The organism is Methylorubrum sp. POS3 (assembly GCF_043352485.1).
In the GTDB taxonomy this organism is placed as follows: Bacteria; Pseudomonadota; Alphaproteobacteria; order Rhizobiales; family Beijerinckiaceae; genus Methylobacterium; species Methylobacterium suomiense.
In genome coordinates this window covers 3217382-3320768 of the sequence record NZ_JAPRBT010000001.1, presented here as the reverse complement: position 1 = coordinate 3320768, position 103387 = coordinate 3217382, and the positions used below count along the sequence as shown (strand labels likewise).

The 103387-nt window shown below is 68.6% G+C and carries 95 protein-coding genes and 1 tRNA gene; 36 read left to right on the top strand and 60 right to left on the bottom strand.

Annotated elements, in window-relative coordinates; genetic code table 11:
* Positions 1-287: 287 nt before the first annotated feature.
* The 4 genes from OWC43_RS15375 to dusB all read right to left on the bottom strand — a co-directional run bounded on the left by OWC43_RS15375 (position 288) and on the right by dusB (position 6267).
* Positions 288-2441 (bottom strand): methyl-accepting chemotaxis protein, encoded by a 2154-nt coding sequence (locus OWC43_RS15375; protein ID WP_393957290.1) that lies wholly within the window; start codon positions 2439-2441, stop codon positions 288-290.
* Between the two features lie 150 nt (positions 2442-2591).
* Positions 2592-4055, bottom strand: a complete 1464-nt coding sequence (ntrC, locus tag OWC43_RS15370; protein ID WP_137831419.1) for a nitrogen regulation protein NR(I) — start codon at positions 4053-4055, stop codon at positions 2592-2594.
* A gap of 11 nt (positions 4056-4066) precedes the next feature.
* Entirely contained in the window at positions 4067-5203 is a 1137-nt protein-coding gene (locus OWC43_RS15365) for a nitrogen regulation protein NR(II) (RefSeq protein ID WP_137831421.1), read from the bottom strand.
* Positions 5204-5220: 17 nt separating this feature from the next.
* Positions 5221-6267 (bottom strand): tRNA dihydrouridine synthase DusB, encoded by a 1047-nt coding sequence (dusB, locus tag OWC43_RS15360; RefSeq protein ID WP_393957288.1) that lies wholly within the window; start codon positions 6265-6267, stop codon positions 5221-5223.
* Between the two features lie 127 nt (positions 6268-6394).
* On the opposite strand from dusB, the gene OWC43_RS15355 reads away from it, so the two are divergent.
* From OWC43_RS15355 to OWC43_RS15345, 3 genes are all read left to right on the top strand, one after another.
* The gene (locus OWC43_RS15355) at positions 6395-7684 is read left to right on the top strand and encodes a bifunctional 2-C-methyl-D-erythritol 4-phosphate cytidylyltransferase/2-C-methyl-D-erythritol 2,4-cyclodiphosphate synthase (protein WP_393957287.1); all 1290 of its coding nucleotides are present in this window, start codon (positions 6395-6397) and stop codon (positions 7682-7684) included.
* The gene (locus tag OWC43_RS15350) at positions 7681-8172 is read left to right on the top strand and encodes a CinA family protein (RefSeq protein ID WP_393957286.1); all 492 of its coding nucleotides are present in this window, start codon (positions 7681-7683) and stop codon (positions 8170-8172) included. Before OWC43_RS15355 ends, OWC43_RS15350 begins: the two co-directional genes overlap by 4 nt.
* A 344-nt stretch (positions 8173-8516) precedes the next feature.
* On the top strand, positions 8517-10304 hold the full coding sequence (locus OWC43_RS15345) for an ABC transporter ATP-binding protein (protein ID WP_393957285.1): 1788 nt from the start codon (positions 8517-8519) through the stop codon (positions 10302-10304).
* 53 nt (positions 10305-10357) lie between these two features.
* Here OWC43_RS15345 and OWC43_RS15340 read toward each other — a convergent pair whose 3' ends face one another.
* Positions 10358-12439, bottom strand: coding sequence for a protein meaA (locus OWC43_RS15340; RefSeq protein WP_137831414.1), 2082 nt, complete (start codon positions 12437-12439; stop codon positions 10358-10360).
* Positions 12440-12635: 196 nt separating this feature from the next.
* Positions 12636-13046: a hypothetical protein gene (locus tag OWC43_RS15335; RefSeq protein ID WP_393957284.1), complete on the bottom strand. Its 411-nt coding sequence runs from the start codon at positions 13044-13046 to the stop codon at positions 12636-12638.
* 453 nt (positions 13047-13499) lie between these two features.
* Here OWC43_RS15335 and ccrA point away from each other — a divergent pair, with 453 nt between their 5' ends.
* Complete coding sequence (gene ccrA / locus OWC43_RS15330; RefSeq protein WP_137831412.1) at positions 13500-14798, top strand: crotonyl-CoA carboxylase/reductase; 1299 nt, start codon at positions 13500-13502, stop codon at positions 14796-14798.
* A 137-nt stretch (positions 14799-14935) separates the two neighbouring features.
* Positions 14936-15142, top strand: a complete 207-nt coding sequence (locus tag OWC43_RS15325) for a hypothetical protein (RefSeq protein WP_393957283.1) — start codon at positions 14936-14938, stop codon at positions 15140-15142.
* 46 nt (positions 15143-15188) lie between these two features.
* Here OWC43_RS15325 and OWC43_RS15320 read toward each other — a convergent pair whose 3' ends face one another.
* On the bottom strand, positions 15189-15659 hold the full coding sequence (locus OWC43_RS15320) for a DUF3617 domain-containing protein (RefSeq protein WP_393957282.1): 471 nt from the start codon (positions 15657-15659) through the stop codon (positions 15189-15191).
* A gap of 304 nt (positions 15660-15963) precedes the next feature.
* Here OWC43_RS15320 and OWC43_RS15315 point away from each other — a divergent pair, with 304 nt between their 5' ends.
* Positions 15964-16200: an alkylphosphonate utilization protein gene (locus tag OWC43_RS15315; protein ID WP_393958568.1), complete on the top strand. Its 237-nt coding sequence runs from the start codon at positions 15964-15966 to the stop codon at positions 16198-16200.
* 98 nt (positions 16201-16298) lie between these two features.
* Here OWC43_RS15315 and OWC43_RS15310 read toward each other — a convergent pair whose 3' ends face one another.
* On the bottom strand, positions 16299-16475 hold the full coding sequence (locus OWC43_RS15310; protein WP_171015580.1) for a hypothetical protein: 177 nt from the start codon (positions 16473-16475) through the stop codon (positions 16299-16301).
* A 165-nt stretch (positions 16476-16640) separates the two neighbouring features.
* Here OWC43_RS15310 and leuD point away from each other — a divergent pair, with 165 nt between their 5' ends.
* On the top strand, positions 16641-17243 hold the full coding sequence (gene leuD / locus OWC43_RS15305) for a 3-isopropylmalate dehydratase small subunit (RefSeq protein ID WP_137831408.1): 603 nt from the start codon (positions 16641-16643) through the stop codon (positions 17241-17243).
* A 40-nt stretch (positions 17244-17283) separates the two neighbouring features.
* Here the strand turns inward: leuD and OWC43_RS15300 are convergent, their stop codons facing one another.
* Entirely contained in the window at positions 17284-17601 is a 318-nt protein-coding gene (locus OWC43_RS15300) for a hypothetical protein (RefSeq protein WP_137831407.1), read from the bottom strand.
* A 96-nt stretch (positions 17602-17697) separates the two neighbouring features.
* Positions 17698-18171, bottom strand: coding sequence for a VOC family protein (locus tag OWC43_RS15295; protein ID WP_238308251.1), 474 nt, complete (start codon positions 18169-18171; stop codon positions 17698-17700).
* A gap of 151 nt (positions 18172-18322) precedes the next feature.
* On the opposite strand from OWC43_RS15295, the gene OWC43_RS15290 reads away from it, so the two are divergent.
* Positions 18323-18526, top strand: a complete 204-nt coding sequence (locus OWC43_RS15290; protein ID WP_393957279.1) for a hypothetical protein — start codon at positions 18323-18325, stop codon at positions 18524-18526.
* 219 nt (positions 18527-18745) lie between these two features.
* Here OWC43_RS15290 and OWC43_RS15285 read toward each other — a convergent pair whose 3' ends face one another.
* From OWC43_RS15285 to OWC43_RS15270, 4 genes are all read right to left on the bottom strand, one after another.
* Positions 18746-19093 (bottom strand): hypothetical protein, encoded by a 348-nt coding sequence (locus OWC43_RS15285; protein WP_393957278.1) that lies wholly within the window; start codon positions 19091-19093, stop codon positions 18746-18748.
* A 402-nt stretch (positions 19094-19495) separates the two neighbouring features.
* Positions 19496-19570 (bottom strand) — tRNA-Gly (locus OWC43_RS15280).
* Positions 19571-19676: 106 nt separating this feature from the next.
* Positions 19677-20150 carry an NUDIX domain-containing protein gene (locus OWC43_RS15275; RefSeq protein ID WP_137831403.1) on the bottom strand — a complete coding sequence of 158 codons (474 nt, stop codon included), beginning with the start codon at positions 20148-20150 and terminating at the stop codon, positions 19677-19679.
* A gap of 27 nt (positions 20151-20177) precedes the next feature.
* Positions 20178-20873 carry a fumarylacetoacetate hydrolase family protein gene (locus tag OWC43_RS15270; RefSeq protein ID WP_393957277.1) on the bottom strand — a complete coding sequence of 232 codons (696 nt, stop codon included), beginning with the start codon at positions 20871-20873 and terminating at the stop codon, positions 20178-20180.
* Between the two features lie 175 nt (positions 20874-21048).
* Between OWC43_RS15270 and OWC43_RS15265 the strand changes: the two genes are divergently transcribed.
* The 3 genes from OWC43_RS15265 (at position 21049) to OWC43_RS15255 (ending at position 24528) form a co-directional block, all read left to right on the top strand.
* The gene (locus tag OWC43_RS15265; protein ID WP_393957276.1) at positions 21049-22497 is read left to right on the top strand and encodes an FAD-binding oxidoreductase; all 1449 of its coding nucleotides are present in this window, start codon (positions 21049-21051) and stop codon (positions 22495-22497) included.
* A gap of 402 nt (positions 22498-22899) precedes the next feature.
* Entirely contained in the window at positions 22900-23193 is a 294-nt protein-coding gene (locus OWC43_RS15260; RefSeq protein ID WP_137831681.1) for a DUF2218 domain-containing protein, read from the top strand.
* A gap of 72 nt (positions 23194-23265) precedes the next feature.
* A complete protein-coding gene (locus tag OWC43_RS15255) occupies positions 23266-24528 on the top strand; it encodes an aminopeptidase (RefSeq protein WP_393957275.1) in 1263 nt (420 codons plus the stop codon).
* A gap of 91 nt (positions 24529-24619) precedes the next feature.
* On the opposite strand, the gene OWC43_RS15250 is transcribed toward OWC43_RS15255, so the two are convergent.
* Together OWC43_RS15250 and OWC43_RS15245 are read right to left on the bottom strand one after the other, a co-directional pair.
* On the bottom strand, positions 24620-25330 hold the full coding sequence (locus tag OWC43_RS15250; protein WP_393957272.1) for a DUF1223 domain-containing protein: 711 nt from the start codon (positions 25328-25330) through the stop codon (positions 24620-24622).
* Between the two features lie 29 nt (positions 25331-25359).
* Positions 25360-26358, bottom strand: coding sequence for a lipid A biosynthesis lauroyl acyltransferase (locus OWC43_RS15245; RefSeq protein WP_393957271.1), 999 nt, complete (start codon positions 26356-26358; stop codon positions 25360-25362).
* A 47-nt stretch (positions 26359-26405) separates the two neighbouring features.
* On the opposite strand from OWC43_RS15245, the gene OWC43_RS15240 reads away from it, so the two are divergent.
* Positions 26406-26534 (top strand): hypothetical protein, encoded by a 129-nt coding sequence (locus tag OWC43_RS15240; RefSeq protein ID WP_393957270.1) that lies wholly within the window; start codon positions 26406-26408, stop codon positions 26532-26534.
* Positions 26535-26612: 78 nt separating this feature from the next.
* Here the strand turns inward: OWC43_RS15240 and phbB are convergent, their stop codons facing one another.
* Both phbB and OWC43_RS15230 read right to left on the bottom strand, forming a co-directional pair.
* A complete protein-coding gene (gene phbB, locus OWC43_RS15235) occupies positions 26613-27341 on the bottom strand; it encodes an acetoacetyl-CoA reductase (RefSeq protein ID WP_137831677.1) in 729 nt (242 codons plus the stop codon).
* A gap of 182 nt (positions 27342-27523) precedes the next feature.
* Entirely contained in the window at positions 27524-28708 is a 1185-nt protein-coding gene (locus OWC43_RS15230) for an acetyl-CoA C-acetyltransferase (protein WP_137831676.1), read from the bottom strand.
* Between the two features lie 323 nt (positions 28709-29031).
* Between OWC43_RS15230 and phaR the strand changes: the two genes are divergently transcribed.
* A complete protein-coding gene (gene phaR, locus OWC43_RS15225) occupies positions 29032-29625 on the top strand; it encodes a polyhydroxyalkanoate synthesis repressor PhaR (protein ID WP_137831675.1) in 594 nt (197 codons plus the stop codon).
* Between the two features lie 293 nt (positions 29626-29918).
* On the opposite strand, the gene OWC43_RS15220 is transcribed toward phaR, so the two are convergent.
* From OWC43_RS15220 to OWC43_RS15175, 10 genes are all read right to left on the bottom strand, one after another.
* Entirely contained in the window at positions 29919-30467 is a 549-nt protein-coding gene (locus OWC43_RS15220) for a hypothetical protein (protein ID WP_393957269.1), read from the bottom strand.
* 30 nt (positions 30468-30497) lie between these two features.
* On the bottom strand, positions 30498-31295 hold the full coding sequence (locus OWC43_RS15215; protein WP_393957268.1) for an FAD/NAD(P)-binding protein: 798 nt from the start codon (positions 31293-31295) through the stop codon (positions 30498-30500).
* A gap of 31 nt (positions 31296-31326) precedes the next feature.
* Positions 31327-32274, bottom strand: coding sequence for an aliphatic sulfonate ABC transporter substrate-binding protein (locus tag OWC43_RS15210; RefSeq protein WP_393957267.1), 948 nt, complete (start codon positions 32272-32274; stop codon positions 31327-31329).
* A gap of 134 nt (positions 32275-32408) precedes the next feature.
* Complete coding sequence (locus OWC43_RS15205; protein ID WP_393957266.1) at positions 32409-33386, bottom strand: sulfonate ABC transporter substrate-binding protein; 978 nt, start codon at positions 33384-33386, stop codon at positions 32409-32411.
* Positions 33387-33397: 11 nt separating this feature from the next.
* Positions 33398-34597, bottom strand: coding sequence for an FMNH2-dependent alkanesulfonate monooxygenase (gene ssuD / locus OWC43_RS15200; RefSeq protein WP_393957265.1), 1200 nt, complete (start codon positions 34595-34597; stop codon positions 33398-33400).
* Between the two features lie 31 nt (positions 34598-34628).
* A complete protein-coding gene (locus OWC43_RS15195) occupies positions 34629-35399 on the bottom strand; it encodes an ATP-binding cassette domain-containing protein (RefSeq protein WP_393957264.1) in 771 nt (256 codons plus the stop codon).
* 191 nt (positions 35400-35590) lie between these two features.
* The gene (gene ssuC / locus OWC43_RS15190; protein WP_393957263.1) at positions 35591-36436 is read right to left on the bottom strand and encodes an aliphatic sulfonate ABC transporter permease SsuC; all 846 of its coding nucleotides are present in this window, start codon (positions 36434-36436) and stop codon (positions 35591-35593) included.
* 8 nt (positions 36437-36444) lie between these two features.
* A complete protein-coding gene (locus OWC43_RS15185; protein ID WP_393957262.1) occupies positions 36445-37398 on the bottom strand; it encodes an aliphatic sulfonate ABC transporter substrate-binding protein in 954 nt (317 codons plus the stop codon).
* 11 nt (positions 37399-37409) lie between these two features.
* On the bottom strand, positions 37410-37979 hold the full coding sequence (gene msuE / locus OWC43_RS15180) for an FMN reductase (RefSeq protein WP_393957261.1): 570 nt from the start codon (positions 37977-37979) through the stop codon (positions 37410-37412).
* A 488-nt stretch (positions 37980-38467) separates the two neighbouring features.
* On the bottom strand, positions 38468-40090 hold the full coding sequence (locus tag OWC43_RS15175; RefSeq protein ID WP_393957260.1) for an ABC-F family ATP-binding cassette domain-containing protein: 1623 nt from the start codon (positions 40088-40090) through the stop codon (positions 38468-38470).
* A 199-nt stretch (positions 40091-40289) separates the two neighbouring features.
* On the opposite strand from OWC43_RS15175, the gene OWC43_RS15170 reads away from it, so the two are divergent.
* Positions 40290-41468: an MFS transporter gene (locus OWC43_RS15170; protein WP_393957259.1), complete on the top strand. Its 1179-nt coding sequence runs from the start codon at positions 40290-40292 to the stop codon at positions 41466-41468.
* A 58-nt stretch (positions 41469-41526) separates the two neighbouring features.
* Here the strand turns inward: OWC43_RS15170 and OWC43_RS15165 are convergent, their stop codons facing one another.
* From OWC43_RS15165 to OWC43_RS15140, 6 genes are all read right to left on the bottom strand, one after another.
* A complete protein-coding gene (locus OWC43_RS15165; protein WP_137827110.1) occupies positions 41527-42231 on the bottom strand; it encodes a metal ABC transporter permease in 705 nt (234 codons plus the stop codon).
* A 102-nt stretch (positions 42232-42333) separates the two neighbouring features.
* On the bottom strand, positions 42334-43134 hold the full coding sequence (gene tatC, locus OWC43_RS15160; protein ID WP_137827111.1) for a twin-arginine translocase subunit TatC: 801 nt from the start codon (positions 43132-43134) through the stop codon (positions 42334-42336).
* Positions 43131-43577: a Sec-independent protein translocase protein TatB gene (gene tatB / locus OWC43_RS15155; RefSeq protein WP_393957257.1), complete on the bottom strand. Its 447-nt coding sequence runs from the start codon at positions 43575-43577 to the stop codon at positions 43131-43133. Before tatB ends, tatC begins: the two co-directional genes overlap by 4 nt.
* Before the next feature lie 106 nt (positions 43578-43683).
* Positions 43684-43968 (bottom strand): twin-arginine translocase TatA/TatE family subunit, encoded by a 285-nt coding sequence (locus OWC43_RS15150; protein WP_137827113.1) that lies wholly within the window; start codon positions 43966-43968, stop codon positions 43684-43686.
* Positions 43969-44217: 249 nt separating this feature from the next.
* Positions 44218-46131 (bottom strand): hypothetical protein, encoded by a 1914-nt coding sequence (locus OWC43_RS15145; protein WP_393957256.1) that lies wholly within the window; start codon positions 46129-46131, stop codon positions 44218-44220.
* Between the two features lie 260 nt (positions 46132-46391).
* Positions 46392-46718 carry an iron-sulfur cluster assembly accessory protein gene (locus OWC43_RS15140; RefSeq protein ID WP_137827115.1) on the bottom strand — a complete coding sequence of 109 codons (327 nt, stop codon included), beginning with the start codon at positions 46716-46718 and terminating at the stop codon, positions 46392-46394.
* A 126-nt stretch (positions 46719-46844) separates the two neighbouring features.
* Here OWC43_RS15140 and OWC43_RS15135 point away from each other — a divergent pair, with 126 nt between their 5' ends.
* The 6 genes from OWC43_RS15135 to OWC43_RS15110 all read left to right on the top strand — a co-directional run bounded on the left by OWC43_RS15135 (position 46845) and on the right by OWC43_RS15110 (position 53773).
* On the top strand, positions 46845-48092 hold the full coding sequence (locus OWC43_RS15135; RefSeq protein WP_393957254.1) for a deoxyguanosinetriphosphate triphosphohydrolase: 1248 nt from the start codon (positions 46845-46847) through the stop codon (positions 48090-48092).
* A gap of 93 nt (positions 48093-48185) precedes the next feature.
* On the top strand, positions 48186-48647 hold the full coding sequence (locus OWC43_RS15130) for an acyl-CoA thioesterase (protein ID WP_393957253.1): 462 nt from the start codon (positions 48186-48188) through the stop codon (positions 48645-48647).
* A gap of 94 nt (positions 48648-48741) precedes the next feature.
* Complete coding sequence (argS, locus tag OWC43_RS15125) at positions 48742-50502, top strand: arginine--tRNA ligase (RefSeq protein ID WP_393957251.1); 1761 nt, start codon at positions 48742-48744, stop codon at positions 50500-50502.
* Positions 50503-50532: 30 nt separating this feature from the next.
* Positions 50533-52005: an SPOR domain-containing protein gene (locus tag OWC43_RS15120; protein ID WP_393957250.1), complete on the top strand. Its 1473-nt coding sequence runs from the start codon at positions 50533-50535 to the stop codon at positions 52003-52005.
* Between the two features lie 370 nt (positions 52006-52375).
* Positions 52376-53380, top strand: coding sequence for a beta-N-acetylhexosaminidase (nagZ, locus tag OWC43_RS15115; protein WP_393957249.1), 1005 nt, complete (start codon positions 52376-52378; stop codon positions 53378-53380).
* A 120-nt stretch (positions 53381-53500) separates the two neighbouring features.
* Positions 53501-53773 (top strand): hypothetical protein, encoded by a 273-nt coding sequence (locus tag OWC43_RS15110; RefSeq protein WP_393957247.1) that lies wholly within the window; start codon positions 53501-53503, stop codon positions 53771-53773.
* Positions 53774-53923: 150 nt separating this feature from the next.
* On the opposite strand, the gene OWC43_RS15105 is transcribed toward OWC43_RS15110, so the two are convergent.
* From OWC43_RS15105 to OWC43_RS15085, 5 genes are all read right to left on the bottom strand, one after another.
* Positions 53924-55267: a septal ring lytic transglycosylase RlpA family protein gene (locus tag OWC43_RS15105; protein WP_393957246.1), complete on the bottom strand. Its 1344-nt coding sequence runs from the start codon at positions 55265-55267 to the stop codon at positions 53924-53926.
* 399 nt (positions 55268-55666) lie between these two features.
* Entirely contained in the window at positions 55667-56791 is a 1125-nt protein-coding gene (locus tag OWC43_RS15100) for a helix-turn-helix transcriptional regulator (protein ID WP_393957245.1), read from the bottom strand.
* Between the two features lie 326 nt (positions 56792-57117).
* Positions 57118-59208, bottom strand: coding sequence for a glycine--tRNA ligase subunit beta (glyS, locus tag OWC43_RS15095; protein ID WP_393957244.1), 2091 nt, complete (start codon positions 59206-59208; stop codon positions 57118-57120).
* A gap of 42 nt (positions 59209-59250) precedes the next feature.
* The gene (locus OWC43_RS15090; RefSeq protein ID WP_393957243.1) at positions 59251-61134 is read right to left on the bottom strand and encodes a PhoX family protein; all 1884 of its coding nucleotides are present in this window, start codon (positions 61132-61134) and stop codon (positions 59251-59253) included.
* Between the two features lie 92 nt (positions 61135-61226).
* Positions 61227-62159, bottom strand: coding sequence for a glycine--tRNA ligase subunit alpha (locus OWC43_RS15085; RefSeq protein ID WP_137827125.1), 933 nt, complete (start codon positions 62157-62159; stop codon positions 61227-61229).
* A 293-nt stretch (positions 62160-62452) separates the two neighbouring features.
* Here OWC43_RS15085 and OWC43_RS15080 point away from each other — a divergent pair, with 293 nt between their 5' ends.
* On the top strand, positions 62453-62692 hold the full coding sequence (locus tag OWC43_RS15080) for a hypothetical protein (RefSeq protein ID WP_137827126.1): 240 nt from the start codon (positions 62453-62455) through the stop codon (positions 62690-62692).
* A 6-nt stretch (positions 62693-62698) separates the two neighbouring features.
* Here OWC43_RS15080 and OWC43_RS15075 read toward each other — a convergent pair whose 3' ends face one another.
* The 5 genes from OWC43_RS15075 to OWC43_RS15055 form a co-directional block, all read right to left on the bottom strand.
* Positions 62699-63268, bottom strand: a complete 570-nt coding sequence (locus tag OWC43_RS15075) for a TetR/AcrR family transcriptional regulator (RefSeq protein WP_393957242.1) — start codon at positions 63266-63268, stop codon at positions 62699-62701.
* Between the two features lies 1 nt (position 63269).
* A complete protein-coding gene (locus tag OWC43_RS15070) occupies positions 63270-63734 on the bottom strand; it encodes a DUF1348 family protein (RefSeq protein WP_393957241.1) in 465 nt (154 codons plus the stop codon).
* An 88-nt stretch (positions 63735-63822) separates the two neighbouring features.
* Positions 63823-64683 carry a S49 family peptidase gene (locus tag OWC43_RS15065; protein WP_393957240.1) on the bottom strand — a complete coding sequence of 287 codons (861 nt, stop codon included), beginning with the start codon at positions 64681-64683 and terminating at the stop codon, positions 63823-63825.
* 108 nt (positions 64684-64791) lie between these two features.
* Positions 64792-65550, bottom strand: coding sequence for a tRNA1(Val) (adenine(37)-N6)-methyltransferase (locus OWC43_RS15060; RefSeq protein WP_393957239.1), 759 nt, complete (start codon positions 65548-65550; stop codon positions 64792-64794).
* Complete coding sequence (locus tag OWC43_RS15055; RefSeq protein WP_137827131.1) at positions 65534-65767, bottom strand: DUF2007 domain-containing protein; 234 nt, start codon at positions 65765-65767, stop codon at positions 65534-65536. Before OWC43_RS15055 ends, OWC43_RS15060 begins: the two co-directional genes overlap by 17 nt.
* 268 nt (positions 65768-66035) lie before the next feature.
* Here OWC43_RS15055 and OWC43_RS15050 point away from each other — a divergent pair, with 268 nt between their 5' ends.
* Both OWC43_RS15050 and OWC43_RS15045 read left to right on the top strand, forming a co-directional pair.
* Positions 66036-67058 carry a polyprenyl synthetase family protein gene (locus OWC43_RS15050; RefSeq protein WP_393957237.1) on the top strand — a complete coding sequence of 341 codons (1023 nt, stop codon included), beginning with the start codon at positions 66036-66038 and terminating at the stop codon, positions 67056-67058.
* 19 nt (positions 67059-67077) lie between these two features.
* The gene (locus tag OWC43_RS15045; RefSeq protein ID WP_393957235.1) at positions 67078-68007 is read left to right on the top strand and encodes an AEC family transporter; all 930 of its coding nucleotides are present in this window, start codon (positions 67078-67080) and stop codon (positions 68005-68007) included.
* A 14-nt stretch (positions 68008-68021) separates the two neighbouring features.
* On the opposite strand, the gene OWC43_RS15040 is transcribed toward OWC43_RS15045, so the two are convergent.
* Positions 68022-68273 (bottom strand): hypothetical protein, encoded by a 252-nt coding sequence (locus OWC43_RS15040; protein ID WP_137827134.1) that lies wholly within the window; start codon positions 68271-68273, stop codon positions 68022-68024.
* 183 nt (positions 68274-68456) lie between these two features.
* Here OWC43_RS15040 and OWC43_RS15035 point away from each other — a divergent pair, with 183 nt between their 5' ends.
* On the top strand, positions 68457-68990 hold the full coding sequence (locus OWC43_RS15035; protein WP_373324492.1) for a hypothetical protein: 534 nt from the start codon (positions 68457-68459) through the stop codon (positions 68988-68990).
* Between the two features lie 14 nt (positions 68991-69004).
* Here the strand turns inward: OWC43_RS15035 and ybaL are convergent, their stop codons facing one another.
* Complete coding sequence (gene ybaL / locus OWC43_RS15030) at positions 69005-70846, bottom strand: YbaL family putative K(+) efflux transporter (protein ID WP_393957234.1); 1842 nt, start codon at positions 70844-70846, stop codon at positions 69005-69007.
* Between the two features lie 371 nt (positions 70847-71217).
* On the opposite strand from ybaL, the gene OWC43_RS15025 reads away from it, so the two are divergent.
* From OWC43_RS15025 to OWC43_RS14995, 7 genes are all read left to right on the top strand, one after another.
* The gene (locus OWC43_RS15025; RefSeq protein ID WP_393957233.1) at positions 71218-72477 is read left to right on the top strand and encodes an SRPBCC family protein; all 1260 of its coding nucleotides are present in this window, start codon (positions 71218-71220) and stop codon (positions 72475-72477) included.
* A gap of 3 nt (positions 72478-72480) precedes the next feature.
* Positions 72481-73602, top strand: a complete 1122-nt coding sequence (locus OWC43_RS15020; RefSeq protein WP_393957232.1) for a 2Fe-2S iron-sulfur cluster-binding protein — start codon at positions 72481-72483, stop codon at positions 73600-73602.
* A 155-nt stretch (positions 73603-73757) separates the two neighbouring features.
* A complete protein-coding gene (locus OWC43_RS15015; protein WP_393957231.1) occupies positions 73758-75800 on the top strand; it encodes an FAD-dependent oxidoreductase in 2043 nt (680 codons plus the stop codon).
* A gap of 220 nt (positions 75801-76020) precedes the next feature.
* Entirely contained in the window at positions 76021-77919 is a 1899-nt protein-coding gene (locus tag OWC43_RS15010; RefSeq protein WP_393957229.1) for a (Fe-S)-binding protein, read from the top strand.
* The gene (locus OWC43_RS15005) at positions 77916-79139 is read left to right on the top strand and encodes an electron transfer flavoprotein subunit alpha/FixB family protein (RefSeq protein WP_393957228.1); all 1224 of its coding nucleotides are present in this window, start codon (positions 77916-77918) and stop codon (positions 79137-79139) included. Before OWC43_RS15010 ends, OWC43_RS15005 begins: the two co-directional genes overlap by 4 nt.
* Entirely contained in the window at positions 79136-79945 is an 810-nt protein-coding gene (locus tag OWC43_RS15000) for an electron transfer flavoprotein subunit beta (RefSeq protein ID WP_393957227.1), read from the top strand. The genes OWC43_RS15005 and OWC43_RS15000 overlap by 4 nt, the downstream gene beginning before the upstream one ends.
* Positions 79946-79955: 10 nt before the next feature.
* Complete coding sequence (locus OWC43_RS14995) at positions 79956-80480, top strand: prolyl-tRNA synthetase associated domain-containing protein (protein WP_137827143.1); 525 nt, start codon at positions 79956-79958, stop codon at positions 80478-80480.
* Between the two features lie 5 nt (positions 80481-80485).
* On the opposite strand, the gene OWC43_RS14990 is transcribed toward OWC43_RS14995, so the two are convergent.
* The 6 genes from OWC43_RS14990 to OWC43_RS14965 form a co-directional block, all read right to left on the bottom strand.
* The gene (locus tag OWC43_RS14990) at positions 80486-80707 is read right to left on the bottom strand and encodes a hypothetical protein (RefSeq protein WP_393957226.1); all 222 of its coding nucleotides are present in this window, start codon (positions 80705-80707) and stop codon (positions 80486-80488) included.
* Between the two features lie 391 nt (positions 80708-81098).
* Positions 81099-82463, bottom strand: a complete 1365-nt coding sequence (locus OWC43_RS14985) for an L-serine ammonia-lyase (RefSeq protein WP_137827145.1) — start codon at positions 82461-82463, stop codon at positions 81099-81101.
* Positions 82460-83026: a sarcosine oxidase subunit gamma gene (locus tag OWC43_RS14980; protein ID WP_393957225.1), complete on the bottom strand. Its 567-nt coding sequence runs from the start codon at positions 83024-83026 to the stop codon at positions 82460-82462. The genes OWC43_RS14985 and OWC43_RS14980 overlap by 4 nt, the downstream gene beginning before the upstream one ends.
* Positions 83019-86009: a sarcosine oxidase subunit alpha family protein gene (locus OWC43_RS14975; RefSeq protein ID WP_393957224.1), complete on the bottom strand. Its 2991-nt coding sequence runs from the start codon at positions 86007-86009 to the stop codon at positions 83019-83021. The genes OWC43_RS14980 and OWC43_RS14975 overlap by 8 nt, the downstream gene beginning before the upstream one ends.
* Before the next feature lies 1 nt (position 86010).
* On the bottom strand, positions 86011-86307 hold the full coding sequence (locus tag OWC43_RS14970; protein WP_393957223.1) for a sarcosine oxidase subunit delta: 297 nt from the start codon (positions 86305-86307) through the stop codon (positions 86011-86013).
* Positions 86308-86331: 24 nt separating this feature from the next.
* Positions 86332-87585 carry a sarcosine oxidase subunit beta family protein gene (locus OWC43_RS14965; protein ID WP_393957222.1) on the bottom strand — a complete coding sequence of 418 codons (1254 nt, stop codon included), beginning with the start codon at positions 87583-87585 and terminating at the stop codon, positions 86332-86334.
* 492 nt (positions 87586-88077) lie between these two features.
* On the opposite strand from OWC43_RS14965, the gene OWC43_RS14960 reads away from it, so the two are divergent.
* On the top strand, positions 88078-89022 hold the full coding sequence (locus OWC43_RS14960; RefSeq protein WP_137827411.1) for a GlxA family transcriptional regulator: 945 nt from the start codon (positions 88078-88080) through the stop codon (positions 89020-89022).
* A 426-nt stretch (positions 89023-89448) separates the two neighbouring features.
* Here OWC43_RS14960 and OWC43_RS14955 read toward each other — a convergent pair whose 3' ends face one another.
* The 6 genes from OWC43_RS14955 to OWC43_RS14930 all read right to left on the bottom strand — a co-directional run bounded on the left by OWC43_RS14955 (position 89449) and on the right by OWC43_RS14930 (position 98527).
* Entirely contained in the window at positions 89449-91458 is a 2010-nt protein-coding gene (locus OWC43_RS14955; protein WP_393957221.1) for a methyl-accepting chemotaxis protein, read from the bottom strand.
* A 256-nt stretch (positions 91459-91714) separates the two neighbouring features.
* Positions 91715-93073, bottom strand: coding sequence for a hypothetical protein (locus tag OWC43_RS14950; protein ID WP_393957220.1), 1359 nt, complete (start codon positions 93071-93073; stop codon positions 91715-91717).
* Between the two features lie 77 nt (positions 93074-93150).
* Positions 93151-93987, bottom strand: coding sequence for a glycine betaine ABC transporter substrate-binding protein (locus tag OWC43_RS14945; protein ID WP_393957219.1), 837 nt, complete (start codon positions 93985-93987; stop codon positions 93151-93153).
* A gap of 100 nt (positions 93988-94087) precedes the next feature.
* Positions 94088-94939, bottom strand: coding sequence for a proline/glycine betaine ABC transporter permease (locus OWC43_RS14940; RefSeq protein ID WP_137827154.1), 852 nt, complete (start codon positions 94937-94939; stop codon positions 94088-94090).
* Positions 94855-96162, bottom strand: coding sequence for a glycine betaine/L-proline ABC transporter ATP-binding protein (locus OWC43_RS14935; RefSeq protein WP_393957218.1), 1308 nt, complete (start codon positions 96160-96162; stop codon positions 94855-94857). Before OWC43_RS14935 ends, OWC43_RS14940 begins: the two co-directional genes overlap by 85 nt.
* A gap of 562 nt (positions 96163-96724) precedes the next feature.
* Complete coding sequence (locus tag OWC43_RS14930) at positions 96725-98527, bottom strand: alpha/beta hydrolase (RefSeq protein WP_137827156.1); 1803 nt, start codon at positions 98525-98527, stop codon at positions 96725-96727.
* A gap of 128 nt (positions 98528-98655) precedes the next feature.
* Here OWC43_RS14930 and OWC43_RS14925 point away from each other — a divergent pair, with 128 nt between their 5' ends.
* From OWC43_RS14925 to OWC43_RS14910, 4 genes are all read left to right on the top strand, one after another.
* Positions 98656-99003: a hypothetical protein gene (locus OWC43_RS14925; protein ID WP_137827157.1), complete on the top strand. Its 348-nt coding sequence runs from the start codon at positions 98656-98658 to the stop codon at positions 99001-99003.
* Between the two features lie 279 nt (positions 99004-99282).
* The gene (locus OWC43_RS14920) at positions 99283-100503 is read left to right on the top strand and encodes an LL-diaminopimelate aminotransferase (RefSeq protein ID WP_137827158.1); all 1221 of its coding nucleotides are present in this window, start codon (positions 99283-99285) and stop codon (positions 100501-100503) included.
* A gap of 256 nt (positions 100504-100759) precedes the next feature.
* Positions 100760-100972: a hypothetical protein gene (locus OWC43_RS14915; protein WP_137827159.1), complete on the top strand. Its 213-nt coding sequence runs from the start codon at positions 100760-100762 to the stop codon at positions 100970-100972.
* Positions 100973-101082: 110 nt separating this feature from the next.
* On the top strand, positions 101083-101430 hold the full coding sequence (locus OWC43_RS14910; RefSeq protein ID WP_393957217.1) for a hypothetical protein: 348 nt from the start codon (positions 101083-101085) through the stop codon (positions 101428-101430).
* A gap of 92 nt (positions 101431-101522) precedes the next feature.
* Here the strand turns inward: OWC43_RS14910 and OWC43_RS14905 are convergent, their stop codons facing one another.
* Together OWC43_RS14905 and OWC43_RS14900 are read right to left on the bottom strand one after the other, a co-directional pair.
* Positions 101523-102629 (bottom strand): PhoH family protein, encoded by a 1107-nt coding sequence (locus OWC43_RS14905; RefSeq protein WP_393957215.1) that lies wholly within the window; start codon positions 102627-102629, stop codon positions 101523-101525.
* Between the two features lie 36 nt (positions 102630-102665).
* On the bottom strand, positions 102666-103387 hold a 722-nt coding region (locus tag OWC43_RS14900), incomplete at its 5' end, for a radical SAM protein (RefSeq protein ID WP_393957213.1).

Genomic DNA, 103387 nt, shown 5'->3' with positions numbered 1-103387 from the left:
CCCTCAGGAGCCCCGAACCACCAGGTGGTGGACCGCCGCGCCCCGTCGGTGAAAATGCTTCTACGGGACGCCCCAGCCCACGTCAATCGGAAAATGCGGAGAAATGCGAAAACGCCCGCCACAGGACATCCTGGCGCGATGAGGGAGCGCTTCGTGCCTGGGGTATGTCCCCTCCCCTACCGTTGGCGGGCCGCAAGGCTCGAATGCGGATCGCTCGTCGCTTCTGTAGCTTGCAGGTCGGTCTTGTTCTCCGAGACGGCGCGTTGCCCGGAGACCAATCGCCAAGGTCAGGCAGCGCGAACGTTGGCCAAGAAGGCGTCGACCTCGCTTCGCAGCTGCTGTGATTGCAGTGCCAGTTGATCCGACGCGCCTGCGACGCTCGCGGCGGCATGTCCGGCTTCGTCCGCGGCGCGGGCGACGGCGACGATGTCGTCGGTCATCTCGCTCGTGCCGGTCGAGGCCTGGACCATGCTGCGCACGATCTCCTGGGTCGTCGCCCCCTGCTCCTCGACGGCGGCGGCGATGCTGTTGGTGACCCGGTTGATCGCCTCGATCTCCCCGGTGATCGCCTGGATCGCCTGGGCCGTCCCCTGGGTCGCGGCTTGGATCGCTCCGACCTGCTGGGCGATCTCGCCCGTCGCCCGCGCCGTCTGGCTGGCCAATTCCTTGACCTCGGCGGCCACCACCGCGAAGCCGCGACCGGCCTCCCCGGCCCGTGCGGCCTCGATGGTGGCATTCAGGGCGAGGAGGTTCGTCTGTCCGGCAATGGTCGACACGAGATCGACGATGTCGCCGATGCGGGCTGCGGCGGTTGCGAGCGCCGACATGGTCTGCTCCGTGCTCGCGGCACCCTGAACCGCGCGGGCCGACAGACCCGCGGCTTGCTCGACCTGACGTCCGATCTCCTCGACGGTGGCGCCGAGTTCCTCGGCCGCGGAAGCGACGGTGTTCACGTTGCCCGCCGTCTGGTGCGCGGCGCTCGCCGCGCTGGTCGAGCGTCGCGACGTGTCCTCGACGGTTCCGCGCATGATGCCGGACGAGGCCTGGAGTTCACCCACGGCCCCCGAGAGACGGTCGACGATCCCGCCGACGGTCGCTTCGAACCGGCCGGCAAGGTCCCGGAGCATGGCGCGGCGAGCCTGCTCTTCGCGCAGGCGGAGCGCCTCCGTGGTCTGGAGCTGCTGTGCCGCGTCCTCGAGGGAGACGTCCCGGATCGTCGCCACGGCGCGGGCGATGTCGCCGATCTCGTCGGCGCGACGGCTGCCGGGCACCTCGTCGATGGTCTGCCGTGCAGCGAGCCCGTTGAGCGCCCGGGTCAGGGCGCCGAGGGGACGCACGATCGAGCGGGCGAGCCACAGCCCGATCACCGCGGTCCCGAGAAGGACGATGAGCGCGATCACGGCAAGGGTCAGCGACAGTGTCCGCACGGCGGCCACCGCCTCGGTCTCGCTCTGCTCGGCGATGATCGTCCAGGGGGCGCCGAGAACCGAGACGGGCGCCACCGCGGCCATGTTCCGGCCTGCGGGCGCCGCGTAATCGAAGCTCGCTCCCTGCGCGATCTGCGTGGGCCCGATGCCGAGCGCCGCGAGCGGTTCGCCGGCCTTGGCGCCTCCGATCAGCGGCGTGCTGCGCAGGAGCCCATCCGAACCGGCGGCAACGACCTGGCCGGTCTGCCCAAGTCCGTCACGCTTCATCAGCGAGTGGTCGAACAGGGCGGGCGTCACGCGCATCACAACGAAACCGATGCGCTCGGCGGCCTGCGCCGTGCCCATGGCGACATTCGCGCGCCGGGTCATCGGGCGACCGATGAAGGCCGAGGGTCCCTCCCCTGCCGGATAGGCCGCAAAGTCTTCGAACAGCACGCTGTTCGGGTCGCCGGCCTTCAGCCGCTCGACAAGGCGGGCGAGCCCCGTGGCGCGCAACGGCCCCTCGCCCAAAGTCTGGGCGAAGTCCTGATCCTTGAGTGTGGTGTAGACGATGCGACCACCCTCATCCACGAACAGAAGATCGGCGTAACCGGCCTGGGCCACGATCTTACGGGCCACCTCCTGAACCTTGGCGTGGCGGCGGCCGTACATCGTATTGGTCGCGTTGCCATCGAAGGCGAGCCGTGCTTCCGCATTCGGCAGGTCGCGGATCGCTTGCAGGACCTTCTCGGTCTCGGGCTTGGCCGGATCGAGATTCTCGATCAGATCCGGGAAATTCGACGCGATCTGCGGGTTGGCCGCCGCGACCTCGAAATCGGTACGGAGACGATCGGCCGTCAGCTCGACACTGTCCTTGCGCAGGGATGCGGCGAGCTGGAGACGCTCGCGCGCCGCGTCGAACAGGCCGGCCTTGGCGGAATACCAGCTGAAGCCGCCCATGGCCGTCGCACTGAGCAGGGCCAACCCGATCATGGCGGCGGGCAGGCGTGTGCTGAGTTTCGAGGGGGAGAGCATTGGCGGCCTGTGCTGAGAGAGACCTCCAGGGAATACGAGGGTAAATTTTAATAAGAGATAAAGCGCCTCTGCAATTCTCTCATAGCTGTCACAACACTATCGCCAATTCGATATTACAGCTGCCCCTTTTGAAGCCCCGGCACCGCGTCATTACCGGGAGGTGCGGAACACCTGTAGATCGAGATCGCGGACTTTCTTGCGCAACGTGTTGCGGTTGACCCCCAAAAGCTCTGCTGCCCGGATCTGATTACCACGAGTTGCAGCGAGCGCCGCGCCGATCAGCGGCCCCTCGATCTCGCGCAGGATCCGATGATAGAGGCCGGGCGGGGGTAGCGTATCCCGGTACCCGGAGAAGTAGTCGGCCAGATGCCGCTCCACAGCGCCCGAAAGGGTCTCGCTCTCCGAGGCGCCGTTCTTGCGGGGCGCCCCGTTCGCCGCCGCCGGCTGGGCGAGCGGCAGGGTGTCGAGTTCAGCCTCGATGACCGGGCCGGTGATGGTCTCCTGCGGGTAGAGGGCGGCGAGCCGGCGCACGAGATTTTCGAGCTCGCGCACGTTTCCCGGCCAGCGGTAGCGCTTGAGGCGCTCCATGGCGTCGCCGTCGAGGGTCTTGCGGGTCAGGCCCTCGCGCTCCACCAGAACGAAGAAGTGGCGGATCAGGTCCGGCACATCCTCGGCGCGCTCGCGCAGGGCCGGCAGGCGCAGGGGCACGACGTTCAGCCGGAAGAACAAGTCCTCGCGGAAGATGCCCTGCTGGATCGAGACCCGCAGATCCTTGTTGGTGGCCGCGATGATCCGGACATTGGTCTTGATCGGCACGCGTCCGCCGACGGTGGTGTACTCGCCCTGTTGGAGGACGCGAAGCAGCCGGGTCTGGGCCTCCATCGGCATGTCGCCGATCTCGTCGAGGAACAGGGTGCCGCCCTCGGCCTGCTCGAACCGCCCGGCGGAGCGAGACAGCGCGCCGGTGAAGGCGCCCTTCTCGTGGCCGAAGAGTTCGGATTCGATCAGGTCGCGGGGGATCGCCGCCATATTGACGGGAACGAACGGCCCGGTGCGGCGACGGCCGTAATCGTGGAGCGCGCGGGCGACCAGTTCCTTGCCGGTGCCGGATTCGCCGGTGATCATCACGGTGAGGTCGGTCGGCATCAGGCGCGCCAGAGCGCGGTAGATCTCCTGCATGGCCGGCGAGCGACCGACGAGGGGAATGTCCTCGTTCTCCGGTCCGGCCCCGGCCGGCGCCGTGCCGCGGGGGCGCGACAGGGCGCGACCGACGATGGCCGTCAGCTCCTTGAGGTCGAAGGGTTTGGGCAGGTACTCGTAGGCGCCGCGCTCCGAGGCGCGGATCGCCGTCATGAAGGTGTTCTGCGCACTCATGACGATGATCGGCAGTTCCGGCCGAACCCGCTTGATGCGCGGCAGCAGGTCGAACACGTTCTCATCGGGCATCACCACGTCGGTGATGACCAGATCCCCCTCCCCTTGCGCCACCCACCGCCAGAGGGTGGCGCAATTCGATGTGGTGCGGACCTCGTAGCCGGCCCGCGACAGGGCTTGGTTCAGCACGGTGCGGATCGCTGCGTCGTCGTCCGCGACGATGATGTGACCGTTGGGCATGGCTACTCGACTCAGCGCTCCGCGGCCGATTCGCGCCCGTCGCGGGCGCTCGACATGGGAAGCAGGATCCGGAAAGCGGTTCGGCGGGGAACGGGGTCGCACTCGACGATGCCGCCGTGATCCCCCACAATCTTGGCCACCAATGCAAGTCCGAGGCCGGAGCCCTGCGCCTTGGTGGTGACGAAGGGATCGAACAGGTCGGACAGCATGTCGGCCGGGATACCCGGCCCGTTGTCGCGCACGGCCACCTCGATCGGCAGGCTGACCCGCTCGCGCGAGCCCGGCACCTGCAGGCGAAGCCCGGTGCGGAAGGCGGTCGACAGGGTGATCTCGCCCTCGACCGTATCGGTGCCGATGGCTTCCGCCGCGTTCTTCACGAGGTTCAGGATCACCTGAATCAGCTGATCACGGTTGCCGAGCACCGGAGGCAGCGACGGATCGTAGTTTTCGATGAAGCGGATGTGACGGGCAAAGCCCGACTGCGCCGAGCGTTTGACTTGGTCGAGCACCCCGTGGACGTTGACCGGCCCCCGCTCCACCGGCCGCTCCTCGCCGAACAGCTCCATGCGCTCGACGATGCGGACGATCCGGTCCGACTCGTCGCAGATCAGGCGGGTCAGCAGCCGGTCCTCGTCGTCGCGCTCCTGCTCCAGCAATTGCGCGGCACCGCGGATGCCCGCGAGCGGGTTCTTGATCTCGTGGGCCAGCATCGCGCCGAGCGCGATCATCGAGCGCGCCGCGCCGCGATGGGTGAGCTGGCGGTTCATCTTGTCGGCGATGGTGCGCTCCTGGAGCATCAGCACCACCGAATCGTCCTCGTCGCGTAGCGGCGTGGCGAAGACGTCGACGCTGCGCTCGGCTCCCGAGCGGGGTTGGATCAGCTCGACCCGGTACTCGGCAACCGAGGAGCGGCGGCGGCGCACCTCGGCCACCAGCGCGATGATCGGCGATGCGAAGGGGATGATGTCGCGCAGTCGCCCCCGCTGCATCACCTTGGAAGACAGATCGAAGAAGAGTTCGGCGGCGTGATTGACCCGTAAGATACGCTCGTCCGGCCCGATGGTGAGCACCGGCAGCGGCAGGGCGTTCAGAACCGCCTCGGCTGCCGGCAAAGAGGCGGGATCGGGCTCTTCGCCGGTGAAGCTCATGGTGTGGCTCCCGGGGCTCATGCGGCCTCGCCGATCGTCGTGCCGGCAGCGTCCGGTTCGAGGCCCGCCGGATCGAGGAAGGCCCGTCGCAGCAGGGCGAGGGCCTCGGTCGGATCCGAGGTGGTGACGAGGCGCCGCCGGTCGGCCGGGCTCAGGGCGCCGGATCCGGCGGCATCGGCATAGGCGGCCAGATGCTTGCGGGCGTGGCGTACGCCCATGGCCTGCCCGTAGAGGGCGATCAGTCCCTCGTAATGCTCGGCCGCCGCCGCGGCCCGCGCCTCGGCGGAGAGCGGCGTGACAGAGCGCCCGGCGAGGCCCGCGGCAATCTCGCCGACGAGCCAGGGACGTCCCACGGCTGCCCGCCCCACCATGACGCCCGCGGCGCCGGAGGCCGCGAGACAGGCGCGGGCGTCGTCGAGGCTCGTCACATCGCCGTTGGCGATGACCGGCAGGCGCGTCGCCGCGACGACGGCGCGGATCGCCGACCAATCGGCGCGGCCCTTGTAGAATTGCTGCCGGGTGCGGCCATGGACGGTGACGCCGTTCAGGCCCAGATCCTCGGCGCGGCGGGCGAGTTCCGGCGCGTTCAGACTGGCATGATCCCAGCCCAGGCGCATCTTCACGGTGACCGGCACGGCGACCGCCATCCGCACGGCACCGAGAAGACGGGCGGCGTGATCGAGATCGCGCATCAGCGCCGAGCCCGCCTCGCCGCCGGTCACGGTCTTGGCCGGGCAGCCCATATTGATGTCGATGGCATCGGCACCGTTGTCGACGGCGATGCGGGCCGCCTCGGCCATCGGGGTCTCCGCACAGCCGGCCAGCTGCACGACATGCGGCTCGACCCCTTCGCCCTCCGCCCGGACTTGCGACTCGGCATCGCCGCGGGCCAATTCGGCCGCCGCCACCATCTCGGAAACGACCGCGCTCGCCCCGAGCCTCTGCGTGATGCGGCGCATGTGCAGATCCGTGACGCCCGAGAGCGGCGCCAGCAGAACGGGGGGCGCGTCGGCACGCCGTCCGTCCCCGGAGCGCAAGGCGCTCAAATAATGGTCAGGTCTCATTCTGCACAATAAGTAGCCAAACCCGGGCGAAGCGCAAGCGTCGCCTTCGTTTGCCTTCGAACATTCGGCCGCCTATGAGCGCGGACATCCCGCCTGTCCCCAACTGAATGCACTTCGAGGTTCGACGATGTCCGACAGCGCCGCGCGGCCGAAAGTGGCCGCTGTCGTGGTCGCGGCAGGCAAGGGCCTGCGCGTCGGCGGCGATCTGCCCAAGCAGTATCGCCGCGTCGGCGGGCGCGCCGTCTTGACCCGCACGCTGGCGGCTCTGGCTGCCTCCCCGCGCATCGGCCGGATCCAGCCGGTGATCGCTCCGGACGCGACCGACTTCTTCCGCGAATGTGTCGCCGAGTTGGAGCCGGCTCTCGCCAACAAACTGGCGGAGCCGGTGCCGGGCGGTGCGACCCGCCAGCAATCGGTGGCGGCAGGGCTCGAAGGGCTGGCACGGTCCGGCGCGCCGGATCTGGTGCTGGTGCATGACGCTGCCCGCCCCTTCGTCGACGAGGCCCTGATCGCCCGCGCCATCGAGGCCGGCAGCGAGCACGGCGCAGCGGTACCCGGCGTGGCCGTGTCCGATACGATCAAGCTGGTGGAGACGATCGCCCCCGGCATCGGCCGCGTTCACGAGACGCCGTCCCGCGAGAACCTGCGCGCGGTGCAGACCCCGCAGAGTTTCCGGTTCGGCTCCCTGCTCGACGCGCATCGCCGGGCGGTGGCCGAGGGCCGGGACGGTTTCACGGACGACGGCGCTCTCGCCGAATGGGCCGGCCTGGCCGTCGTCGTCTTCGAGGGCGACGCCAGAAACCGCAAGATCACCCAGGCCGCGGACCTGATCGAGGCGGATCGGGCTTTCTCGAAGGAAGCACCCGCGATATCTGAGGCTCCCATGACCACTTACGTGACCCGCCTCGGCACCGGCTTCGACGTCCACGCCTTCACCGAGGGCGACCATGTCTGGCTCGGCGGTATCAAGATCCCCGCCGACCGCGGCGTGCTCGCCCATTCCGACGGCGACGTGGCGCTGCACGCCCTGACCGACGCGCTGCTCGGCGCCATCGCCGACGGCGATATCGGCACCCATTTCCCGCCCTCCGACGAGAAGTGGCGCGGCGCGTCCTCCGATCAGTTCCTCGCCCATGCCTGTTCGCTGGTGCGGGCGCAGGGCGGCAAGATCGACCATCTCGACATCACCGTTCTGGCGGAGGCGCCGCGCATCGGCCACCATCGCGAGGCGATCCGGGCCCGCATCGCCGAGATCGCGGGCGTTCCGCTCAGCGCAGTCTCCATCAAGGCGACGACCACGGAGAAGCTCGGCTTCGTCGGCCGGGCCGAGGGTCTCGCGGCGCAAGCCGCCGCCACCGTGCGCCTGCCCGAGGTCGAGGTGGACACCGGCACCGAGACCGCCGAGCGCCGCTCGTGATCGACGACGCCGCGCTCCTCGCCCGCGCCGAAGCGCTGGTCAGGGCTTACGCGGCGTCGAGCCGGCGGATCGCGACCGCCGAATCCTGCACCGGCGGCCTCGTCGCCGGATTGCTCACCGCCGTGCCCGGATCCTCGGCCGTGCTGGAACGCGGCTTCGTCACCTATTCCAACGAGGCCAAGACCGACCTCGTCGGCGTGCCGACCGACCTGATCGCCGCACACGGCGCGGTGAGCGAGCCGGTGGCCCGCGCCATGGCGGAGGGGGCGCTCGGTCGCTCGCGCGCGGACGCGGCGGTCTCGATCACCGGCATCGCCGGACCCGGCGGCGGCAGCTCGAACAAGCCCGTCGGCCTCGTGCATTTCGCCCTCGCCGCCACGGGGGGGCCGACCCGCCATATCGAGCGCCGCTTCGGCGATCTCGGCCGGGCGGAGATCCGGCGCCTGTCGGTCGAGCAGGCGCTTGCGCTGCTGGAAGGGGCTTTCTGAGGGAGCCTGAGCTCACTCCTCCCAGCCCTGCTAAGGATGCGCGGCGGGTGCCGCAGGCCGACCTCCGCCGCCCCACGTTGCGAATCGCATCTCCTGCGCCTACTTCTCGTTTCGGTCGCACGCGAACAGGGAGAGGATCGTATGAGCGCCATGCCCGTCTTTTCTCCCGTGGAAGCCCTCGCGATCGGTCGTCTGAACCGACGCGCCTAGGCGTTCCCGAGCCGCCCGGCCTGACGGTCCCGCGGCTCTCTTCGACCTCCCCGAACTGAACCCACCGGTCCGCGCCGCTTCGGTCGCGCGCGTCCGTGCCTCCCGGAGCCGACGCTCGGTCGTCGGGCGCTTGCATGTCCCTGTCTTCTCCCCGGCGCACGGATGCGGTCCGTCGCGTCGTCGCCTTCGTCGCCCGTGGTTGGCGTCGACGGCTTCCCGTCGTCTCCGGCCTCGTCGGCGCCGTCACGCTCGCCACCCTCGCGGACGTGATGCTGCCGATCTATGCGGGCCGTCTCGTCGATGCGCTCGCCGGCTCCGATCGTGCGGCGGCGTTCCACGCGGCAATGCCGGCTTTTGCCGCGATGACGCTCCTGAGCCTCGCGGCGGTGGGCCTGCGCCACATCTCGTGGAGTCTCGTGGTGCCCCTGACCCTCGGCACCATGTCGGACGTGCTCGGCGACAGTTTCGCCCGCGTGCAGCGCTTCTCGACCGAGTGGCACGCCAGCACCTTCGCGGGCTCGACCGTGCGGAAGATCTCGCGCGGCATGTGGGCGATCGACAGCCTCAACGACGTGCTGCTGCTCTCGCTGCTGCCCTCCGTCGTCGTGCTCGCCGGGACCACCTTGGTGCTCGGCCTGCACTGGCCGGCCATGGGTGCCGTCGTCGGGATCGGCGCGCTCATCTATGTCGCGGCATCGGTGTTCCTGGCGACCCGCGTGATCGCGCCCGCCGCCACGCTCTCGAACGCGCTCGACACCCGGCTCGGCGGCGCCCTGTCGGACGCCATCGGCAACAATGCCGTGGTGAAGGCGTTCGGGGCGGAGGGGCGTGAGGAGGCACGTCTCCACCGCATCCTCGGCCGTTGGCGGCGGCGCACGCACCGCACCTGGATGATCGTCACCTGGAGCGGGACGGCGCAGCTCGGGTTGCTGCTTGCCTTCCGCACGGCCATCGTCGCGACCGCCCTCTGGCTGTGGTGGGTGGCGCAGGCGAGCCCGGGCGAAGTCGCCTACGTGCTCACCACCTACTTCGTGGTGCACGGCTACCTCCGCGACATCGGCGGGCAGATCAACCACCTCCAGCGGGCGGTCAACGAGATGGAGGAACTGGTCGCGCTCGAGGCCGAACCGGCCGGTGTCGCCGACCGGCCCGGTGCCGCGCCGCTTCAGGTCTCGGGCGGGGCGATCCGCTTCGAGAAGGTGCGTTTCCATTACGGCGACCACGGCACGCCGCTCTACGATGATCTGTCGGTGACGATCCCGGCCGGCCAGCGGATCGGCTTGGTCGGCCGCTCGGGCTCGGGCAAGACCACCTTCGTCAAGCTGATCCAGCGGCTCTACGACGTGGGGGGCGGGCGCATCGCCATCGACGGGCAGGACGTGGCCGGTGCCACGCAGGCCAGTCTGCGGGCGCAGGTGGCCATCGTTCCGCAAGAGCCGGTGCTGTTTCACCGAAGCCTCGCCGAGAACATCGCCTACGGCCGGCCCGGCGCCTCGGCGGATCAGATCGAGCGGGCGGCGCGGCTCGCCAATGCGCATGACTTCATCGCGCGGCTGCCCCAGGGCTACGCCACGCCGGTGGGCGAGCGAGGGGTCAAGCTGTCGGGCGGCGAGCGCCAGCGGGTGGCGCTCGCCCGCGCCTTCCTTGCCGATGCGCCGATCCTGATTCTCGACGAAGCGACCTCCAGCCTCGATTCGGAATCGGAGGCCCTGGTGCAGGAAGCGATGGAGCGGCTGATGCGCGGGCGAACGGCGATCGTGATCGCCCACCGCCTCTCGACGGTGCGGGCGCTCGACCGCATCCTCGTGTTCGATCGCGGTCGCATCGTCGAGGACGGCCCGCACGCCGCCCTGATGCACCGCCCGAACGGCGCCTATCGATCGCTGTTCGAGCGCCAATCGGTCTTGGCGCAGAGTGCGTGAGGTGCGGCCTCCCCTCTCCCCGCAGCGGGAGAGGGGAGGCCGCGCGGCGTTGATCAGAACACCTGCGCGGCGCTGCCATTGCCCTTCGGGGCGCCCGGCACGCCGGCGGCGGCGTCCGCATTGTCGGCGGCGCGCTTGTCGAGGGCGCGACCCACCACCTTGGCGAGACCGACCATGATCTTGTCGAGCTCGTAATCCTTCGGCGTGTAGACGGCGGTCACGCCCATATTCTTGAGCACCAGCTCGTCCTCGGGCGAGATGATGCCGCCCACCACGACCGGCACGTGGTCGAGCCCGGCTTCGCGCAGCTTCGCCTTCACCTCCCGCACCAGCGGCACGTGGCTGCCCGACAGAACCGAGAGGCCGATGACGTGCGCGCCGCGCTCGACCGCCTTGGCGACGATCTCGGTTGGGGTCTGGCGGATGCCGTCATAGGTCACGTCGAAGCCGACATCGCGGGCGCGGAGCGCGATCTGCTCGGCGCCGTTCGAGTGGCCGTCGAGGCCCGGCTTGCCGACGACGAGCTTCGGCGTCTCGCCGAGCCGCTCGCCGAGATCGGCGATGAGGAGCTTGGCCTCCTCCGCCGCGCCCGACGACACCGTCTGAAGCGTGACGCCGGTGGGGGCACGGTACTCGCCGAACACCTGCCGCAGGCGTCCGCCCCACTCGCCGGTGGTGACGCCGGCCTTCGCGGCGGCGATCGAGGGCGGCATGATGTTGGCACCCGAACGGGCGGCCTGCTCCAGGTCTTCGAGGGCCTTGGCCACGGCCTTGTCGTCGCGCTTGGCGCGCCAGTCGCGGATGCGGGCCTCGGCCTCCATCTCCACCGTCTCGGAGACGGTGAAGATCGCGCCCTCCCCGGCCGTCAGCGGCGAGGGCTCGCCGTTCTGCCACTTGTTGACGCCGACCACGATCTGCTCGCCGCGCTCGATGGCGGCGATGCGCTTGGCATTCGACTCAACGAGCGCGCGCTTCAGCTCACCCGCCTCGACCGCGGTGACGGCGCCACCCAGCTCGGCGATGCGCTTGAGCTCGGCGCGGGTCTGCTCCTTCAGGGCCTCGACCCGGGCCTCGATGACCTTCGAGCCGTCGAAGATGTCATCGTATTCGAGCAGGTCGGTCTCGAAGGCGAGGATCTGCTGCATGCGCATCGACCATTGCTGGTCCCAGGGCCGCGGCAGGCCGAGCGCCTCGTTCCAGGCCGGCAACTGGACCGCGCGGGCGCGGGCGCGCTTCGACAGGGTGACGGCCAGCATCTCGATCAGGATGCGGTGGACGTTGTTTTCCGGCTGCTGCTCGGTGAGTCCGAGCGAGTTCACCTGCACGCCGTACCGGAAGATCCGCTTCTTGGCGTCGGTGATGCCGTAGCGCTCCTGGGCGATCTCGTCCCACAGCTCGGCGAAAGCCCGCATCTTGCAGATTTCGGTGACGAACCGCATGCCGGCATTCACGAAGAACGAGATCCGGCTGAACACGTTCGAGAAGTTGGCCTCGTCGAAATCGGGGTCGTCGCGCACGGTGTCGAGCACCGCGATGGCGATGGCGAGCGCGTAGGACAGCTCCTGGACCGGCGTCGCCCCCGCCTCCTGCAGATGGTAGGAGCAGACATTCATCGGGTTCCACTTCGGCACTTCCTTGGTCGTGAACAGGATCACGTCCTTGGTGAGCCGCAGGCTGGGAGCGGGCGGGAACACGTAGGTCCCGCGGGAGAGATACTCCTTGATGATGTCGTTCTGCGTGGTGCCCTGCAGCGCCGAGATCGGCGCGCCCTGCTCTTCGGCCACCGCGAGGTAGAGCGACAACAGCCACGGGGCCGTGGCGTTGATCGTCATCGACGTGTTCATCTGCGCCAGCGGGATCTGGTCGAACAGCGTGCGCATGTCGCCCAGATGCGCCACCGACACGCCGACCTTGCCGACCTCGCCGCGGGCGAGCTCGTCGTCCGGGTCGTAGCCGGTCTGGGTTGGCAGGTCGAAGGCGACCGAGAGGCCGGTCTGACCCTTGGCGAGGTTACCGCGGTAGAGCTTGTTCGATTCCGCCGCGTTGGAGTGACCGGCATAGGTCCGGATCAGCCAAGGCTTGTCCCGCTCGGGCTTGTCGTTCTTGATCTCGGCGACGCTCGCGGTGGCGCTCATCCGGCTCGACTCCCTCAACGTCTTATTGGCGTGCGCGTCCCGCGCGCGATGTGAGCGGCACCGTAGCGAACGTGCGGCGGCGCGTCATCTGGGAGAAAAGTCGAGGATCGGTGCCAGAGCCTTGAAAAACTTGATGAGTCGGAGAAGCGGAATTTTGGAGTCGGCCCGCCCGCCGGAGCGGACGGGCCGTTCGCGGTTAGCGCATTGCGCCGCAGACACGCATGCGGCCCGCGCCGCCGTTGCTCTGGTGACTCTTGGCGTGGCCGATCGAGCCGGTCATGTCCTGGGTCGGGTTTCCGCCGGGGCGCTTCACGACGATATCGCAGCGCTGCCCGCCGCCGCTGCCCCAGCCGGGAAACGGCATCGTCGGCATGCCGCCGACGGCCGGAGCGGTGACGATCCGCCCCGGCGCGGGCAGCGAGCCGACCTGATCGATATCGGGCGCGATGCTCGACCAGTTCGACGTGGACTTGGTGACCTTGTTCGTCTTCACGGTCGTGGATTTGGAGTGCCGGCCTTGACCAGACGTCTGGCGCGCATCGGACGGCAGGGCCGTTGCGGAGACGAGAGCGAGGGAGAGTGCGGCGAGGGCGAGAAAGCGCGGCAAGATTCTGCTCCGAAAAGTGACAGATGCTGATCAAACGAACAGCACCCGCACCTTCATTGAGCGATTGTTTTGGAGATGTGCGTTAAGTCACAAAAGTAAAATTGGATATTAATCCGAAAATATTTCGATTTGTTCTGTGGGATTATTTCAGAAAGAACGATGCGATGCGTTTCGGCGGGGGGCGGACCGCCCCGCCCGGTTTGGACCGGAGGCGCCTTTCACCGCTCTCGAGTCTCGTTCCCAGCATGGGGAGAGACACGATTGGGAGTCCTACAAAAGATTATTTTGCATTCACCGGGGTCGGTATAGGCCGACGCCTATTTTTTGTGCGTAACGAGGGAATCCTCGTCTTTTAGGCCACTTGGAAGGCTTGGAACATCATGCATATAGCTTCCGCCAAGTTCGCTGCGGCGTTTGCGCCCGCGAACCAGCGACAGAATAGGGAGTGCCACGATGGCGGAGAGCGCAGCGCCGGCCTGGACCGGGCAGACGGCGGAAGCCAAGGACCTGTACGAACTCGGTGAGATTCCGCCGCTCGGCCACGTGCCGGCCAAGATGTACGCCTGGGCGATCCGCCGCGAGCGCCACGGGCCGCCGGAGCAGTCGCATCAGCTCGAAGTGCTGCCGGTGTGGGACATCGGCGATGACGAGGTGCTGGTCTACGTCATGGCCGCGGGCGTCAACTACAACGGCGTCTGGGCCGGCCTCGGCGAGCCGATCTCGCCGTTCGACGTGCACAAGGGCGAGTATCACATCGCGGGCTCCGACGCCTCCGGCATCGTCTGGAAGGTCGGCGCCAAGGTGAAGCGCTGGAAGGTCGGCGACGAAGTCATCGTCCACTGCAACCGCGACGACGGCGACGACGAGGAGTGCAACGGCGGCGATCCGATGTTCTCGCCCTCGCAGCGCATCTGGGGCTACGAGACGGGCGACGGTTCGTTCGCACAGTTCTGCCGGGTGCAGTCGCGCCAGCTGATGAAGCGGCCCCAGCATCTCACCTGGGAAGAGGCCGCCTGCTACACCCTCACCCTCGCCACCGCCTACCGCATGCTGTTCGGCCACGCGCCGCACACCGTGCGGCCGGGCCAGAACGTGCTGGTCTGGGGCGCGTCCGGCGGCCTCGGCGTGTTCGCCGTGCAGCTCTGCGCGGCGTCGGGCGCCAACGCCATCGCGGTGATCTCGGACGAGTCGAAGCGCGATTACGTCATGAGCCTGGGCGCCAAGGGCGTCATCAACCGCAAGGACTTCGATTGCTGGGGCCAGCTGCCGAAGGTCAACAGCCCCGAATACAACACCTGGCTCAAGGAAGCCCGGAAGTTCGGTAAGGCGATCTGGGACATCACCGGCAAGGGCAACGACGTCGACATCGTGTTCGAGCATCCGGGCGAGTCGACCTTCCCGGTCTCGACCCTGGTGGCCAAGCGCGGCGGCATGATCGTGTTCTGCGCCGGCACCACCGGCTTCAACATCACCTTCGACGCCCGCTACGTCTGGATGCGGCAGAAGCGTATCCAGGGCTCGCACTTCGCCCATCTCAAGCAGGCCTCGGCGGCGAACCAGTTCGTGATCGACCGGCGGATCGACCCCTGCATGAGCGAGGTCCTGCCCTGGGCCAAGATTCCGGCCGCCCACACCAAGATGTGGAAGAACCAGCACCCGCCGGGCAACATGGCGGTGCTCGTCAACGCCACGCGGGCGGGCCTGCGCACCGTCGAGGACGTGATCGAGGCCGGTCCGCTCAAGGCGATGTAATCCGATCGTCCCGGCGCGAACGATCGCGCCGGGACGCCAATGGACCACGTGAAGCCGCCGATCCGGATGGATCGGCGGCTTCATTCGTCTCCGGCGCCTGCTGAGCGTCGGTACAGGCTCGTGACGGGGGATCAGGAATGAGAATCGCGGCCGTGATCCTGGGTCTGATCCTGGCTGCCGCGACTTTCCTTTGGTTCTTCTACGTCGTGCCGCTGGGCTGCGCGATGAACACGACGGGCTGCCAGGAACGCTTCACCGTGTGGAGCGGCGTCGGGGTGAGGCATTTCTGGTTGCCCCTCCTCGTCGCCACATCGGCCATCGTCTACGGCTCCGCCCGGCGATAGCGCGCCGAGGAAGCAGCCGACCGGCGGTCGCCCTACGCGACGACGATCACCGCGCTGCCGGATTGGGCATCTTCACGACTTTGCCGCCGGGGAGGATGATGTCGCCGGGGCTCTGGCCGGTCTCACAGGGGCCGAGATAGGTCGCATCGATCACCATCTGCCGCTGCACCGGCTCCTTCGCGCCGGGGAGCCCCGTCAGCGTCGTGTCGACGACCATATGGATCTTACTGTCGAAGTCGCCGGTGATCATGCTCTTCGCGATGGCCGAGACGGTACCGATCGTGCACGCGCTCGCACCCTCGTAACCGGCGCTCGTTTTCGTGAGCGTGTTCTTCGAACAATTCTGTCCGCCACCGAAGACGCCCTGCGCGAATTGGTCGGTGTTGGCATCGATGCATTGGCGGGCGGTCACATTCTGGTCCGCCGTGATCGTCGTGCTCTCCCACAGGCCAGCCTTCCGGGCCGGCATCGTCTCCGCCTGACCACCTGTGCCGCTGGCGGCGAACGCCGTGGCCATTGCGAGACCGATGAGACGACGATGCATGAATGCTCCTGGCATGACGCGGCGCCGTGGCCGCTCCGATGCCGAGGGGTAGTCAATGCAGGGGGGCGGTACAAGCGAGCGGCGAGAACGCGACCGCTGGCAGATTGACGGTCGGCGAACCGATCGAGCGGGGCACAGCCCTGCTTGCGCCCCCCTTGCCCAGCCGACCTGTGATGGCAGAACGATCGCTTCCACAGCCGAGGAACGGACTTTGACCACCGACGACGACGCTTACCTGTACGACGAGGCGACCGGCGAATGGCGCCCGGCCTCGGAGATGGCGGCGGCCAAGGCGGCCGCGTCCGTAACCCGCGATGCCTCCGGCAACGTCCTCGCCGACGGCGATGCCGTGGTCCTGATCAAGGACCTGAAGGTCAAGGGCGCGAACCAGACCTTGAAGCAGGGAACGGTGATCCGTTCGATCCGCCTGACGGACGATCCCGAGGAGATCGATTGTCGTCACGAGACCATCAAGGGCCTCGTCCTGCGTACGGAATTCGTGCGCAAGCGCTGAGCGCGCCGCGAACGTGCGGGAGAGGATGCGCGGCACGACGAAAGCTGCGAGCCGCGCCTGAAGCGATCCGGGTGGGACGGGCCGCGAAGTCCGGCGGATCAGCGCCCGCGGGTCGGATCCTGCGGCAGGTGGCGCCCGTAGGTCTCCTGTTTCGCCTCGCGTTCCTTGATGAGGTCGGCATAGGCCTGCCGCATCTCGGGCGAGACCGCCACGCTCTTACCCTTGGCGGGCTTGCGCTTGGGGGCCTTCTTGAAGGTATCGGACGGCTCGGCCATGTCTCGCAGCGTCTCCCTGGTGTCCCGGTGGCGGACCACGCAAGGCCGAGGCCGGAGCGTGCTCCGTCCGCACGCCTTCCGGCGCGGCGACCTCGCTGCTAGAACGCGCCGGACATCGGAACGGGACCAGCATAGCCCGTCCGCGCGACGATTTCGAGAAGAGCCATGGAAAAGTTCACGACCCTGGAGGGCGTTGCCGCGCCCATGCGGATCATCAACGTCGATACCGACCGGATCATTCCGAAGCAGTATCTCAAGACGATCAAGCGCACCGGCCTCGGGAAGGGCCTGTTCTCCGAGATGCGCTACAACGACGACGGTTCGGAGAATCCGGATTTCATCCTGAATCAGCCGGCCTACCGCAATGCCAAGATCCTCGTCGTCGGCGACAATTTCGGCTGCGGCTCCTCGCGCGAACACGCGCCCTGGGCACTGGCCGATTTCGGTATTCGCTGCGTGATCTCGACGAGCTTCGCGGACATCTTCTTCAACAATTGCGCGAAGAACGGCATCCTGGCGATCGTGGTCTCGGCCGAGGATCTGGAAAAACTGTTCCTCGACGCCGAGCGGGGCGCCAACGCGACCCTGACGATCGACCTCGCCGCCCAGACCATCAAGGGGCCCGACGGCGGCACGCTCCATTTCGACATCGACGAGGGCCGCAAGCATAATCTGCTCAACGGCCTCGATGAGATCGGGCTGACGCTGGAGCGGGCTCCGGCCATCACGGCGTTCGAGACGAAACTTTCCGAGCGCGGGTGGGCCTGATCCCCCTCCCCGTCCCGGGACGGACTGATATCCGCGGGGGTCAGTTCCGTTCCTGTGCCCGATGGCGGAACGGACGCAGCATCCATGCGAGGCGTCCGATCTCGTCGTCGCGGCCCGTTCGACGCGGGTCGGCCCGGTCCGAACCGATATTGATCTCGTGCATCACTTGGCCGAGCAGCGGCGGCAGGGCCTGCCCATAGGCGTCGAGCAGTTCGGCAGCGTCGACGAGGGCGCGCAATTGAAGATCGGGGATCGGTCGACGCTCGATCTGCGCGTCGAGCGCTTGATCGGCCAGCAGGGTGGCGAGGCGCGAAACCTCCGACAGCCGTGCGGGCGAATGGGCGATGCCGCTGCTCATGGTGGGCGCTTCCTTCAGGTCCGAGCCAAGAGGCTAGCGAGGACATTATCCCGGGAGGGTGAGCCAATCGTTAGGGCGGCCCAGGGCGCGGTGTCCTCATCCGGCTGCGGCGCGTGCCAGGGCCGCCTCGTCGATCTTCACCATCCCCTGCATGGCGGTGAACACGCGGGCGGCGACCGCCGGATCGGGGTCGGTCAGCAAGCGTGGCAGCGTTTCCGGAAAGATCTGCCACGGCACGCCCCAGCGGTCGCGCAGCCAGCCGCAGGCGAGTTCCTCTCCGCCGTCCGCCAGCGCCGCCCATAACCGGTCGACCTCCGCCTGATCGGCGCAGGGAACCGAGATCGAGGCCGCGGTCTGGTACGCGATCCGCGAACCGCCGTTGAGAGCCTGGAAGTTCTGGCCGCCGAGCGTGAAGGCGATCAGGATCACGTCGCCCGTTTGCCCGCCCGGCCAGGGACCGGGCGCATGTTGGATTAGCTCGATGCGCGAATCGGGAATGAGGGAGACGTAGCGGTTCACCGCCGCCTCGGCCTCTCGCTCGAACCAGAGGCAGGTGCTGACCGTAGGCATGGCATCCTCGTTCCGCCGCGACCCGGTCGAGGATAAGGCGGCAAGGATGGCAGGACCAAACCGGTTTCGGTCAACGGGCCCGGCGGGAGTCCGTCCGGCCGCCGGAACGGAGGACCGCGTCGATCACCGATCGTGTGGATGGGCTGAGCCCGTGGTCGCCGGGAAGGCGGCGCGGATCGGCCCGGTCCAGCCGTTCGACTTCGACGGCGCATCGGCGCAGAGCGTATCCGGCCGCGCCGCGCTGCCCCCGAGCCCCGTCGAGTTCGAAACGCAGGCAAACGGCAAGGTCGGCCTTGAGATCGTCAAAGGCCGCCGCCCGGGCATCCGGGGCAGCAGCGAGACACAGCAGGGCTAGGGCGGCGGCGCGGGTGATCATGGCGGGCTCCAGTCGAGATCGGCTGAAGCCGACAACGCGGCCTTTGACCGATCGTCGCCCGGAGCGCAGCCCATTTGACGGGAGATGGTTTCCGGACAGCTCGGGCGGTGGTGCGCGTCGAACCATCCGATCGCGAGGACGACCGTCTCGGATCCGAAATCCGGGAGTATCCCCTCAGTGTCGGTGCCCCGTTTCGCCCTACCGGCTCCAGCGCCCGAGCCGACGGAGCTTCCACCGCTCGCCACGGGGGAGTTCGGCGGCCGGAATGTCCTTGCGCTTGCGCAGCAAGGGGGCCGACCGCTCGGTCTCGGGGCCCTCCGGATCGGCGACGGGCGCCGGGACGGGGGCGGTGACGATGACAGGCTCGACCACGATGGCCCGCTCGGCCTCGGCGGCCACCGGCGCAGTCGCTGCCGGCAGAACTTTGCGTGGGCGGCCACGGGGGCGTCGCGGCGGCACATCTTCGGCCATGGGCAGCGCTGCGGGCTCGATCGCCGGCACTTCCGGCTCGATCAGGTTGGGGAGAACCCGCCGCTTCTCCGTCATCGGTTCCCGGTTGACCACCGGGGTCGAGAAAACGGTCTGAGACGCGAGCTCAGGGGGCGCACTCACGCGGGTCGGGATGAATGTCGAGGATCGGCGGCCAACCGATTTGACTTCGACGGTGAAGGACCGTCGAGAACTATTGCGCATGTGGCAAGACTTCCGGGCCGGATCAGTCCGGCCGACACGTTGATTATGGAGACGCGGCCTTAACGAAAGACCAAAGGGCGCGGTTCGTGTGCGAACGCCCAGTGCATCGGACAAACCGCATCCCGATGTTCGTAGACAGCGAAATGCCGTTGACGCAAGGGCCAAACCGCGTCCGACTTGCCATTCCGGCGAGTTCTACGCAGTTTGCAGCCCGTCTTGTGACGGCCGCGCCTGTGATAATGTGGTTGGGAAAACTGGAGCGGGCGAAGGGATTCGAACCCTCGACCCCAACCTTGGCAAGGTTGTGCTCTACCCCTGAGCTACACCCGCTCTCTTGTTCCGTCCGGCGCCGCCGTGGCGCTCGCCGTCGGTGGGCGTTCTAAACACCATTCCGACGGGCGTTGCAAGTGCGACCTTCGCTTTTTCTTGTCGGGGCTCACCATTCTTCTGCGGGGGGGCGTCCCGCCCGGATCTCATCGAGGCGTGCCCGGGTCGCCCGGGTGGTTTCCGGCGGCAGGGATTCGAGGGGGAAGAAGGCGCATTCGGCGATTTCCCGGTCGGGCCGCTTCGGTCCGACCACCGCGAAAGTCGGCGCGACATAGACCGCGATATGGTCCCGCCGGGGCGCCCGTGCGTTGAGGAAGAAACCGTGCAGCCGCAGGGGCGCGTCCGGCGGAACGGCGATCCTCGCCTCCTCATGGAATTCCCGGCGCATGGATTCCGGCGCGCTTTCCCCGGGATCGATCGCCCCCCCGGGCAGGTGCCAGCCGCCGACATAGGTGTGACGGACGAGGCAGACCCGGTCCTCCCCGTCGATCGCCACCCCCCGCACACCGAGCGTCATGCCGCGGGTGAGGAGGCCGGCGCGCATGAAGAGGCCATACAGCCAGGGACGGTCGAGACTGAGCATGATGTGCGACGAGCCCGTTGCGCCCTTTCAGGCGACTGCGAGGGAAAAGCTTCCGACGCCCTCGATGCGGGCGGTCAGCGTCTGTCCGCGGGCGATCGGCCCGACGCCCGAGGGCGTTCCGGTGAAGATCAGGTCTCCCGGATGCAGCTCGAAATAGGTCGAGAGCAGAGCCACCTGCTCCGGCACCGACCAGATCATCTCCGAGAGGTCGCCGCGCTGGCGCTCCTCACCGTCGAGATGCAGCGTGATCGCGCCCGCTTGTGGATGGCCGATATCGCCAGCCGCATGCAGGGGGCCGATCGGCGCGGAAAGATCGGCGGCCTTGCCCATCTCCCAGGGGCGCGACTGGCGCTTGGCCTCGTCCTGGAGATCGCGCCGGGTCATGTCGAGGCCGACCGCGTAGCCGTAGATATGCGCGCCGGCGATCTCGACCGGGATGTCCCGCCCGCCGCGACCCAGCGCCGCCACCAGCTCCACCTCGAAATGGTAGTTCTCGGTGCGCGGCGGGTAGGGATGTTCCGCCCGGCCGCCCTCGGGCACGACCTGCAGGGTGTCGGCGGGCTTGAGGAAGAAGAACGGCGGGTCGCGCTCGTCGGCGCCCATCTCGCGGGCATGGGCGCGGTAATTGCGCCCGACGCAGTACACCCGGCGCACCGGGAACAGATCGGTGCTGCCGTGGATCGGCAGGGCGGGACGCGGAGGATTCGGGATCACGGACAGCATGGCGTTCAGCGGCCTCGGGTCGATGTCGTCGCAAGACAGGTATCCCAGGTCTCGCCGCGTTGCACCGCGCCGCGATCACCGCCGAGCGCCTCTCGGATGGAAGCACGGACCTCCGTGCAAAACCGGTCGCCGCCCCCTATCATCGAGACCCGACCCACCAAGCCCCCTGCCCCCGATGCCCGACACGTCCCCTGCGCGCCTGCTCGCCACCCTCACGGAGCGGCTCGGCGCGCGTCACGTGCGGACCGATCCGGAGGCGCTGGCGCCGCATCTCGTCGAATCGCGCGGCCTCTATCGCGGTCACGCCCTCGCGCTCGTGGAGCCCGGTACCACCGAGGAGGTCGCCGCCGTGGTCGCGGCCTGTGCCGAGGCGCGCGTGCCGGTGACGGCGCAGGGCGGCAACACGGGCCTCGTCGGCGGCGGCGTGCCCTTCGGCGGGATCGTGCTGTCGCTCAACCGTCTCAACCGCCTGCGGGCGGTCGATCCCCTCGGGGCAAGCATGACGGTCGAGGCCGGTATGATCCTCGCGGATGTGCAGGCGGCGGCGGAAGAGGCCGGGATGCTGTTTCCGCTCTCCTGGGCGGCGGAGGGGACGGCCCGCATCGGCGGTGGCATCGCCACCAATGCCGGGGGGCTCGCGGTGCTGGCCTATGGCAATGCCCGCGATCTCGTGCTCGGACTGGAGGTGGTGCTTGCCGACGGTCGGGTCTGGAACGGGCTGAAGGCCCTTCGCAAGAACAACGCGGGCTACGATCTCAAGCACGCCTTCATCGGATCCGAGGGCACGCTCGGGATCATCACCGCCGCGACCCTCAAGCTGTTCCCGCGCGTCCTGTCCCGCAGCGTCGGCTTCGTCGGCCTTCCCTCCGCGCGGGCGGCCCTCGCGCTGTTCGAACGGCTGCGGTCCGGGGCGGATCGGGGGCTCACCGCCTTCGAATACATCCCGCGCTTCGGTCTCGAAATCGTCCTGCGCCACGGCATCGACGTGCGCGCGCCCCTGGAAGGCGAGCACGCGGCCTACGCGCTGGTCGAGCTGTCATCCCCGCGCCCCGGTGCCGACACCCGCACCGAGCTGGAGGCCTTGCTCGCCGAGGCGATGGAGGCGGGCTTGGTCGAGGACGCGACCATCGGCGGCAGCGCGGCGCAGGACGCCGCCCTGTGGCGCCTGCGCGAACTCCTGCCCGAAGTGCAGAAGGCGGAGGGCGGCTCGATCAAGCACGACGTGTCGCTGCCGCTGTCGCGCCTCGCCGACTTCCTGGAAGAGGCGGAAGCCGCCTGCCGTGCCGCGATGCCGGGATTGCGCCCCTGCCCGTTCGGGCATTTCGGGGACGGCAACATCCACTTCAACCTCACCCAGCCCGTTGGCATGGACAAAGCCGCGTTCCTCGCCGCCTGGGCTCGCTTCAACGACATCGTCCACGGGATCGTCGAGCGGATGGACGGCTCGATCGCCGCGGAGCACGGGGTGGGCCTCATCAAGCGCGACGAACTCGCCCGCACCGCCGATCCGGTCGGTCTCGACCTGATGCGCCGCCTCAAGGCGGCCCTGGATCCGCACGATCTGCTCAACCCCGGCAAGGTCGTCGCCCTCTCCGCCGATCCGCCCCCGGCCCTGCCGGTCTGACTACGTATTCTTGTCGGCGTGATCGCGCGCCCGCGGCGCATTCCGGAACACATCCGGTTGCCAGCTCGTTATTGTGCGACGCACAAGAAAACGGCATCATCCCCGCCGAAAGCGCGGGGAATCAGCCTTGTGCACAACCGGAATCGCATCCCGGATGATGGGATCGTTAACTATTGCGACCCGACAATCGCCTGCAATGGCGATGCGTGGCGGACCCTGCCGCCTCGGTTTCGTCGCATGACACTTTTACCCCGCACCCCCATGCTGCGCTGCGATGCTGAGACCCCACCGGGACGTACCGCACCGCATCCCGGCCGGCGCGGGGGCGACCCATATGCGGCCCGGGAATCCCGATGTGCCGAACCGGCGATCCGGCCGATGAACGTTCCGAAGGAGACCGACATGCCCACGTCCCAGGCCCGTGTCCCCACTGCGGAAGCGAGCCGCTACCTCAAGCAGCTCTGCCGCCACTGGAGCCACAAGTTTCCCGTCGAGGCGAGCGACGACCACGGTCGCGTTCCTTTCGGCGAGGACCGGATCTGCACCTTCGAGGCAAGCCCCGATGCCCTGCTGATGCGGGTCGCCACGCCGGACCCGGCCGGATTGACGCGGTTGGAGAATGTCGTGTCCGATCATCTCCTGCGCTTTGCCTTCCGGGAGAATCTGGGCGAGATCACGTGGTCGCGCGCGGCCTGAGCAGGCCCCGGCCCTCGATCCGACCCTGAACCGGCCGGCGCGCATCGGGACGATCCGCAGGAAGGCTCTTCGATGACCGGCCCCTCCACGCTTCCGGCCTCCGCCGCTTCGTTCGCGGACCGCCTCGACCGGCTCGCCCAGGTTGCGGTCCGGGTCGGCCTCGGGCTTCGACCCGGTCAGGAATTGGTGATGACGGCGCCCCTGGAGGCGGTGGCGCTCGCCCGCGCCATCACCGAGCACGCCTATCGGGCCGGCGCCTCGCTGGTCTCCACCTTCTACGCGGACGATGCCGCGACCCTCGCCCGGTTCAGCCACGCCCCCGACGAAGCCTTCGATCACGCGGCCGGCTGGCTCTATGCGGGCATGGCCGACGCCTATCGCAGCGGCGCAGCGCGGCTCGCCATTTCGGGCGACGACCCCTCCCTTCTGGCAGGCCAGGACCCGACCAAGGTCGCCCGCGCCAACCGCGCGCGGTCGAGGGCCTACGTGCCGGCCCTGGAACTGATCGCAGGCTTCTCCACCAATTGGACCATCGTCTCGGCGGCGACCACGCCTTGGGCCCGAACCGTGTTTCCGGACCTGCCCGAGGATGAGGCGCTGGCGCGGCTGTGGGACGCGGTCTTCGCCGCCTCTCGTATCGATGGGCCCGACCCGGTCGCCGCCTGGGAAACGCACAATCGGGACCTGCGCGAGCGCACCGAGCGGCTCAACGGCGCCCGCTTCGCGGCGCTCCGGTTCGTCGGCCCCGGCACCGATCTGACCGTGGGCTTGGCCGACGATCACGAATGGTGCGGCGGCGCCACCACGGCCAAGAACGGCATCGTCTGCAATGCCAATATTCCGACCGAAGAGGTGTTCACCACGCCTCACCGGATGCGGGTCGACGGGTTTGTGACGAGCACCAAGCCGCTTTCCTACCAGGGCACCCTGATCGACGGCATTCGCGTCCGGTTCTCCGAGGGCCGTATCGTCGAGGCGACCGCCCGCACCGGCGCCGACGTGCTCGCCAAGGTGCTGGAAACCGACGAGGGCGCCGCCCGGCTCGGCGAAGTCGCCCTGGTGCCCGCTTCGTCGGCGATCTCCGCGTCCGGGCTGTTGTTCTACAACACGCTCTACGACGAGAACGCCGCGAGCCACATCGCCCTCGGACAGGCCTACTCGAAATGCTTCCGCAATGGCGGCGAGGGCCTGAGCGAGGCCGATCTGACCGAGCGCGGGGCCAATCGCAGCCTGATCCATATTGATTGGATGATCGGATCGGCCGAGATCGACGTCGACGGTCTTTCCGAAACGGGCGAGGCCGTGCCGGTGATGCGCCGGGGCGAGTGGGTCTAGGCAATCGTCCCGGTTTCAAGCTCCGGGGGATCCCCTCGCTTCCGGCGCCGCGTCAGCTTTTTCCGAAAGCCGTTCGCCACCTTTTCGACCGTTACAGCCCCGGGCCCTTGGCGGCCCCGATGATCCGCCCGGCCCGGCTCACGCCGCCCGTCTGCAGCAGCACGGCGTAACCGTCGGCACCGTTGACATGGGTGATGGCGCGGGACAGTTCGAGGCGGATCGCGGCGCCGCTCCACGTGCCGACCCGATGGAAGCCGCGCACGACATTCGCGTAGACCGCGACGCGGCCCTCGTTGGCGCCGCGCCCGATCGCGACGGGTCGGCTGCGGGCGACGGGCACCAGCCAGATCTCGGCCGGCCACGCGGTCGCCTGCGCTTCGACATCGATGACGATCCGCTCGTTGCGCTCGCAGACCTTCACCCGCACCGGCAGCGGCCCGGATTCCGCGACGAGACGCGACAGCCGCAAGCGGTCGGAGCCGGGGATCAGATCCCGGCCGCTCACCACGGCCTGGGGCGTGGCGAGTTGAGGAAGCCGGTTCTGGACGGCATAGGCCCGCTGACGTTCATCGAATGCGTGGTCGGCGAGGGTGTCCTTCCAGCCGAGATAATCCCAATAGGTCACCGGCACCGTGAGCGAGAGCAGTCCGGGTTCGCGGCTGAATTCCCCTGTCAGCCGGTCGGCGGGGAGGCAGGCCGAGCAGCCCTGACTGGTGAACATCTCGACCACCGCGCGCACCGGCGGTGCCGTCTCGGGGCCGGCTATGGCGGGCGGAGCGAGGAGCGCGAGGGACGCCGCCACCGCAAGAACCGCCGCCCGCGCGCCCCGCATCAGCGTCCCCGCGCCCCGTCGAGGACGGCCTCGGGGGCACGTCCCGTCACGCTCGGCAGCGCGACCGCCTTCGGCAGCATCGCCGGGCGCCAGCGGCGATGCATCCACAGCCACTGGCCGGGATTCTCGCGGACCCAATCTTCCACGACCGACGTCATCGCCTGCATCGCGCCCTGAACGTCGATCAGCCCGTCCGGGCCGCGGGGCAGGTCGAGGGCGGGGGTCAATTCGAGCAGGAAGCGCCCTCCGGCCTTGCGCACCACGCGCACCCCGTGGACTGGGCATTCGTGATGGCGGACGAGCTTCCCGAGCAGGGGATTGACCAGCACCGGCTGGCCGAAGAAGCGCACCACCACCCCGCGGGTGAAGTGCTGGTCGATGAGTTGGCCGAGGTGCCCACCCCGCTCGACCGCGCCCTGCATGGCGAAGACCGCGCCGGGGCCGGAGGCGGCGAGCCCCCCCATGGTCTTGCGGCGCACCTCCTGCACCAGCTGCGCGGCCGCCGGGTTGTTCGGGGGGCGGAACACCGCCGTCGTCTCAAGCCCGAATTTGTGGGCGCAGATCGCCGGCAGCTCCCAATTGGCGAGATGGGCCGAGAAGATCAGTCCCGGCTTGCCGTCGTCGCGGATCGCGTTGAACTGGTCGATCCCGCGCACCTCCATGCGCTGGGTCGCCGCGTCGTCGGGATCGACGTCGAAGATCCGGTCGAGATGGGCGTATTCCGCACCGGTGCGGCCGAGATTGTCCCAGGCCCCCAGCGCGATCTCCCGCAGCTGCCGATCGTCGCCCCCCGGATAGGCCATCCGCAGATTGGCCATGGCGGTCCGGTGCGAGGGCAGGAGCGGGCCGACCGTGCGGGCGATCCATCCGCCGATCGCGCTCGCCCGATCGGTTCCGAGCGCGCGGGCGAGCCAGAACAGGGCTCGGATCAGGGGAACGGTCGCGAAGCCCGCGAGACGCGGCAGGTTGCGACGGAGGATCAGCGCGAGGCGCAGCACGGTCGGGTCATCGAGGGAAAAACAGGACAGGATGGATACCAGCGGGCATGGTTCAACGATACCAGTACCATGCCCGCGGCAAGAGCGAATACGGCATTCTCCATATCGTATCCGGACGCATTGCCAAGCTGCACGGCTGTCCGCTTGCCGATTCCTCCCGGCGCGCCCTGTGCTGAAAGCAGGAAAGCCGCCGACCCGTTCCCGGATCGGCGGCTCTCGCTCGCGGTATCGTGTTTCAGGCGGTCGGGCGCCGATCAGACGAAGTGCTGACCGCCATTGATCGTGAGGGTCGAGCCGGTCACGAAGCCGGCCTCGTCGCTGGCGAGGTATTCGACCGCGTGGGCGATCTCGTCGGCCTCACCGAGGCGGCCCGTGGGGATCGTCGAGATGATCTTGTTGCGGATGTCCTCCGGCACCGCCATCACCATTTCGGTGGCGATGTAGCCCGGCGCCACCACGTTCACGGTGATGCCCTTCGAGGCGCTCTCCTGCGCCAGGGCCTTGGCGAAGCCGATCACGCCGGACTTGGCGGCGGAGTAGTTGGTCTGGCCGGCCTGGCCCTTCTGGCCGTTGATCGACGAGATGATGATGATGCGGCCGAAATTGCGCGCGCGCATGCCGTCGATCAGCGGACGGGTGCAGGTGAACATCGAGTCGAGGTTGGTCTTGATGACCGCCTGCCACTTCTCGAACGTCATCTTGTGGAAGGCGCCGTCGCGGGTGATGCCGGCGTTGTTGACCAGGATGTCGATCGGCCCGAGCTCGGCCTCGATCGCCTTGATGCCGGCCTCGCAGCTGGCGAGATCGCCGACATCGAACTTGAACACCGGGATGCCAGTCTCGGCCTTGAAGGCGTTGGCCGCCTCGTCGTTGCCGCCGTAATTGGCCGCGACCTTGTAGCCCTTGTCCTTGAGACGCTTGGAAATGGCGGCGCCGATGCCGCGCGTTCCACCCGTGACGAGGGCGACGCGTTCTTGAGCCATGATTTCCTCCGTGAATGTCGATCGTTGTTCTGGTTGAGCCGGTGCGGTGCCGGGCTTCTAGCCTGGTTCTCCCGCGCGCGGCATGGCATTAAAGTTTAAGCCGCAGCCAAAGCGGATTTGCGCAAATCCTTCTCGAGTCGGGAGGGGCCCGGTCGACCCTCCCGCAACGTGCGACGCTGTGCTCAGACGCGCTCGACGCACATGGCGACGCCCATGCCGCCGCCGATGCAGAGGGTCGCGAGGCCCTTCTTGCCGTCGCGACGCTTCAGCTCGTGCAGCAGCGTGATGAGGACGCGGGCGCCGGAGGCGCCGATCGGGTGGCCGATGGCGATGGCGCCGCCGTTGACGTTCACCTTCTCGTCGTCCCAGCCCATGTCCTTGTTGACCGCGAGCGCCTGGGCCGCGAAGGCCTCGTTCGCCTCGATCAGGTCGAGATCGGACGGCTTCCAGCCGGCCTTCTCCAGAGCCTTGCGCGAGGCCGGGATCGGACCCGTGCCCATCACCTTGGGATCGACGCCCGCGGTCGCCCAGGACACGATCCGCGCCAGGGGCTTAATCCCGCGCTTCTCAGCCTCGGAGGCCGACATCAGGACGAGTGCCGCGGCGCCGTCGTTGAGGCCCGACGCGTTGGCGGCCGTGACCGTGCCGTCCTTGGTGAAGGCGGGCTTGAGCTTGGCCATCGCGTCGACGGTGGCGCCGTCACGGATGTACTCGTCGGTGTCGACGATGGTGTCGCCCTTGCGGCCCTTCACGGTGACCGGGACGATCTCTTCCTTGAAGCGACCCTCCTTACGGGCGGCCTCGGCCTTGTTCTGCGAGCGGACCGCGAACTGGTCCTGCTGCTCGCGCGTGAGCTGGAAGGCCTGGGCCACGTTCTCGGCGGTCTGGCCCATGTGGTAGCCGTTGAAGGCATCCCACAGGCCGTCCTTGATCATCGTATCGACGAGCTTGAGGTCGCCCATCTTCTGGCCGCCGCGCAGGTACTGCGCGTGGGGGCTGAGCGACATCGATTCCTGGCCGCCCGCGACGATCACGGTGGCGTCGCCATTGGCGATCTGCTGCATGCCGACCGCAACGGTGCGCAGCCCCGAGCCGCACACCTGGTTGAGGCCCCAAGCGGTCGCCTTCTCCGGGATGCCCGCCGCGATGGCGGCCTGCCGGGCCGGGTTCTGTCCGGCGGCGGCGGTGAGCACTTGGCCGAAGATCACCTCGTCCACGTCGTCGGGGGAGACGCCGGCCCGCTCCAGCGCGGCCTTGATCGCCACGGCGCCGAGCTCGTGCGCCGGTACGCTGCCGAAGGCGCCGGCGAACGAGCCGACCGGTGTGCGCGCCGCCCCGACAATGACGATATCTTCGCTGGCTGCCATCGTGCGTTCTCCTCGTTCCGGCGGCGCGATCATGAGGACTGGGATCGTCCGGCGCGCGGCCTGCCGTTCTCCGGATGAAGAGCGCGGATCGGGCGAAGTCAAGCCGAAGCGTGGACAACGACGCTCGATCGTCGCAGTGACGTCGTCGAGACGGACCCGGATTCTGCGGGACAAGAGATAAATTGCTGTTTTCGACGTTGAGCGAGTGCCTTAAGGTCGAACGCGGACGAACAAAAACCCGCCCCCGGGCGCGGGCGACCGATATTCAAGCGGAGCGGTGAGCTTTGCGCGGACTCATGAGCGAAGCGGGAGGCGTCTCAGCAATGGCCGAGAGCGGCAGGGCGCATCAGACCGTCATCAAGAAATACGCGAACCGGCGCCTCTACCATACGGGCACCTCGACTTACGTCACGCTCGAAGACTTGGCGACGATGGTCCAGAACGGCGAAGACTTCGTCGTCTACGACGCGCGCTCGGGCGACGACATCACCCGCTCGGTGCTGACCCAGATCATCTTCGAGCAGGAGAACAAGGCCGGGGACGACAACCTCCTGCCCGTGGCCTTCCTGCGGCAGTTGATTCGCTTCTACGGCGACAGCATGCGCACCATGGTGCCCAGCTTCCTCGAATTCTCCATGGCGAATTTCGCGAAGGATCAGGACGGTCTGCGCGAGAAGCTGTCGCAGAGCTTCGGACCCTCGGCCTTCCAGCAGGCCGTGCAGGAGCAGGTTCGGGCCAACATGACCTTCTTCGGCGATGCCATGAAGATGTTCACCGGCGGCTTCGGCCCTCCTGCCCCGCCCCCGGTCCAGAGCGCGACGCCCCCCGCCACGACGTCCGGCGGTGGCGATCTCGACGAGCTGAAGAAGCAGATGGCCGAGATGCAGGCCCGGCTGGATTCGCTGGCTCGGAAATAATCGCGATCGTTGCCGAGGGTCGCGGCCTGGAGTCCGTCTCCGGCCACGGTGCGCGTTCCATTCCGGAACCGGCACCCGATCACGCGTATGGAAGTGCGCCGGTGACGCCTCGTTCGTCCGGCGCTCATCGCCCCTAGAGCACGATGCGGAAAAGTGGAATCCGGTTTTCCGGAATCATCGTGCGACCACAAAGAGATAGAGCGTGCCGCTGTTTCCGTAGAAATGCAGCACGCTCTAGCCGATGGCGAGAGGCTTTCGCTCGCCTAAGGCATCGGCCCGGTGTTCCCCTGGGCTTACGCTGCGGCGGCCCGGTCCAGGTCGGCGGCGACCAGGGAGGCCAACTCCACCGCCTCGTTTCGGATGTCGGGCACCGCGATGCATTCCCACAGCACGCCGCGCAGGAGCGGACCCAGTAGCCAGAGCGGCCGGGCGGCGGTCGTTCCCCGCGCCCGATAATCGGGCCCGGCCTCCAGTCCGAGGCCGAAGGGCTCGGGGCGCACGAGTCCCCGCTCCAGCAAGCGGCGCAGCAAGGGATCTTGGCTCTGCGCCAGATGGCCGAAGCCGGTGGCGTCGATCATCGCCTGCACGGCGAGGCGTTCAGTTCGTTCCGCGCCGCGCAGGCGCAACGTCACCACCGCCTGCGCCGGGTCGTCGGCAATGTCGATAAGGCGCCCCGCCCGCACCGTCAGGCCCCCGGAGGCGATCTCGTCGCGGATCGCCGCGTCCACGGGCGGGGCCGTACGGTGGCGATGCACGTCCCAGAACGGGCGCAGGTGGCGCAGGAACCGGCGACGCTCCGCCGTCGGCAGGCTGCGCCACAGGGTGTCGGTGAGCGGGCGCAACGCATCGATGACGCTATGCCAGCCGATCCCCTAAGCGCCGGCCCGCGCCACCTCGGTCCGGATGCGCGTCAGCAGCCGGGGCAACGAGGCCAGTTCGGCCGGGGTGAAATCCGGTGCAGCCCAGGTTTTCGCCGGGGCATGACCGTTCGGCACGAGTCCGCGCCGTGACAGGGCCAGGATGGCGCCCGCGAAGCCGTGGGCGCGCAAACTTGCCACGGCGTCCAGCATGGTGAGCCCGGTGCCGAGGATCAGCACCGGGGCGTGCGGATGCAGCCGGCCGAAATGCTCCGTGTCCCACGGATCGAGGCTGTGGCGGCTGCGCGACGGGGCGGTGGCGAGATTCCCCATGGCGAGGACCGCGCCGGCGACGGTGAAGCTTTGTCCGCCCTCGGTGTGAAGGCGGAAGCCGTCGCCGCGCGGCTCCAGATCGGTCACGGCGTCCGGCAGCAGCTGAAGGCGGCCGGCATGCAATCGGGTGACGGCCTCGGACAACAATTCGGTGAGGTAGCGCCCGAAGAGGCCGCGGGCCGCGAACGTTCCGGCGGGGGTCGCCCGGATCCCTTCCGCCTCCTCCGGCCCGAGACGACCGAGCCATTCCTCGAAATTTCTGGGCCGGTCCGGGAAGGCGCTCATGTTCGTGGCGCGCAGATTGAGAAGATGGGCCGGATTCCCGGTGCCGTAGGCGAGCCCGCGCCCGAAGCTGCCGCCCCGCTCGCACAGCAGCACCGGACGCTCCGGCGGCAGGGTCGAGAGCAGTTGCAGCGCGGCCATGGTGCCGCTGAACCCCGCGCCGATCACGGCGACGGGCGGCAGGCTTGCCCGGGTCATCGTCGACGTCCTTCCTCTGATCCCCTCCGTCTCAGCGGGTCGGCGGCGCCCAGACCGGCAGGGCCGCGGCATCGACGGCCCGCGGCAGCAATCCCTCGGCACGGAAGGCGTCGGCGATGGTCTGCTGCTCGGCGAGACCGTCGCGGGTCACCGGCTCGACCTGATAGCTGCGCCGGGCATTGGCCTTGAGCACCACCGGCGCATCGATCTTCCAGAGGGCGGCGAGGCGCTCGGCGGCGGCGTCCGGATGGGCCTTCACCCAGGCGCCGGTTTCCTTGAGCTTGCCGAACAGCAGTGCCAGCACGTCGGCGCGCTTGGCGGCGTAGTCGTCGGAGGCGAGATAGTAGCGCTTGTAGCCTGACAGGCCGGTGCCGTCCTTCAGCACCCGGGCGCCCGCCTGGACCTCCGCCGCCGAGAGGAAGGGGTCCCAGGCGACCCAGGCATCGACGCTGCCGCCGGCCAGCGCGCTGCGACCGTCCGCGGGGGTGAGATAGGCCGGGGTGATGCTCTTGAACGGAAGGCCTTCCGCCTTGAGGGCGGCGAGCAGCAGGTAGTGGCTGCCCGCCCCCTTCGTGACGGCGACCTTGCGGCCCTTCAGATCCGCCACGGATTTCAGCGGCGAGTCGCCCGGCACGAGGATCGCCTGCGCGGTCGGTGAGGCCGCCTCCTGCGCGAAATAGGTGATCTTGGCGTTCGCCCCCTGCGCGAAGACCGGCACGGTGTCGGCCACGTCCGCCGACACATCGATGCGCCCGACATTCAGTGCCTCCATGATCGGCAGGCCCGAGGTGAATTCGTGCCAGGAGACCTCGACGTTGAGCGGCTTCAGCGCCGTTTCCAGGGTGCGGTCCTCGCGCAGGAGCGCAATCAGGGTGGAGGACCGCTGGTAGCCGATGCGCAGGGTGGAGGCGTCTTGCGCCGCGGCCGGAGCGATGGCGGCGGTGACGAGCGCGAGGGCGGCGAGAAGGGAGCGGATCACGGGGGGACTACCGGTACGAGGTGACGTGAGGGTCGGGTTTTTGGCTCGTCCCACCCAATCCCCTCATCCTTCGAGGCCTCCGCTTCGCTTCGGCACCTCAGGATAAGGCGGTTGGGTGGGATGGACGGAAGGCGCTAGCTACCCGGCTTGCGCACGGCGCCGGCGATGTCGATCGCCTTCGGGACAAGCCCGAGACCGTGGAAGGTGTCGGCGATGCGTTGCTGCTCCGCCGTGACGCCGGCATCGAGCGGGCGGATGCCGTAGGTCTGCCGCCGGAGCGCGGCGGCCAGGATCGGCGCCGGAATGCCGACGGAGGGCGACAGTTCCTTGGCCGCCGCGTCGGTGTTGTCCTTGGCCCAGGCATCGACCTCGGCGACCGCTGCGACGATGGCGTCGAGCGCCGCGCCGTTCTTCGCGGAAAAGTCCCGCGAGGACAGGTAGAACTGATGGTTCGGCACGAGCCCGCTGCCATCCGCGAGGACGCGGGCGTTGCCGCCGGCCTCGGCCGCGGCGAAGAACGGATCCCAGATCACCCAGGCGTCGACCGCGCCGCGCTCGAACGCCGCCCGCCCGTCGGCCGGCGCGAGGTAGACCGGCGTGATATCGGCCAGCGACAGCCCCGCGGATTCGAGCGCCCGTACCAGCAGGTAATGGACGTTCGAGCCCTTGTTGAGGGCGACCTTCCTCCCCCGCAGGTCGGCAAGCGACTGCACCGGGCTCGCCTTCGGCACGAGGATCGCCTCGCCCTTCGGCGCCGCCGGCTCGTGGGCGACGTAAGTGAGCGCGTCGCTGGCCGCCTGGGCGAAGATCGGCGGGGTCTCGCCGGCCGATCCGAAATCGATCGCGCCCGCGTTCAGCGCTTCCAGGAGCGGCGGTCCGGAGGGAAATTCCGACCATTGCACCCGGTAGCCGAGGGCCTTGAGCTTCGGCTCGAGATTGCCGCGACCCTTCAGCAGCACCAGCGTGCCGTATTTCTGGTAGCCGATCCGCACCACCTTGTCGTCGGCGTGGGCGGCCAGCGTCAGGCTTGCGAAGATCAGCGCGGCGAGGGCGAGCCAGAGGCGCGGCAGAAGCGTCGGAGCGAGGGATTTCGGGTGGGATCGGGCGGGCATCTCTCGCCTCCTCAATGCGCGCTGACGCGGCGGGTGGGGACGATGTCGTTGGCGATGACCTCGCCGAACGGGCCGTTGTTGCGCGCCGTGCTCGGCGCCCGGCCGGTGGTGGCGCGCAGGGGCAGTTTGGGGAAGACGAGCTCGGCGAAGCGATAGGCCTCCTCGAGATGCGGGTAGCCGGACAGGATGAAGCGGTCGATGCCGAGATCGATATACTCCTTCATCCGGTCGGCGACCTGATCGGCCGAGCCGACGAGCGCCGTGCCCGCGCCGCCGCGCACGAGCCCGACGCCGGCCCAGAGGTTGGGCGAGACGACGAGCTTGTTCCGGTCGCCGCCGTGCAGCGCCATCATCCGCTTCTGGCCCTCGGAATCCTGGCGCTTCAGCGTCGCCTGCGCCTGGGCGATGGTGGCGTCGTCGAGCCGCGAGATCAGCTTCTCGGCCTCGGCCCAGGCCTCGGACTCGGTCTCGCGCACGATGACGTGCAGCCGGATGCCGTAGGAGAAGGTCTTGCCTTTCTTCTCGGCGGCTTCCCGGGCGCGCGCCAGCTTCTCGGCGACGCCCGCGGGCGGCTCGCCCCAGGTGAGGTAGACCTCGCAATGCTCGGCCGCGACCTCGATGCCGGCGGGCGAGGAGCCGCCGAAATAGAGCGGCGGATAAGGTGCCTGGACCGGGCGGAAGATCACGCGCCCGCCCTCGCTGCGCAGGTGCTTGCCCTCGAAGTCGACCGTCTCGCCGGCCATCAGCCCGCGCCAGATATGCAGGAACTCGTCCGTGACCTCGTAGCGCTCGTCATGGCCGAGGAAGACCCCGTCGCCCTTCAGCTCCACCGGATCGCCCCCGGTCACGACGTTGATGAGGAGCCGCCCGTCCGAGATCCGGTCGAGGGTCGCAGCCATGCGGGCGGCCACCGACGGTTCCTGCAGGCCGGGGCGCACGGCAACGAGGAAGCGCAGGCGCTGGGTCAGTGGCGCGAGCGCCGAGGCGATGACCCAGGAATCCTCGCAGGAGCGCCCGGTCGGCAGCAGCACGCCGAAATAGCCGAGTTCGTCGGCGGCCTGCGCGATCTGGCGCAGATACGGCAGCGACACGTCGCGGGCCCCTTCCGAGGCCCCGAGATAGCGCCCGTCACCGTGGGTCGGCAGGAACCACAGGACATCGGTCTTGCCGTCGGTGGGCGGGTTGCTGGGCAGGCCGGTCGGGGTGCTCATGGGGTTACGCTCCGAAGATCTCGAAAGGGTGTCAGGCGCCGGTGCGGAGAAGGCGGTCGAGGATGCGGCCCTCCAGCGCGGCGAGCGCCGGGTCGCCGCGGCGGCGCGGGCGCGGCACGTCGACATCGACGTCGAGGGCGATGGCGCCCTCCTCGATCACGAGAATGCGGTCGGCCATCGCCACCGCCTCGCCGACATCGTGGGTGACGAGGATCGCGGTGAAGCCTTGCGCCTCCCAGATCCGCTCGATCATGGCCTGCATCTCGATGCGGGTTAGGGCGTCGAGGGCACCGAGGGGCTCGTCGAGCGCCAGCAGAGCCGGGCGGCTGACGAGGGCGCGGGCGAGTGCCACCCGCTGGCGCTGCCCGCCGGACAGGGTGGCGGGCCATTGCCCGGCCTTCTCCGACAGGCCGACCTCGCCGAGAACGTCGAGGGCGCGTGCCCGACGATCCGCCTTGCCGATGTCCCGCGACAGGCCGACCGCGACGTTGTCGGCGACCCGCGCCCAGGGCAGCAGACGCGGCTCCTGGAACATGATTCTCTTCGTTTGTTCGCCGCCGCTGAGAGCGATGCGGCCGGCGCTCGGCTCCTCGAGGCCGAGGATGAGACGCAGCAGGGTGCTCTTGCCGCAGCCCGAGCGGCCGACCACGGCGACGAATTGGCCGGCGGGAATGGTGAGGTCGAGACCGCGGATCACGGACGGGCCGCCCTCGAAGGACTTCGAGAGGCCGCGGATCTGGATGCCGAGGCCGCGGTCGGCGCGGCGGTCGGATGTCTCGGGGAGGCGAAGGGTGGCTGTCATCGATCGGGTCCGAGCTTCGGGGTTCGGGGCGTCTCGCTCATCCCACCCATCCTGAGGTGCCGCGCAGCGGCCTCGAAGGCGGGTTCCCGAGATCGCGCGATTCGCTGGAGCCCTCCTTCGAGGCCTCCGCTTCGCTCCGGCACCTCAGGATGAGGGACAGGGCGGGATGGACGGGAGGGCGTCGAGCCCCCTCACGTGTTCCGGTAGGCCGGGTTCCAGCTAAGGCAGGCGCGCTCCAGGGCGCGCGTCAGGCTGTCGGCGATCTTGCCCAGCAGCGCGTAGATCAGGATCGCCAGCACCACGACATCGACCAGCATGAACTCGCGCGCCTGCATCGCCATGTAGCCGAGCCCGGAATTGGCCGAGATCGTCTCGGCCACGATCAGCGTCAGCCACATGATGCCGAGGGCGTAGCGCACGCCGACGAAGATCGAGGGCAGCGCGCCGGGCAGCACCACGCGCCAAAACAGCTCGCGCCGGTTCATGCCGTAGACCCGGCCCATCTCGATCAGCTGCGGATCGACGGAGCGGATGCCGTGCAGGGTATTGGCATAGATCGGGAAGAACACGCCCAAAGCCACGAGGAAGAGTTTCGCCTCCTCGTCGATGCCGAACCACAGGATGACGAGCGGGATCAGCGAGAGGTGGGGCACGTTGCGCACCATCTGCAGGCTCGTATCCGTGAGCCGCTCGGACAGGCGCGAGAGGCCGTTGGCCAGCCCGAAGAACAGGCCGATCCCGCCGCCGATCAGAAAGCCCGACGCGGCGCGGGCGAAGCTGACCCAGAGATTCTCGAACAGCTCGCCCGTCAGGGCCAGCCGCCAGCCCGCGGCGGCGACGTCGAGGGGGGCGGGCATGAACCGGGTCGAGACCAGCCCAAGGGAGGCGGCCGCCTGCCAGCCGACGATGACCAGGGTCGGCAGCAGCCAGGGAAGCAGGCGCCCGGCGTCGAGCGAGGTGCGGGCGGTGGGCTTCGGAGCGGCCTCGGCGGCGGGGGCGCGGCCCGGAAGCGAGCGGATGGCGGCGGAATCGGCCATGGTCGGGCTCATCCGTTGTTGGTGTTGCGCGGTTGCCAGACGATGTCGGCGACGCGGACGGGACGGGGGATGACGCCGAGGGCGTGGAAGCGGTCGGCGATGCGCTGCTGCTCGGCCGTTACGGCCTCGTCCATCGGGGCGATGACGTAGCGGATGCGGTCGACCGTCCGCCGCGTCGCGGCGAGCGGAACGCCGGTGATGCGGGAGAGGCTGGCGGCGACGCTGCCGCGATTGGCCTCGCACCACACGGCGACCTCGCCCAACGCCGCGAGCGCGCCGTCCAGCAGGGCCGGCTGTTCCTCGGCGAAGGTCTTGTTGGCGAGGAAGAAGTTGTTGGTCGGGGTGATCTCGGAGGCCTGGGCCAGCACGCGCACCCCCTCCCCCTGCTCGGCGATGGCGAAGTAGGGATCCCACACCGTCCAGGCGTCGACGGTGCCGCCGGCAAACGCGGCGGCGCCATCGGCGGGCGCCAGCAGCACGGGGGTGATGTCGCGATAGGTCAGCCCCGCTTTCTCCAGCGCGGCGACGATCAGGTTGTGCGAGGAGGAGCCCTTGGCGAAGGCGACCCGCTTGCCTTTCAGCTCACTGAGCGAACCGATGGTCGAACCCTTCGGCAGCAGGATCGCCGCGCCCGATCCACCTTTCGGCTGCGCGGCGGCGTAGACGAGGTTGGCGCCCGCGGCCTGGGCGAAGATCGGCGGTGCGTCGCCGGTCTGGCCGAAATCGATCGCCCCGAGATTGAGCGCTTCGAGGAGCGGCGGGCCGAACGAGAACTCGACCCAGCGCACCGTGGCGCCCTGCCGCTTCAGCCGCGCCTCAATGGCGGCCTGCTCGCGGGCCACCGCCAGGATGCCGTTCTTCTGGTAGCCGATGCGCAGCACGCCGGGCTCGGCGGCGCGGCTGAGGCGCGGCGCCAGCGCAGTCGCGAGGCCGGCGGCGATGAGGTGGCGGCGGTGGAGCATCGCTGACGGCCTCAGCGCGCCGCGGCGGCGCGGGGCAGCGCCTCGTTGGGGGCCGCCGCATCGATCAGCCGGGCGAGTTCACCGGCGGCCTGCGCGACGCGGGCCCGGACGAGCGCGTCGGCGACGCGGCCGTCGGCGATCTCGGTGTCGCCGGCATAGACCGAGGTCGGCACGGTCTGGGCCGAGAAGAAGCCGAAGAGTGGGCGCAACGAATGCTCGACCACGAGCGCATGGCGCGGGCCACCGCCGGTCGCGGTGAGCACCACCGGTTTACCGATCAGGGCCTCGGGGCCGACGAAGTCGATCAGGTGCTTGAACAGACCGGAATAGCTGCCCTTGTAGACGGGCGATCCGATGATCAGCGCATCCGCTCCCTCGATCGCCTCGACGATACGGGCCGCCGGGAGTGGGAGGGCCGAGCGGCTCTCGACCGCGATCCCGGTGCCGGCATCGACCAAATCGTAGATCTTCAGCTCGATCGGACGCAGCCGCGCCACCTCGGAGGCCACGGCCTCGACCAGGGTCCGGGTGCGCGAGGGGCGGCGCGTGTTGCCCGAGAAGGCGACGATACGAGTGGGCATGGGTGCGTCCGTCCTGCTGGCTCGTCCGGCAAGCGAGCGGCACGACTCTCCCGTCGGACGGAGCGAGAGCGCGCCGTCCGCCGGAAAGGATGCCGTTCGTTGTGCGGGATGAAGATGTTTTGTTGGAGGGGAATGTAATGAATGCAGGGGCCTCGGATCAACGGATCGATCTTGCGTTGTTCCTCCGAGATGGAAAAGAAATGCCTGCAGTTCTAAGCTTGCGGGGAAAGTTCTCCGCGGTGCCTCTCATCGGCTCTGTGCCACGAGGAAAGGCTGCCTGTTCTTGGCTGACGCCCTTCGTTCGCTGAGCCGAACGAAGGCGGGTCGGGTGCGTGGGGCATCGACGGCGCGGGCGCTTCCCCTCCCTCGGCCAAGGCGCAGAGACGGGTCGCGCAGGTTTCAGCGCGGCACGAATTCTCCCGTCCCTGTCGGCTTTTCGGGGCGGGACGGGGTCACGGTTCGGATGTGCTGGAGGATGCGCGAGCGCCCTACCCCCGCAATCCCGGCGCTTCCTGGCCGGTCCGTGCCACGTACTCGGTATAACCGCCGCCGTATTGATGGACGCCGTCGGGCGTCAGCTCCAGCACGCGGTTCGAGAGCGCGGCGAGGAAGTGGCGATCGTGGGAGACGAAGAGCATCGTTCCCTCGTACTGAGCCAGCGCGCCGATCAGCATTTCCTTCGTGACGATGTCGAGGTGGTTGGTCGGCTCGTCGAGCACGAGGAAGTTCGGCGGGTCGAACAGCATCTTGGCCATGACGAGCCGGGCCTTCTCGCCGCCCGAGAGCACGCGGCAGGGCTTCTCGACATCGTCGCCCGAGAAGCCGAAGCAGCCGGCCAGCGCCCGCAGCGACCCCTGGCCCGCCTGAGGAAAGCTCGCCTCGAGATCGCCGAAAACGGTGGCCTCCCCGTCGAGCAGGTCCATGGCGTGCTGGGCGAAGTAGCCGAGCTTGACGCTGCCGCCGACCGTGACCGAACCAGCATCGGGCGTGGCGGTACCGGTGATGAGCTTCAGGAGGGTCGATTTACCGGCGCCGTTGATGCCCATCACGCACCAGCGTTCCTTGCGCCGGATCGAGAAGTCGAGCCCCTCGTAGACGATGCGGCTGCCGTACTTCTTATGGATGCCCTTCAGCATCGCGACGTCGTCGCCGGAGCGCGGGGCGGTCTGGAATTCGAACGCCACGGTCTGGCGGCGCTTGGGCGGCTCGACGCGCTCGATCTTGTCGAGCTTCTTCACCCGGCTTTGCACTTGGGCCGCGTGGCTGGCCCGCGCCTTGAAGCGCTCGATGAACTTGATTTCCTTGGCCAGCATCGCCTGCTGGCGCTCGAACTGCGCCTGGGCCTGCGTGTCGGCCATGGCCCGCTGCTGCTCGTAGAAGCCGTAATCGCCGGAATAGGTCGTGAGGCTGCCGCCGTCGATCTCGATGATCTTGGTGACGATGCGGTTCATGAACTCGCGGTCGTGCGAGGTCATCATCAGGGCGCCGTCGTAGTTCTTCAGGAAATCCTCGAGCCAGATCAGGCTCTCGAGATCGAGGTGGTTCGACGGCTCGTCGAGGAGCATCACGTCGGGCCGCATCAGGAGGATACGGGCCAGAGCCACGCGCATCTTCCAGCCGCCGGACAGCTTGCCGACATCGCCGTCCATCATCTCCTGGGAGAAGCCGAGGCCCGCCAGAACCTCGTAGGCCCGGCCCTCCAGCGCATAGCCGTCGAGTTCCTCGAAACGGGCCTGCACCTCGCCGTAGCGCTCGATCAGCGCCTCCATCTCGTCGGCGCGATCCGGGTCCGCGAGGCCCGCCTCGATCTCCTTCAGCTCCGCGGCCACGACGCTGACGGGACCGGCGCCGGCCATGGTCTCGGCGACCACGGTGCGGCCGGACATCTCGCCGACATCCTGGCTGAAATAGCCGATGGTGATGCCGCGATCGGTGGAGACCTGCCCCTCATCCGGCGGCTCCTCGCCGGTCATCATCCGGAACAGGGTGGTCTTGCCCGCCCCGTTCGGGCCGACGAGACCGGCCTTCTCGCCTTTCTGCAGCGCAGCGGAGGCCTCGACGAAGACGAGTTGCCGGCCGTTCTGCTTGCCGATCTTGTCGAGGCGTATCATGGCGTCCGCGGGCCCGGGTGTCTGAGGATTCGCCGCGGACTTACGGCATCGGCGCCCCGCCGGGAAGCCGCAGCCCTGCCCAGCGCGCAGGCCAGCCTCCCGCGCAACCGCGGTCCCCCTGGGGGCGGAGGCCGCCATGTTTCCGGTTTACCGCAGCGCACAAAAGCGCGCTTTCCCGATCATCTCCGGAAGGAGCCCCATGCTCCCGCTTCCCATCCTCGCGCTGGCTGTCGCCTCGTTCGGCATCGGCACCACGGAATTCGTCATCATGGGGTTGCTGCCCGAGGTGGCACGCGACTTCGCCGTCACGATTCCCCAGGCCGGGCATCTCGTCTCGGGCTACGCCATGGGCGTGGTGATCGGCGCGCCGATCGTCGCCATGGCGACCGCGCCCTTGCCCCGCAAGACGGCCTTGCTGGCGCTGATGGCGGTGTTCACCCTGGGCAACCTCGCCTGCGCCCTGGCGCCGGCCTACTGGCCGCTGATGGCGGCGCGGGTGGCGACCGCCTTCGCCCACGGGGCCTTCTTCGGCATCGGCGCCATCGTGGCCCGCGACCTCGTGCCGAAGGAGAAGCGCACCCAGGCCGTCTCGCTGATGTTCGCAGGGCTCACCCTCGCCAACGTGCTCGGCGTCCCGCTCGGCACCGCGCTCGGACAGGCTCTCGGCTGGCGCGCCACATTCTGGGCGGTGGTTGGCATCGGCCTCGCGGCGGGCGCAGCCATCGCATTCGCCCTGCCCAGCGGCATGCCCGGTACGCGCGGCGGGCTCGCGAAGGAGTTCCGGGCGCTGGGGCGCTGGCCGGTTCTGCGGCCGATGCTCGTCTCCACCCTCTCTTCGGTGAGCTTCTTCACCGTCTTCACCTACATCGCCCCCTTCCTCACCGGCGTCACCGGGCTGACACCGGGCGGGGTCACGGGCGCGCTGTTCGCCGCGGGCGTGGGACTCACTGTCGGGAATCTCGCGGGTGGCTGGCTCGCCGACCGCAGCCTGATGGGCACGGTGCTCGGCAGCTTCGCCGCGCTCGTCGTGATGCTGTTGATCCTCGCTCTGGTGGCGCCGCACGCGGTGCCGGCGCTCGCCGTTCTGGTGCTGTGGAGCGCCCTCGCCTTCGCGCTGGTCTCCCCGCTCCAGGTCTGGGTGGTGGAGGCGGCGAGCGATGCGCCGAACCTCGCTTCGACCCTGAACCAGGGTGCGTTCAACCTCGGCAACGCCACCGGTGCCTGGCTCGGCGGCACGGCGCTGACGCTGGGGGCGGGCTATCGCGAACTGCCGATACTTGCAGCGGCGGTCTCGTTCCTCGGCCTCGGCCTCGCGGCCACCGCGGTGCTCCGGGGCAAGGAAAAACCGTCCCTGAGCCTCGCTCAGGGACGGTCCTGAAACGTCGAGAGCGCTCGCCCGATGCGAAGGCAAGGGGCGGGCGCGGATCAGCGGGGGATCACATCGGCGGGGTGAGACCGTCCTTGCCGACCGCCACCAGCTTAGCCGTCAGCTTGTCGCCATCCTTGGCCGCGACCACGAACACCTTGCCGCCGGGGGTCAGCACCGACTTGTCGGACTTCTCGAAGGCCACGATCGGGGCCTTGGGCGGCACCACGATCGTCTTCGAGCCATCCTTGTCGTAGGTGACGGTGAGCGTGCGCTCGCCCGAGGCACCGCTGGCGGTGTTTCCGGTCACCGTGGCGTTGGTCATGGAGCTCTTGACCTTCGGAGCGCCGCCCGCCGCACCGCTCGCGCCGCCGGCCTTGACGGTGCCGTTGGTCATCGAGCTCTTCACCACCGAACCGCCGCCGGTTTGGTCGGGGATCGCGTCCCAGGCATAGTGGCCTTCGGCCGTGCCGCGCATCTCCTCGGGGAACAGCACCACTTCCAGGGCGGTCGGCGGGTTGTCGCCCTTGGTGGCGGTGCCGATGAAGACGCCATCCTTGATCTGGTCGAGGCTCGATTTCACCACCCAGGCGAAGGTGGCACCTTCGATCTGCACCGTCTGCGTGGTGCCCTCGTTGGTCTTCACCGTGAGCGTACCGGCATCGCTCTTCTCGACCGTGCCGCGCACCCGCTGCAGCTCGGGCGCCGCGTAGGCGCTGCCGGCCAGCGTCGTCATCGCCGCGACCGTGAGCGCCGTCCACATCGTCCGTTTCATCGTGATTCCTCCGGTTGGGATCGGAGGCAGTTATGGGGCGGTGACCCGCCGCATCCAGCTTGCGCGCGACACAGTGATGCACAAGCGATCTTATTTTATCCTTCAGTCCTCCAGCCCCTGCGCCTGGCGACGTGCGCTACGGACCTTGTCCATGCGCGCGACCGAAAAGACGGAGGCCTCGTAGAGCAGCAACATCGGGATCGCGAGCGAGAGCTGCGAGATCACGTCGGGCGGGGTCAGGATCGCGGCGGCGACGAACACCAGCACGATGGCGTAGCGCCGCTTCTCCCGCAGGAACGCGGCATCGATGACGCCGATCTGGCCGAGCAGCGTCAGGATCACCGGCATCTGGAACGCCAGTCCGAAGGCGAAGATCAGCGTCATGATCAGCGAGAGATACTCGTCGACCTTCGGCAACAGCTTGATCGTCGCCTCGCCCGGCTGCCCGATCTGCTGGAGCGACACCGAGAACTGGATCAGCAGCGGCATCGCCAGAAAGAAGACGACGAGCGCACCGAGCACGAAGAAGATCGGGGTGGCGACGAGATAGGGCAGGAAGGCCTGTCGCTCGTTGCGATAGAGGCCCGGCGCCACGAAGGCGTAGACCTGCGTCGCGATCACCGGGAATGCCAGGAAGCCCGCGCCGAAGACGCTGAGCTTGATGTTGGTGAAGACCTGTTCGAGGAAATGCGTCGCGATCAGCTCGGCGTTCTGAGGGCCGACCACCGAGACGTAGGGGTGAACGAGGATGTTGTAGATCTGCTTCGAGAAGAAGAAGCAGCCGAAGAACATCACGATGAAGGCGATCAGCGACTTGATCAGTCGCGAGCGCAGCTCGATCAGGTGCTCCAGGAGGGGCGCCCGCGAGGCCTCGATCTCGGCCTCGTCACGCTCGTCGGTCATGAAGTCGGGCCTGTCTCGGGCTTGCCGGTCTCGGGCTTGGCCGTTGCGGGAGAGGCCGCCTGCGCGGCCGCGGGTTCGGAGGCCGGGCGCGGCACGTCGAAGCTGCCGGTATCAGATGGCGTGGTGGTGGAGGTCCCCGCCGGAGCGCCGGTGCGACCCTCGACGGCGCTGCGGATCTCGTTGCGGATGGTATCGACCGGATTGAAGCCCGGCTTTGCCGCATCGACCGTGCGCTTGACGCCCTCGACGTCGCGGCGAACCTCGTCGAGTTCGGCCTCGCGGATCGCCTCGTTGAACTGGTGTTGGAACTCGCCCGCCATCCGGCGGACCTTCGTCGTCACCTGACCCAGCGTGCGCAGGGCCTTCGGCAGGTCCTTGGGTCCGATGACGATCAGGGCGACGCCGCCGATCAGCATCACCTCGCCCCAGCTCATATCCAGCATTGCAGCGTCCGTCCCGCGGGTCCGCGCCTGATTAGGACGGTCGCGCCGTCCGCGCCATCCTGCCCGGCGCCGACCGCATCGGCGTCGGGCCGTGGCGCGTGATCCGTCAGACCGCCTTGTGGTCGCCGGCCGGCACGTGGGTCTGCTGCGGCCCGGCATGGGTCGCGCCCGGAGCCGGGTTCGGCGGCAAGGTGCGCATCGGCTCGCCGGCGGAGGGCGGCGGCACGGCGTTGTTGGCGCCGGGGGCCGTCTCGTCGTCGGCCATGCCCTTCTTGAAGGCCTTGATACCCTTGGCGACGTCGCCCATCAGTTCGGACACCTTGCCGCGGCCGAACAGCAGCATGACGACGACCGCCACGATGACCCAATGCCAGACACTCATGCTGCCCATGGCAACCTCTCCTGCACCGCGGCCCTCTCCTGGCGGCGGCGCCTCTCCTGAACCCTTGAATTGGGGCGAACCTAGGGATCGCCCCGCAGGAACACAAGCAGCACAGGAGGACGCGGGCGGGACAAAGGACGTATTGACGGGCTGAGGCGGTCAATCGTGACCGTGCCGCCGCAGCCTGCGGCGGTCGGGCTCCGACGACTTCGCTCGCGCCGCGAAGGCACAAGAGAAATCCCGCAGCGGAAGTCGCTGTCACTCAGCCTTGGCGTTGACCTCGAGCTTGTCGAGCACGGCGGCCGGGGTCGGGGCGGTGCTGACATCGACCATGCCGAGGCCATCGCCGTTCTTGGCCTTGGCGCTGATCGAGAGGGTGCCCGGCTTGGTGACAAACTTCCCCATCGCCGCGCCGATCGCCTTGGCGGCGGCGGAGTTGCCGAGAATGACCGGGACCCCGATCACGCTCGCGGTGACGTATTCCTTGCGCAGTTCGTCGGGTTTGAGGCTCAGCGTCTTGGCCTGGGCGGTGATGAAACGGTCGAACAGCCCACCGTTTTCCAATGTCAGGTCGAGCGCCTTGGCGGTGGCCGAGAGCATGGCGAAGCCGGAGACCGCCGCGTCGGGATCGAACACATCGGGCCCGATGCCGCCCAACGTCGCGTTGAGGCGAAGGCGGCCCATATCCTTGCCGGTCAGCGACACTTCGTTAAGGGACAACTCCTTCGTGCCGTCGTTCCACGCGGTATCGGCGATCACGTCGAGATCGAGATCGCGGTAGCCGTAGAGGCCGAGGGAGCCGAGGCCGGGAACGCTTTCCACCGCCGTCGCCGGTAGGGTCAGGCCCGAGAGCGACAGACGGCTCGCGGTCGGTACGCCGTCCTTGGGCGGTCCAAAGGTGATGCTGCCGCCGCGCACCCCCACATGCATCGTGGTGGTCTTCACCGCCGGCTTCGCCTCGGGTCTGGCTGCCGGTTCGGTGCCGTGTCCCGGCAGATCGAGGCCGAGATCGGACAGGGTCAGTGTGCCGATGACCGGTGTGAGGCGGCGAAGCTCCGCCTCCTGCGCCGCCGGATCGGAGACCCCGGGTGGCGGAGCGGCCTTATCGGCGGGCCTGTCGCCGGGCTTGTCCTGCGCGACCGGCACCGCCTTGGCCAGCCGGCGCAGGGTGGCGATGGTCGGCTCCAGCGAGAAGCCGGTGAGGGCGAGCCGGCCGATCTTGCCGCGCGCCTCCGTCGAACCGAAGACGACGTCGCTGAGGGTCACTCCAGCCTCGGCGCCGTTGCCCGTGTAGGACAGCCTGCCGATGGCGAAATTCAACGGATCGGGGCCCTTCACCTCCTTCACGGCGATCTCGCTTGCCTCAAGGCCTCCGATTGAGACCGATTCGGCGAGGTCGGCGATGAGCCCGGCGGCGCGGGCGCGCTTGACCGGATCGGGCTGCGAGAGGTCGGCGGTCGAGAGGGATTCGACGGCGCCGGACCACGTGGCGGGGGTCTGACGGCCGGCGAGGTCGCGGCCGGTGAGCCGCGCGATCGAGACGGTGGTGCCGCGCTCGTCGATGAAGGCGATGCTCTCGGCCGCGATCGTGGCGTAGAGGCGCTGGAAGCCGCTGCGGGCGCTGCCGGCCTCGGCATAGAGGCGCGCGAGCGCGGTCAGATCGACGTCCTCCGCGCGGATCTTTCCGTAACTGCCGCTGGCCTTGGCCAGCTGCCCCACGGCGCCCTCGACGGACAGGGTCGCACCCGCCGAGGTGAGTTCGCTGATCCGCCCGCCATGGACGTTGCGGGCCGTGACGTCGCGATAGGTCACGATCTGCCGCTTGTCGGCGCTGCGGCGCTCGACCCGCAGCTCGGGCATCGTCAGGCTTCCGGCGTCCAGGCGCTGGAGGCGGGTCGCCCATCCCTCCTTCGCGTCGACTTGGAAGATCGCGAGCAGCTCCTCCTTCGACAGCCGCGTGCCGCTGACCGCGACCCGCGGTACAGTCACGCTCGTCTCACCGAACGAGAGCGTGACGTTTTCGAGGACGAGATCCTGAACGGCGGACGCGGCCTCCTGCGCCGCGGCGGGCGCCACGAGTGGCGAGGGCAGCGGGGCGGCGAGCAGGGCCGCCGCGCAGGCTTGGGCGAGCAGCGCCCGCGTGAGAACGGGACGGCGCGTCGGAAGCGTCATGGGTCGATCGGATCGGAGGCTGTCGAGGGAAGGGAGCCGTGTGCGGGCACCATCCCTGCCGGTTTTCCACAGGCGAGGCAATTGCGCGGGCGCCACGGGAGGCTGTTCTCTCCGGCCGGGATCGTCGATGCCGCACGGTGGTGCGCGCAACCGCGTACCGCCCGATCCCGCGGCATCACCCCTCGCCGAGGCCGGACGTCTCGCCATCGGCGCTCATCGCGCCCGCCGCCACGGCTTGGGGGAGAGGCTCTTAATCGGACTCAAATTGCGAACGACGTGCCGCAACCGCAGGACGCCGTGGCCTGCGGGTTTTCAATCTTGAAGGATTGGCCGATCAGGTCGTTCACGAAATCGATGGTCGAGCCGCCCATGTATTCGAGCGAGACCGGGTCGACGAGCACGGTGGCGCCGTCGCGCTCGATCACCACGTCGTCCTCCTCGCGGGCATGGGTGATGTCGAAGGCGTAGGAGAATCCGGAGCAGCCGCCGCCGTTCACGCTGATGCGCAGCGACGACCCTGGGGGTTCGCTGCCCATGATCTCGTTGATGCGCTTGGCGGCGCGGGCGGAAAGGATGATGTCGGCCATCGCGGTCAAGGTCCCGTCTCGAACCTGTGTGTCGTGCGGCCGCCGCGATTGCCGCGGGCGGGCCTCACACAAGATATGAGGTGCGAGGGTGGGCCGCAACGCGGTCGGTCGCGGAAGGGTGAGCCAGTGGGGCAGAACGGCGAGCGCTGGCGGGCGCCCTACGCCACGGATCCAAGCGCGACCCGCGGCCGGCTGATCCCGGAGCCGTTCTCGCCGACCCGAAGCGACTTTCAGCGCGACCGCGACCGGATCATTCACTCGACCGCGTTCCGGCGCCTCAAGCACAAGACGCAGGTCTTCGTGCATCACGAGGGCGACCATTACCGGACGCGGCTGACCCACACCCTCGAAGTCAGCCAGATCGCCCGCGCGCTGGCTCGCGCGCTCGGGCTCGACGAGGATCTCGCCGAGGCGCTCGCCCTCAGCCACGATCTCGGCCATACCTGCTTCGGCCATACCGGCGAGGACGCGCTGGACGCCTGCATGGCCCCCTATGGCGGCTTCGACCACAACGCTCAGGCCCTGCGCATCGTCACGCGGCTGGAGCGGCGCTATGCCGGCTTCGACGGGTTGAACCTCACCTGGGAGACGCTGGAGGGGCTGGTCAAGCATAACGGGCCGCTGCTGGATGCCTCCGGTGCCCCCGTCCGTCGCTACGCCGCCACCGGTATTCCGGCGGCGGTGACCGAGTACAACGCGATCAACGATCTGGAATTGTCGCGCTTCGCCGGGCCGGAGGCGCAGGCGGCGGCCCTCGCCGACGACATCGCCTACGACGCGCACGATCTCGACGACGGTTTGCGGGCCGGCCTGTTCGACCTGGCGGATCTGGCCACCGTACCGTTTCTGAAAGGGCTGCTCGACGAGATCGACCGTCTCCATCCCGGCCTCGAGGCATCCCGAAAGATCCACGAGCTGGCCCGGCGGGTCATCACCCGCTTCGTCGAAGACGTGATCCGCCAGAGCGAGGCCCGGCTCGCGGCCCTGACGCCGTCCAACGTCGCCGACATCCGCGGGGCGGATGCGCCGGTAATCGCCTTCTCGGCCGGAATGGCGGAGGCCGATGCCTCGATCAAACGCTTCCTCTACGCGCGGATGTATCGGCATCCGGGCGTGATGGCGGTGCGGGCCAAGGCCAATGCCATCGTGGCCGATCTGTTCGGCGCCTTCCGGGAGGACCCGACGCGGATGCCACCGGAATGGTCGGAGGGGCTCGCCGAGGCGAGCGAGGCCCGGCTGGCGCGCCGCGTGGCCGATTACATCGCCGGCATGACCGACACCTACGCGGTGCTGGAGCATGGACGCCTGTTTGCCGAGACGCCCAACCTTCATTGGAGCCCGCCGAGTCGCGGATTGCCGCTGACGGAGCCTTGAGGCGCCGCACGGCTTCTCGTGGATCGGCGGCAAATTCCTGATCGCCCGCCCCCCGCCCCGGCCGGGATCGGGGGAATCGGCAGGAGACACAGCGTGACCGACGAGCTCCGTGCCCCCCGCGAGACCCGTGCCGGCTATCCGCGCCTCGTTCCGCTGGCGACGCGCTGGGGCGACAACGACGTCTACGGCCACGTCAACAATGTCGTCTATTACGCCTTCTTCGACACCGCGGTGAACGGCCTCCTCGTCGAGGCCGGCGCCCTCGACATCGCCGAGGGCGCGGTCGTCGGGCTCGTGGTCGAGACCGGCTGCCGCTACTTCGCTCCCGTCGCCTTTCCCGATGCCCTGACGGCGGGCGTGCGCGTCGCCCATCTCGGCCGTACCAGCGTCCGATACGAGATCGCGATCTTCGCCGCGGGCGAGGACAAGGCTGCCGCCCAGGGACATTTCGTGCACGTCTACGTGGACCGCCGGACGCGTCGACCGGTGCCGCTGCCGGAACGCCTGCGGGCCGTGCTGGCCGGACTTGCGCGGCCGGAGCGCGAGGCGCCGTGACACCCCCGGCGCCCGTTGCTATGCCCCGGCCCTGACACTTCGGCCGCTCGACGCCTTCGCCGCGCGGCCGCGCCAGCGGAATGCGCAGAGCCCCATGAACATCTTCGCCCTGTTCGAGACCCGCGTGCGGGAGGCCCTCGAAGCCCTGATCCGCTCCGGCACTTTGCCCGAGGGGCTCGATTTGTCGCGGGTTCTGGTCGAGCCGCCGCGCGATCCGAGCCACGGCGACCTCGCCACCAACGCCGCCCTCGTCCTGGCCAAGGAGGCCAAGCAGAACCCGAAGGCTCTCGGTGAGGCGCTGGCCGCGGAGCTTCGCGCCGATCCCCGCATCGTCGAGGCGAGCGTGGCCGGCCCCGGCTTCATCAACCTGCGGCTCGCCCCCGAGATCTTCCACGAGGTGATCCGCGCGGCCCTGCGCGACGGCGAGGCCTATGGCCGGGCTCGGATGCCGGGGGGCAAGGTCAATATCGAGTACGTCTCCGCCAACCCCACCGGGCCGATGCATGTCGGGCACGGGCGCGGGGCGGTGTTCGGCGATGCGCTGGCGAATCTTCTGGTTGCCGCGGGCCGCGACGTCACGCGGGAATATTACATCAACGATGCCGGGGCGCAGGTCGACGTCCTCGCCCGCTCCGCCTTCCTCCGCTACCGCGAGGCCCTGGGTGAGACGATCACCATTCCGGAGGGTCTCTATCCGGGCGATTATCTCAAGCCGGTCGGTGAGAACCTGGCGCAGGCCCATGGAAGGGCTCTCCTCGACAAGTCGGAGGCCGAGTGGCTGCCGCTGGTGCGCGGCTTCGCCATCGACGCGATGATGGACACGATCCGTGCGGATCTCGCCGCCATCGGCATCCGGCACGACGTGTTCTTCTCCGAGGCGACGCTTCAGGGCGGTGACGGCGGCAACAAGGTCGCCGCCTTGCTGGAGGCGCTGCGGGAAAAGGGCCTCGTCTACGAGGGCCGCCTGCCCCCGCCCAAGGGCCAGCTCCCGGAGGATTGGGAGGACCGCGAGCAGACCCTGTTCCGGTCCAGCCAGTTCGGCGACGACGTGGACCGGCCGCTGCTCAAATCCGACGGATCCTACACCTACTTCGCGTCCGATATCGCCTATCACCGCGATAAGTGGCTGCGCGGCGCCTCGGAATTGATCGACGTGCTCGGCGCCGACCATGGCGGCTACGTCAAGCGGATGCAGGCGGCGGTGCAGGCGGTGAGCGACGGCGAGGCCAAGCTCGACGTGAAGCTCTGCCAACTCGTGCGGCTTTTGCGCGCAGGCGAACCGGTGAAGATGTCAAAGCGGGCGGGCGAGTTCGTGACGCTCCGCGACGTGATCGACGAGGTCGGACGCGACGCGATCCGCTTCATGATGCTCTACCGCAAGAACGACGCGACCCTCGATTTCGACCTCGCCAAGGTGGTCGAGCAATCGAAGGACAACCCGGTCTTCTACGTGCAGTACGGGCATGCCCGCCGCTTCTCGGTGCTGCGGCAGGCCCGCGAGGCTATGCCGGGCGAGGATGTCTCGGCACAGTCCCTGCTCGCCGATGCGGACCTGTCGGTGCTGACCGATCCCGGTGAGATCGAGATGATGCGGCTTATTGCTCAGTATCCGCGCGTGCTCGAATCGGCGGCGGCGGCCCATGAACCTCACCGAATCGCGTTCTACCTCTATGAGACCGCAAGTTCGCTCCATAGTTTCTGGAATAAGGGCAAAGACTTGCCGCAATTACGGATTGTTAATCCAACCGACAGAAAGTCCACCCGGGCCCGCTTGGCCCTCGTTGAGGCCCTCGGCGGCGTGCTCGCTTCCGGCCTCGCGGTTCTGGGTGTTTCCGCGCCCGACGAGATGCGGTGACGCCGGCAGGCGTTTGATGAGGAAGAGGCCATGACGGGACACGCATCGCGCGCGACGGTCGATTTCGATGCCTTCGAGCGCGAGCTGCGTCAGAGCGCGGGTGAGAATCCGGCGGCCAAGGCGTCGGCTCCGGCCGCCCCCAAGGCCGATCCACTGGCCGAGCTCGCCCGCATCGTCGGGCAGGACGATCCGTTTCGGGCGCTCCTGGAGGCGCGGGAGAAGAGCGCCGCCGGTCCCGGCGCCGAGGCCCGGCCGGGCCGGGTCGAGCCGACCTTCCTCGACGCGCCCTCCCCGGCGCAGGACGATCCGACTGCCCAGGGACGACGCGCCATGACCTCCGCCACACCATCCTCGCCCGATTCCGCGGTACCGGCTGCTGGCCAGCCCGCTACCAACCCTGCCGACGCCTTCGATCAGTACCTCGCCTCGGTCGAGCACAGCCTCTACGCCGGCGCTCAGAACCCGGATCAGGCCGTGTTCGCCGAAGCCGAGGAAGGGTATCGCGCCGGTCCCGTCGAGCGTCCGCGCCAGCGCGGCCGGATGATTCAGGTCGGTGCCGGCCTCGCGGTGCTGGCGGTCTGTGTCGGCGGGGCCCTCGCCTGGCGCGGTTCCCACGGCGGCAGTTCCGGGCCGATCACGGTGCTCGCCGACAAGACGCCGCTCAAGGTGCAGCCGACGGCGACCGACGGCGTCGAGATCCCCGACCAGAACAAGCAGATCTACGATCGCAACGCCAAGGATGGGCAGATCAAGATCGTCAATCGCGAGGAGCAGCCCCTCGACGTGAATCAGGCAGCCCGGAGCGCCGCATCACGCAACGACGGCGCTCCCGGCCAGAACGCAGCGGGGCAGAACGGCGCGACCCCGGGTCAGGGCGGCCTGCTGACCGATTCCCTCGGCGAGCCGCGCCGGGTGCGCACCGTTGCGGTCAAGCCCGACACCCCGCCCCCGGCACCGCAGCAGGCTCCGGCCGCGCAGGCTGAGGCCGCGCCGGCTTCGCCGATCCCCACCATGACGCTGCCCGACACTGCGGGCGGCTCGACGCCCGCCGCGACGCCGCGCCGGACCACGCGCGCGGTGGCCAGCGCCACGCCGATGCCGATGGCCGATGCCACCACGCCCTCCGAGCCAGAGCCGGCACCGGTGGCGCCCCGCAAGGCGCCCCAGCGCGTGGCCTCGGTCGCTCCGGAGAGCACCGCCAGCACGTCCAGCACCGCGGCCATTCCGGCCGACCCGGCCCCCGCGGCGGCTCAGGCCAGCGTCGGCGGCTTCTCGGTCCAGCTCGGCGTGCGCGGCAGCGAGAGCGAGGCCCGCGCCGCACTCAAGCAGATGCAGGCCAAGTACAGCCAGCTCTCCGGCAAGCCCGAACTGATCCGTCAGGCGGAAGTCAACGGCAAGACGATCTACCGCGTCCGCGTCGGGCCGCTGGCCAAGAACGAGGCTTCCAGCCTCTGCACCGAGCTGCAGGGTGCGGGCGGTCAGTGCTTCGTGGCCAAGAACTAAGTGTTCAAGGACTGATGCGCCGCGGCCTCAGCGGCCGAGGCCGGTAGGGACGCGACCGAACCCCGTTTCGGTTGCCCCGCCCAGGATCAGCTGCTTCGCCGGAAGAGGCTCGGCCTCTCGCGTCTGGTTTCCAGTCCGTTCGGGGCTGCTGCTTCGGCAATCCGAAGGGAAAGGCGACGGGAGCGGTGCGCGAGGCGCCGACGCGGCTGGTCCCGATCGTCGCCGCTCACCGGCCATGCCTCGCGGACCGGCGCCCGTCTCTTCGACAAGGACGTCGGCGCAGGGGCCGGCATTCGTCGTTTCCAGCTCATAGAATGATCGCATCCCGCTGCTCTTGCCGCGAACCCATTGCCTTTCAGGACGCCGGCCCATGACCTCCGCTTCCGATGCCCGCGCCGTCATCCTCGGCTGCTCCGGCACCACCCTGACCCCGGAGGAGACCGCCTTCTTCCGCGACGTGCGGCCCTGGGGTTTCATCCTGTTCAAGCGCAATATCGGCACGCCGGACGCCGTGCGCGCCCTCACCGCTTCCCTTCGCGAGACCGTGGGCCGGGCGGATGCGCCGATCCTGATCGATCAGGAGGGCGGACGGGTGCAGCGCATGGGGCCGCCGCATTGGCCGAAATATCCGGCCGGTCGCCGGGTCGGCGCCCTCGGCACCGATCTCGCCCGCCTCGGGGCCCGTCTGATGGCGCAGGATCTCGCCGAGGTCGGAATCAATGTCGATTGCGCACCGATGCTCGACGTGCCGGTCGCCGGCTCCGACGACATCGTCGGCGACCGGGCTTTCGGGACGGATCCGGGAACCGTGATCGCCACCGGCCGCGCGGTCGCGGAAGGTCTGCTGGCAGGGGGCGTGCTGCCGGTGATCAAGCACATGCCCGGCCACGGGCGGGCGACCTGCGACAGCCATCTCGATCTGCCGGTCGTCGCCGCCGACCGGCAGAGCCTGTCGGCGAGCGATTTCCGCCCCTTCCGGGCGCTGGCCGATCTCCCGCTCGCCATGAGCGCGCATGTGGTCTTCACCGCGATCGACCCGGAGCGGCCCGCCACCCTCTCGCCGACGGTGATCCGGGAGATCATCCGTGGGGAAATCGGCTTCGACGGCCTGCTGATGACCGACGACCTGTCGATGCACGCCCTGCGGGGCGGGTTCCGCGATCGGGCCGAGGCAGCCTTCGCCGCCGGAATCGACGTGGTGCTCCACTGCAATGGCAGCATGGACGAGATGCGGGGCGTGGTCGAAGCGACGCCGCATCTCACCGGTATCCCGGCCCGTCGCGCCCAGACCGCACTCGCTCGCTTGGCTGAGACCGATCGTTTCGACGTTGCCGAAGCTCGCGCCCGTTTCGAGGCGGCGTTGCAGGTCGCCTGACCCATTCCTCGATGGTCGCGCGCCCCGCGTCGGGGTCGCACCATCCACCGTCAAGCTGTGCGTGATGCGCACTGGGGTATACGGGGAAAGCCGGCCGATCCGGCTCGACTCCATCGGCGGATGGCCTACCACCGCGTCATGACGCCCGTGAACCGCTGCCTCCGCAAGGTCCATCATCTCTCCGCGATGGCGGAGGATGCTCTCGTCGATCGTCTCGGCTTGGCCCTGGACGAGTTGGAGCGCGCCTATCGCAAGCCCAGCGAGCGCGTGGTGGCGCTCGAAGCCGTGCTGCACGGTGTCGAACGCGATCCGCGCCGTCATGTGCAGACCTTCGCCGATTTCGTCTGCACGCTGATCGAATCTCGGCAGAGCCGATGGGTGACCCCGGCCTAGACTGCGCCGTTCCCTTCCGAACTCCATCAATCCGTCGAGGCGTGATCACCGTGAAGGGTGGCACGCCTCGCTGGTCCCGCCGCCTGCGAGGCGGAGAGCCGCTGCCCGATGCTGGCCTGTGGGCAGCGCCGTGACCGCGGCCGCTCCGTCTCAGTAGACGCCGGCCACCTTGGAGCGTGAAGAGGTTTTCGCGGGTGCCTTGGCCGGGCCCTTGTCGGGCGTCGCGGCGGGCCCGGATTTCGCCGAGGTCGCGGAGACTGCGGCCAAGCGGGCGATGGCGAGTTTGGAGGAGGACGGCATCGCCGCCATCCGCGCCGACGGCTCCGGTGCGGCGGGGCGCCCGGCCGTCTTCACGGCAATGGCCGGGACGGTCGCGGTGCGCGCCGGCGCGACCGCCTGCATCGGAGCGGCCTTCGGCGAGGCGGCGGCCAGGCGCAACGGCGGCGGTGCCAAGCGCAGGGGCGCGTCGCGATGGACGGCGGGGGCCGCACTCCGGGCTTCGGCGACAGCCCGGTGCGGCTCGCGGGATGGATGGGACCGATCCGCCACGCGGGACGCGGTGGCGACCGAGGGAGCGGTCGCGACGGACGGCCGGAACGGCGCAGCGCGGGCGGCGGTCGGCTGCACCGCCGCCGGCACCGCGACGCTCGCCGTGCTCGCCAGCATGATCGGCGCGGCCCGGGTCGGACGCGGGGCCGGGGCCGCCTCGGGAGCGTCGTCGCGCTCCTCCGCCGGCTTGAAGGCGAGCGCGCGGGCGGGACGCTCGAACCGCTCGGGCGCGGCCTGCTCCGGCTCGGAGGGGCCGAGATCGGCCATCATCACCGGCGCGCGGCCGATCGAGGCCGGGCTGCCGTCGGTGCGCAGGGTGGCGAGCAGCTTGCGATCGTCGCTGCCGGCGATGGAAGCCTTGCCGGCATATTCGATGCGCACCCGCGCGGTGCCCCGTCGATGGAATTCGAGGGCGCGGGCGGCTTCCTCCGAGACATCCATGACGCGGCCGGCATGATAGGGCCCGCGGTCATTGACGCGCAGCATCATCGAGTAGCCGTTGTCGAGATTGGTCACCCGGACATAGCTCGGCAGCGGCAGGGTCGGGTGGGCGGCGGCGATGGAATGGCGGTCGAACACTTCGCCGTTGGCGGTCACGCGACCGTGGAAGGCGCTGCCATACCACGAGGCCAGACCCTCGCGGACATAGCCGCGGGCATCCTCGCGCGGCACATAGGTCTTGCCCGCCACGACGTAGGGTTTGCCCGAGAAGCGGCGCCCGCCGCCCTTCGGAATCACGTCGCCCTCGTTGTAGACGCGCTTGCTCGCCCGCACGCCGTATTTCGGGTCGATCTCGCTGCCGGAAGACGAAACCCCGCCGCCGAATTGCGGGGGCTTGTTGGCGCAATTGGCGGTGAGCAAAGCCACCGCGCAGGCCGCCAGCAGACGCGCGACCGGCAGGGAACGCTGCGCCGGATCAAATCCGACCGTCCTGACACCTGCCATGCTGCCCGCCCGCTTCCCGCCTACGCCACAGGGCTCCCTCCGGCCGCGGGAAGCGGGGTCGTCGGGATCACGCTCACTGGGGTCGGACACCACGCTCCGACCGTCCCCAGAGGATCGTCCAGACGCGGTAAAGGAAGGCTGAACGAAAGGGGCGGAACGATGCCGCGAAGGACCGAACGTCGCCCGTAAACGGATGCAAGTCTCTGTCCCGCATCGCGAAAGCCGATCCGTGCCCGATCCCCACACGTTCTGATCGAACCCTTCGCGTCGGGGCTGTGCACGCCCGGCCTAGGATGGTCCCAGGCCGGAGCCTTACCCGTCGGGCCTCATACCCCTCGCCGGACCGGGATCACCGTTCCCGATCGACGAAGCCGGGAGGTGGTCGAGAGGGGCGAGCGCTCACACGCTGCTCAGCCGGGTGACCAGAACGGCGAGCTCGCTCTGCCGGTGAATGTCGAGCTTGGCGTAGATCGCCTTCAGATGCGTGCGGACCGTGCTTTCCCCGATCGCAAGGGTCGCCGCGGCCGCCCGCGGCGTCGAGCCCCGGCCGATCAGGGCGGCGACCCGCGCCTCCGCCGCCGTCAGACCGAGGGGCTCCAAGAGCGGTTCGATCGCGCGGGCGGCGGGCGCCAGCAGATCGCGCACCAGAAGGATCACGCCGCCCTCGCGACTCCGCGTCAGCGCCCGATAGGCTTCGGACGCGTGGAGCGGCAGGCCCTCGACGAAGAGCGGGCGGCCGCCGCCCTTGCGCCGGAGCAGGATCGAGGCGTTGTGCGCCTGGGCCGGGCCGGGCAAATGCTCGGCCAGGAAACGGCCGAACCGTGCACGGTCGGCCGGCTCCGCCGCCTCGGGCTCGCGGCCGGGGCGTAGGACGAGATGGCCTGAAACAAGGCTTTCCGCTGCCGGGTTGACGCTTCGAACCTGACCCTGCCCGTCGAGGCAGACGATCCCGGCGCGCATCCGATCCAGGGCGGCGGCGAGATGACCCGCTTCGCGCTGCGCAGCCCCGAGGATCATTGTGAGCTTGAACGCCCGCGTGGCATGCGGGCCGAGCCACTGCAGCCGTTCGAGTTCGTGGCGCTCGAAGGGGCCGCGGGCGGCGTCGCGCGGGGCGCTGAAAGACAAACCGGTGCCGTCGATGGGGTCGGCGTCGAGGCAGGCGGCGAGATCGTCGAGACCGTGGCGGCCGAAGAGATCCTGGATGAAGGGGTCGCGGCTCTTCTCGTCGGTGGAGAAATACATCGCGTCACAGACGATCGTCCCGGGGGCGAGACCGAGCGCCGTCACGCGGGCGATGCGCGTGTCGAACTGCCACCAGCCGCCGATCCGGTAGTCGTGGTCGACCGCGTTGAGCCTCTCCGAGTGGAGCGTCACGGGCGTGCGCTGCGGATCGTGGGAGACGATCAACCCGCCCCGAGCCCCGACGGCGTCGGCGATCGCATCGAGCGTCTCGGGCCATCGCTCCGGATCGAGGGCGGCGGCGTAGCACGCATCGATCAGGGTGGACGGGTCGAAACGTGGCATCGCTCGGCAATTCTCAATGCAATCCGCATGGGATTGCACGGATCGTCCGTGATGTCAGTTCCGAGGATTAACCGAGCGGTGGATGGAAAGCGTTGATCAGTGTTCGGATGCGAGGGCGGCTGCGGCGATAACCGGGGAATACTCCCGATATCCCTCAGGCGCGGGTGCCGAGACCTCGCCTCGACGGCCCGTCCCAACGCAAGCTCGATGTCATTGTGACAAACGCCGTGCGATGAAAGCTCTGGGGATCTGGTGCGCGCCGCCTTCGTGGCGGAACGCCGAAGCCCCGGGTGAGAGGCCCGCCCGGTGGCGGGCCGGTTCCGCGCTCAGCCCTCGATCCGTGAGAAATCCGCCACTTCGCGGGTCGCCGCACGCAGGGCGTTGAGCAGGCGCAGGCGGTTCTCGCGCAACGCCGGATCGTCGGCATTGACCGTGACGGTCTCGAAGAAGGCGTCGACCGGCGCGCGCAGCCGCGACAGCGCCCGCATCGCCCCGGCAAAATCCTCGGCCGCCACCGCCGCGGACGCTTCCTGTCGGGCGGCGTCGAGGGCCTCCGCCAGTGCCCGCTCCTCCGCCTGCCCGGCCGCCGCGCGGGCGGCATCCGGGGCCGCGTCGTAGGCGCGCCCGTCCTTCTTCTCCTCGATGCGCAGGATATTGGCCGCGCGCTTGTAGCCGGCGAGCAGGTTCCGGCCGTCATCGGTTCCGAGGAACGCGCCCAAAGCCTCGACCCGGCGGACGACGAGCAGAAGATCGTCCTGGCCCGGGAGGGCGAACACGGCGTCGATCAGGTCGTGCCGGGCGCCCTGGTCGCGGAGATAGACCTTGAGGCGGTCGGCGAAGAAGGCGAGGAGATCGGCACTGCGCTCGGCGCCGCTCTCCGCGAAGCGAGGCGCCATGAGCGCGACCAGCGACAGCCGAAGCGACCGCTCGATCACCGCGCGGATCACCCCTAGGGCCGCCCGCCGGAGCGCGAACGGGTCTTTGCTGCCCGTCGGCTTCTCGTCGATCGACCAGAAGCCGACCAGCGTGTCGAGCTTGTCGGCCAGCGCCACCGCGATGGAGACCGGATCGGTCGGCACGCGGTCGGAGGGACCGACCGGCTTGTAATGTTCCTCGATCGCCGCGGCGACGCTCTCGGGCTCGCCCTGGAGCGCAGCGTATTTGCGGCCCATCAGACCCTGCAATTCCGGGAACTCGCCGACCATCTCGGTGACGAGGTCGGCCTTGGCGAGCCGGGCCGCACGCTCGGCGAGCGCCGGATCGGCGCCGACCCGCGGCGCGATGTCCCGGGCAAGGGCCGCGATTCGGCTAACGCGCTCGCCCTGCGTGCCGAGCTTTTCGTGGAAAACGATGCTGTCGAGCTTCGGGAGGCGCGCTTCCAGCTTCGTGGCCTTGTCGGTCTCCCAGAAGAACTTCGCGTCCGAGAGCCGGGCGCGGACCACGCGCTCGTTGCCCGCCGTGATCGCGGCGCCGCCATCGGTGGCGACGAGATTCGAGACCAGCAGGAAGGCTGGGGCCAACGCCTCCGTGCCGGATTTCCGGAGCACGAAGCATTTCTGGTTGGCGCGGATGGTCGCCCGGATGGCCTCGGCGGGGATCTCGAGGAAGCGCTCGTCGAACGAGCCCATCAGCACGACCGGCTTCTCGACGAGGCCGGCGACCTCCTCCAGCAAGCCCTCGTCCTCGACCAGATCGAGGCCGCGGGCGAAGGCGAGGTCGCGGGCGTCGTGCAGGATCATGTCCTTGCGCCGGTCTGCATCGAGGATGACCTGCGCGCGTTCCAGCGCCTGCGCGTAATCGTCGAAGCGGCGCACCTCGAACGGCTCCGGCGCCAGGAAGCGGTGGCCCCGGGTCGTGGTCCCGGCCGCGATCCCGTCGACCGAGAACGGCACGATCTCGGGATTCTCGGTCTCGGGGCCGAAGGTGGCGACGATCGATTGGAGCGGGCGCACCCAGCGCAAGGAGCCGGGCTGCGCCGAGGCCGCGCCCCAGCGCATCGATTTCGGCCAGGGAAAGCCCTTGATGATGCCCGGCAAAATCTCGGCCAGGACATCGAGCGTCTCGCGGCCGGGCCGCTCGATCACCGCGAGATAGAATTCGCCCTTCTTCGGGTCGGTGATGGTCTGCGCCTGGTCGAGGCTCGTCAGACCCGCGCCCTTCAGGAAGCCCTGCACGGCGGCCTCGGGGGCACCGACGCGGGGACCGCGCCGCTCCTCCCGCACCGCTTCGCCCCTGACCGGCAGCCCGGCGACGTGCAGCGCGAGGCGTCGCGGCGTCGCGAAGGCCTTGGCGCCCTCGTAGAGGAAGCCGCGCTCCACCAGCGCGTCGGTGACGAGCTTCTTCAGATCCTCGGCCGCACGCCGCTGCATGCGCGCGGGGATTTCTTCGGAGAGGAGTTCGAGGAGGAGGTCAGGCATGCGCGCGGGAATAGCGGCCCGCTCCGGCCGCGTCGAGATCGTTTACCCGATCCGCCCGCCCCCCTTGCGGGTCACCGCCACCACCGAGGGCCGGGGCGGCATATCGGGAGAGAAATCCGGCCAGCGGGTCGAGGGCTTCTCGTAGGAGCCGAGGCCGCCTTCCTCGTCGGGCTCGCCGGGATGCTGAACCGCGACGAAGAAGGTGCGATCGTCCGGGGCGAAGCACGGGCCGCACATCTCGGCGCCCACCGGAACCTGGAGGAAATGGCGCGAGGTGCCCCGGCGCGGGCCCTCGGTCTCCATCGCCCAGATGCCGTCGGCGCGTCCGGTGGCACGGCGGTTGTTGCCGTCGGTGGCGATCCAGAGGCGGCCGCTGCCGTCGAAGGCGCAATTGTCGGGCATGCCGAACCAGCCATCGGCGGTGGTCAGCGCCGAGAAACTCGCCTTCACCTCGGGTTTGGCCGGATCGCCGCAGCGGACCAGCACCTCCCAGCGGAACGTTTCCGCGCTGTGATCGCCGCCCTCGGGACTCAGCTCGATCACGTGGCCGAAGGCGTTGAGGGGACGGGGATTTGCCGCATCGATCTGCTCGGGCGTGCGCTTCGTGTTGTTGGTCAGCATCACGTAGACGCGGCCGGTCTTCGGGTTGGCCTCGATATCCTCCGGCCGGTCCATCGGGGTGCCCCCCAGGAGCTTCGCCGCGCGGCGGGTCTCGATCAGCACGTCGGCTTGGCTCGCAAATCCGTTGGCGGCGTCGAGCCCGCCCGCGCCGTGCGTCAGGGCGAGCCAACGGCCGGTGCCGTCGGCCTCGAAGCGGGCGACGCTGAGGGTGCCGGAATCGAGAAGATCGGCATTTTCCGCCCGCGTCGCCGCAACGCGCCCCGCGCTGACGAAGCGATAGACGTGCTGGAAGCGTTCGTCGTCGCCGAGATAGACGACGTAGCGCCCATCCCCCGCCGTCACGCCCGCCGCCCCCTCGTGCTTGAAACGCCCGAGCGCCGTGCGCTTCCTCGGCGTCGAGGCCGGATCGAACGGGTCGATCTCCACCACCCAGCCGAAGCGGTTCGGCTCGTTGGGCGTCTTGGACAGGTCGAACCGCTCGTGGAAGCGGCCCCAACCGTATTGCGGGGTCCCCAGACCCATCGTCTTGGCGTTGCCGGCTTCCGCGTGGCCCTCCGGCAAACGACCCTGGAAATAGTAGTGGATGTTCTCTTCCCCGGAGAGCCACGTGCCCCAGGGCGTCACGCCACCGGAGCAGTTGTTGATCATGCCCTCGACCCGCCGCCCCTCCGGATCGGCCGCCGTGGCGAGGCGGGGATGGCCGGCGGCGGGGCCGGTGATCGCCATCGGCGTGCGCGCGGTGATGCGGCGGGTGAAGGCCGAGCCGATCACCGGGGCCCAGCCTCCGTCCCGGTGCCGAATCTCCACCACCGAGCCGCCATGCGCCGCCATCTCGATCGCGACCTGCTCGGCGGAGAGCGCCGCGATCACCCCCTTGCGGTCGGTGGCGCCGAGGCCGGCGAACATCAACTCGGCATTGGTGTACTCGTGGTTGACCACGAGCAGACCGCGGTTCGCATCGCCGTCGAGGGGGATGAAGCCGACGAAGTCGTTGTTGTAGCCGAAGCGTTTCTCCTGCCCCTCCGGGCTCTGCGCGGTGGGGTCGAAAGCCGGGAGATCGGCATAGAGCGGGTCGCCCCAGCGCAGCAGAACCTGCGCCTCGTAGCCCTCGGCCACGTGGAGATGCTCGTCGATTCCCGCGGCGAGTTCGGGAAAATCGAAGGCGGACGGCTCGGCGGAGGCGGCCGGCACCGGGCCGAGGCCGGCCACGAGGGCTGCGGCCCCCGCGCCGCGCATCAGATCGCGTCGGGAGAAGCGGCGGACGATCACCGCGTCGAGGCTGGGGGCGGCGGGCAGGTCGGACATCGCGGGCTCATCGCGGGGCGTCGATCGAAGCCCCGCCGCCTATTCCCGTCGGATGTCGCTTCGATGACGCGGCGCGGGCCCGCGCCGAAGGGTCACGCCGGCGCGCCGCCACTCTCGGTCTTGAGCCAGGCCGCGCCGCAGGCCTTCGCCAGCTCGCGCACCCGGAGGATGTAGCTCTGGCGCTCGGTCACCGAGATGACGCCGCGGGCATCGAGCAGATTGAAGACGTGGCTCGCCTTGATGCACTGGTCGTAGGCCGGCTGAGCCATGCGGTGGCGGCCGGACGCCTCGGTCGGCGCGCCCGCATCGAGGTAGAGGCGGCAGGCCTTCTCCGCATCGGTGAACTGGCGGAACAGCATCGCGGTATCGGCCGCCTCGAAATTGTGGCGCGAATATTCCTGCTCCGCCTGCAGGAAAACGTCCCCGTAGGTGACCTTGTCCGCGCCCTCGCCCCCGTTGAAGTTCAGGTCGTAGACGTTCTCGACGCCCTGGACATACATGGCGAGGCGCTCGAGACCGTAGGTCAGCTCGCCCGCGACCGGCGCGCATTCGAAGCCCGCGACCTGCTGGAAATAGGTGAACTGGCTCACCTCCATCCCGTCGCACCAGCATTCCCAACCGAGGCCCCAGGCGCCCAGGGTCGGGCTCTCCCAATCGTCCTCGACGAAGCGGATGTCGTGAAGCTTGAGATCGACGCCGATGGCGTCGAGCGAGGCGAGGTAGAGCTCCTGAAGATTGGCCGGGTTCGGCTTCAGGATGACCTGGAACTGATAGTAATGCTGGAGCCGGTTCGGGTTCTCGCCGTAGCGCCCATCCTTCGGCCGGCGTGAGGGTTGGACATAGGCCGCCTTCCAGGGCTTCGGGCCGAGCGCGCGGAGCGTGGTCGCCGGATGGAACGTGCCGGCGCCGACCTCCATGTCGTAGGGCTGGAGGATCACGCAGCCCTGCGCCGCCCAGAAGCGCTGCAGCGTCAGGATCAGGCCCTGGAACGAGCGTGTGGGCGAGAGATCGGCGTCGCTCGGCATCTCAAGGTCCGATGGCGGGAAAGGGGTGCGGTTCGTTTAAGAGCGGGGGGCGGGGTGTCAAGCGAAGGGTCGCTTGGCGGGCTCGTCGCATCGAGCGCCGGCGTCCCTTCCGGCCGAGACTTGCTGCGCAGGGCGTCCTTACGCCGGAATGGCGGCCGCGCGTGTGGCCCGGCACATATTTTCTTCCCCGAAGCGTCGAGACCGGGAACGGCAAAGGTTGTCGTCAAGTTAATACCGCGAAACAACAGCCACGCTTTGCCCCCGAGCAAGCGCTCACAACGGCCCGGAAGATCATGCGCAAGGGATTGACTGTTTTCGCCGCCCTCGTCGCCACCTCGCTGGCGGCCACGCCGATCGTGATGGGCGCGTCCGCTCGCGCGACTTCGGACGGCACCGAGACCGTCGAGACGAAGGTGGCGGTGACGCCGGTGGAGATTGCCCCCGTCGCCGCCCCTGCCGTGGCCGAAACCTGCACCCGCAAGGTCCGCGTCGTCTATTCCGGATACGGCGCCGCCCCGGCCCAGTGCCGCTAAGGCCGATCAGGGCGACGGGGACAGCCGACCCCGCGCCCGCAGACTCAGCATGATGCGATCGAAGGTCTCCGGTCGGTCGAGGGCGCGGGCCAGTACGACCGCCCCCTGGATGCCGCCGACGATATCCTCGGCGCGTGCCGTCGCGGTGCCCTGTGGATGCCCGGCGCGGGAGAGCGCTCCGGCCAAAGCCTCCACCCAGAGGGCGAAATAGCGCCGCAAGTCCTCTGCGAAGCGATCACGGGCATCACTCAGGCTCAGTGCGCCGATGAGGCAGACGCGCCGACCGGACCGGAAATAGTCGGTCACAGTCTTGAACATGGCCTCAATCGCCGCTTCCGGGTCGCCCGCCTCCCGCAGGGGCTCGAAGACGTGGGTGGCGAACCAGGCCTCGATCTCGGCCAGCACGGCCTCGACCATCTCGGCCTTTCCCCCAGGGAAGAAGTGATAGAGGCTGCCCTTCCCCAGCCCCGTCGCCTGCGAGATCCGCGACAGGCTCGCGCCCTCGTATCCGTGCTCCCGAAAGGTCTCCGCGAGCGCGGGCAGGAGGTCGGCCCGCGCGGCGATGGCGCGGGCCAACTCAGAGCTCGAGATCGCTCAGGGACGGGTGATCGTCCGGCCGGCGGCCGAGGGGCCAGTGGTACTTTCGGTCGGCTTCGGCGATCGGCAGATCGTTGATCGAGGCGACGCGGCGGGCCATCAATCCGGCCTCGTCGAACTCCCAATTCTCATTGCCGTAGGAGCGGAACCATTGTCCGCTGTCGTCGCGCCACTCATAGGCGAAGCGCACGGCGATCCGGTTGCCCTGGTGCGCCCACACCTCCTTGATCAGGCGATAGTCGAGCTCACGCGCCCATTTGCGCGTGAGGAAGGCGGCGATCTCCTCGCGACCGCGGATGAATTCGGCCCGGTTCCGCCACACGCTGTCGGGGGTGTAGGCCCCGGCCACTTTCTGCGGATCGCGGCTGTTCCAGGCATCCTCGGCCATGCGCGCCTTCTGCGCGGCGGTCTCGGCGGTGAAGGGCGGAAGCGGCGGGCGCGACATGACGGTCTCCGTACCGTTCGGTCAAGGTTGGACCGATCGGTACAGACGATGCTGCGATCGTGCAAGCGAGCCGGGTGACGGCGCCGCGCTACAGGCCGAGCCGCGCCCAGGCGGCACGCTCCTCGATCGCCGCGAGGGTACCTTCGGAGAACGAGGCCGCGGTCTGACCCGGCGTCGAGCGACGCAACAGCCGAGCCAGAAGCGAGCCGCGGGTCTCCGGGACCAGATGCAGCTCGACCTTCTCGCCGTAGCGCTCCCGCAGCGTCCCGCGCAGATCGCCGACCGCATCGGCGAGGCCGAGGCTCACGGCCTGCCGCCCGGTCCAGACCGCGCCGGTGAACAGGTTTCGATCCGCATCCAGCTTCGGCCGGCGGCCGCGCACCAGCGTCGTGAACAGGTCCTGGACGTCGGCCTGCAAGTCCTTCAGGCGGGCGACATCGTCCGGATTCTCGGGGCGGAACGGATCGAGCATCGCTTTCGCCTCGCCCTGCGTGTGGACGCGGCGCTCGATGCCGATGCGCTCGATCAGGCGGTCGAAGCCGAAGCCCGCCGAGACGACGCCGATGGAGCCGACGATCGAAGCCGGATCGGCCACGATCTCGTCGGCGGCGCAGGCGATCATGTAGCCGCCCGACGCGGCGGCATCCTCGACGAAGGCGTAGACCTTGAGGTTCTTCTCCTCGGCAAGCGCCCGGATGCGCTTGTAGATGAGATGCGACTGCACCGGCGACCCGCCCGGCGAGTTGACGACGAGCGCCACCGCCGAGAGGCGCGGCATGGCGAAGGCCCGCTCGAGGCTCGGAGCTACGGTACCGATGGAGAGGCCCGGTCGGATCGGCGAGACGGCGCCGATCACCCCGCTCAGGCGTACCACCGCGACCCGCGGCGTTTCCTTGCGAAAGCGACGCGGCAGGAGGAAGCGCAACCGGTCGGGCAGGCGAAGCGGCATGGAAGGGCTCGACAGCGTCTCGGCGGCGGCGTGGAGCGCCGCGGCCTGGAAGGACCGTCTCGTTATCAGGATGCCGGTTTGCGATCCAATGGAGCACAGCCGCCTTGCTTATTGGCCCATTGCCGCCCGTCCGTGCAGCGCCTGCGCCTCCGGCGTGAAACGCCCCTGCGCATCCTGAAGCACCAGCGGAGGAAGCAGGCGGAATGGGCCTCGGCTGCCCTTCCGTCCCGAGATCAGGACGCGAATCGCCGGCCGGTCCGCCCGGGCGTGAACCGGCCGCACCGCGCATTCACCGAAACGTCCTTCGAGCACGGTCAGACAGGCCGGCAGGGCGTCGGCCCGGTGGATCAGCCCGATCCGGCCGGCCGGCCGGACGAGGTCGGCGCAGGATCGCATCCAGGCGTCGAGCCCGCCCGCTTCCGGGAAGGCGTGCGCGGCGGCGCGACCGGCATCGGGCGACGGGCGGTGACCCCTGCCCTCGAAGAAGGGTGGGTTCGTCAGCACGAGATCGGCGCTGCCGGGCAGGAGCCCCGCCGCATGGCGCGCACTGCCGGGAGCCAGCAAGTCCGCCGCGATGACGGAGACCCGCTCCTCAAGGTCGTTGGCGGCGATATTGTCCTGCGCGAGCGCCGCGAGGGTGGGGTCGCGCTCGACCAGCACCACGCGGCTCCCCGGCGAGAGATGGGCCACGGTGAGGCCGACAGCCCCGGTCGCGGCACCGAGATCGTAGACGACGGCGCCCGGTTCCGGCGTCATCAACCGGGCGAGCAGAATCGCGTCCGTGCCGGCACGGTGGGCCCCGTGGGGCGGCTGGCGCAGGCGCAGCGCGCCGCCGAAAAATAGGTCGGGATCAGCCGCGTCCGTCATCGCGCAGTTCGGAGGCGAGGCCGGCATCGGTCAGGATGCGGCGGGCCTGCGCCGCATGGTCGTCCGGCACCAGCAGGCGCCGCCCGAAGGCGCCGATCGAGCCCTGCAGCAGGCTCATATGCTCGTCGGCGACGAGCAGCGGGATTTGCGCGCCTTCCAGCAGGGAGCGGGCGAATCCGATCAGGACGATGTCATTGCTGCGGATGAGTTCCGTCACGGCGCCGCACCTGCCTCCCGGCCTTTCGGTTCGGTTCCTCCCTACAGCATTGCGCGCAAAAGGGCAGGCTGGCCCGGGCGCCGACCCATCGGCTGATCCGGCAGCGTGCGATCCGCGCGACCGGTGACCATCATGGCTCGGGGGGAGTCGCGGCGCGGGGCCGCGCGTCGCGGGCGCGTGTTGCGATGCGGGCGCCCCCGTGCGAGAGGGGGCGCCACGGGGAAGAGGGTCCGGCACCGCGCCGGCTTGGGTTCCGGAGGCTCCGCGCTTGGGCGTCGTCGTACCGTTGGAAGAAGGCCGCACCGAACCGGAGGCGAGCCTCGACGACCTCGTCCGCCTCGTCTCGGGCGGGATGGAACGGGTGAACGCCACGATCCTGTCCCGCACCGGATCCGACGTGGCGATGATTCCGGAAGTGGCCAACCATCTGATCGCCTCGGGCGGCAAGCGCCTGCGTCCGATCCTGACCCTCGCCTGCGCCGATCTCGCGGATTACGCGGGGGGCGACGGCGCGGTGAAGCTCGCCGCGGCGGTCGAGTTCATGCACACCGCGACCCTGCTGCACGACGATGTGGTCGACGAGAGCGACATGCGCCGCGGGCGCGTCGCTGCCCGCATCAAGTGGGGCAACGAGGCGAGCGTGCTGGTGGGCGACTTCCTGCTCGGGCAGGCCTTCCGCATGATGGTCGAAGTTGGCTCGCTGCGCGCCCTCGACATCCTGTCGGCCGCCGCCACCGTGATCGCCGAGGGCGAGGTGATGCAACTCACCGCCGCCAAGAACACCGAGACCTCCGAGGAGGAATATCTCGCCGTGATCCGCGGCAAGACCGCCGAGCTGTTCGCCGCGGCCTGCGAGGTCGGCCCGGTTCTGGCGGGGCGGCCCGAAGCCGAGCAGGCGGCCTGCCGTGCCTACGGCATGAATCTTGGTATCGCCTTCCAGCTGATCGACGACGTGCTCGATTACGGCGGCACCAGCGCCGCCCTGGGCAAGAATGTCGGCGACGATTTCCGCGAGGGCAAGATCACGCTGCCGATCGTGCTGGCCCTGCGCTGCGCCTCGGACGAGGAGCGGGTGTTCTGGCGCCGCACCCTGGAGCGGGAGGAGCTGGAAGAGGGCGACTTGGAACAGGCTCTCGCGATCCTGCGACACCATCGAGCCCTCGAGGACACCATGGATCGGGCCCGCCATTACGGCGACGCCGCCCGCGCGGCGCTGACCCCGTTCGCCGATGGCCCAGTCAAGGCGGCGCTTCTGCAGGCGGTCGATTTCTGCATCGCCCGGGCGCATTGACGGCGCGCCCCTCGCGACCGTGACCGGCCCGGTCGTCCTGGCATTGCTGCCGGTCGTTCTGCTGATCGCCCTGGGGATGGGACTGAGGCGATGCGGCTTTCTCGACGAGCGGTTCTGGCCCCAGGCCGAACGCCTCGCCTATTTCGTCCTCCTGCCGTGCCTGTTCTTCCACGGCCTCGCGACGGCGCAGCTCGACGCGCTGCCCGTCTTCGACCTTGCCCTGACGCTCATCGTCGCGACCGTCGCGGTCGCCGCCTGCGTGGTGGCCCTGCGGCCCCTGATGCGGATCGACGGGCCGGCCTTCACCTCGGTGTTCCAGGGAAGCGTGCGGTTCAACAACTATGTCGGCGTGACGCTCGCCGCGGGCCTGTTCGGGGCGAAGGGTATCGCGCTTGCCGCGATCTGCAACGCCGCGATCGTGCCCACGGTCAACATCCTCTGCGTCGTGATCTTCGCCCGCTACGGCTCGGCCCGTCTCGATGGGCGCGGCATCACCCGCCAGATCCTGACCAATCCGCTGGTTGTCTCGTCCTTCGCCGGCATCGCCTTCCGCTTCACCGGTCTCGGGCTGCCGTCGGGGTTGGAACCGGCCCTGCGGACGCTCGGGGCCGCCTCGCTGCCCCTTGGATTGCTCTGCATCGGCGCGGCGCTCGAATTCGGCGCCGCGCGTCTCTGGACGGGACCGATCGCGGTCGCGTCCCTGTTTAAGTTCGCGGCGATGCCTCTCGCCACGATGCTCAGCGCGCTTGCCCTGGGATTGAGCGGCCCGGCCCTGACCGTGGCCCTCGTCTTTCAGGTGCTGCCGACCGCGTCCTCCGCCTACATCATGGCGCGTCAGCTCGGCGGCGACGCGTCATTGATGGCCGGCATCATCGCGGTGCAGACCCTCCTGGCGCTCGCCGCGATCCCCCTCGTCCTCAGCGGGATCGCGCGCGTGGTCACCTTGTAGAGCTGGGCTGAACGTCAGCCCTTGGTGCCCTTCTTGAAGCTCTGGATGGCGTTCTGGCATCCCGGCGAGAGCTTGGCCATGTTCTTCTGGAAGCATGCCTGCGTCTCGGGACCGTCCTCGGGCGGCAGGCCGGCGCAGAAGGTGGTGAAGTCGCCCATGCATTGCTGCTGAAGGATCGCCTTCTCGTCGTCCGACATCGGCGCGGCGAGGGCCGCCGGAGCGAGGCCCACGAGCAGAGCGGCGGACAGGAGAAGACGTACCGACATGATGTGATTCCGAACCTTCGAGAAAAACCGTGGAGAAAGTCGCCGAACCGGCAAATCGTTGCACGGCGCGGATGATTACGGAGGCCGGAACGGGTGCGTGAAGCTTCGCGTTGAGAGGCCCGCCCACAGGAGAACGCCGTGCGTCCCGCCCTCCTCCTCATTGGACTGATCTTCTTGGTTCCGCTGCAGGCGGTGTCGGCGCAGCCCTCGATCGAGGAGGTGCCGGCAAGCGAGGAGACGGGCGCGCGTCCCGGCCCGCCCCCGCCCCTTCCCGATCTCGCCGATCCGAATGCACGCGCCGGCACGGCGCTGAACGAGCCCGACGAGAGCTCCGGAATTCCGAAGTCCCTGCGGGCGTCCGGCTCGAAGGCGGGAGGCCCCGCCAACGAACTCAATCCCGGTGGTCGCGCCGAGGCCCCGGCGCCGCCGAAGGGCGATCTCCAGCGGGTGGTCGCCGGGCGGGAACTGTTTCACGGCAATTATTGCGGGAAGGGCCAGCGCGGCGAAGGGCTCGCGCCGATCGACGCGCTCGATGCCGCCTGCATGCGCCACGATGCCTGCTACGGCACCGCCGGCTACAGTTCCTGCACTTGCGACGCGACCCTGCGTCGGGAGGCGACCGCAGTCTCGGACGATCCGTCGGTTTCGCTCGAGACCCGCCGCCGGGCGCTCAGCGTGACGCAGGCCACTGCCGCCATGGAATGTCGTCAGCCCTGAAGGGGCAAGGAGATCTACTCGGTCTCGTCCCGGCGCTGTCGCAGTTCAGGGGCGGGCTGCTCCGGCTCGGTCGCCGGGGCGACCTGACTTTCGGCGCGGCTCGTATCGACGAACAGCCGGGCCTCGCCCTCGCGCACGCCGAGGCTCCGGAGCGCGTAGGTCATCATGCCGAGGGCCAGTTCCCGCTCGGCCATGAGCACGAGGCCGACGCCGTCTTCCTCCAGGCGGCGACGCTCGGCATCGCTGTGGGTGCGCACCACGCTGTCGATCCCGGGATTGATCCCGCGGGCCTTTGCCAGCAGGCGCCGGCCCTGGTGTGAATCCGGCGTGGCGACGACGAGGAGATGGGCGCTGGCAATGTCGGCGGCGTCCAGGATACCCGGCGCGGCGGCATCGCCGAACACCGCAGGCACGCCCTCGGCCCGCAATTCCTCGACCCGGCGACGATCGCGCTCCACCACGACATAGGGCAGATTCCAGTCGGCGAGGGCCTTGGCGATGGCGCTGCCGACCCGGCCGTAGCCGACGAGGACGGCGTGGCCCCGCATGCCCGGCTCGTGCCCGCCCACCGGAGGCGGGACCGCGCCCCGCCGCTCCAGGCGCCGACGCCAATCGGGCCGTTCGCCGAGCCAAGCGTCGATCCGCTCGGCGAGGGCGAAGAAGAGCGGGTTGAGGGTGATCGAGAGCAGCGCACCGCCGAGGATCAGGTCGCGTCCGGGCTCCGGCAGGAGTTTGAGCGAGATGCCGAGCCCCGCCAGAATGAAGGAGAACTCGCCGATCTGCGCCAGGCTCGCCGCAATGGTCAGCGCGGTGCCGACCGGATGGCCGAAGGCCAGCACGATGGCGATGGCCGCGAGCGATTTGCCGATGACGATGACGCCGAGAACGCCCAGGACCGAGAGCGGCTCGCGGATCAGGATGCCGGGGTCGAACAGCATGCCGACCGAGACGAAGAACAGCACCGCGAAGGCGTCCTGCAATGGCAGGGAATCGGCCGCGGCCTGATGGCTGAGGTCGGATTCGGCGAGCACCATGCCGGCGAAGAAGGCGCCGAGGGCGAAGGAGACGCCGAACAGCTCCGAGGAGGCGAAGGCGATGCCGACCGCGCTCGCCAGCACCGCCAGCGTGAACAGCTCCCGCGAACCGGTGCGGGCGGCGAGCCCCAACAGGTACGGCACGAAGCGGCGCCCGCCGATCAGCATCACGGCCATGAACACGCCGACTTTGGCGAGCGTCAGCCCCAGGGTCGTCAAGAGCCCGTAGGCCGACGCGCCGCCCTGGGCGACCGCATGCCCGGCCGCGTGATCCCCGCCCTGGGGCAGCTCGCCGCCGAGGGACGGCGCGAGCGCGGGCAGCAGAACCAGCGCCAGGACCATGGCGAGATCCTCGACGATCAGCCAGCCGACGGCGATGCGCCCCTTGTCGCTGTCGAGGAGACCCCTCCCCTCGAGCGCGCGCAGCAACACGACGGTGCTCGCCACCGACAGGGCCAGCCCGAACACGATGCCGGCGCCCAGGCCCCAGCCGAAGGCGGCGGCGAGGCCGGCCCCCATGGCGGTGGCGGCGGCGATCTGCACGACCGCACCCGGCAGGGCGATGGTGCGCACCGCCATCAGGTCCTTGACCGAGAAGTGCAGGCCGACGCCGAACATCAGCAGGATGACGCCGAGTTCGGCGAGCTGGGCCGCGAGGGCCGCATCGCCGACGAAGCCGGGGGTGAACGGGCCGATGGCGATCCCCGCCACGAGGTAGCCCACCAGCGGCGGCAGTCTCAACCGTTGCGCCGCCATGCCGCCGATGAAGGCGCAGACCAATCCCAGCGCGATGATCGAGATGAGTCCGGTGGCGTGCTGCAACGCGAGTTCGTCCCTCGGAGCGTCGGTCGCCCCGATGGTTCCTTAGAGCAATTCTTCCGCCCTTGTCCGCACTCGCGTCGGACCCGGGAAAACAGCGTGTGCCGCACGTCACCCGTTAAGTCGTTCTTCCGATTCGCGCTTTACCGACCCGCACCCGCCGCCACGCCGCGCCGCCGATCGACTCGCTTCATCGCTGGCGCCCCCCGCCCGGCGGCAGGCCGGAAGGGGCCGCGGGGACAACCCTTCGGAGGCCCGACAAGGCGCAAGACACGTCGCGGCGAGTCAAGCGAATGTCGCTGCCATGGCAGCGGACGGACGGCGCAGCCGCGATAGTGATGAAGCCTGATACGGCATCTGGCTTCGGAGGCCCCATGCTCGACGTGACGCCGACTCCTCTGCAGCGCCTCCTGCGCGACCGCCGCCGCGGCTATAGTCTTCCGGCGCCCTTCTATCTCAGCCCCGAGGTGTTCGAGGCGGATATGGAGGTCATCTTCGGTCGTCACTGGATCTATGTCGGCGTCGAGCCCGACGTGCCGGAGGCCGGCGACGTCATGGTCGTCGATATCGGCAAGACCTCCATCGCCATCGTGCGCGACGACGACAACGAGATCCGCGCCTTCCACAATGTCTGCCGCCACCGCGGCGCCCGCCTCGTCCACGACGAGAAGTCGACCGTCGGCAATCTCGTCTGCCGCTACCATTCCTGGACCTACGACCTCACCGGCAACCTGATCCATGCCGAGCATATGGGGCCGGATTTCAAGAAGGGCTGCCACGGCCTCAAGCCGGTCCATGTCCGGTCCCTGGCGGGCCTGCTGTTCATCTGCCTCGCCGCCGAGCCGCCCGCCGATTTCGACGAGATGGCTGCCCGTCTCGGCCCGTATATCGAGCCGCACAACGTGCGCGGGACCAAGGTCGCCTTCCAGAAGGACATCATCGAGCCCGGCAACTGGAAGCTCACGATGGAGAACAACCGCGAGTGCTACCACTGCGGTGCGAACCATCCTGAGCTGACCGTGCCGCTCTTCGCCTACGGCTTCGGCTTCGCGCCGGAGGAGATGGACGAGCACGACCGGGCCAATGCCGAGCGCTACGGCTGCCTGCTCAAGACCCGCCACGGCGAGTGGGAGGCGGAGGGCCTGCCCTCGCGGGAGATCGAAGAGCTCGACACGATGGTGACGGGCTTCCGCACCGAGCGGCTGCCGCTCGACGGCGAGGGCGAGTCCCACACCATCGACACCAAGGCGGCCTGCAAGAAGCTCCTGGGCAACTTCACCAACGCCAAGCTCGGCGGCCTCTCGGTCTGGACCCAGCCGAATTCCTGGCACCATTTCCTGGGTGACCACATCGTCACCTTCTCGGTGCTGCCGCTCGATGCCGAGCGCTCGCTGCTGCGCACCAAGTGGCTCGTCCACAAGGATGCCGTCGAGGGCGTCGATTACGATCTCGCCAACCTCATCAGCGTCTGGGAAGCGACGAACGATCAGGACAGCGAACTCGTCGGCATCTGCCAGCAGGGTGCGCGCTCGCCCGCCTACGAGCCCGGCCCCTACTCGCCGAACACCGAGATGCTCGTGGAGAAGTTCTGCAACTGGTATGTCGGTCGCATGACCGCGCATCTGGGCCGCTGAGTCATGGTGCCGGCCCCCGCCGAACCGGCCGCTCAACGCCTCAAGGCTTCCGCGTTCTGGGATGCGGAGGCCGACGACGCCCTGGTCTGCCTCGCGGTGCGCGACGAGACGCACGACGTGAAGACCTTCGTCCTGGCGCCCAGGACGCCCCGTCTCTTCGCCTACGCGCCGGGTCAGTTCCTGACCTTCTCCTTCGAGATCGGCGGCGAGACGATCCACCGCTGCTACACCATCTCCTCGTCGCCTACTCGCCCGCACACCGTCTCGTTCACGGTCAAGCGCGTGGCCGGCGGCCCGGTCTCGAACTGGCTGCACGACACCCTGAAGGTGGGCGACACCGTCCGAGCGCTCGGGCCGATGGGCGACTTCACCTGCTTCCAGAACCCGGCGCGCAAGTATCTCCTCCTGTCGGGCGGCAGCGGCGTGACGCCGATGATGTCGATGGCGCGCACCTTCCACGACCTCGGCGAGGCTCGCGACGTGGCCTTCGTCCACTCGGCCCGGTCCCCCGCCGACATCGTGTTCCGCGGCGAACTCGAGACGATGGCCCGCCTCGATCCGGCCTTCCGATTTCACGCCGTCTGTGAGGCGGATTCGGCCGGCGAGATCTGGAACGGTCCGAAGGGCCGGCTCTCCCTCGACATCTTGCAGGCGGCCGTGCCCGATTTCCGGGAGCGGGAAGTCTTCGTCTGCGGGCCCAAGCCCTACATGGACGCCGTCAAGGCGATGCTGAAGGATGCCGGCTTCGACATGGCCCGGCACCATGAGGAAAGCTTCGATTTCGGCGCTTTGCCCGAGGCCGAGAAGGAAGCCGCCGAGCAGGCCGAGCAGGTTCTCGACGCCGCCCCCGCATCGACCGTGCGCGTCTTCCGGGTGGAGTTCGCCAAGACCCGCCGCGTCCTCGAATGCCCCGAGAACGAGACGGTGCTCGACGCCGCTCGCAAGGCGGGCATCCGCCTGCCCTCGTCCTGCGCGAAGGGCCTGTGCGGCACCTGCAAGTCGAAGGTCACCGCCGGCACCGTCTCGATGACCCATGCGGGCGGCATCCGCCAGCGTGAGATCGATGCCGGGATGGCGCTGCTCTGCTGCTCCAAGCCGACGAGCGACCTCGTGGTCGAGCGCTGAGCGCGGCCCAGGGTGCCGTCCGACGAAAGCGCCGCCGGTTCGTCGAGAGACCGCGCGGCACAACGAGAAACGAGCGGCGTCGCCTGACCCGAAACGGCCGGGCGCGCCCTCAGCGTCCCGAACAGCTCATCGCTCACGCCTTGGGGAGTCGTCCCGTGATCGCCAATGCCGACGCGCTTCTGAAGCCCCTCACCATCAAGGGGCTCACCATCCGCAACCGGGTGATGTCGACGAGCCATGCCCCCGGCTACGGCAAGGACGGCAAACCGCAGGAGCGCTATCAGCTCTATCACGCCGAGAAGGCCAAGGGCGGCATCGGGCTCACCATGTTCGGCGGCTCGTCCTCCGTTGCCGTCGACAGCCCGGCCGCGCCCTGGAACCAGATCTCGGTCGCCGACGATTCGGTGATTCCGTTCTTCCGCCAGTTCTCGGATCGGGTGCACGCCCATGGCGGCAAGCTGATGATCCAGCTCACCCATATGGGCCGGCGCACCAAGTGGGACACGGAGCACTGGCTCCCCACGGTCTCGCCCTCGCCCCGCCGCGAGCCCGCCTCCCGGACCATCCCGAAGGAGATGGAGGAGGAGGACATCGCCCGCGTCGTGAAGAGCTTCGCCCAGGCCGCACGCCGCTGCCGCGAGGGCGGCCTCGACGGCTGTGAAGTCTCCGCCGCTCACGGCCATCTCATCGACCAGTTCTGGTCGCCGAGCGTCAACCAGCGCACCGATAAGTACGGCGGCAGCCTGGAGAACCGGATGCGCTTCGGCATCGAGGTGCTGGAGGCGATGCGCGCGGAAGCGGGCGACGACTACGTCATCGGCATCCGCATGTCCGGCGACGAGATGATCGCCGACGGCCTCTCCCAGGAAGATTGCGTGACGATCGCCAGCGAGTACGCCAAGCGCGGTCTCGTCGACTTCCTCAACATCCTCGGCGGTCAGGCGCGGGACCACATCGCCCACGCGATCTCGCTCCCGAACATGTCGTTCCCGGTGGCCCCCTTCCTGTTCCTGCCGAGCGCCATCAAGCGCGAGGTCGACGTGCCGGTCTTCCATGCCCAGCGCGTCACCGATCTGGCGACCGCCGCCCGCGCCGTCGCGGAGGGCCATGTCGACATGGTGGCGATGACCCGCGCCCACATCGCCGACCCGCATCTGGTCAAGAAGCTGTCCGAGGGACGCGCCGACGACATCCGCCAATGCGTCGGCGCGGGCTATTGCATCGACCGCATCTATGTCGGCGGCGACGCCCTCTGCATCCAGAACGCCGCCACCGGCCGCGAGGCGACGATGCCCCACGAGATCCGCCGGGCGGATGTGCGCCGCCGGGTCGTGGTGATCGGCGCCGGCCCCGGCGGCCTGGAGGCCGCCCGCGTCTGCGCCGAGCGCGGCCACGCGGTGGTTCTGTTCGAGAAGAGCGCCCAGGCCGGGGGCCAGATCGGGCTCGCGGCCAAGGCCGGCTGGCGCGAAGCGATGTCGGGGATCACCCGCTGGCTGGTGGCCCAGGTGACGAAGCTCGGTGTCGATCTGCGCCTCAACACCGAGGCCACGGAAGAGGCCGTTCTGGCGGAGAAGCCCGACGTGGTGATCGTCGCGACCGGCGGCACGCCGTTCCGCGGCCATGCCAAGGGTGCCGAGCAGCATGCCGTCACCACCGCCGAAGTCCTGGCCGGCGCGGTCGAGCCCACGGGGTCGGTGCTGCTCTACGACGAGATGGGCCAGCACAATGCGGCCTCCGTCGCCGAACTGCTCGCCAAGCGCGGCTGCCTCGTCGAGATCGCCACGCATGACCGCATGATCGCCGAAGAGGTCGGCACCACCAACCAGCCGATCCATCTGCGGGAACTCTACAAGCTCGGCGTGGTGATGACGCCGAACATGGAGTTGATCGAGGTCTACCCCGAGGGCAACCGACTGGTGGCGGCCCTGCGCAACACCATGACCGATGCCGAGGAAGAGCGCGTCATCGACCGCCTCGTGGTCGAGCACGGCACCCTGCCGGTCGAGGGGCTCTACCACAGCTTGAAGGCGGCCTCCGTCAACCGTGGCCAGACGGATCAGGAAGCGATGATCCGCGGTGAGCCGCAGCCCTACGACCTGTCGAAGGGGTATGCCCTCTACCGCATCGGCGATGCGGTGGCTGGGCGCAACATTCACGCGGCGATCTACGACGCCCTGCGGCTCTGCAAGGATCTTTGAAACAGACCGATCTCCGCCCTCGCGGGCGGAGTCAGGGGCGGGGGCGGGACGGAGGTACGGCCCCGATCCTTCCGGAACGACCCTCACCGGCCACTCCGGCCGCTCGCGGCAGGAGTGGCCTCCGATCAGGCGATCGGCGCGCAGGGCTGTGCGCTTCCTCCATGCCGTCCCCGCCCGCGATCGCGCCCGGCACCGTCGCCCATCCTTGAGACTCACCGTCATGACCAGCTTCGTGCCCCTGACCACGGTGTTTCCCGGCCTCGTCTGGCTGATGGCGGCGCTCGCTCTGCTTCAGGGTCTGCGCCGTGCGGCCCTCTGGCGGGTCGGCGCTGCGGCGCCCGTGGCGTGGCTCGACGGGCTCGCCAAGCTACCCAAGCGCTACTTGGTGGATGTCCACCATGTCGTGGCCCGGGATGCCTACGCCTCGCGCATGCACGCAGTGGTCGCAGGCGGCCTGCTCGCGGCCTCGATCCTGACTGCCCTGGCGATCCTGCCGCCGCTCGCCGGCTTCCGACCCTACTGGTTCGTCGTCGCCCTGGCCTTCGGGGTCACCGCCATCGGTTCCCTGCTGGTCGGTGCCCGCCGCTACCCGGCGAAGCAGAAGCGCCTCTCCGCCGGGCGCTTCCAGATCCTGCCGTTCCTCCTTGTCGCCTACGCCGTCGGCGGCACGATCACCGCATTGTTGCTCGCCTTGCGGATCGAAGGGCTGTTCGCCCCCCTCGCCCTGGCGCTGGCCGCCGCCGGCGGGCTGGGGCTCGCCTTCGAGGTGCGGCACGGGCCGATGCGGCACGCGGCGGCCGGCGCGCTCCATCTCGTCGCCCATCCCCGGCCCGGCCGGTTCGAGGGCCGGCCCGACACCGCCCTGCAGCCCCTCGATCTCGATGCCCCCCGGCTCGGGTCCGAGATGCCGGCCGATTTCACCTGGAACCGGCTGCTCTCCTACGATGCCTGCGTCAGCTGCGGGCGTTGCGAGACCGCCTGCCCGGCCTTCGCCGCCGGCCAGCCGCTCAACCCGAAGAAGCTGGTCCAGGATCTCGTCGCCGGCCTCTCACCCGCCGAACCCGCCTATGCCGGTGCGCCCTATCCGGGGGGGCGGGCGGCGCAAGGCGAGCGGGGCGCCCTGGCCCGCCTGATCGGGCCCGACGCGCGCATCCACCCGGACACGCTCTGGTCCTGCACCACCTGCCGCGCCTGCGTCGAGGAATGCCCGATGATGATCGAGCATGTCGACGCGGTGGTCTCGTTGCGCCGTCACCAGACCTTGGAGCGCGGGGCGCTTCCTGAGAAAGCGGTCGGCCCGGTGACCGAGCTGCGTCAATCCGGCGATCCCGGCGGGCGTCCGCTCTCCGCCCGCACCGATTTCGCCGCCGGGGTCGAGCTGCCGGTGATGTCCGAGCGGGGTGGCGCCGAGATCCTGCTCTGGCTCGGCGAGGGCGCCTACGATCTCCGCTACGGCCGCTCGCTCCGCGCCCTGATCCGCCTCTTGCGCGAGGCGCAGGTCGATTTCGCGGTGCTGGGCGCGGAGGAGCGCGACACCGGCGATCTCGCCCGTCGGCTCGGCGACGAGGCGACCTTTCAAGACTTGGCGCGGGAGAACATCGCGACGCTGGCCCAATATCGCTTCGCCCGGATCGTCACCGCCGATCCCCACGCGCTGCACGCCCTGCGCAACGAGTATCCGGCCCTCGGCGGTCGCTTCACGGTGATCCACCACACCGCCTTCCTGCTGGAGTTGATCCGCGCCGGGAAGCTCAATCCCGGTCGTCTGTCCGACCTTTCCGTGACCTATCACGACCCCTGCTACCTTGCTCGCTATAACGGGGAGACCGAGGCGCCCCGCGCCGTGCTTGACGCGATCGGCGTGACGCGCAGCGAGATGACCCGTTCCGGCAAGCGGGCGATGTGCTGCGGCGGCGGCGGCGGGGCTCCCGTCAGCGACATTCCAGGCGAGCGGCGCATCCCCGATCTGCGGATGGCCCAGGCCGCCGAGACCGGTGCCGGCATCGTCGCCGTTGCTTGCCCGTCCTGCACGGCGATGCTGGAGGGCGTCACCGGTCGCCAGGCCGAGATCCGCGACATCGCCGAATTGCTGCTTCAGGCGGTGGAGGCCGGCCGATGACCCGCCTGCGCCGCGATCCGCGGGCCGAGCGGACAGCCATCCAGGTCGCGGGCGCCGCCCGCCCCCGCTACGACCGCACCGCGCGCCGCAGCAGCAGCGGCAGCGGACGTCCGCGCCGCGATCCGCGGGCCGAGCGCGCCGGCCAGCGCGTCGTTGGCGAGGCGCGCCCGCGCTTCGATCTCAGCCAAGTGATCCGCGTCGAAGGGCCGGTGATCGCCGACACGCAGCCGCGGGCAACGACAACGCCGGCGCCCCCCAAGATCCTCATCCTCGAGGATCCGGCCTTCCTCGTCGCGGTGGTGCCGGACGCTCCCGGCGGGCGGCTCTCGGCCCATGATCGGCAGGTGCTCGGTGCCGCCCGGGCCCTGGCCGGCCGCGAGGGCGCGGTGGCGCTCCTCACCCTCGGCGCCTGCGAAGGCCCCGGCCCGGCCGGTGCCGACCGGTGGATCCGGCTCGACGACGGCACGGAAGCGTACGATCCCGCCGGCCGGGCCGCCCGGATCGCGGCGGCGCTCGGTGGCGTGAAGCCCCGCCACATCCTCTTTCCCGAATCCCTCGACGGGGGCGACCTCGCCCGCCGCGTCGCGGTCCGCATGGGCGAGCCGCTCTTCACCAATGCCGAAGTGGTTGCCGCGAACGGTCTCGTTCGCCCGGCCAAGGGACGCCGGGTCGAGCAGCGCATCGCGCCGGGCCTGCTCGCGACCGTCGCGCCGGATGCGGTGGCCGATTATGCCGGCCCTCCGCGGGAGGCGCGTCCCGTGGCGGTCGAGACTGAAGCCGCGAGTCCGGCCAAACTGCAAATCCTGGCGGCCGCGCGCGTTCCGGCGGATCCGGCCACGGTGCCCCTGGCGCTCGCCGAGTTCGTGGCCTCGGCGGGCAACGGCATCACCGATCTCGATACCTTCCGGATGCTCGTTGCGGCTCTGCGCGCCACGCCGGGGGCGAGCCGCGTCCTGTGCGACGCCGGATTGATGCCGCGCCATACCCAGGTCGGCGCCTCGGGTACAGTGCTCGCCGCGACCTGCTACTTTGCCCTCGGCATTTCCGGGGCACCGCAGCACCTTCAGGGCGTCGCCGGCTGTGAGCACGTCGTGGCGGTCAACACCGACCTGCATGCCGCGATGTTCGAGCGTGCCGGCCTCGCCATCGTACAGGATGCGCAGATCGTGATGCCGGCGCTCCTGCGATTGCTGGCACAGGAAACGGGAGACACGCCTTGAAGATCGCGGTTCTGCTCTCCGCCGGGCGCCACCCGGTGTCCGGAGCGGCGGTCCTACCGCGGATGGAGGCGCAGGCCATCCGCATCGCCGCAGGTTTGGGCGAGGCCATCGGCCTGCATGCCGGGCCCGATGCCGCGGCGGTGCGCGAGGCCCTCGGTCTCGGCCTCGCCCGCATCGAGCACGTGGCAATCCCGGAGGGGGGCGACCCGGTGACCGCCCTCATCGCACGGCTCGCTGCGCTGGCGCCCGATCTCGTCCTGGCCGGGCGGCGCGGTCAGGGTGGTGCGGAGAGCGGGATCGTCCCCTACGCGCTGGCCGATGCGCTCGACCTGCTGCTCATCCCCGACGTCATCGCGGTGACGTCGGGTGACGAGGCGGGGACATTGACCCTCGATCAGAGCCTCGGCCGCGGTGCCCTGCGCCGGGTGAGCCTGCGCGGACCGGTCCTCGCGACGGTGCATCCGGATGCGCCGCCCCCCCTCGCCTATGCCTATGGCCGCGCTCGCCGGGGCAGTATCGACGGCCTCGGCTCCGCCCCGACCCTCACCGCGACCCCGGATATGGCCGTCGAGGAGCGGCCGTATCGGCGTCGTCCCAAGCTCGTGAAGGGCGCACCCACCGGGGGCTCCGCGGCGGAGCGGCTGAAAGCGGCGACCGGCGAGTCGGGCTCGGCCGCCAAGGGCCGTCTCCTCGTGGAGCCCGATCCCGAGGAGGCCGCGCGCGAGATCCTGGCCTACCTGCGCCAGATCGGCGTGCTGGCCGCTTCCAGCGGAGCGTCGAGCGACGCTTCGACACCAACCCTGTGAGACGAACGCAATGCCCCTGACTTCCGACGACCTCCTGACCCGCCTGCGCGAGCACGGCATCGCCTATACGCTGTTCGAGCATCCGCCAGTTCTGACCGTCGAGGCGATGATGGCGGTCTGCGGCGACATTGCCGGGGCGCACACCAAGAACCTGTTCCTGCGCGACGGAAAGAAGACTTACTTCCTCGTCACCCTCCACCACGACGCGGCCGTCGATCTCAAGGCGTTCCGATCCGTGCTCGGCGCTCGCGGTGGACTGTCCTTCGCGAGCGCGGACGCTCTGCGCGAGCAGCTCGGCGTGGAGAGCGGGGCCGTCTCGCCCCTGGCCGCGCTGAACGCGGAACCCGGCACCGTGAGGGTCTTCATTCAGGACAGCCTGCTGTCGGCGGCCCGCGTCAACATTCACCCGCTGGTCAGCACCCGCACCCTCAACCTCGCGCCGGGCGACCTTGTGGCGGCGCTCCGCGCCGAAGGTCACGAGGCCACGGCCTTCGCCCTGCCGGAGGCCGGCGCCGAGCCCGCAGCCGTGGCCTGAAGCGATCAGGCCGCCTGCAGAAGGGGGCGAAAGGGCATCTCGTACAGCGGCGCGGACGAGCGAGCGATCTCCGGCAGGACGATCTCCTCCGTCACGGTCAGGCGACCGAGATCGACGCGGGTCAGGCCGATATCGTCGAGAGCCGCGTCGCTCAAGTCGGCGAGTGCGACTTCCATCTCCTTGGTGCGGAGGTAGGAGAGAACACTTTCCGTAATCTTGATGAACATTGTATTAACCTCGAACCCGTGGCCGCTCGACTTGAACTCAGCGGCTCGACACAGTCCGAATATGACCTTTGTTGCGGTGCGGGAGGAGCGTCGGTTCTGAAGATCAGCTGCGCTCGGCGCGCATGCATTGGGCAGAATGTGATCAATCGGAGCAGGGTGGCGCGTTTTGATGCATATCAAGCACGGTGGGGCTTTCGCTCCCTCCCCGCTCGATCCAATCGTCCTGCCGTGACCAGGGTTGCCCGATACGGGCTTTTTCGAAGACCGCCTCCTCTTCGAACGGCCGACACCCTCCCGGCACCTTCCCAATACGAAAAGCCCCCTCTCCCGGGTGGAAGAGGGGGCTGTAGATTTGGACAGCGCTTGGATCGGAACCAAGCGGCTTGTGCCGTCAGCAAGCGGCGACGTTGACGGCGAGCCCTCCCAGGGAGGTCTCCTTGTACTTGTCCTGCATGTCGTGGCCGGTTTGGCGCATCGTCTCGATGACCTCGTCGAGGGTCACGTAGTGAATGCCGTCGCCGCGCAGGGCCAGGGAGGCGGCGGCGACCGCCTTGTTGGCCCCAAAGGCGTTGCGCTCGATGCACGGGATCTGGACCAGCCCGCCGATCGGATCGCAGGTCATGCCGAGATGGTGCTCCATCGCGATCTCGGCGGCGTTCTCGACCTGCAGGGCACTGCCGCCCAGCACCGCCGCGAGGCCTGCGGCGGCCATGGCGGCGGCCGAGCCGACCTCGCCCTGGCAGCCGACTTCGGCACCGGAAATCGAGGCGCGGCGCTTGATCAGGCCGCCGATGGCTGCCGCCGTGAGCAGGAAGTCGCGCCCGTGGGCATCGCACCAGCCGGGGCAGAACTCGACGATGTAGCGGAGGACCGCCGGCACGATACCCGCCGCGCCGTTGGTCGGCGCGGTGACGACCCGGCCGCCGGAGGCGTTCTCCTCGTTGACCGCGAGGGCGAACAAGCTGATCCAGTCCATGACCTCATGGGCCGGACGGCTGTTCGAGAGCCGCCCTTCCTGGAGCTGGGCGTAGAGACGCTTGGCGCGGCGACGCACCTTGAGACCGCCGGGTAGCTCGCCATCCATTCGAAGCCCGCGCTCGATACAGGCGAGCATCGCATCGCGGATCGCGTCGAGCCCGGCCTCGATCTCGGCTTCGGAGCGGAGCGCCCGCTCGTTCTCCATCTGCACGTGGGCGATGCTCAGACCGGTCTCGGCACAGACGGCCAGGAGTTCGGCGGCGCTGGCGAAGGGATGGGGCACGGCGACGCCGTCATGTGCGCCGCCTTCGGCCTCGCCCTCGTCCACCACGAAACCGCCACCGATCGAGTAGCAGACCGTCTCGGCCAGCACGTCTCCGCCGGCGTCATGGGCGCGAAAGCGCATGCCGTTGGTGTGGCGCGGTAGGATCTCGGTGAAATTGAAGACGAGGTCGCGGGCCGGCTCGAAGGTGACGCTTCCGGCATCCCCCGGAAGATCGAGGGCGCCGCGTTCGGTCAGCGCACGCGTGTAATCGGGCACGCGGTCGGGATCGACGGTCGCCGGATCCTGACCCAGCAGGCCGAGGAAGATCGCCACGTCGGTGCCGTGTCCGCGGCCGGTCCAGGCGAGGGACCCGAAGATCTCCGCGCTGATCCGGGCGATCCCGGCCTGTCCAGCGAGCCGCTCGCGGAAGCGGCGGGCCGCGATCATCGGGCCGACCGTGTGCGAGCTCGACGGTCCGATGCCGATCTTGAACAGGTCGAAGACGCTGATCATCCCTCGCCGATCCCGAAAGCCGCCTCCTTGAGGAAGCCATGAACGTAGGTGGCGAAGGAGCGCCAGCATTCCACCCGGTAGCGTGCCCCCGGGCCGGCGCGGCGAATCAGCACGATCTCAGCCTTGCCGAGCAGGGTGCGGGTGGCGCGTCCTGCCGGGAAAGCGGTCTCGCCGAGATCCAGCGGGCAGCCGGCATTGAGGAGTTCGGCGGCACGGAGGCCCTCGACATCGATCCCGACATTGCGGTGCGACACGTCGACGAGGGAATGCGCCCGAGTGCCGAGATCGCTCGCCACCGAATTCGCGACCAGATCGGCCTCGCTCTCGGGGGCGCCGATCAGCCACTCGTCCGGACCGAGGCGGGCGATCCAACGGCGATCATCGCCCGATACCGTATTGATCGGCCGGTCCAGGGGCAGTCCGGCGACCTCGCCCTCGGCGGAGCGTACCCGCAGGACGAACCGTGCCTCGGCGTCGGCGGGGCGGATCGTGACGCCGGCGGAGCGGGCCTCGGCCCGGCCGAGTGGCAGGGCGCGGGCAGTGCGGTAACGGACCTCAAGCATTGACGCGCTCTCCTGTCGTGTCGAAGAAGACCGGCTCGCTCACGGTCGCGCGGGTGAAGCCGTCGGGCGTGGTGATGTGGAGTGTCCGCCCCATCAGAGAGCGCCCGTCCGCCACCAGCGCGAGCGCGATGGAGCGGTTGCAATTCGGGCTCCAGTAGCTCGACGTGACGTGGCCGAGCATGCGCATCGGGATCGGTTGGTTCGGATCGGCGACGATCTGAGCGCCCTCATCGAGGACGGTCTTCGGATCCTCGGTGATGAGACCAATCAGCTGCTTGCGGCCCGTGGTGGCGATGACGTCGGGGCGCGCCAGCGAGCGCTTGCCGACGAAATCGGTCTTCGTCTTGGCGATCATGCCGGCCAAGCCGACATCGTCCGGCGTCACCGTGCCGTCGGTCTCCTGACCGACGATGATGTAGCCCTTCTCGGCCCGCAGCACGTGCATCGTCTCGGTGCCGTAGGGGGTGATGCCGTGCGGCTGCCCCGCCGCGAAGATCGCCTCCCACACCGCCAGGGCGTGGTCGGTCGGTACGTTGATCTCGAAGCCGAGCTCGCCCGTGAACGAGACCCGGAACAGTCGGGTCGGCACGCCGCAGATGGTGCCGGTGCGCATGGCCATATGCGGGAAGGCTTGCGGCGAGAGATCGATGCCCTCGACCAGCGGCTCGATCACCTGCCGGGCCTTCGGGCCCTGGAGCGCGATCACCGCCCATTGCTCGGTGGTCGAGGTCAGGAACACCTGGAGATCGGGCCACTCGGTCTGGAGGTAATCCTCCATATGGGCGAGGACGCGCGCCGCCCCGCCCGTCGTCGTGGTGACGTGGAAGCAGGTGTCCGAGACGCGGGCGACGACGCCGTCATCGAGGATGTAGCCGTCCTCTTTCAGCATCAGCCCGTAGCGGCACCGGCCGTTGGCGAGCTTGGCCCAGGGATTCACGTACATCCGGTTCATGAACTCGGCGGCGTCGGGGCCGACGACCTCGATCTTGCCCAGCGTCGAGGCATCGAAGATGCCGACATGCTCGCGCACCGCCTTGCACTCGCGGGCCACCGCGGCGTGGAGATTCTCGCCCGGCTTCGGGAAGTACCAGGCGCGCCGCCACAGGGCGACGTTCTCGAAGGTGGCGCCGTGGCTCTGTGCCCAGCCGTGGATCGGCGTGGTGCGGATCGGATCGAACAGGGCGTGGCGCGCGGGACCCACCAGGGCGCCGAAGGTCACCGGCGTGTAGGGCGGGCGGAACGTCGTGGTGCCGACGGCGGGCAGAGGCTTGTCGAGCTGCCCGGCGACGATGCCGAGGGCGTTCATGTTCGACGTCTTGCCCTGGTCGGTCGCCATGCCGGTGGTGGTGTAGCGCTTGACGTGCTCGATCGACTGGAAGCCCTCGCGCACCGCGAGCTTGATGTCCTTGGCGGTCACGTCGTTCTGGAAGTCGATGAAGGCGCGCACCTTCTTCGGATCGTCATCGGTCGGCATCACCCGCACCGGCTGGAAGCCGGTGAGTGTCGGCGTGGCGGAGAAGGTCCTGCGCTCGTCCGAGCCCGCCGCCGCCGCGCCCGCGGCGAACCCCTCGGCGAGGCAGTCCGTCAGATCGTAGGTGCCCTTGGAGGCGCCGGCCGAACGCTCGGACTGCGCCGAGATGTTCGGAACGAAGGCGTCGAGCCGGTCGTCGTAGCGGAGCTTGCCGCGGGATTGCGAGAACAGGTGGACGGCGGGCGTCCAGCCGCCGGACATGCCGACCGCGTCGCAGGGAAGAACGCGACGGCCGCCGCACCGGCCGTCGCTCCCCACCGGCGCCACGATGAGACCCGTGACGCGCTTGCGGCCCTTGGAGCCGACCACGGTGTGGCCGGTCAGTACTTCGCAGCCCGCTTGGCGCAGGCGAGCCACCTCCGGCCCGCAATCGGCCTCGAGGCGCAGATCGACGATCGTCACGGCGAGGCCGGCCTGCTTGGCCTCGAGGGCGGCCGTGTAGGCGGAGGCGCCGCTCGTGGCGAAGACGAGCGTGCGGCCCGGCGCGACGCCGTAGCGGTTGAGGAAGACCCGCACGCTCTCGGCGAGGAGGATGCCCGGCCGATCGTTGTCGGCGAAGACCAGGGGGCGCTCATGGGCGCCGCCGGCGAGCACGACCTCGCCCGCCCGCACCTGCCACAGGCGCTCCCGCGGTGCCTGACCCGACGCGGTCGGCAGATGGTCGGTGACGCGCTCGGCCAGGGCCACGTGATTGTGGTTGTAGTAGCCGAATGCGGTGGTCCGGGAGAGCAGGATGACGTTCTCGCGGCCGTCGAGATCGGCCAAGGTCTCTTCGAGCCAGCTCGCCGCCGGGCGGCCATCGATCTCGGCATTCGGATCGTGCAGCAGCGAGCCGCCCGGCTCGGGCCCCTCATCGGCCAGGATGACGCGCTTGCCGGTCTTGGCGGCGGCCAGGGCCGCCGCGAGGCCGGCAGGGCCGGCGCCGACGATCAGCACGTCGCAATGGGCGTGGCGGTTGGCGTAGCGATCCGGATCGGCTTGCGTCGGCGCCTTGCCGAGACCGGCCGCGGCGCGGATGAACGGCTCGTAGACCTTGTCCCAGAACTTCCGGGGCCACATGAAGGTCTTGTAGTAGAAGCCGGCGACGAAAACCGGCGACAGCAGGTCGTTGACCGCGCCGATATCGTATTCCAGCGACGGCCAATGGTTCTGCGAATGGGTGCGCAGCCCGGAGCGGGCCTCGACCACGGAGGCGCGGTTGTTCGGATCGACCCGGCCGGGGCCGCGGTCGACCGAAAGCAGCGCGCTCGGCTCGTCGGGGCCGTGGCTGAGGATGCCGCGGGGGCGGTGATACTTGAACGAGCGTCCGACGTGATGGATGCCGTTGGCGATCAGCGCCGAGGCGACGGTGTCGCCCTGGTAGCCGTGGATCGGCTTCCCGTTGAACTCGAAGACGATGGGGCGCGAGCGGTCGATACGGCCGCCACGGGACAATCTGAACGGCTGTGCCATCTCACGCCCTCGCCTCGCTCTGGAGTTCGGAAGTCGGTTGTGCGCCCATCGGATAGATCTCGATGAAGCTGTCGCTGACCGTGTCGCGCAGGGCGTTGAACCAGCGCCCGCAGCCATGGACGTGGCACCAGCGCTCGGCGTGAACCCCGCGCGGGTTCTTCCGCACGAACAGGTATTCGGCCCAGGCCTCGTCGCTCTGGGCGCTCGGCGCCTCGGGCCGGGCGATATGGGCTTGGCCGCCGCAACGGAACTCGGTCTCGGGGCGGTTGCCGCAATGGGGGCAGGCGATCAGCAGCATGGGTCGGGCTCCAGGCAGATCGGATCAGTGCGCGACGGCTGCCGCCGCCGCCTCGTCGATGAGGCGGCCGGTGCGGAAGCGGTCGAGGGTGAAGGGCGCGTTGATCGCGTGCGGCTCGCCCGTCGCGAGGGTGTGGGCGAAGACGTGGCCGGATCCCGGCGTCGCTTTGAAGCCGCCGGTGCCCCAACCGCAATTGACGAAGAGGTTCTGGACCGGGGTCTTGCCGATGATCGGCGACCGGTCGGGCGTCACGTCGACGATGCCGCCCCAGGAGCGCAGCATCCGCATCCGGGTGAATTGCGGGAACAGTTCGCAGATCGCGTCCAGCGTATGGGTGGTGATGTGGAGGCCGCCCTGCTGGCTGTACGAGGTGTACTGATCCGTACCCGCGCCGATGACGAGTTCGCCCTTGTCGGATTGCGAGATGTAGGCGTGGACCGCGTTCGACATCACCACGCAGGGGAAGACGGGCTTGACCGGCTCCGAGACCAGTGCCTGGAGCGGGTAGCTCTCCAGCGGCATCGACACGCCGGCCATGGACATGACCGTGGAGGTGTGTCCCGCGGCGACCACGCCGATCCGGCCCGCGCCGATGAAGCCGCGGCTCGTCTCGACGCCCACGGCCTTGCCCGAAGCGTCGCGCCGGATGCCGGTGACCTCGCAATTCTGGATGATGTCGACGCCGCGGGCATCGGCGCCGCGGGCGTAGCCCCAGGCCACCGCGTCGTGGCGGGCGGTGCCGGCCCGGCGCTGGAGCGCGCCGCCGAGGACGGGGTAGCGCAGACCACCGCCGATATCGAGCGGCGGGCAGAATTCCTTGCACTCTTCCTTCGACAGCCACTCGTTGTCGATGCCGTTGAGGCGATTGGCGTAGACGTGGCGCTTGAAGCTCTGAACATCGTGGATGTTGTGCGCGAGCATCAGGACGCCGCGCTGCGAGAACATCACGTTGTAGTTCAGCTCCTGGGACAGGCCTTCCCAGAGCTTCAGAGCATGCTCGTAGAGGCCCGCGCTCTCGTCGTAGAGATAGTTCGAACGGATGATCGTGGTGTTGCGGCCGGTATTGCCGCCACCGATCCAGCCCTTTTCCAGCACGGCGACATTGGTGATGCCGTGAACGGTGGCGAGATAATAGGCGGTCGCGAGGCCATGGCCGCCGCCACCGACGATGACCACGTCGTAGCGGGGCTTCGGCTCGGGCGCGCGCCATTGGCGCCCCCAGCCGGTATGGCCCCGCATGGATTCGGAAAGCAGCGACGTGAGGGAGAAGCGGCGCATCGGTCGACCTCGCGGTGTTGACGGATCATGGTCCGCGTCACGCAAGGGGGCTTGATCGACGGCGACCGCGAGTTTGGATTTTACGACTTTGCGCGAAAACCCGGCGTTCCGGACCAAAACCGACCGCACTTGCAGCATGGGCAGGGGCTGCACCGGGACATCAAGTCGACACGGCCTATAGCGGCCTGAAAGGACTCGGCATCTCTAACGAGAATTATTCTATTGCGTTTCGACCGCGATCGGAGATTAACATTCGTCATGGGCGCCGCCTTGGGCGGACGCACCGCGCGGTTCCCGGCACCGGTTGCGATCGGAGCAGCTCCCGATTCGGTGTTGGAATTGGTGTGGTGCGCATCTTGCCCTTCACGCCGCGATGCAGGCCGGCAGACGGTGGTCGGAATGGACAGGAACATCACGTTCACGGAAGCGTGCCCGGTGAGCGATACGGTGCCCAGCGAGACGACCGCCAATCGGGCGATCACCGTCGGATTCATGCTGGTCGAGCGCTTCTCGATGATCGCCTTTTCTTCGGCAATCGAGCCGCTGCGGCTCGCCAATCGTGCGGCCGGGCGTGACCTCTACCGTTTCTCCCTCTGGTCCGAGGACGGGACCCGCTGCACCGCCTCGAACGGGATCGAGGTCCGGGTTTCGGGTCGATTCGGCGATGTGCAGGATTTCGACATCCTTGTCGTGTGCGGCGGCCTCGACATCCAGAGGGCGGACCATCGTGCCCTCCATGCGGCCCTGCGCCGGGCCAATGCCCGCGGCAGCGCCATCGGAGCGGTCTGCACCGGCACCTACGTTCTGGCCAAGGCGGGCCTCCTCGACGGTTATCGGGCGACGATCCACTGGGAAAATCTCCCGGGTCTCGTCTCGGAGCACGAGGGCATGGAGATCGGCTCGGATCTGTTCGAAATCGACCGCAATCGATTCACCTGCGCGGGCGGCACCGCGGCCGCCGACATGATGCTCTCGCTGATCATGCGCGAGCACGGATCGAGCGTCGCCTCCTACGTCGCCGACCAGCTGATCCATCACCGCATCCGCGAATCCGGCGAGCGCCAGCGGATGGATCTGCGCATGCGCCTCGGCGTGGCGCATCCGAAGCTCCTGAAGGTCGTCGGCCTGATGGAATCCTCGCTCGCCGAGCCGCTCGGCAGCCAGGAACTCGCCGATGCCGTGCATCTCTCGACCCGTCAGCTGGAGCGGCTGTTCCTGAAATATCTCGGCCGCTCACCGGCCAAGCACTACCTGCGCATTCGCTTGGAGCATGCCCGCGACCTGATCCGTCAGACGGCGATGCCGCTGCTCTCGGTGGCGATGGAATGCGGTTTCACCTCGGCCTCGCATTTCTCCAAGGCCTATCTCGATTGCTTCGGCCAGCCGCCAAGCGCGGAGCGGAAGGGTAAGCCATCCCCAACGTTCGGGCGGAGCTGAGCATCGCGCACATCCGTCCATTCCCTGCGACGATGGACCGAATGGAGAGCTGGCCGCGCACCAATGCCCGTGGATAAGGCAGCGGCGTTGTACGGGGACACATTGGTACGCCGCGCCTCATCCTCTTGGTTGAGGATATGCTTGATTTGCGCAACAACAGCTCACGGCGCTCCACGACCTGCCGTTTGTTTGCAGCGCAGCTCTGTTGTCTTGCCTGCGCAAGAAATGGTCGCGCTCGTGTAAGACGGTGTGTCGAGGATCCGTCACCCTGTGTTGCAGGTCGCGGTCCTCAGCGGGTGCCGCGGTCCCGTAGGTGTTTCCTCCCAAGAACTCGGGCCGCCCCCAAGGCGGCCCTTTTTATTCGTCACATCGATCCGAGCAATGAGTGTCGCGAAGGTTCGGCCCGGTGCCCTACGGGCCGAACTCTCAGCCCACGGCCCTGACATTCGATAGGAATGTCAGGACTTCGCTGCGCAGCGCGTTCGATTTGTCCTGCAGCACGACCGCGGCGGAACTCACCACCTTGGCCGTCTCGCCGGTCTCGCTTGCAGCTTGCGAGACCGCGGCGATGCTGGCCGAGACCTCATGAGTGCCGGCAGACGCTTCCTGGATGTTGCGGACGACTTCGTGCATCGCCAAGCCCTGCTGTGCGGATGCTTCGCGGATTGTCTGCGCGATCGCACTCATCCGCTCGATCGTATCGAAGATGCTTTCTATCACCGCGACCGCATCCCCGGTGCCGTTTTGCACCGCGGCGATCTGAAGGGCGATCTCCTCGGTGGCGCGGGTGGTCTGATCGGCAAGCTGCTTGACCTCCGTCGCGACCACGGCGAACCCACGACCCGCCGGCCCGGCCCGGGCGGCCTCGATCGTCGCGTTCAGCGCCAGCAGATTGGTCTGGGCGGCGATGGAATGGATGAGCCTGATCACCGCGTCGATGCGATGGGCCGCGCCGGCCAGGGTATCGACTTTGGTCCGTGCCTCCGCGGCCTGGGCGACGGCGCTCGCGGCGATCTGCGTGGAGAGATCGATCTGACGGTCGATCTCCCCCACGGAGGCGAGAAGTTCCTCCGCGGCGGAGGCCACGGCGCCGACATTGGCGGAGGTCTGCTCCGATGCGGCGGCCACGGAGGCACTGCGCAGGCTCGTCGCCTCGGCTCCGCCCTTGAGCGTCGACGAGGCCGCGTCGAGATCGCCCACGAGATTCAGCACGGTGTCGGTCAGCGTGGAAACCTTGCTGTCGAACAGCTGCGAATGGCTGCGGATCGTCTCGGCGCGCGACATCTGATGGCGCTGCCGGACCTCCTGTTCCTCGGCCAGCCTCTCGGCCTGGCGTGCCTTGTCGCGGAAGATCTCGAGGGCCTGGGCGATCGCGCCGATCTCGTCCTTGCGTTCCTTGTCCGCGATGACGGTCTCGTAGCGGCGCTCGATCAGGTTCTCGATGGTGCGTACCGAGCGTGTGAGGGGCCGGTCGATCAGCAGCTTCGTTGCCGCGTAGATCGTGATCAGGACGACGACGAGAAGGAGGACGCCGCCGGCCGCGACCTCGGCAAGTTGCCGGTAGACCGGCTGCGCGATCACCTGAGCCGGTATGTCCATCACCACCGCCCAGGTCGTGTTCATGCCGGGCGCCGAGAAGGGGTAGATCAGCCGCAAGCCATCCTCCGGACCGACCGTCAGGACACGCCATTGGCCGTCGGACAGCGCCGCCCGCACATCCCCGACTTCCGCCCCTTCGTAGGGCTTCATCTCCAGACCCTCGGCCGGCGGTGCCAGCCATTTGCCCGCCTGGGACAGGAGCATGACGCGCCCGCTCCCGAAGGGGCGCAGCGCGCCGAGCATCCCGGGCAGCATGTCGAGCTTGATGTCGACGCCGCCCACGCCGACGACGCGGCCGTCGAGCATCACCGGTGCCGTGATCGAGGTGACCAAGTCGCCGCGGGTGGTCAGGTAAGGTTCGGTCACGAGGCTTTTGCCGTTGGCGACCGGCGCCTGGTACCATTGCTCGGTACCGTCGAACGCGAAGGTCGAGAATTCGGGCGTTCCGGCCGCGTTCTTCGTCCAGTAGGGCGTGAAAAGCCCCTTGTCGTTGACCGCCTCCGTGCCGGGCAGCGCCCTGTTCAGAAGGCGGTCGACCGTCTCGCACATCCAGGCGCCGTAGAGGTTCGGGTAGCGCAAGGCGGTGGCCCGGGTCATGGATACGATCTCGGCCCGTTGCGCCGTGCCCGTCTCGATCATGCCCGAAATGCCGGCCGTCATGGCGGTACCCGCGGACACGGCTTCCGTCAGCTGGATACCGACTTGTCCGGAGGCGCTGGATGCTTCCTTGATAGCCAGTTCGATGACATCGGCCCGGACCCGCTCGGCATTCCGCCAAGCCGTGACGCCGAGGAAGCCCATCAAGGCGACGGTCACGGCCGTCCCGGTGACGGCCATCAGTTTCCTAGATAGCCCGTACTTAATGCTCATGACGATCCGGGTCCAACGATAGACGCCGGAAAATCAGTCATAAGCGTTATATTTCAGTAAAAACCGGTGATAATCGACTCTGTTTTACTTTGGAACATTCAAACAAAGCGGATTTGCTTGCCCCAGGCAATGGCAGAAATTTTATATGTCTGAATCGGCAACGCTTCAGGGCGCGACGCCGGACGATGTCCGAAGCCGCGCCCCGAAATGGAATAGGAGGGTTTCAGAAGTAGTAGCCGATATTCATGATGAACCGGGACTTCCAGCGGTTGTCGCCGCCTTGGGCAAGACCGTTCACGAACTGTCCGGCGCCGACATAGGGGTCGTTCCGACCGATCACGGCTTCGGTATAGACGATCAGGTTGGGATCGGCGGTGAGCGTCCAAGCGCCGCCCAGAATGAAGCGCTCGCTGGTCTGGAAGCTGGCCTTATCCTTGAAGTAGGCGCTGTAGCCCGCATAGGGCACGACCGTGAAGGGGCCGATCGGATCGGCAACCTTGTAGGTCACTTCGGCCGAGACGAAATTGCCGTGGGTGGCCATGTTGTTCGAGAAGTCGAAGCCACCGATGCTGATCAGATCGTTGCGGAGCGGATTCTTCGAATCGATGTCCTGGCGAACATAGATCCCCTTGAAGCCCCAAGGGCCGTAGGTGCCGAGCACGTGCACGCCTTCGAGCTGCTTGGTGCCGGTCTGGCGGGTGTCGAAGTTGTAGAGGTCGGAATGCCAGATCGAGGCGCCGACGGCGAACGAGGCGAGGTCGTTCTTGAGGAAAAAGTACTCGGCCCGGCCGATGAACATGTTCTGTTCGGCATTGTTGCTGCCGAACGGCACGTAGGAATCGGCCCGGACGATGTTGGTCGAGTAGCGGGCGCTGTCGAGGCTCAGGCCGATCGCGTTCGGGTTGGCACCCGGATAGTAGCCGATCTGATAGTTCAGGTCCGGCTCGACGTGTGAATACTTCACGCCGAAATTGTAGACCTCTTCGAGGCCCATGGCGAAGCCGAGGGTCTCGATGAAGCTGGTGCCGAAATACGGCGTCAGTCCGAACGGTGCTTGGTTGAGGCCGACGGTGATGCTGTCTTCCTTGGTCAGCTTGTAGCCGACATAGGCCCACATCGGGAAGCTGACCTCGCCCGGATAGCCGCGATAGCCGTTGCGCGGCCCGTAGATCGAGCTACCCCCGTAGAAGCGGTACTGCGCGGCACCGAAGATCGTGTCCGAATCGTAGGCCGCCTTGAGCGACAGCGTGTCGAAATCGAAATGCTCGGAGGCCTTACGCTGGCCGCCCAGGCCGACATCGTTGAAGCGCCAATCGTAGCGCGCACGGATGGCGCCGCCGAAGGTGAAGGTGCCGATATCGGTCTTCCCCTTCGGCGGGCCGAGATCGAAGTTGCTGGCGGGCTTGGCGCTCTCCGGCTCGTAGGTCGGATCGGGGACTGCGATGGGCTGAACCCGGTTCACCCGGCTCGGTTCGGCGTCGAGCTCGACCGTACCCCGTCCCTGTGCCAGCGCCGACGATGCGCACAGCAGGACCCATGCGGCGCACCCGAAGCGGGTGGCCACCAAGCTTTTCGTCGTCATGTCGCCCCCAGCGTCTACTTCACTATTGAATGATTCGACCCAAAAACGGTACCATTTGTTGGGATTGTTCCCAATCTTTATTTAATCCAGCCATCAACCGTGGCGCGATTATTGGCGATCCATTTGGCGGCGGTCTCGGCCGGCTTGGCGCCTCTCTCCTCGTTCGCGGCCATGACGGCTTCCTCATCCTTCACGGAGAGCTTGAACTTCTGGAGGATCGCGTAGACCTCGGGCATATCGTCCTTCAGGTCTTTGCGGGCGAGCGTGTTGACGCTCTCGTCCTCGCCGAATGCTTTCTTCGGGTCGGCGAGGTATTTCAGCTCGTAGCGCGCAAACATCCAATGCGGCGTCCAGGCGGTGACGACGATGTCCTTCTTCTGCCGCACCGCATCCTTGAGGGCGCTGGTCATCGTTGCGTCGCTGCCGTCCACGAGCTTGACCGGCAGGCCGTAGGCCTTGATCGCGGCTTCCGAGCTTTTCATGATGCCGGCGCCGGGATCGATGCCGATCACCTGTCCGCCGACATCCCCTGCCTTGGTCTTCAGATCCTCGATCGAGTTGAGCGGCGAGGAGGCGGGCACCGCCCAGCCGATCTTCGCACCGGTGACATTGGGGCCGATCAGCTCGAGGCGGTTCTTCAGCTTCTCGTAATAGGCGCCCTGGGTGACCGGGAGCCAGGCCGCGACGCTGGCATCGGCGTCACCTGTCGCCACCGCCTGCCACATGGCCGCGGCCGCGAGCGGGATCGTCTTCACCTCGTAGCCCTTCTCCTCAAGAGCGAGCTTGAGGATGTTGGTGGCGACCACGGCGTCCGCCCATTCCACATAGGCGATCCGGACCTGCTTGCTCGCGGCCTCCGCCGGCGTCTGGGTCAGGGCAAGGCAGAGAAGGGCACCTAGCGTATGTGCGCGCATGGTCGGCTCGTCGTCAGGAGGAAACAAACAAAAGGATGAGGGTTGTGTGAGGCTTGCAGCGGGTCTCGGGCGGCGTACCGCCGGAGACCGTGCAGAAGGCTCAGGCGGAGCCGTGAGGCCGGGCGCGGGCGGCCAGCGCCTGGGTCGCCCGGTCGAGGATGACCGCCACGATCACGATGCCGATCCCGGCCTCGAACCCGGCGCCGGCCTCAAGGCGCTGGATCGATTGCCAGACCGCGCGTCCGAGACCGCCCGCTCCGATCATCGCCGCAATGACCACCATGGAGAGGGCGAGCATCATGGTCTGGTTCACGCCGGCCATGATCGTCGGCAGCGCCAGGGGCAGCTGCACCTTGAACAGTTTTTGGGTGGCCGAGCTGCCGAAGGCATCGGATGCCTCGACGAGCTCGGACGGCACGTTGCGGATGCCCAAGGCGGTGAGCCGGATCACCGGCGGCACCGAGAACACGATGGTGGCGAAGCAGGCCGACACCGCACCGAGCCCGAAGAACGGCAGGGCGGGGATCAGGTAAACGAAGCTCGGCAGCGTCTGCATCATGTCGAGGACCGGAGAGAAGGTCCGCCATGCCCGCCGGCTCAGGGCGAACCAGATGCCCACGGGGATACCGATCACCAGGGCCGCCAGCGTCGCCAGGATGACGAGCACCAGCGTCTCGACGGTGGCCTGCCACAGGCGCAGGTTCCAGAGGAACAGCAGGCCGGCCAATGTCAGCAGGCCCACCTTGCGGCCGCCGATCTTCGCGGTGGCGAGTGCGGCGACGGCGATGGCCAGCCACGGCGGCACCGCGACGAGGGCCGTGGTCAGCGCCTCGATCCAGTCCGAGACCGTACGGCTGACGGCGCGGGTCAGCCAACTGCCATGTTCGGTGAGCCAGTTGAGGGCGTCGTCGCTGAGCGTGTCGAGGGGGAATTTTGGGATGTTCCAGTCCATCGCTCCGCTCCTGCCGGTTTGGTCTGTGTCGGTGAGTGGTCGTGATGCGCGTTCGGGCGCGCGGCGAGGGCACGGACGATGTCGCGGCTCGTGATCGGGCCGATCAACCGCCCGTCCTCCGCCACCACCGCCACAGCGCCGCCTTCGGCGACCTGACCGAGCACCGCATCGAGGCGGGTGCCCGCCGAAACGACGCCGGGATCGAGATCGAGGAGGCCCGACACCGTGTCGCCGACACGGGCATTGACCAGGCGTTCCGCCCGCACGCGCCCGACGAAGCGCCCGTCCTGGTCGGCGACGAGCCAACCATCGCTGCCGCCCGCCGCCGTGCGCAGCCGCGCCTCGGCCACGGTGTCGGTCGGAGACAGGACGATCGCCGCACGATCCGCGACCTGCTCGGCCCGCATCACCGCGGCGAGATCGATATGTTCGACGAAGCGACGGACATATTCGGTCGCCGGCCGTGCCACGACCTCTTCGGGTTGGCCGATCTGAACCACCTCACCGTCCTTCATCAGGACGATGCGGCCACCCAGCGCCACGGCCTCGTCGAGGTCGTGCGAGACGAAGACGATGGTCTTCTTGAGTTTGCGCTGCAGCTCACGCAGCTCCGCCTGCATGTCCCGGCGGATGAGCGGGTCGAGCGCGCTGAAGGCCTCGTCCATCAGCAGGATATCGGCGTCCGCGGCCAGGGCGCGGGCGAGGCCCGCCCGCTGCTGCATGCCGCCCGACAGCTCATGGGGATACTTGCTTTCCCAGCCCTTGAGACCGACCAGCTCGATCGCCTGCATCGCGGCGTCCGTGCGCTGCTTGACCGGTACGTTCTTGATCTCAAGGCCGAACCCGACATTCGACAGGATGGTGCGGTTCGGCAGCAGCGCGAAATGCTGGAACACCATGCCGAAGGTTTTCTGGCGGAAGGCGAGCAGCTCCTTGCGGCCGAGCCGCGTCACGTCCACATCATCGACCAGAATGCGCCCGACCGTCGGCTCGACGAGGCGATTCATACACCGCAGCAAGGTCGATTTGCCCGATCCGGAAAGCCCCATCAGGATCAGGATCTCGCCCTCACGGACGTCGAAGGAGATGTCGCACAGCCCGACAACGGCACCGCAGGCTTCGGCGACTTCGGCCTTGCGCTTCCCCCGAGAGATCAGATCGACAGCTTCGGCATGGTTAGAGCCGAAGATCTTGCTGACATTCTCTAAGGTGATGCGGCCCATGTGCTTCAACCTCTTCGGAGTAGCGCATCCCGCCACTCGCGGCTTGGCGCCCGCGGCAGTGAATGTCTTAATCTATGATGATGAAAAGCTAGCCTTGCCGCAGTCCGGAGCTTGTCCGCCTGCGACACTTTCTTCCGCGACTCCGACATGAGTGGAAGTTTAGCGTAAGAAGCTCTTGCCGCGTTGCAGCATCGGCAGCAATTTCGGCAAAATGACGTAATATGATGCACGGTCTGATCGCGCGCTGTGCAATCGACGCCTCTCCGCCCTTGTAGACTAAGCCGCGACGAATATCACGACGCCTCGTGGGAGGCGCGGTTGTCGCTCCAAGCGGGTCGTCCGGGCGGTTCGAATGAGGGCGGAGCCACTCGATGGAGGGCTGAAAGCGCGCCCGCCCCAGCGTCAGATCTGGCATGGGGACGGGCAGGATTGCGGCGGCCCGATCCCTGATCGCAATCGCGGCCCAGGTGAGGACGACGGACGTCAGTCGCTCACGCCCATGCCTCGGCGGCCCTTCGGATGGGGCCGCGACTTTGCGCCGATGGTTCCCGCCGGTCGGCCCCTACGCCTTCATGCGGACATAGGTGCCGGGTGCCGGCCCGAGGGACGGCAGGGCACCCTCACCGGGAATCCGGGCGGGTACGCGCTCCGGAGCCTGTTCCTCGATCCAGCGGAACCAGTAGGGCCACCACGAGCCCTCGTGCTCGGTGGAATTCTCGATCCATTCCTCGAACCGGCCCTTGGCGGGACCGCCGGTTCGGAAGCCGTATTTCGGTTTCTTGCCGGGTGGGTTGACGACGCCGGCGATATGGCCCGAGCCGGCCAGCACGTAATCGACCTTACCGCCGAACTTGCCCGAGCCCTCGAACACCGAGAGCGCGGGCGCGATGTGATCCTCGCGGGTGGCAAGGTTGAAGACCGGTACCTTCACCTTCTTCAGGTCGAGGCGCACGTTGCCGAGCACCATCTGGCCCTTGGCGAGCGTGTTGTTGAGGTAGCAATTGCGCAGATAGAACGAGTGATTGGCGGCCGGCATCCGCGTGGCATCGGCGTTCCAGTAGAGAAGATCGAAAGCCTGGGGCGCCTTGCCCTTCACGTAGTTGTTGACGACGTAGGACCAGATCAGGTCGTTCGGCCGAAGCATGTTGAAGGCGTTGGCCATGCGCGCGCCTTCGAGATAGCCGCGCTCCTCCATCCGACCCTCGATGGCCTTAATCTGCTCCTCGTCGGCGAAAACCTTCAGGTCGCCCGCATGGGTGAAGTCGACCTGGGTGGTGAGGAAGGTCGCGCTCTTGATGCGGCGGTTCCCCGTGGCGGCCTGATAGGCCATCGTCACGGCGAGCAGCGTGCCGCCGACGCAGTAGCCGGCGGCCGCGACCTCATTCTCTCCGGTGGCGACGCCGATCATGTCGATGGCGGTCTCGATCCCCTCGCGCATGTAGGACTCGAAATCCTTGTCGCGGTGGCGCTCGTCCGGGTTCACCCAGGAAATCACGAAGACGGTCAGGCCCTGGCTGACCATCCAGCCGATGAGACTTTTCTGGGGGTTGAGGTCGAGGATGTAGAACTTGTTGATCCAAGGCGGCACGATCAGGAACGGACGCTTGAGGACCGTCTCGGTCTTGGGTGCGTACTGGATCAGTTCCATCAGCTCGTTGCGGAACACGACCTCGCCGGGGGTCACCGCCACGTCCTCGCCGAAGGTGAAGGCGTTGAGATCGGTCTGGCGCACCCGCAACTGACCGCCGCCGGCTTGGATGTCCTCCTGCAGCATCTTCATCCCGCGTACGAGATTCGCGCCGCCCTCCTCCAAGGTCTGCCGCAGCAGCTCCGGGTTGGTCATCACGAAGTTCGACGGTGAATAGGCCGAGAGCAACTGGCGAAGGTAGAATTCGGCCTTGTGACGGGTGTGGTCGTCGATCCCCTCCGCCTTCTCGACCATTTCCTCGGCCCATCGGCTGAGGATGAAATAGCTCTGCTTGATGATGTCGAAGACGGGATTCTTGGTCCAATCCTCGTGGGCGAAGCGCTTGTCCTTCGCATCGGTCTGGGCGACTGGACGCGCCTCGCCTCCCTGCATACGCGCGGCGGTGGAAGCCCATAGGGCAGCGAACGATTCGGTCAGCCGGGTCTGAGCCCGCAATGCCTTCTCGGGATCGCCGAGCCAGGTCTCCGCCACTTTCGTGAGGGTGCGGGTCATCTCGTCGATTTCGTCGGTGCCCTGAACCGCACCGCCCTGGCCCATCCGCTCGAACGGTTGGAGGGAGGCGGCGGCCGACTGCCGAAAGCTCTCGGCGAGCTGGTTGGCGTTACGGGCAATCGTCTCGAAATCCGGCGCTGCCGGGCTGGTCCGCTCCGTGGCCACGCGAGTCCATCCTCCCGTTCCGGGCCGTCCATCCACCCCGAAGGAGCGCGGTAGGCCTCGTTTCCGACAATTTAACGCTCCAGGCAGGACATGTCGCCGTCCGCAGGTCCCATTTTCAGACCGTTGTCATGCTCGTGAGCCGTATTCTCCGCGCCATCGCCCTGGCCGTGCCGGTTCTGGCGCTCGTGGCCGGCTGTTCCGGTGATGTGAGCCCGTTGAAGACGGCCTTCACCGGGGCGGGCTACGGCCCCAAGGAAATCGAAGCGCCGGACTTCGTGGCCGCTTCGCGCAAGGCCGATACCGGCTACATGCCGGTGGGCGAATCGGCCCCCAGGCCTGCCCGCGCCCGCAATGCCGAGGGTCAGAAGGCTCTACAATCGGAGCTGGAAGGTGCCCGCACGCGCAACGAGGCCCGGGGACGCGCCGCCGAGGGCGCGGCCAAGGCGACCGCGCAAGGGCTGGCGCCGCCGCAATGAGCGCCGATCTGCGGATCGCTCCACCGAGGAAGGGGCGTGTTGGCCTTATTGGCCGCTCGTGCGCCCGCATCGCGAAGCCAACCGCGAAGAGCGCTCCGCGCAGCAGCCTCGGCTCCGACGGCGCAATCGCCAGAGTCGCGGATGCGACAGCCGGCGCTCGAGGCCGTCGAGAATGACAAAAAACCATCGGCGTGCGGCCGTGCCGATGGTAAACAGCCCGATTCCCTGCCGCCAACGACATGCGGAGGGAAGGTCCCGCGACACCGGACAGATCCCGCCATGACCGATTTTCACCGCATCAAGCGCCTTCCGCCCTACGTCTTCGAGCAGGTGAACCGGATCAAGGCCGCCGCCCGAGCCCAGGGGGCCGACATCATCGATCTCGGCATGGGCAATCCCGATCTCGACGCGCCGCGCCACGTGATTGAGAAGCTCGTCGAGACAGCGGGCAAGCCCCGCACCGACCGCTACTCCGCCTCCAAGGGCATCGCCGGCCTGCGCCGCGCCCAGGCGGGCTACTATCAGCGCCGCTTCGGCGTGAGCCTGAACCCCGACACCCAGGTGGTGGCGACGCTCGGCTCCAAGGAGGGCTTCGCCAACATGGCCCAGGCGATCACTGCGCCGGGCGATGTGGTGCTGGTGCCCAACCCGAGCTACCCGATCCACGCTTTCGGCTTCCTGATGGCCGGCGGCGTGATCCGCTCCGTGCCGGCCGAGCCGACCCCGGCCATGTTCCCGGCTCTCGAGAAGGCCGTAGCCCACTCGATCCCGAAGCCCGTCGCGCTCGTGGTCTGCTATCCCTCGAACCCGACCGCCTATGTCGCGAGCCTCGATTTCTACCGCGACCTCGTCGCCTTCGCGAAGAAGCACGAGCTGATCCTGCTGTCGGACCTCGCTTATGCGGAGGTCTATTTCGACGACGCCAACCCGCCTCCGTCCGTTCTGCAGGTGCCCGGCGCCATCGACGTGACGGTGGAGTTCACCTCCCTATCGAAGACTTTCTCCATGGCCGGTTGGCGCATGGGCTTCGCGGTGGGCAACGAGCGGCTGCTCGCGGCGCTGACGCGGGTGAAATCCTATCTCGATTACGGCGCCTTCACGCCGATTCAGGTCGCGGCCACCGCCGCGCTCAACGGACCGGACGACTGCATCAAGGAGATGCGGGCGACCTACAAGAAGCGCCGCGATGCGCTGATCGAGTCCTTCGGCAAGGCCGGATGGAAGCTGCCGGTGCCTCAGGCCTCGATGTTCGCCTGGGTGCCGATACCGGAAAAGTACCGGCCGCTGGGGAGCTTGGAATTTTCCAAGCTGCTGCTCGAGAAGTCCGACGTCGCGGTGGCGCCGGGCATCGGCTTCGGCGAGCACGGCGACGATTACGTGCGCATCGCCCTCGTCGAGAACGAGCAGCGCATCCGGCAGGCGGCCCGGAACATCCGTCGCTTCTTCGACAATTCCGATCGTACCCTGCACAACGTGGTGCCGATGCAGAAGGCCGTCTGATCCGGGAACGGCGATGGGGAGATCTCATCGCCGTCCGCCTCAACGGTGCCGGGCCCTCACCCTCGGACGGATCGGCAGCGATGCGGCGCGGGTCGATCACATGTGGCGGGCGGGCGACAGCCCTGCGCAATCGGCTGCCCGGTTCGTCCTGACGGCGTCGGGAAGCTTGTCAGTGGGGCCGTCCGTCCGCAGGGTCGTCTTCCGTCCCGCTGCCGGGCTTCGTGCCCGGTGGCCGGGTTGCGTCCCGAGGATCCGCATGCGCCGCTTGAAGCTCTTCGCCGCCCTGGCGCTCGTCGCCGCCGCCGGAGCCTGCGCGCCCCACCCGATCGTGGCCCGCGACCCGGTACCGGCCCCGTCCCCCGACGAGGCCTATGATTGCCGCACCACGCCGTTCCTGCTCAACGCCTACCGGACCGGCTGCGAGCAACGCCTGCGCGAGCGGCGCACGGTGCTCCAGTCGAAGGGCTGAGGCATCAAGCTTTCTTTGTCAGGTTTCGGGTTCGATCGAAGCCGACAGCCAGCGCCCCCTCCCCTCGACAGGGGCGCCGAGACAGACGCCCTTCGGATCAGGAGCCGCCCTTGGCCCATGCTCGCCTCCTCGTCGCCGCCCTGCTCGGGTTGACGATCGCCGACACCGCCCTCGCCCAGGGCGTGGACGATCTGCTCTATGGCGGCGGGCGCGGGCCGCAGGTTCTCGAGGTCGATCCGGACATCAGCCGCTTTCCCGGCCCGCCGATCGGCAAGGACGGCCAGGATCTGCGCGCGATCGGCGCCGTGCCGGTCCCGACCGTGATGAACGGCCGTAGCTTCGGCATGACCGGAAACGACTATTACAACGACATGAAGGTCTTGACGCCGAACGGTCCGCGCCGGAACTCCGAGACCTATATGCTGGCCCCGGCCTATCGTTCGCCGCCGCTGCGCTGACAGATGCTAGGCCGAGCCATTGGAGCTCGGCCACGCCCGTCCCGCTCCTACTCAGGACGTGGGCCAGGGGTGGAAGGCCCTTAAGGAGCGTCTCAGGCCAGGGGCCGACGACGCGGATTGGGATTGCGATCGGCCTCCCCCTCGCCGTGGGAGGCTTTCTCGTAAGCAGTGACGATGCGGCGCACGAGGTCGTGGCGGACCACGTCCACGTCACGGAAGCGCACACGGCCGATCCCCTCGACGCCGTCCAGGACATTGACGGCCTCGACGAGGCCGGATTTCTGCCCCGGCGGGAGGTCGATCTGGCTCGGATCCCCCGTGATGATCATGCGCGAGTTCTCGCCCAGCCGCGTCAGGAACATCTTCATCTGCATCGACGTGGTGTTTTGCGCCTCGTCCAGCAGCACCACGGCATTGGTGAGGGTTCGCCCCCGCATGAAGGCGAGCGGCGCGATCTCGATGATGCCGGTCTGGAGACCGCGATCGACATGGCGCGCCTCCATAAAGTCGTAGAGCGCGTCGTAGATCGGCCGCAGATACGGATCGACCTTCTCGCGCATGTCGCCCGGCAGGAAGCCGAGCCGCTCGCCGGCCTCCACCGCGGGACGCGAGAGGATCAGTCTCTCCGCGTGGCCCTGTTCCAGCAACGAGACGGCGTGGCCAACCGCCAGCCAAGTCTTGCCCGTTCCCGCCGGCCCCTCGGCGAAGACGAGTTCGTTGGCGCGCAGCAGCTTGATGTACTCGCTCTGCGCCGCGTTGCGGGCCCGCACGGCGCCGCGCTTGCGGGTGGCGATCTGCTCGAAATGCTCCCGGCCGGGATCCGCCGTGATCTCGGCCGAAGGAAACAGGTTGCCCTGAACGGTGACCTCCTGGATCGCCCCGTCCACATCGCCGAGCGTCAGCGGCGTCCCGCCCTTCTGGACGCGGAGATAGAGCCGCTCGAACACCCGCCGCGCCTTCTCGGCCGCATCGGGCACACCCTTGAGGACGAGATGATTGCCGAGCGCCGTGCCGGTGACGCCGAGACGCCGCTCGATATGCGCGACGTTCTGGTCGTATTGTCCGAAGACGAGGCTCGCGAGGCGATTGTCGTCGAAGGTCAGCGAAACCTCGACGGTTTCGGCGAGGCCGGGGCGCCCGGCGGAGGGACTTTTACCACGGCCGGTGGGGCCGCGGGCGGACGCAACGTCAATCGGCACGCAAGGATTCCTGCCTCGTTGTGCCACTCATATAGGTCATGCGGCGGCGGCCGCATCGGGTAGCATCTCGCCGAACAGGCTGTTGGAGCCCGACCGAACGATGCGCACCGGGACCAGCGTGCCGATGGTCGAGGCCGGGGCATCGAACTGAACCGCCTGGAGATGCGGCGTCTTGCCCGCGACCTGTCCCGGATGGCGCCCGGCCTTCTCGACCAGGATTTCCGTCACGGTGCCGACGGACGCCTCGTTGAAGGCGTGGCGCTGCGCGTCGAGCAACTGCTGAAGCGCGGCCAGCCGCTCGGTCTTGACGCTTTCCGGCACCGCGTCCTCGCGCTCGGCCGCGGGCGTGCCGGCCCGCGGGCTGTACTTGAACGAGAACGCCGCCGCGAAGCCGATATCGGAGACGAGACGCATGGTCTCGGCAAAATCCGCGTCGGTCTCGCCGGGGAAGCCGACGATGAAGTCCGAGGAGAGCGCGATGTCGGGCCGCGCCCCACGGATGCGGTCGATCAGCCGCCTGTAGGCGTCGCCGGTATGGCGCCGGTTCATGGCGTGCAGGATGCGGTCCGAGCCCGACTGCACCGGCAAATGCAAGTAGGGCATCACCAGCGGGTTGACCGCATGCGCGCGGATCAGGTCGTCCGCGAAGTCGTTCGGGTGGCTGGTGGTGTAGCGCAGGCGCAGGAGGCCCGGCACCGCGGCCAGGGCATCCATCAGCGCGCCGAGCGTCGCCGGAGCGCCGTCGGCGCCGTCTCCGT

Excerpts from the sequence above, each read along its gene's own strand:
- OWC43_RS15265 (WP_393957276.1), top strand. The coding sequence starts at position 21,049 with ATGCCCGACACGTCCCCTGCGCGCCTGCTCGCCACCCTCACGGAGCGG.
- OWC43_RS14940 (WP_137827154.1), bottom strand. The coding sequence starts at position 94,939 with ATGGACTGGAACATCCCAAAATTCCCCCTCGACACGCTCAGCGACGAC.
- OWC43_RS15355 (WP_393957287.1), top strand. The coding sequence starts at position 6,395 with ATGTCCGACAGCGCCGCGCGGCCGAAAGTGGCCGCTGTCGTGGTCGCG.
- phaR (WP_137831675.1), top strand. The coding sequence starts at position 29,032 with ATGGCCGAGAGCGGCAGGGCGCATCAGACCGTCATCAAGAAATACGCG.
- OWC43_RS15145 (WP_393957256.1), bottom strand. The coding sequence starts at position 46,131 with ATGACGCTTCCGACGCGCCGTCCCGTTCTCACGCGGGCGCTGCTCGCC.
- OWC43_RS15325 (WP_393957283.1), top strand. The coding sequence starts at position 14,936 with ATGAGAATCGCGGCCGTGATCCTGGGTCTGATCCTGGCTGCCGCGACT.
- OWC43_RS14960 (WP_137827411.1), top strand. The coding sequence starts at position 88,078 with ATGCTGGTCGAGCGCTTCTCGATGATCGCCTTTTCTTCGGCAATCGAG.
- OWC43_RS15175 (WP_393957260.1), bottom strand. The coding sequence starts at position 40,090 with ATGATACGCCTCGACAAGATCGGCAAGCAGAACGGCCGGCAACTCGTC.
- ssuD (WP_393957265.1), bottom strand. The coding sequence starts at position 34,597 with ATGAGCACCCCGACCGGCCTGCCCAGCAACCCGCCCACCGACGGCAAG.
- OWC43_RS15315 (WP_393958568.1), top strand. The coding sequence starts at position 15,964 with ATGGCGGCGGCCAAGGCGGCCGCGTCCGTAACCCGCGATGCCTCCGGC.
- ssuC (WP_393957263.1), bottom strand. The coding sequence starts at position 36,436 with ATGGCCGATTCCGCCGCCATCCGCTCGCTTCCGGGCCGCGCCCCCGCC.
- OWC43_RS15215 (WP_393957268.1), bottom strand. The coding sequence starts at position 31,295 with ATGACCCGGGCAAGCCTGCCGCCCGTCGCCGTGATCGGCGCGGGGTTC.
- OWC43_RS15270 (WP_393957277.1), bottom strand. The coding sequence starts at position 20,873 with ATGCTGTCCGTGATCCCGAATCCTCCGCGTCCCGCCCTGCCGATCCAC.
- OWC43_RS15345 (WP_393957285.1), top strand. The coding sequence starts at position 8,517 with ATGTCCCTGTCTTCTCCCCGGCGCACGGATGCGGTCCGTCGCGTCGTC.
- OWC43_RS15205 (WP_393957266.1), bottom strand. The coding sequence starts at position 33,386 with ATGCCCGCCCGATCCCACCCGAAATCCCTCGCTCCGACGCTTCTGCCG.
- OWC43_RS15085 (WP_137827125.1), bottom strand. The coding sequence starts at position 62,159 with ATGCCGAGCGACGCCGATCTCTCGCCCACACGCTCGTTCCAGGGCCTG.
- OWC43_RS15165 (WP_137827110.1), bottom strand. The coding sequence starts at position 42,231 with ATGAAACGGACGATGTGGACGGCGCTCACGGTCGCGGCGATGACGACG.
- OWC43_RS15010 (WP_393957229.1), top strand. The coding sequence starts at position 76,021 with ATGACCAGCTTCGTGCCCCTGACCACGGTGTTTCCCGGCCTCGTCTGG.
- ccrA (WP_137831412.1), top strand. The coding sequence starts at position 13,500 with ATGGCGGAGAGCGCAGCGCCGGCCTGGACCGGGCAGACGGCGGAAGCC.
- OWC43_RS15295 (WP_238308251.1), bottom strand. The coding sequence starts at position 18,171 with ATGCCTACGGTCAGCACCTGCCTCTGGTTCGAGCGAGAGGCCGAGGCG.
- OWC43_RS14945 (WP_393957219.1), bottom strand. The coding sequence starts at position 93,987 with ATGCGCGCACATACGCTAGGTGCCCTTCTCTGCCTTGCCCTGACCCAG.
- OWC43_RS15005 (WP_393957228.1), top strand. The coding sequence starts at position 77,916 with ATGACCCGCCTGCGCCGCGATCCGCGGGCCGAGCGGACAGCCATCCAG.
- OWC43_RS15065 (WP_393957240.1), bottom strand. The coding sequence starts at position 64,683 with ATGCCGCTTCGCCTGCCCGACCGGTTGCGCTTCCTCCTGCCGCGTCGC.
- OWC43_RS14965 (WP_393957222.1), bottom strand. The coding sequence starts at position 87,585 with ATGCGCCGCTTCTCCCTCACGTCGCTGCTTTCCGAATCCATGCGGGGC.
- OWC43_RS14955 (WP_393957221.1), bottom strand. The coding sequence starts at position 91,458 with ATGGCCGTCACCGGGACGGCCGTGACCGTCGCCTTGATGGGCTTCCTC.
- OWC43_RS15020 (WP_393957232.1), top strand. The coding sequence starts at position 72,481 with ATGGTGCCGGCCCCCGCCGAACCGGCCGCTCAACGCCTCAAGGCTTCC.
- leuD (WP_137831408.1), top strand. The coding sequence starts at position 16,641 with ATGGAAAAGTTCACGACCCTGGAGGGCGTTGCCGCGCCCATGCGGATC.
- OWC43_RS15080 (WP_137827126.1), top strand. The coding sequence starts at position 62,453 with ATGCGCAAGGGATTGACTGTTTTCGCCGCCCTCGTCGCCACCTCGCTG.
- OWC43_RS14935 (WP_393957218.1), bottom strand. The coding sequence starts at position 96,162 with ATGGGCCGCATCACCTTAGAGAATGTCAGCAAGATCTTCGGCTCTAAC.
- OWC43_RS14980 (WP_393957225.1), bottom strand. The coding sequence starts at position 83,026 with ATGCTTGAGGTCCGTTACCGCACTGCCCGCGCCCTGCCACTCGGCCGG.
- OWC43_RS14915 (WP_137827159.1), top strand. The coding sequence starts at position 100,760 with ATGCGCCGCTTGAAGCTCTTCGCCGCCCTGGCGCTCGTCGCCGCCGCC.
- OWC43_RS14985 (WP_137827145.1), bottom strand. The coding sequence starts at position 82,463 with ATGATCAGCGTCTTCGACCTGTTCAAGATCGGCATCGGACCGTCGAGC.
- OWC43_RS15040 (WP_137827134.1), bottom strand. The coding sequence starts at position 68,273 with ATGTCGGTACGTCTTCTCCTGTCCGCCGCTCTGCTCGTGGGCCTCGCT.
- OWC43_RS14970 (WP_393957223.1), bottom strand. The coding sequence starts at position 86,307 with ATGCTGCTGATCGCCTGCCCCCATTGCGGCAACCGCCCCGAGACCGAG.
- phbB (WP_137831677.1), bottom strand. The coding sequence starts at position 27,341 with ATGGCTCAAGAACGCGTCGCCCTCGTCACGGGTGGAACGCGCGGCATC.
- OWC43_RS15060 (WP_393957239.1), bottom strand. The coding sequence starts at position 65,550 with ATGACGGACGCGGCTGATCCCGACCTATTTTTCGGCGGCGCGCTGCGC.
- OWC43_RS15300 (WP_137831407.1), bottom strand. The coding sequence starts at position 17,601 with ATGAGCAGCGGCATCGCCCATTCGCCCGCACGGCTGTCGGAGGTTTCG.
- OWC43_RS15100 (WP_393957245.1), bottom strand. The coding sequence starts at position 56,791 with ATGCCACGTTTCGACCCGTCCACCCTGATCGATGCGTGCTACGCCGCC.
- OWC43_RS15255 (WP_393957275.1), top strand. The coding sequence starts at position 23,266 with ATGACCGGCCCCTCCACGCTTCCGGCCTCCGCCGCTTCGTTCGCGGAC.
- OWC43_RS15310 (WP_171015580.1), bottom strand. The coding sequence starts at position 16,475 with ATGGCCGAGCCGTCCGATACCTTCAAGAAGGCCCCCAAGCGCAAGCCC.
- OWC43_RS15230 (WP_137831676.1), bottom strand. The coding sequence starts at position 28,708 with ATGGCAGCCAGCGAAGATATCGTCATTGTCGGGGCGGCGCGCACACCG.
- OWC43_RS14995 (WP_137827143.1), top strand. The coding sequence starts at position 79,956 with ATGCCCCTGACTTCCGACGACCTCCTGACCCGCCTGCGCGAGCACGGC.
- OWC43_RS15375 (WP_393957290.1), bottom strand. The coding sequence starts at position 2,441 with ATGCTCTCCCCCTCGAAACTCAGCACACGCCTGCCCGCCGCCATGATC.
- nagZ (WP_393957249.1), top strand. The coding sequence starts at position 52,376 with ATGACCTCCGCTTCCGATGCCCGCGCCGTCATCCTCGGCTGCTCCGGC.
- ntrC (WP_137831419.1), bottom strand. The coding sequence starts at position 4,055 with ATGCCCAACGGTCACATCATCGTCGCGGACGACGACGCAGCGATCCGC.
- OWC43_RS15090 (WP_393957243.1), bottom strand. The coding sequence starts at position 61,134 with ATGTCCGACCTGCCCGCCGCCCCCAGCCTCGACGCGGTGATCGTCCGC.
- OWC43_RS15240 (WP_393957270.1), top strand. The coding sequence starts at position 26,406 with ATGGTTCAACGATACCAGTACCATGCCCGCGGCAAGAGCGAATACGGC.
- msuE (WP_393957261.1), bottom strand. The coding sequence starts at position 37,979 with ATGCCCACTCGTATCGTCGCCTTCTCGGGCAACACGCGCCGCCCCTCG.
- argS (WP_393957251.1), top strand. The coding sequence starts at position 48,742 with ATGAACATCTTCGCCCTGTTCGAGACCCGCGTGCGGGAGGCCCTCGAA.
- OWC43_RS14920 (WP_137827158.1), top strand. The coding sequence starts at position 99,283 with ATGACCGATTTTCACCGCATCAAGCGCCTTCCGCCCTACGTCTTCGAG.
- OWC43_RS14925 (WP_137827157.1), top strand. The coding sequence starts at position 98,656 with ATGCTCGTGAGCCGTATTCTCCGCGCCATCGCCCTGGCCGTGCCGGTT.
- OWC43_RS15120 (WP_393957250.1), top strand. The coding sequence starts at position 50,533 with ATGACGGGACACGCATCGCGCGCGACGGTCGATTTCGATGCCTTCGAG.
- OWC43_RS15320 (WP_393957282.1), bottom strand. The coding sequence starts at position 15,659 with ATGGCCACGGCGTTCGCCGCCAGCGGCACAGGTGGTCAGGCGGAGACG.
- OWC43_RS15285 (WP_393957278.1), bottom strand. The coding sequence starts at position 19,093 with ATGACGGAGAAGCGGCGGGTTCTCCCCAACCTGATCGAGCCGGAAGTG.
- OWC43_RS15185 (WP_393957262.1), bottom strand. The coding sequence starts at position 37,398 with ATGCTCCACCGCCGCCACCTCATCGCCGCCGGCCTCGCGACTGCGCTG.
- tatC (WP_137827111.1), bottom strand. The coding sequence starts at position 43,134 with ATGACCGACGAGCGTGACGAGGCCGAGATCGAGGCCTCGCGGGCGCCC.
- dusB (WP_393957288.1), bottom strand. The coding sequence starts at position 6,267 with ATGAGACCTGACCATTATTTGAGCGCCTTGCGCTCCGGGGACGGACGG.
- OWC43_RS15195 (WP_393957264.1), bottom strand. The coding sequence starts at position 35,399 with ATGACAGCCACCCTTCGCCTCCCCGAGACATCCGACCGCCGCGCCGAC.
- OWC43_RS15150 (WP_137827113.1), bottom strand. The coding sequence starts at position 43,968 with ATGGGCAGCATGAGTGTCTGGCATTGGGTCATCGTGGCGGTCGTCGTC.
- OWC43_RS14950 (WP_393957220.1), bottom strand. The coding sequence starts at position 93,073 with ATGACGACGAAAAGCTTGGTGGCCACCCGCTTCGGGTGCGCCGCATGG.
- OWC43_RS15170 (WP_393957259.1), top strand. The coding sequence starts at position 40,290 with ATGCTCCCGCTTCCCATCCTCGCGCTGGCTGTCGCCTCGTTCGGCATC.
- OWC43_RS15110 (WP_393957247.1), top strand. The coding sequence starts at position 53,501 with ATGGCCTACCACCGCGTCATGACGCCCGTGAACCGCTGCCTCCGCAAG.
- OWC43_RS14990 (WP_393957226.1), bottom strand. The coding sequence starts at position 80,707 with ATGTTCATCAAGATTACGGAAAGTGTTCTCTCCTACCTCCGCACCAAG.
- OWC43_RS15105 (WP_393957246.1), bottom strand. The coding sequence starts at position 55,267 with ATGGCAGGTGTCAGGACGGTCGGATTTGATCCGGCGCAGCGTTCCCTG.
- OWC43_RS14975 (WP_393957224.1), bottom strand. The coding sequence starts at position 86,009 with ATGGCACAGCCGTTCAGATTGTCCCGTGGCGGCCGTATCGACCGCTCG.
- OWC43_RS15365 (WP_137831421.1), bottom strand. The coding sequence starts at position 5,203 with ATGAGCTTCACCGGCGAAGAGCCCGATCCCGCCTCTTTGCCGGCAGCC.
- OWC43_RS15260 (WP_137831681.1), top strand. The coding sequence starts at position 22,900 with ATGCCCACGTCCCAGGCCCGTGTCCCCACTGCGGAAGCGAGCCGCTAC.
- OWC43_RS15340 (WP_137831414.1), bottom strand. The coding sequence starts at position 12,439 with ATGAGCGCCACCGCGAGCGTCGCCGAGATCAAGAACGACAAGCCCGAG.
- OWC43_RS15025 (WP_393957233.1), top strand. The coding sequence starts at position 71,218 with ATGCTCGACGTGACGCCGACTCCTCTGCAGCGCCTCCTGCGCGACCGC.
- OWC43_RS15070 (WP_393957241.1), bottom strand. The coding sequence starts at position 63,734 with ATGTCGCGCCCGCCGCTTCCGCCCTTCACCGCCGAGACCGCCGCGCAG.
- OWC43_RS15140 (WP_137827115.1), bottom strand. The coding sequence starts at position 46,718 with ATGGCCGACATCATCCTTTCCGCCCGCGCCGCCAAGCGCATCAACGAG.
- OWC43_RS15275 (WP_137831403.1), bottom strand. The coding sequence starts at position 20,150 with ATGCTCAGTCTCGACCGTCCCTGGCTGTATGGCCTCTTCATGCGCGCC.
- tatB (WP_393957257.1), bottom strand. The coding sequence starts at position 43,577 with ATGCTGGATATGAGCTGGGGCGAGGTGATGCTGATCGGCGGCGTCGCC.
- glyS (WP_393957244.1), bottom strand. The coding sequence starts at position 59,208 with ATGCCTGACCTCCTCCTCGAACTCCTCTCCGAAGAAATCCCCGCGCGC.